The organism is Acinetobacter sp. 3657 (assembly GCF_031456775.1).
GTDB lineage: Bacteria > Pseudomonadota > Gammaproteobacteria > Pseudomonadales > Moraxellaceae > Acinetobacter.
The window spans coordinates 115,344-230,686 of record NZ_JAVDVH010000004.1; the positions used below are offsets into that span (position 1 = coordinate 115,344).

At 39.5% G+C, this 115,343-nt stretch carries 108 protein-coding genes, 1 other RNA gene and 2 pseudogenes (2 of these 111 cut by a window edge); 58 read left to right on the forward strand and 53 right to left on the reverse strand.

Features of this window, described 5'->3' with window-relative positions; genetic code table 11:
• The 3 genes from J2Y37_RS06395 to J2Y37_RS06405 all read right to left on the reverse strand — a co-directional run.
• Positions 1–2,346, reverse strand: partial view of a M66 family metalloprotease gene (locus tag J2Y37_RS06395; RefSeq protein WP_349032269.1) — the 5' portion only. Its footprint begins 339 nt before the window's first position; only the first 2,346 of its 2,685 coding nucleotides appear in the window; it begins with the start codon at positions 2,344–2,346; its stop codon lies beyond the left edge, outside the window.
• Between the two features lie 183 nt (positions 2,347–2,529).
• Positions 2,530–3,261 (reverse strand): phosphoglycerate mutase family protein, encoded by a 732-nt coding sequence (locus J2Y37_RS06400; protein ID WP_034595050.1) that lies wholly within the window; start codon positions 3,259–3,261, stop codon positions 2,530–2,532.
• Positions 3,262–3,314: 53 nt separating this feature from the next.
• The gene (locus tag J2Y37_RS06405; RefSeq protein ID WP_349032270.1) at positions 3,315–4,172 is read right to left on the reverse strand and encodes a 3'(2'),5'-bisphosphate nucleotidase CysQ; all 858 of its coding nucleotides are present in this window, start codon (positions 4,170–4,172) and stop codon (positions 3,315–3,317) included.
• 11 nt (positions 4,173–4,183) lie between these two features.
• Between J2Y37_RS06405 and J2Y37_RS06410 the strand changes: the two genes are divergently transcribed.
• The 4 genes from J2Y37_RS06410 to J2Y37_RS06425 all read left to right on the forward strand — a co-directional run bounded on the left by J2Y37_RS06410 (position 4,184) and on the right by J2Y37_RS06425 (position 7,023).
• Positions 4,184–4,882: an HAD-IA family hydrolase gene (locus J2Y37_RS06410; RefSeq protein WP_349032271.1), complete on the forward strand. Its 699-nt coding sequence runs from the start codon at positions 4,184–4,186 to the stop codon at positions 4,880–4,882.
• The gene (locus J2Y37_RS06415) at positions 4,866–5,294 is read left to right on the forward strand and encodes a S4 domain-containing protein (RefSeq protein ID WP_004671577.1); all 429 of its coding nucleotides are present in this window, start codon (positions 4,866–4,868) and stop codon (positions 5,292–5,294) included. The genes J2Y37_RS06410 and J2Y37_RS06415 overlap by 17 nt, the downstream gene beginning before the upstream one ends.
• Positions 5,295–5,454: 160 nt before the next feature.
• On the forward strand, positions 5,455–6,498 hold the full coding sequence (gene recA, locus J2Y37_RS06420; RefSeq protein ID WP_005197335.1) for a recombinase RecA: 1,044 nt from the start codon (positions 5,455–5,457) through the stop codon (positions 6,496–6,498).
• Between the two features lie 42 nt (positions 6,499–6,540).
• Positions 6,541–7,023 carry a regulatory protein RecX gene (locus J2Y37_RS06425; RefSeq protein ID WP_349032272.1) on the forward strand — a complete coding sequence of 161 codons (483 nt, stop codon included), beginning with the start codon at positions 6,541–6,543 and terminating at the stop codon, positions 7,021–7,023.
• A gap of 24 nt (positions 7,024–7,047) precedes the next feature.
• On the opposite strand, the gene ffs is transcribed toward J2Y37_RS06425, so the two are convergent.
• An RNA gene (gene ffs / locus J2Y37_RS06430) (signal recognition particle sRNA small type) lies at positions 7,048–7,144 on the reverse strand.
• Positions 7,145–7,467: 323 nt separating this feature from the next.
• On the opposite strand from ffs, the gene J2Y37_RS06435 reads away from it, so the two are divergent.
• Positions 7,468–8,274, forward strand: a complete 807-nt coding sequence (locus J2Y37_RS06435; protein WP_004671582.1) for a YbgF trimerization domain-containing protein — start codon at positions 7,468–7,470, stop codon at positions 8,272–8,274.
• Positions 8,275–8,336: 62 nt separating this feature from the next.
• On the opposite strand, the gene J2Y37_RS06440 is transcribed toward J2Y37_RS06435, so the two are convergent.
• From J2Y37_RS06440 to J2Y37_RS06450, 3 genes are all read right to left on the reverse strand, one after another.
• Complete coding sequence (locus tag J2Y37_RS06440) at positions 8,337–10,208, reverse strand: SurA N-terminal domain-containing protein (RefSeq protein WP_349032273.1); 1,872 nt, start codon at positions 10,206–10,208, stop codon at positions 8,337–8,339.
• A 139-nt stretch (positions 10,209–10,347) separates the two neighbouring features.
• Positions 10,348–10,620: an HU family DNA-binding protein gene (locus J2Y37_RS06445; RefSeq protein ID WP_004639426.1), complete on the reverse strand. Its 273-nt coding sequence runs from the start codon at positions 10,618–10,620 to the stop codon at positions 10,348–10,350.
• A gap of 168 nt (positions 10,621–10,788) precedes the next feature.
• A complete protein-coding gene (locus J2Y37_RS06450; RefSeq protein ID WP_004671587.1) occupies positions 10,789–11,244 on the reverse strand; it encodes a phasin family protein in 456 nt (151 codons plus the stop codon).
• A gap of 206 nt (positions 11,245–11,450) precedes the next feature.
• Here J2Y37_RS06450 and J2Y37_RS06455 point away from each other — a divergent pair, with 206 nt between their 5' ends.
• From J2Y37_RS06455 to fdx, 8 genes are all read left to right on the forward strand, one after another.
• A complete protein-coding gene (locus tag J2Y37_RS06455) occupies positions 11,451–12,098 on the forward strand; it encodes a hypothetical protein (RefSeq protein WP_004671588.1) in 648 nt (215 codons plus the stop codon).
• 108 nt (positions 12,099–12,206) lie between these two features.
• Positions 12,207–12,680 (forward strand): Rrf2 family transcriptional regulator, encoded by a 474-nt coding sequence (locus J2Y37_RS06460; protein ID WP_004671589.1) that lies wholly within the window; start codon positions 12,207–12,209, stop codon positions 12,678–12,680.
• A 1-nt stretch (position 12,681) separates the two neighbouring features.
• The gene (locus tag J2Y37_RS06465) at positions 12,682–13,899 is read left to right on the forward strand and encodes an IscS subfamily cysteine desulfurase (protein WP_004671590.1); all 1,218 of its coding nucleotides are present in this window, start codon (positions 12,682–12,684) and stop codon (positions 13,897–13,899) included.
• 79 nt (positions 13,900–13,978) lie between these two features.
• A complete protein-coding gene (gene iscU, locus J2Y37_RS06470; RefSeq protein ID WP_004671591.1) occupies positions 13,979–14,365 on the forward strand; it encodes a Fe-S cluster assembly scaffold IscU in 387 nt (128 codons plus the stop codon).
• 29 nt (positions 14,366–14,394) lie between these two features.
• The gene (gene iscA / locus J2Y37_RS06475; RefSeq protein WP_004671592.1) at positions 14,395–14,715 is read left to right on the forward strand and encodes an iron-sulfur cluster assembly protein IscA; all 321 of its coding nucleotides are present in this window, start codon (positions 14,395–14,397) and stop codon (positions 14,713–14,715) included.
• 84 nt (positions 14,716–14,799) lie between these two features.
• Positions 14,800–15,318: a Fe-S protein assembly co-chaperone HscB gene (hscB, locus tag J2Y37_RS06480; RefSeq protein ID WP_004671593.1), complete on the forward strand. Its 519-nt coding sequence runs from the start codon at positions 14,800–14,802 to the stop codon at positions 15,316–15,318.
• A gap of 38 nt (positions 15,319–15,356) precedes the next feature.
• Positions 15,357–17,216 (forward strand): Fe-S protein assembly chaperone HscA, encoded by a 1,860-nt coding sequence (gene hscA, locus J2Y37_RS06485; RefSeq protein WP_349032274.1) that lies wholly within the window; start codon positions 15,357–15,359, stop codon positions 17,214–17,216.
• A 17-nt stretch (positions 17,217–17,233) separates the two neighbouring features.
• Positions 17,234–17,572, forward strand: coding sequence for an ISC system 2Fe-2S type ferredoxin (gene fdx / locus J2Y37_RS06490; RefSeq protein WP_005197350.1), 339 nt, complete (start codon positions 17,234–17,236; stop codon positions 17,570–17,572).
• Between the two features lie 97 nt (positions 17,573–17,669).
• Here the strand turns inward: fdx and J2Y37_RS06495 are convergent, their stop codons facing one another.
• The 6 genes from J2Y37_RS06495 to aceI form a co-directional block, all read right to left on the reverse strand.
• Positions 17,670–19,109 (reverse strand): adenylate/guanylate cyclase domain-containing protein, encoded by a 1,440-nt coding sequence (locus tag J2Y37_RS06495; RefSeq protein WP_005197351.1) that lies wholly within the window; start codon positions 19,107–19,109, stop codon positions 17,670–17,672.
• 50 nt (positions 19,110–19,159) lie between these two features.
• Positions 19,160–19,594 carry an HIT domain-containing protein gene (locus J2Y37_RS06500; RefSeq protein WP_004671603.1) on the reverse strand — a complete coding sequence of 145 codons (435 nt, stop codon included), beginning with the start codon at positions 19,592–19,594 and terminating at the stop codon, positions 19,160–19,162.
• Positions 19,595–19,788: 194 nt separating this feature from the next.
• Positions 19,789–23,250: a transcription-repair coupling factor gene (gene mfd, locus J2Y37_RS06505; protein ID WP_349032275.1), complete on the reverse strand. Its 3,462-nt coding sequence runs from the start codon at positions 23,248–23,250 to the stop codon at positions 19,789–19,791.
• Between the two features lie 137 nt (positions 23,251–23,387).
• A complete protein-coding gene (locus tag J2Y37_RS06510; protein WP_241322644.1) occupies positions 23,388–23,888 on the reverse strand; it encodes a hypothetical protein in 501 nt (166 codons plus the stop codon).
• A 50-nt stretch (positions 23,889–23,938) separates the two neighbouring features.
• Entirely contained in the window at positions 23,939–24,334 is a 396-nt protein-coding gene (locus J2Y37_RS06515; protein ID WP_241322643.1) for a tautomerase family protein, read from the reverse strand.
• Positions 24,335–24,526: 192 nt separating this feature from the next.
• The gene (gene aceI / locus J2Y37_RS06520; protein WP_005196664.1) at positions 24,527–24,958 is read right to left on the reverse strand and encodes a chlorhexidine efflux PACE transporter AceI; all 432 of its coding nucleotides are present in this window, start codon (positions 24,956–24,958) and stop codon (positions 24,527–24,529) included.
• A gap of 105 nt (positions 24,959–25,063) precedes the next feature.
• Here aceI and J2Y37_RS06525 point away from each other — a divergent pair, with 105 nt between their 5' ends.
• The 4 genes from J2Y37_RS06525 (at position 25,064) to J2Y37_RS06540 (ending at position 29,115) form a co-directional block, all read left to right on the forward strand.
• Positions 25,064–25,954 (forward strand): LysR family transcriptional regulator, encoded by an 891-nt coding sequence (locus tag J2Y37_RS06525; RefSeq protein WP_349032276.1) that lies wholly within the window; start codon positions 25,064–25,066, stop codon positions 25,952–25,954.
• A 111-nt stretch (positions 25,955–26,065) separates the two neighbouring features.
• Complete coding sequence (gene tal, locus J2Y37_RS06530; protein WP_349032277.1) at positions 26,066–27,055, forward strand: transaldolase; 990 nt, start codon at positions 26,066–26,068, stop codon at positions 27,053–27,055.
• Between the two features lie 73 nt (positions 27,056–27,128).
• A complete protein-coding gene (gene leuE, locus J2Y37_RS06535; RefSeq protein WP_349032278.1) occupies positions 27,129–27,779 on the forward strand; it encodes a leucine efflux protein LeuE in 651 nt (216 codons plus the stop codon).
• Positions 27,780–27,942: 163 nt separating this feature from the next.
• Positions 27,943–29,115, forward strand: coding sequence for a benzoate/H(+) symporter BenE family transporter (locus J2Y37_RS06540; protein ID WP_349032279.1), 1,173 nt, complete (start codon positions 27,943–27,945; stop codon positions 29,113–29,115).
• A gap of 43 nt (positions 29,116–29,158) precedes the next feature.
• Here J2Y37_RS06540 and J2Y37_RS06545 read toward each other — a convergent pair whose 3' ends face one another.
• The 7 genes from J2Y37_RS06545 to pepN form a co-directional block, all read right to left on the reverse strand.
• On the reverse strand, positions 29,159–30,991 hold the full coding sequence (locus tag J2Y37_RS06545; protein ID WP_004671618.1) for a monovalent cation:proton antiporter-2 (CPA2) family protein: 1,833 nt from the start codon (positions 30,989–30,991) through the stop codon (positions 29,159–29,161).
• A gap of 113 nt (positions 30,992–31,104) precedes the next feature.
• Entirely contained in the window at positions 31,105–31,824 is a 720-nt protein-coding gene (locus J2Y37_RS06550; RefSeq protein WP_241322639.1) for an MgtC/SapB family protein, read from the reverse strand.
• 132 nt (positions 31,825–31,956) lie between these two features.
• Complete coding sequence (locus J2Y37_RS06555; RefSeq protein WP_349032280.1) at positions 31,957–32,664, reverse strand: hypothetical protein; 708 nt, start codon at positions 32,662–32,664, stop codon at positions 31,957–31,959.
• Positions 32,665–32,990: 326 nt separating this feature from the next.
• Positions 32,991–33,428 carry an RDD family protein gene (locus J2Y37_RS06560; protein WP_349032281.1) on the reverse strand — a complete coding sequence of 146 codons (438 nt, stop codon included), beginning with the start codon at positions 33,426–33,428 and terminating at the stop codon, positions 32,991–32,993.
• Between the two features lie 75 nt (positions 33,429–33,503).
• A complete protein-coding gene (locus J2Y37_RS06565) occupies positions 33,504–34,193 on the reverse strand; it encodes a dienelactone hydrolase family protein (RefSeq protein ID WP_349032282.1) in 690 nt (229 codons plus the stop codon).
• A 137-nt stretch (positions 34,194–34,330) separates the two neighbouring features.
• The gene (locus tag J2Y37_RS06570) at positions 34,331–35,710 is read right to left on the reverse strand and encodes an L-serine ammonia-lyase (RefSeq protein WP_004671627.1); all 1,380 of its coding nucleotides are present in this window, start codon (positions 35,708–35,710) and stop codon (positions 34,331–34,333) included.
• Positions 35,711–35,841: 131 nt separating this feature from the next.
• Entirely contained in the window at positions 35,842–38,448 is a 2,607-nt protein-coding gene (pepN, locus tag J2Y37_RS06575) for an aminopeptidase N (RefSeq protein WP_349032283.1), read from the reverse strand.
• A gap of 429 nt (positions 38,449–38,877) precedes the next feature.
• Here pepN and J2Y37_RS06580 point away from each other — a divergent pair, with 429 nt between their 5' ends.
• Complete coding sequence (locus J2Y37_RS06580) at positions 38,878–39,135, forward strand: hypothetical protein (RefSeq protein ID WP_004671629.1); 258 nt, start codon at positions 38,878–38,880, stop codon at positions 39,133–39,135.
• Positions 39,136–39,204: 69 nt separating this feature from the next.
• Here J2Y37_RS06580 and J2Y37_RS06585 read toward each other — a convergent pair whose 3' ends face one another.
• Positions 39,205–39,666 carry a DUF2147 domain-containing protein gene (locus tag J2Y37_RS06585; protein ID WP_004671630.1) on the reverse strand — a complete coding sequence of 154 codons (462 nt, stop codon included), beginning with the start codon at positions 39,664–39,666 and terminating at the stop codon, positions 39,205–39,207.
• 154 nt (positions 39,667–39,820) lie between these two features.
• The gene (locus tag J2Y37_RS06590) at positions 39,821–40,297 is read right to left on the reverse strand and encodes a DUF2147 domain-containing protein (RefSeq protein WP_005196643.1); all 477 of its coding nucleotides are present in this window, start codon (positions 40,295–40,297) and stop codon (positions 39,821–39,823) included.
• 273 nt (positions 40,298–40,570) lie between these two features.
• Between J2Y37_RS06590 and J2Y37_RS06595 the strand changes: the two genes are divergently transcribed.
• From J2Y37_RS06595 to J2Y37_RS06605, 3 genes are all read left to right on the forward strand, one after another.
• On the forward strand, positions 40,571–41,731 hold the full coding sequence (locus J2Y37_RS06595) for a hypothetical protein (RefSeq protein WP_349032284.1): 1,161 nt from the start codon (positions 40,571–40,573) through the stop codon (positions 41,729–41,731).
• Between the two features lie 16 nt (positions 41,732–41,747).
• On the forward strand, positions 41,748–42,572 hold the full coding sequence (gene thiM / locus J2Y37_RS06600; protein WP_005196639.1) for a hydroxyethylthiazole kinase: 825 nt from the start codon (positions 41,748–41,750) through the stop codon (positions 42,570–42,572).
• A gap of 93 nt (positions 42,573–42,665) precedes the next feature.
• On the forward strand, positions 42,666–43,388 hold the full coding sequence (locus tag J2Y37_RS06605; protein ID WP_349032285.1) for an AAA family ATPase: 723 nt from the start codon (positions 42,666–42,668) through the stop codon (positions 43,386–43,388).
• 93 nt (positions 43,389–43,481) lie between these two features.
• Here the strand turns inward: J2Y37_RS06605 and J2Y37_RS06610 are convergent, their stop codons facing one another.
• Positions 43,482–43,844, reverse strand: coding sequence for a 5-carboxymethyl-2-hydroxymuconate Delta-isomerase (locus J2Y37_RS06610; RefSeq protein WP_349032286.1), 363 nt, complete (start codon positions 43,842–43,844; stop codon positions 43,482–43,484).
• A 9-nt stretch (positions 43,845–43,853) separates the two neighbouring features.
• Positions 43,854–45,566: an AAA family ATPase gene (locus tag J2Y37_RS06615; RefSeq protein WP_349032287.1), complete on the reverse strand. Its 1,713-nt coding sequence runs from the start codon at positions 45,564–45,566 to the stop codon at positions 43,854–43,856.
• A 227-nt stretch (positions 45,567–45,793) separates the two neighbouring features.
• On the opposite strand from J2Y37_RS06615, the gene J2Y37_RS06620 reads away from it, so the two are divergent.
• Positions 45,794–46,966: an iron-containing alcohol dehydrogenase gene (locus tag J2Y37_RS06620; RefSeq protein WP_349032288.1), complete on the forward strand. Its 1,173-nt coding sequence runs from the start codon at positions 45,794–45,796 to the stop codon at positions 46,964–46,966.
• A 198-nt stretch (positions 46,967–47,164) separates the two neighbouring features.
• On the forward strand, positions 47,165–48,136 hold the full coding sequence (locus tag J2Y37_RS06625) for an alpha/beta hydrolase (protein ID WP_349032289.1): 972 nt from the start codon (positions 47,165–47,167) through the stop codon (positions 48,134–48,136).
• On the opposite strand, the gene J2Y37_RS06630 is transcribed toward J2Y37_RS06625, so the two are convergent.
• A complete protein-coding gene (locus J2Y37_RS06630) occupies positions 48,133–49,323 on the reverse strand; it encodes a hypothetical protein (RefSeq protein ID WP_349032290.1) in 1,191 nt (396 codons plus the stop codon). The genes J2Y37_RS06625 and J2Y37_RS06630 overlap by 4 nt on opposite strands.
• Positions 49,324–49,465: 142 nt before the next feature.
• Here J2Y37_RS06630 and J2Y37_RS06635 point away from each other — a divergent pair, with 142 nt between their 5' ends.
• The 5 genes from J2Y37_RS06635 (at position 49,466) to J2Y37_RS06655 (ending at position 55,719) form a co-directional block, all read left to right on the forward strand.
• A complete protein-coding gene (locus J2Y37_RS06635) occupies positions 49,466–50,977 on the forward strand; it encodes an aldehyde dehydrogenase family protein (protein ID WP_349032291.1) in 1,512 nt (503 codons plus the stop codon).
• Between the two features lie 241 nt (positions 50,978–51,218).
• Positions 51,219–52,658 carry an ethanolamine permease gene (gene eat / locus J2Y37_RS06640; RefSeq protein WP_349032292.1) on the forward strand — a complete coding sequence of 480 codons (1,440 nt, stop codon included), beginning with the start codon at positions 51,219–51,221 and terminating at the stop codon, positions 52,656–52,658.
• Positions 52,659–52,668: 10 nt separating this feature from the next.
• Complete coding sequence (locus tag J2Y37_RS06645; protein WP_349032293.1) at positions 52,669–54,057, forward strand: ethanolamine ammonia-lyase subunit EutB; 1,389 nt, start codon at positions 52,669–52,671, stop codon at positions 54,055–54,057.
• 9 nt (positions 54,058–54,066) lie between these two features.
• Complete coding sequence (gene eutC / locus J2Y37_RS06650; protein WP_349032294.1) at positions 54,067–54,894, forward strand: ethanolamine ammonia-lyase subunit EutC; 828 nt, start codon at positions 54,067–54,069, stop codon at positions 54,892–54,894.
• A 111-nt stretch (positions 54,895–55,005) separates the two neighbouring features.
• Positions 55,006–55,719: a glutamine amidotransferase gene (locus J2Y37_RS06655; RefSeq protein ID WP_349032295.1), complete on the forward strand. Its 714-nt coding sequence runs from the start codon at positions 55,006–55,008 to the stop codon at positions 55,717–55,719.
• Positions 55,720–56,189: 470 nt separating this feature from the next.
• Here J2Y37_RS06655 and J2Y37_RS06660 read toward each other — a convergent pair whose 3' ends face one another.
• Entirely contained in the window at positions 56,190–57,917 is a 1,728-nt protein-coding gene (locus tag J2Y37_RS06660) for a glutamine--tRNA ligase/YqeY domain fusion protein (protein ID WP_349032296.1), read from the reverse strand.
• 168 nt (positions 57,918–58,085) lie between these two features.
• On the opposite strand from J2Y37_RS06660, the gene J2Y37_RS06665 reads away from it, so the two are divergent.
• From J2Y37_RS06665 to nfsB, 3 genes are all read left to right on the forward strand, one after another.
• Positions 58,086–58,595 carry a peptidylprolyl isomerase gene (locus J2Y37_RS06665; protein ID WP_349032297.1) on the forward strand — a complete coding sequence of 170 codons (510 nt, stop codon included), beginning with the start codon at positions 58,086–58,088 and terminating at the stop codon, positions 58,593–58,595.
• A gap of 99 nt (positions 58,596–58,694) precedes the next feature.
• Positions 58,695–59,411 (forward strand): UDP-2,3-diacylglucosamine diphosphatase, encoded by a 717-nt coding sequence (locus J2Y37_RS06670; protein ID WP_349032298.1) that lies wholly within the window; start codon positions 58,695–58,697, stop codon positions 59,409–59,411.
• Between the two features lie 180 nt (positions 59,412–59,591).
• Positions 59,592–60,245 carry an oxygen-insensitive NAD(P)H nitroreductase gene (gene nfsB, locus J2Y37_RS06675; RefSeq protein WP_349032299.1) on the forward strand — a complete coding sequence of 218 codons (654 nt, stop codon included), beginning with the start codon at positions 59,592–59,594 and terminating at the stop codon, positions 60,243–60,245.
• A 410-nt stretch (positions 60,246–60,655) separates the two neighbouring features.
• Here the strand turns inward: nfsB and J2Y37_RS06680 are convergent, their stop codons facing one another.
• The 7 genes and pseudogenes from J2Y37_RS06680 to tsaE all read right to left on the reverse strand — a co-directional run bounded on the left by J2Y37_RS06680 (position 60,656) and on the right by tsaE (position 67,345).
• Positions 60,656–61,255 (reverse strand): NAD(P)H-dependent oxidoreductase, encoded by a 600-nt coding sequence (locus tag J2Y37_RS06680; protein ID WP_349032300.1) that lies wholly within the window; start codon positions 61,253–61,255, stop codon positions 60,656–60,658.
• Between the two features lie 68 nt (positions 61,256–61,323).
• Positions 61,324–61,920, reverse strand: a complete 597-nt coding sequence (locus J2Y37_RS06685) for a TetR/AcrR family transcriptional regulator (protein ID WP_349032301.1) — start codon at positions 61,918–61,920, stop codon at positions 61,324–61,326.
• A 245-nt stretch (positions 61,921–62,165) separates the two neighbouring features.
• Positions 62,166–63,059: an EamA family transporter gene (locus J2Y37_RS06690; protein WP_349032302.1), complete on the reverse strand. Its 894-nt coding sequence runs from the start codon at positions 63,057–63,059 to the stop codon at positions 62,166–62,168.
• A gap of 640 nt (positions 63,060–63,699) precedes the next feature.
• A pseudogene (gene hfq, locus J2Y37_RS06695) lies at positions 63,700–63,897 on the reverse strand (RNA chaperone Hfq); the annotation flags it as partial.
• Positions 63,898–63,987: 90 nt separating this feature from the next.
• Positions 63,988–64,932: a tRNA (adenosine(37)-N6)-dimethylallyltransferase MiaA gene (gene miaA, locus J2Y37_RS06700; protein ID WP_349032303.1), complete on the reverse strand. Its 945-nt coding sequence runs from the start codon at positions 64,930–64,932 to the stop codon at positions 63,988–63,990.
• A gap of 6 nt (positions 64,933–64,938) precedes the next feature.
• Positions 64,939–66,891 (reverse strand): DNA mismatch repair endonuclease MutL, encoded by a 1,953-nt coding sequence (mutL, locus tag J2Y37_RS06705; RefSeq protein ID WP_349032304.1) that lies wholly within the window; start codon positions 66,889–66,891, stop codon positions 64,939–64,941.
• Entirely contained in the window at positions 66,881–67,345 is a 465-nt protein-coding gene (gene tsaE, locus J2Y37_RS06710; protein WP_349032305.1) for a tRNA (adenosine(37)-N6)-threonylcarbamoyltransferase complex ATPase subunit type 1 TsaE, read from the reverse strand. Before tsaE ends, mutL begins: the two co-directional genes overlap by 11 nt.
• Before the next feature lie 129 nt (positions 67,346–67,474).
• Here tsaE and J2Y37_RS06715 point away from each other — a divergent pair, with 129 nt between their 5' ends.
• From J2Y37_RS06715 to J2Y37_RS06725, 3 genes are all read left to right on the forward strand, one after another.
• Positions 67,475–68,383: a pseudouridine synthase gene (locus J2Y37_RS06715; protein WP_005197501.1), complete on the forward strand. Its 909-nt coding sequence runs from the start codon at positions 67,475–67,477 to the stop codon at positions 68,381–68,383.
• 109 nt (positions 68,384–68,492) lie between these two features.
• Positions 68,493–68,801, forward strand: a complete 309-nt coding sequence (locus J2Y37_RS06720) for a type II toxin-antitoxin system RelB/DinJ family antitoxin (RefSeq protein ID WP_349032306.1) — start codon at positions 68,493–68,495, stop codon at positions 68,799–68,801.
• 99 nt (positions 68,802–68,900) lie between these two features.
• A complete protein-coding gene (locus J2Y37_RS06725) occupies positions 68,901–69,344 on the forward strand; it encodes a GNAT family N-acetyltransferase (RefSeq protein WP_004670644.1) in 444 nt (147 codons plus the stop codon).
• Here J2Y37_RS06725 and J2Y37_RS06730 read toward each other — a convergent pair whose 3' ends face one another.
• Entirely contained in the window at positions 69,345–70,058 is a 714-nt protein-coding gene (locus J2Y37_RS06730; RefSeq protein WP_349032307.1) for a pseudouridine synthase, read from the reverse strand.
• A gap of 250 nt (positions 70,059–70,308) precedes the next feature.
• On the opposite strand from J2Y37_RS06730, the gene J2Y37_RS06735 reads away from it, so the two are divergent.
• Positions 70,309–70,812: a glycine zipper 2TM domain-containing protein gene (locus J2Y37_RS06735; protein ID WP_349032308.1), complete on the forward strand. Its 504-nt coding sequence runs from the start codon at positions 70,309–70,311 to the stop codon at positions 70,810–70,812.
• Positions 70,813–70,952: 140 nt separating this feature from the next.
• Entirely contained in the window at positions 70,953–71,954 is a 1,002-nt protein-coding gene (locus J2Y37_RS06740) for an LLM class flavin-dependent oxidoreductase (RefSeq protein ID WP_349032357.1), read from the forward strand.
• Positions 71,955–72,018: 64 nt separating this feature from the next.
• Here the strand turns inward: J2Y37_RS06740 and J2Y37_RS06745 are convergent, their stop codons facing one another.
• Together J2Y37_RS06745 and J2Y37_RS06750 are read right to left on the reverse strand one after the other, a co-directional pair.
• On the reverse strand, positions 72,019–74,070 hold the full coding sequence (locus J2Y37_RS06745) for an EAL domain-containing protein (RefSeq protein WP_349032309.1): 2,052 nt from the start codon (positions 74,068–74,070) through the stop codon (positions 72,019–72,021).
• A 337-nt stretch (positions 74,071–74,407) separates the two neighbouring features.
• Positions 74,408–75,244 (reverse strand): pyruvate, water dikinase regulatory protein, encoded by an 837-nt coding sequence (locus J2Y37_RS06750; protein WP_004670639.1) that lies wholly within the window; start codon positions 75,242–75,244, stop codon positions 74,408–74,410.
• Between the two features lie 158 nt (positions 75,245–75,402).
• Here J2Y37_RS06750 and ppsA point away from each other — a divergent pair, with 158 nt between their 5' ends.
• The 10 genes from ppsA to rplI all read left to right on the forward strand — a co-directional run bounded on the left by ppsA (position 75,403) and on the right by rplI (position 85,081).
• Entirely contained in the window at positions 75,403–77,781 is a 2,379-nt protein-coding gene (gene ppsA / locus J2Y37_RS06755; RefSeq protein WP_004670638.1) for a phosphoenolpyruvate synthase, read from the forward strand.
• A gap of 66 nt (positions 77,782–77,847) precedes the next feature.
• A complete protein-coding gene (locus J2Y37_RS06760) occupies positions 77,848–78,624 on the forward strand; it encodes an RDD family protein (RefSeq protein ID WP_349032310.1) in 777 nt (258 codons plus the stop codon).
• A 299-nt stretch (positions 78,625–78,923) separates the two neighbouring features.
• Positions 78,924–79,967: a ubiquinol oxidase subunit II gene (gene cyoA / locus J2Y37_RS06765; RefSeq protein ID WP_005197514.1), complete on the forward strand. Its 1,044-nt coding sequence runs from the start codon at positions 78,924–78,926 to the stop codon at positions 79,965–79,967.
• Positions 79,968–79,970: 3 nt separating this feature from the next.
• On the forward strand, positions 79,971–81,953 hold the full coding sequence (gene cyoB, locus J2Y37_RS06770; protein ID WP_349032311.1) for a cytochrome o ubiquinol oxidase subunit I: 1,983 nt from the start codon (positions 79,971–79,973) through the stop codon (positions 81,951–81,953).
• Positions 81,954–81,957: 4 nt separating this feature from the next.
• Positions 81,958–82,578 (forward strand): cytochrome o ubiquinol oxidase subunit III, encoded by a 621-nt coding sequence (cyoC, locus tag J2Y37_RS06775; protein WP_004670634.1) that lies wholly within the window; start codon positions 81,958–81,960, stop codon positions 82,576–82,578.
• Entirely contained in the window at positions 82,578–82,907 is a 330-nt protein-coding gene (locus tag J2Y37_RS06780; protein WP_004670633.1) for a cytochrome o ubiquinol oxidase subunit IV, read from the forward strand. Before cyoC ends, J2Y37_RS06780 begins: the two co-directional genes overlap by 1 nt.
• 10 nt (positions 82,908–82,917) lie before the next feature.
• Positions 82,918–83,796 carry a heme o synthase gene (gene cyoE, locus J2Y37_RS06785; RefSeq protein WP_349032312.1) on the forward strand — a complete coding sequence of 293 codons (879 nt, stop codon included), beginning with the start codon at positions 82,918–82,920 and terminating at the stop codon, positions 83,794–83,796.
• Positions 83,797–83,999: 203 nt separating this feature from the next.
• The gene (gene rpsF, locus J2Y37_RS06790) at positions 84,000–84,383 is read left to right on the forward strand and encodes a 30S ribosomal protein S6 (RefSeq protein ID WP_004670631.1); all 384 of its coding nucleotides are present in this window, start codon (positions 84,000–84,002) and stop codon (positions 84,381–84,383) included.
• An 11-nt stretch (positions 84,384–84,394) separates the two neighbouring features.
• Positions 84,395–84,622, forward strand: a complete 228-nt coding sequence (gene rpsR / locus J2Y37_RS06795) for a 30S ribosomal protein S18 (RefSeq protein ID WP_004648825.1) — start codon at positions 84,395–84,397, stop codon at positions 84,620–84,622.
• 12 nt (positions 84,623–84,634) lie between these two features.
• Positions 84,635–85,081 (forward strand): 50S ribosomal protein L9, encoded by a 447-nt coding sequence (rplI, locus tag J2Y37_RS06800; RefSeq protein ID WP_004670630.1) that lies wholly within the window; start codon positions 84,635–84,637, stop codon positions 85,079–85,081.
• An 87-nt stretch (positions 85,082–85,168) separates the two neighbouring features.
• Here rplI and J2Y37_RS06805 read toward each other — a convergent pair whose 3' ends face one another.
• Entirely contained in the window at positions 85,169–85,723 is a 555-nt protein-coding gene (locus tag J2Y37_RS06805; RefSeq protein ID WP_349032313.1) for an NAD(P)H-dependent oxidoreductase, read from the reverse strand.
• A gap of 132 nt (positions 85,724–85,855) precedes the next feature.
• On the opposite strand from J2Y37_RS06805, the gene J2Y37_RS06810 reads away from it, so the two are divergent.
• The 4 genes from J2Y37_RS06810 to J2Y37_RS06825 all read left to right on the forward strand — a co-directional run bounded on the left by J2Y37_RS06810 (position 85,856) and on the right by J2Y37_RS06825 (position 89,424).
• Positions 85,856–86,191 carry a helix-turn-helix domain-containing protein gene (locus J2Y37_RS06810; RefSeq protein ID WP_241323159.1) on the forward strand — a complete coding sequence of 112 codons (336 nt, stop codon included), beginning with the start codon at positions 85,856–85,858 and terminating at the stop codon, positions 86,189–86,191.
• 119 nt (positions 86,192–86,310) lie between these two features.
• The gene (gene dnaB, locus J2Y37_RS06815) at positions 86,311–87,756 is read left to right on the forward strand and encodes a replicative DNA helicase (protein ID WP_004670628.1); all 1,446 of its coding nucleotides are present in this window, start codon (positions 86,311–86,313) and stop codon (positions 87,754–87,756) included.
• A 57-nt stretch (positions 87,757–87,813) separates the two neighbouring features.
• Positions 87,814–88,887, forward strand: coding sequence for an alanine racemase (alr, locus tag J2Y37_RS06820; protein ID WP_349032314.1), 1,074 nt, complete (start codon positions 87,814–87,816; stop codon positions 88,885–88,887).
• Positions 88,888–88,956: 69 nt separating this feature from the next.
• Positions 88,957–89,424 carry a DoxX family protein gene (locus tag J2Y37_RS06825; RefSeq protein WP_349032315.1) on the forward strand — a complete coding sequence of 156 codons (468 nt, stop codon included), beginning with the start codon at positions 88,957–88,959 and terminating at the stop codon, positions 89,422–89,424.
• Between the two features lie 57 nt (positions 89,425–89,481).
• On the opposite strand, the gene J2Y37_RS06830 is transcribed toward J2Y37_RS06825, so the two are convergent.
• The 4 genes from J2Y37_RS06830 to J2Y37_RS06845 all read right to left on the reverse strand — a co-directional run bounded on the left by J2Y37_RS06830 (position 89,482) and on the right by J2Y37_RS06845 (position 93,256).
• On the reverse strand, positions 89,482–90,216 hold the full coding sequence (locus J2Y37_RS06830) for a proteasome-type protease (RefSeq protein ID WP_004670625.1): 735 nt from the start codon (positions 90,214–90,216) through the stop codon (positions 89,482–89,484).
• Positions 90,217–90,232: 16 nt separating this feature from the next.
• Positions 90,233–91,012, reverse strand: a complete 780-nt coding sequence (locus J2Y37_RS06835; protein ID WP_349032316.1) for a transglutaminase family protein — start codon at positions 91,010–91,012, stop codon at positions 90,233–90,235.
• Positions 91,009–91,611, reverse strand: a complete 603-nt coding sequence (locus tag J2Y37_RS06840) for an alpha-E domain-containing protein (protein ID WP_004670623.1) — start codon at positions 91,609–91,611, stop codon at positions 91,009–91,011. The genes J2Y37_RS06835 and J2Y37_RS06840 overlap by 4 nt, the downstream gene beginning before the upstream one ends.
• Before the next feature lie 94 nt (positions 91,612–91,705).
• A complete protein-coding gene (locus J2Y37_RS06845) occupies positions 91,706–93,256 on the reverse strand; it encodes a circularly permuted type 2 ATP-grasp protein (RefSeq protein WP_349032317.1) in 1,551 nt (516 codons plus the stop codon).
• A gap of 216 nt (positions 93,257–93,472) precedes the next feature.
• Between J2Y37_RS06845 and J2Y37_RS06850 the strand changes: the two genes are divergently transcribed.
• Both J2Y37_RS06850 and J2Y37_RS06855 read left to right on the forward strand, forming a co-directional pair.
• Positions 93,473–94,477 carry a WYL domain-containing protein gene (locus J2Y37_RS06850; protein WP_349032318.1) on the forward strand — a complete coding sequence of 335 codons (1,005 nt, stop codon included), beginning with the start codon at positions 93,473–93,475 and terminating at the stop codon, positions 94,475–94,477.
• 107 nt (positions 94,478–94,584) lie between these two features.
• Positions 94,585–95,538, forward strand: coding sequence for a hypothetical protein (locus tag J2Y37_RS06855; protein WP_349032319.1), 954 nt, complete (start codon positions 94,585–94,587; stop codon positions 95,536–95,538).
• 422 nt (positions 95,539–95,960) lie between these two features.
• On the opposite strand, the gene J2Y37_RS06860 is transcribed toward J2Y37_RS06855, so the two are convergent.
• From J2Y37_RS06860 to J2Y37_RS06885, 6 genes are all read right to left on the reverse strand, one after another.
• Positions 95,961–96,266 carry a putative quinol monooxygenase gene (locus J2Y37_RS06860; protein WP_349032320.1) on the reverse strand — a complete coding sequence of 102 codons (306 nt, stop codon included), beginning with the start codon at positions 96,264–96,266 and terminating at the stop codon, positions 95,961–95,963.
• Between the two features lie 81 nt (positions 96,267–96,347).
• Entirely contained in the window at positions 96,348–97,667 is a 1,320-nt protein-coding gene (locus J2Y37_RS06865; protein WP_241323166.1) for an adenylosuccinate synthase, read from the reverse strand.
• Positions 97,668–97,723: 56 nt separating this feature from the next.
• Complete coding sequence (locus tag J2Y37_RS06870) at positions 97,724–98,890, reverse strand: ATP phosphoribosyltransferase regulatory subunit (protein ID WP_349032321.1); 1,167 nt, start codon at positions 98,888–98,890, stop codon at positions 97,724–97,726.
• Positions 98,891–99,093: 203 nt separating this feature from the next.
• Entirely contained in the window at positions 99,094–99,345 is a 252-nt protein-coding gene (locus J2Y37_RS06875; protein WP_349032322.1) for a hypothetical protein, read from the reverse strand.
• Between the two features lie 105 nt (positions 99,346–99,450).
• Positions 99,451–99,747 carry a hypothetical protein gene (locus J2Y37_RS06880; RefSeq protein WP_349032323.1) on the reverse strand — a complete coding sequence of 99 codons (297 nt, stop codon included), beginning with the start codon at positions 99,745–99,747 and terminating at the stop codon, positions 99,451–99,453.
• Positions 99,748–99,803: 56 nt separating this feature from the next.
• A complete protein-coding gene (locus J2Y37_RS06885; protein ID WP_004670611.1) occupies positions 99,804–100,826 on the reverse strand; it encodes a type I glyceraldehyde-3-phosphate dehydrogenase in 1,023 nt (340 codons plus the stop codon).
• Positions 100,827–101,064: 238 nt separating this feature from the next.
• Here J2Y37_RS06885 and alaS point away from each other — a divergent pair, with 238 nt between their 5' ends.
• From alaS to csrA, 3 genes and pseudogenes are all read left to right on the forward strand, one after another.
• Positions 101,065–103,737 carry an alanine--tRNA ligase gene (gene alaS / locus J2Y37_RS06890; RefSeq protein WP_349032358.1) on the forward strand — a complete coding sequence of 891 codons (2,673 nt, stop codon included), beginning with the start codon at positions 101,065–101,067 and terminating at the stop codon, positions 103,735–103,737.
• 63 nt (positions 103,738–103,800) lie between these two features.
• Complete coding sequence (locus tag J2Y37_RS06895) at positions 103,801–105,081, forward strand: aspartate kinase (RefSeq protein WP_004670609.1); 1,281 nt, start codon at positions 103,801–103,803, stop codon at positions 105,079–105,081.
• Positions 105,082–105,317: 236 nt separating this feature from the next.
• Positions 105,318–105,482: pseudogene (csrA, locus tag J2Y37_RS06900) on the forward strand (carbon storage regulator CsrA); the annotation flags it as partial.
• 181 nt (positions 105,483–105,663) lie between these two features.
• On the opposite strand, the gene rnhB reads toward csrA, so the two are convergent.
• Both rnhB and J2Y37_RS06910 read right to left on the reverse strand, forming a co-directional pair.
• Positions 105,664–106,233, reverse strand: coding sequence for a ribonuclease HII (gene rnhB, locus J2Y37_RS06905; RefSeq protein WP_005197556.1), 570 nt, complete (start codon positions 106,231–106,233; stop codon positions 105,664–105,666).
• Positions 106,234–106,273: 40 nt separating this feature from the next.
• Positions 106,274–106,654 (reverse strand): hypothetical protein, encoded by a 381-nt coding sequence (locus J2Y37_RS06910; RefSeq protein WP_349032324.1) that lies wholly within the window; start codon positions 106,652–106,654, stop codon positions 106,274–106,276.
• A gap of 220 nt (positions 106,655–106,874) precedes the next feature.
• On the opposite strand from J2Y37_RS06910, the gene J2Y37_RS06915 reads away from it, so the two are divergent.
• A complete protein-coding gene (locus tag J2Y37_RS06915) occupies positions 106,875–107,429 on the forward strand; it encodes a cytochrome b (RefSeq protein WP_349032325.1) in 555 nt (184 codons plus the stop codon).
• A gap of 41 nt (positions 107,430–107,470) precedes the next feature.
• Here the strand turns inward: J2Y37_RS06915 and J2Y37_RS06920 are convergent, their stop codons facing one another.
• From J2Y37_RS06920 to J2Y37_RS06935, 4 genes are all read right to left on the reverse strand, one after another.
• Complete coding sequence (locus J2Y37_RS06920; RefSeq protein ID WP_349032326.1) at positions 107,471–108,469, reverse strand: adenosine deaminase; 999 nt, start codon at positions 108,467–108,469, stop codon at positions 107,471–107,473.
• Between the two features lie 125 nt (positions 108,470–108,594).
• The gene (locus tag J2Y37_RS06925; protein WP_004670603.1) at positions 108,595–109,914 is read right to left on the reverse strand and encodes an NCS2 family permease; all 1,320 of its coding nucleotides are present in this window, start codon (positions 109,912–109,914) and stop codon (positions 108,595–108,597) included.
• 325 nt (positions 109,915–110,239) lie between these two features.
• On the reverse strand, positions 110,240–110,533 hold the full coding sequence (locus J2Y37_RS06930) for a hypothetical protein (RefSeq protein WP_349032327.1): 294 nt from the start codon (positions 110,531–110,533) through the stop codon (positions 110,240–110,242).
• A gap of 219 nt (positions 110,534–110,752) precedes the next feature.
• Positions 110,753–112,951 (reverse strand): TonB-dependent siderophore receptor, encoded by a 2,199-nt coding sequence (locus J2Y37_RS06935; RefSeq protein WP_349032328.1) that lies wholly within the window; start codon positions 112,949–112,951, stop codon positions 110,753–110,755.
• Between the two features lie 319 nt (positions 112,952–113,270).
• Here J2Y37_RS06935 and J2Y37_RS06940 point away from each other — a divergent pair, with 319 nt between their 5' ends.
• The gene (locus J2Y37_RS06940; protein ID WP_349032329.1) at positions 113,271–113,540 is read left to right on the forward strand and encodes a hypothetical protein; all 270 of its coding nucleotides are present in this window, start codon (positions 113,271–113,273) and stop codon (positions 113,538–113,540) included.
• 179 nt (positions 113,541–113,719) lie between these two features.
• Positions 113,720–115,343, forward strand: partial view of a TonB-dependent receptor gene (locus J2Y37_RS06945; protein ID WP_349032330.1) — the 5' portion only. Its footprint extends 437 nt past the window's final position; the window shows 1,624 of its 2,061 coding nt (coding positions 1–1,624); its start codon is at positions 113,720–113,722; the stop codon falls past the right edge of the window.

The window sequence follows — 115,343 nt, forward strand, 5'->3', positions numbered from 1 at the left end:
CCACTGTTCAGCATCATCCCCAATACAGCCGCTTGCAGCAGTGATAAATGCATTTAACTTGCCATTTTCTAATTGTTCCGCTTTTAGACAATGCGTTCGGTTCATCAAAGTCACAGCCGAATTCAGATTAAAGTCACTTTTTAATCCAAGCTTTTCAACAAATAAATTAAAGGCACTCACTGCGTCAGCATCGAGATTGCTTAGTTCTTCGTGATAAAGACTCATCCAGCGATTTAACCGATTCAAAGTTGTCTGTTGTTGAATATATCGAGACATTTCATTTTGAGCAGCAACTGAAAGTTGATCTTTAAACGAGCGATATGAATCAAAAAGTAACTTTGACTCTGGAGATAAGCTCACCACAGCGTTCCCTTTATTTTCGAGTAGCGCCTGCTCAAATTGTGGCAATTCAATTGCTCTTAAAGCGGAATAGCCCACTGCTTTGCCTATTTCAACATAAGGCGCTACAGTCGTTATATCGTTCATCGGCACAATCATTGTTGACAGCAAAGTGGCTGCCTGATTGTCTTTTTTACAATATAAATTTACTTTCTGTGGAGCATCACTTTGTGCAAGGTTGATATGGAATTTATTTGCATGACTATTTGCATTTACCCGTTGCGGCGCTAGAGCAATATTTTGACTGCCTTTTGCGAACTGAACATTGAGCCAACAATTCGCTGACACATTACTTGGATCAACCTGTGGCAAATCAAATACATTGCCCCAGTTGCCTTTTGCCGCAGGATAAATCAATCCAATCTGATTATCTGGATCATACCCGCCCAAAATCGTATAAACAGGTACCCCAAATAATCGTGGTTTTAAATAGTTCCCATCAGCACTGTTGTACCAAACATTTGATGAACGTGGCGTTTTAGGTTGGCTAACCGCCATGATTCGAGTGGTTGAATTCCATTTTTTATAACCCGTTGGAGAGTTCACATCCCAAACATAACGATCAAGTGCAGGTTGAATTTTTGAATAAGTGCTATAACCAGTGTAATGAGTATATTTAGAAATACTACTGGTCGTTGCGCCCCCAGACATAGCATCCCAGCCATAAGCATATTTATTCAAAAAATTGGGTACACCATTATTACCATCGCCAAGATTTGTCGTGGTCCAATTTAAATTACTACGCATCTTATTTCTAAAGGCAATATACCCCCAACCACTATCGGCATGATGGGCTGCCCAAAACATATTCTCACCAACCGAACCTGGATAATGCCCTAATCCAAAATGATGACCAATTTCATGGCTAAACTCATTGCCCACAGAATCAATTAGCGTCAGCATGCCATTACCACCACTTAAACCATGTGTAACATCGCCATTGCTATATTTTCCGCGCGCATAATGCGCGATCACGCTTTGAGTGAGCTGTGGTTGTTCTTGACTTGCCATCGATGCACTGGTCACTCCCCAGTTCGCTAAGTTAATACCGACACCGAAGGTTGATTTAGCTGTGTTCTCACGCATATCACCACTATAGACATCACCCTTAGTAGCACTGGCAGTATCGTAAATAACACCACTTGCAACCATGACTTTATCAAGTTTAAGGTCATCGTACTTCGTTACAATCATGCGAGCAGCTGGAATGGTTTGGAAATAGTCCGTTCCAGCTTTCTCAGGTGCTAACAACATATAATGACCATTTGATTTCGGCGGATCAGTTAACAAACCCAAACGAATATTTTGTACAACCAGCTCAGCAGGCGCTGCAAAGTCAATATCTTCTGCACGTAAATCACCATTTCGCTGATTGAATGGATCAATGACTTTGATACTTAAACCTGCCCGAATCTCATCCCACTTTAAAGCAGCAGTCCATGCACGTTTTGAATAACTCACAGGTGGACGTCCATCAGAATTGGATTGATCCGATGCAGCAATTTGCGAAGGTTCGGTTAAACGAATCGTTCTTAAAAGTTTATTTTCATAATAAATTTCAGCGTCTAAAGCCTGAATTTCTCCCATTTCTACTAATGGAGATACCAGCAACAAAGCCTCCTTTTCACTGGTCAGCCGTGGCATATAGTCTTTTTCATTGTTATTTGGATTGACTACATGGTTTTGTGCAAACTGAACCATCGCTGCGAAACTGCCATTTAGATCGTTTCGTAAAGTTCGAGTTTGACCTAATTTGTCATAATCATAAAAACCCAAAGTGGACTCATCAATCATATCCCGATTCGATTCTGGATATTTATCTAATACAGAAGGAATCGTACTTTTATCATCCCCAACTGCACTTTTTGTTTCCCCACTTCCGCCACCACAAGCCAGCAACATAACTGGAAGTAAACAAGCTGTTAAATACTTAAGTCGCAATTGCATCACATTCCCCAAATTAAAATACAATGAATTATCGTTAGTGATAAATTTTGTGAAATAGTTAATTCAATAAAATCATATATTTATTTATAATATCAGCTTAATTTTATCGCTGTTAATTAATTTTTAAATTTAAAAGAGATAAAAACTTCTATACGAATGATGCCTTATCAACCAATATAGATTTTATTTATTTTGAAAATGCTCAATGATCAACTCTTGTTGCTTACCTCGCCAAATCCATTTCAATTTGCTGCTCGCAAAGTCCTCACCCTCAAACCACACAAATAAGCCCTCCATCATCTCAGGCCAGTCGGTTTGTTCAATTTGATTATTACCTGAAATGACAGCAATGATAGCCGCAAGGATGGTGTCATGGCTGACTGCCAAGCTTAAACCGTTATGATGGGTTGGATGTGTGTGATATAGCAGCTCCAGTACATCAAACACGCCCGTTATTGGATGTTTCATTCCGGGCAAAGCATTATTGACAAAACTATTAATAAAGCCCAATGCGCCTTGTTTACGAAAATATGGCGCGGCTTGTTGGATATCCAAAACAAAACTTCCGGGTTCTACCAACAAACGTTGTTCTACGATTTCAATGGTATGGGTATTTATTGCTTTATGTACCCCATCGGCACCTTCAATCATTAAAGCGGCTGTATCAACACAACGTTGAATCGGACTAGAAATACAATGTTGGATGGCGCGATCTGTATTTTGAATTAAATACTCTCCCCACGCATAAGCCAAATCACGTCCAGATTCAGTCAACTGCAGATCATATCCTGCCAAACCTTGTCCACTCAGCAATTCACGCAAAGAATGGCGAGTAAACAAAGTCACAGGTGTTGAAGCATTGGGGAGTAGATCAATTGCTTCAAACATACTTTTCGGCAATAAATGCAGGGCCATATTTAACATCAAAAAGTGAAATCAATTCCACTATAGCATGAGCTAAATAACTCTCAATCTAAAATGCCCGAATGACTCAAAGCATCATAAGCAATCATTTTACAATCCTGATCCCTAAATGCGATAAAACCGCCATTCAATACCGTTTCACGCTGATTATATAAAAATGGCTTTCCAGCCAAGGTCATTAAACCACCACCAATACTTTCTAAGAAGGCTTGCCCCGAACTGGTGTCCCATTCAGAAGTTGGATGAAAGCGCGGATAAATATCAATTTCACCCTCTAGCATCATACAAAACTTATATGCACTCCCCGCTTCACGACGAATCACTTCATGCTGCTGCAAAATCGGTTCAATAAAATTTTTATATTTGGGGTTTTTACTATTGTGGCTCAGCCCTACCTGAATCGGTGCTGTATTATCATGTTCTTCAATTTGATATTGAAACCATTCTTGGCGGCTAAAACTGTATTTATATGGAAGTTGTGAATGATAACCAATGTACATCACTTGCTCACATGGCACTGCGATGATCGCAAATGTGGTCTGATGATTTTCAATCAAACTGAGATTGATGGTAAATTCATCACGTTCATGAATAAACTCTTTGGTACCATCTAATGGGTCAAGCATCCAACAACGCGGCCATGCTTGTCGGGCTGAATAATCACTCTCTTCTGATAAAACAGGCAAATCAGGTGTAATTTCAGCTAAACGCTTCAATATAAAGTGATTTACTTTCAAATCTGCCTGTGTCACTGGAGAATCGTCACTTTTTTCCTGAATATTAAACTCACCACCCGCACAATAATTTTGATATTCTTCCAGTAATATTTGACTGGCCTGCGCCATAATTGGAACAAGTTGCAAGATGATGTGATCTTGTGGGGCAAGCGTTTTAATAAACATAGATCAACCTTATGTCATATTCAGATTTACAGCAGCCAACGATCATGTTTGATATGGATGGCACATTACTTGATTTAGCTTTTGATGATTTTATTTGGAATCATTGTTTGCCTGAGCGTCATGCACAAGTCCATCAATGCAGTCTTGAGCAAAGCCAACAGACACTATTTCAATTCTACCACCAACATAAGCATACACTATCTTGGTATTCTTCGGCGTATTGGACGGCTAAAGTCGGTGTTGATGTATTGCAACTACAATATGAGCATCGAGATAAAATCCAAGCGCGTATTGGTTGCCATCAACTTCTCGAAAAGCTGACTGCGCAAGGTTATCGTTGCTGGTTATTGACCAATGCTGATCGGGCTGGATTACAGCTTAAACTTGAAAATGTTGAACTTAGCCCTTACTTTGAACTAATGATCAGTAGCGAGGAGTTAGGCTACGCCAAAGAAGATGTAGAATTTTGGCAGAAGCTTCAACAACTTCACCCTTTTGATCCTGCTCGTGCGGTATTTATAGATGATACCGTTGCAGTGCTTAAAGGCGCAGAAAATTTTGGTATCAACCAGTTATTTAGTATCTTACAACCCTCTAGCAGTAAAGCTGCAAGAGTCGCAACTGAGCTACCATATCCTGCCCTTGACCATTTAACTGAACTCTTTGATTATCTTGAAAACACACAGGTAATAGATGCCAAAACAGCATGAACCAACAAGCATGGATGCCATGCGGATTGATAAATGGCTTTGGGCTGCACGTTTCTTTAAAACTCGCTCAATCGCTAAAGCTGCCATAGAAGGCGGAAAAGTACATCACAACAATGAGCGCGTCAAAGTATCAAGAGATGTGCGTGTTGGGATGCAACTCACCATTCAACAAGGTTTTGAGAAAAAAACGGTACTGGTAAAAGCCCTTTCAGCTGTACGCGGTGGCGCGCCAATGGCACAGCAACTTTATGAAGAAACCACTGAAAGTATCGAAAAACGAGAGTTGCAAGCCTCACAGCGAAAATTGCATAATCTAGCCCGACCAGATCATCGACCGAGTAAAAAAGATCGTCGAGATATCAATCGTTTTAAACAGGAAAATACGCAATCATGGACATTCCCTGACGAGTAAAATTTCCGAATTATAGGTGCGTCATCTCGTGTCGCATAGACACAGATACGATGTAGAATAAACCACTAGAATCTGCCACTATACTCAAGTCCCAACAAGTTGAGATTCAATACATCCACTTGGGTTAGTCGTTAAGAAGATAAAGTTTTGAGGTTTTGAGATGGATGATAATAAAAGCAAAGCGCTACAAGCTGCATTGAGCCAAATTGAGAAACAGTTTGGCAAAAATACAGTCATGCGCTTAGGCGATAATACGGTACTAGCAGTTGAAGCTGTTTCTACAGGTTCTCTAACGCTAGATATCGCATTAGGGATTGGCGGATTACCTAAAGGTCGTATCATCGAAATTTACGGCCCAGAATCATCTGGTAAAACCACCATGACATTGCAAGCCATTGCACAATGTCAAAAAACTGGCGGTACCTGTGCATTTATCGATGCTGAGCATGCTCTAGATCCTGAATATGCACGTAAACTCGGTGTAGATATTGATAACCTACTGGTTTCTCAACCAGACAATGGCGAACAAGCCTTAGAAATCGCAGACATGCTCGTTCGCTCGGGTGCGATTGATATGATCGTTGTCGACTCAGTAGCAGCCCTCACCCCGAAAGCCGAAATTGAAGGTGAAATGGGCGACTCCCACATGGGCTTACAAGCGCGTCTGATGAGTCAGGCTTTGCGTAAAATCACAGGTAATGCAAAACGCTCGAACTGCATGGTGATCTTCATTAACCAAATTCGTATGAAGATCGGTGTAATGTTTGGTAGCCCCGAAACCACAACAGGTGGTAATGCACTTAAATTCTATGCGTCTATTCGCCTAGACATTCGTCGTATTGGTGCAGTCAAAGAAGGCGATGAAATTACAGGTAATGAAACGAGAGTCAAAGTTGTTAAAAACAAAATGGCGCCACCTTTTAGAGAAGCTGTTTTCCAAATCATGTATGGTAAAGGTACCAACCAATTGGGTGAACTCGTTGATCTAGCTGTTCAACAAGAAATTGTCCAAAAAGCTGGTGCATGGTATTCATACAAGGGCAACAAGATCGGCCAAGGTAAAAACAACGTGATTCGTCATTTTGAAGAGAATCCGCTTATCGCTCAAGAGATCGAGAAGCTTATTCGTGAACTGCTTTTAACCAAAAATAAAGAAACAGTGCAAACTGAAGATGAAAAAGAACCAGACTTGTTGGAAAGCTAAGCCAAAACGCCCTTCGGGGCGTTTTTATTTCAGAGGGAAAGAATGTTTAATACCCATAAGTCAGAGAAGCCTAAAACACTCACAGGACAAAGACTCCGCTCCTATGCTTTCGCTCTATTGACTCGCCGTGATTATTCACAAGCTGAGCTGATTGAGCGACTTAACCGATATGCAGCCAACCCAGAAGAAGTGAATGATTTAGTTGCAGAATTAGCGCAACAAAACTATCAGAGTGATCAACGTGTAGCCGAACTCACACTTGCAAGCCAAATTCGAAAAGGAAAAGGTTTACAGCGCATTAAACAGGCGCTAAAAAGCAAACAACTCGATGCTGAACTGATTACAGATGAATTAAATGAAGTTAACTGGCTTGAGCAAGCGTATCAACTAAAGATCAAAAAATTTGGACAAGAAATCACCAAGGATCCAAAAATCAAGGCAAAGCAGATTCGTTTTTTACAGTATCGAGGTTTTGATATGGATGTGATTCTAAAAGCGATTGCTCGAACGAGCGATGAAGAATAAGTAGAAATAAAAAAATGGTGGCAACCCTACCAGCATGACTTCGGCACATCATAATTCTACTACCGTTGCTACCTTCCGGTCCTGGCGGGGTTCGTAGAGTACAATTGCGAAGCTACCAGCAGGGCTACCATTGCAAGACAAAGTATAGAGATTTTTATTTGAGTTGCAAGACTTGTCTCTGTTTTTCAGTGAGTTTTTAGTTCAACCGTCTAATTCCTCATCAATTACCATCGTGTTAATCATCCATTTTCAAAAGATGTATAAACATTGAACAACAATAAGCCGATTCCCAGCAAAAGTGCTTGAAGATTGTAAATGCTTATTGCATTTAAACGAGTTGCTGTTTTAATGACTTAATCAGAACCTATATTCGCTGTGTTACATGTAAAGAATGAAGACTTGTTCGCTCACAGCTTTATTTTTCAACTTAATGGATAAATTTTCATGCTAAAGAAGCATTCTGTACTTTTTGTTGCCTTACTCAGCAGTGCACATTTATATGCCAATGTCCCAATTGAATCTCGAGCATTAAGCCAACAGTCTGCCAATACTGGCAATACCGCAAACGTAGGTTCAAACTTAAACTGGGATCTCATCCAGAAGAATCAAAGACTCGAAGAAGAAGTTCGTAAGTTACGCGGTCAACTCGAAGAGCATGACAATGCCATTGAGCAACTCAAAAAAGAACTCACAAATCGCTATACTGATTTAGATCAACGTTTAGAATTACTATCTCAGAAGATTGATCCTCCTGAGGAACATGCAGACGAACCGATTGATGCTTCGCAACCCGTTTCAAATACTGTTACTGCAAGCACACCTGTTGAAGCGCAGCCTCAACCCAGTACGGCAGCAGCCAATATCAATGCGAACAATCAACTAGAGTTAGAAAAAGCCGCGTATACGGTGGCACTAGATGCATACAAACAAGGTGGCGCGAAACAAGCCATTCAGCCGATGCAAAATTTCATTAAAAACCATCCTAACGGAATTTATATTGGGAATGCATATTTTTGGCTGGCAGAGTTTTATCTCGCGATTACTCCAGCCAACTATACTGCTGCCAAACAAAACTATAATACCGTCGTAGATAAATATCCAAATTCTGCAAGAGCCTCACGTGCCCTATATCAACTGTATAGCATCGCAACTGAAGTAGATAAAAATACAGCGCAAGCAAATCAATATAAAACCAAATTGTTGGCTCAATACCCGCAATCAGAAGAAGCTAAATTTATCCAAAAGAAATAATTTTCAACTCTGCATAAAAAAAGCCAGTTTTCTTTAAACTGGCTTTTTTACTTCAATCAAACTTATTTGATTTCCGCTTGCGATTTTAAATATTCAGTATAGTCATCCAAAATTTGTTGCCCGCGGAACTGCTGATAAAGCTTTCTCAACTCTTTCAACTCTTCTGCTGGCAAACCACTTGCTATACTGCTATCAACTTTTGAAACCGCAACAATCACTAGCTCGTTTGGTAGCTTCGTCGCTGTTGCAGACCACATTCCGTCTTTGCTTGGTGCTGCAAGACTAAATGCAGCTCGCTCAATCGCACGTTTCAGGCCTTGAGAGCGCGCAAATGTACCTGCATTTTCAAAAGTCACTTGTGATTTTGCAATCACGTTGGCAGCTGGTTGAGTCTTGAAGTCAGCCAAGGTTGTCGCAACTTTTGCTTGGGCTGCTTTATAAGCCTTCTCTTCAATCACTTTCGCCTTCACCTCTGCCGTGACTTGTGTCAAAGGTTTCGTACCTGCTGGATGATAATCACGAACTTTAATCCAAATGGTATCTCCATTCGCCAATTGGATACTAGATGATGCATTTCGATCACCATTTTTCACATCATCACTAAACAGTTTTGCTTTAACACTTAAATCACTTAACACTGGATCTTGTGTTGCTAAAGTCACTGTTTTAGCAGATTGAATACGCGCACCTTTAACCTCTTGCGCAACCACATCTAAAGAGTCACCACCTACAACCATTTCATTTAAGTTATTGACTGTGTCACTAAACAAATTAGCGACCTTAGTTTTTTCAACTTCTGCGGTTAAACGTGCTTTTTCAGATTCAAACGATGGAATATTTGCTTCTGGTGCATTTGTCTCAATAATATGGTAACCATACTGCGTTTTTACAGGTTTAGAAATTTGTCCATTTTTCAAACCATTTACAGCACTGTCAAAATCAGCTGAGAAAGCACCAGGTGCATAAGCCTCAACCAAACCACCTTGCCCTTTTGAGCTAGGGTCATCAGAGAATTGTGCCGCTGCTTGCGCAAATGTCATCCCTGCTTGGATTTTGGCATAAACATCATTCGCAAGCTTTTGAGCAGCAGCATCACCGCGCTCATCAGCAGTAATCAAGATATGTTTAACTTCACGCTTTACATCTTTTTGTTGTTTTTCCACAAATGCTGCATAAGCTTGTTTTAAATCCGCCTCTGTTACTGCTAGATTTGCTTGAGGAAGCAACGCTGGACTTAGAACCACATAATCCACATCAACACTTGCAACTTGCTTAAATTCATTTTTATGCTTGTTGTAGTAATCAGTGATTTCTTGGTTTGTCGCTGTTACCCCTTTCTTGTAGTCATCTAATTTGATACTTGCTAAATGCAATGTGCGCTGTTCTGTTTGCAGATTTGCTAATTGCTGCAAATCAGACTGACTGACCAATGCATACTCCATCAGCGTTGATGAAACCATCTTCAAAGCATGATCTTGGCGGAGACTCGCGATCAAGCCCTGATTGGTCATGCCAGCAGAGCGTAAATAGTTTTCGTATAATTGTTGAGAAAATTTTCCATTTTCCTGAAAACCAGGCTGTTGAGCCAACATTTGCTCAAGCTGCACATCACTTAAAGAGATACCTAATTTATCTGCTTGTTGCGACAACAAACTACGTGCAACAAGTGCATCTAATGCTTTTTCCTGAATAACAGGAAGATTTAACAGTGACTCATCGCCCTGAACCAAAGATAAATATTGATCTTTATAATTTTTGATCGCACTTTCTAATTCTTTCTTAGAAATATCCTGACCATTTACCGATTTGGCAACATCTACTCTATTGCCGCCACTAAAATATCCTTCAATACCTACAAGTGCTAAAGGGGTCAAAAACAAAACTAATAGGACTTTGCCAAGCCAACCCTTAATGACTGTACGAAATGATTCCATAAGTATTCCAATATTTTATTTCGGGGCAATTTTAACTGAAAAACCAAAGTGAATGAATGCCGAATGAGGATCAAATTAATTTTTTCATTCGATAAATAAAAAACGCACCCAAAATGGTGCGTTTATTGATTTAGAAAGATTACGCAACCGAATCTTTTAAACCCTTACCAGCTTTGAAGCTAGGTACTTTGCTTGCTTTGATTTGAAGCTCTTCACCAGTTTTAGGATTACGACCAGTACGTGCAGCTCGTTCTTTTACGCTAAAAGTACCGAAACCAACTAAAGTAACCGTATCACCTTTTTTAAGTGCTTCAGTGATTGATGCGATTGTCGCGTCAAGTGCCTTACCAGCATCCGACTTAGACACTCCCCCTTTTTCAGCGATCGCATCAATTAATTCTGATTTATTCATGATAAAAAATATCCTCTTAATATCGTTTGTTAAGATCCAAGGCTATAGTTTAAAAGGCCATGCAGCCTTTATAGCAATGCTTTAGGGGAGAACGCAATACTAGAAAGACCTTTTAATTAAAATAAATACCGAAATACGACATAAACGGACGAGTTGCTCGCAATTTTTTTACTTTTTATTCAATTTAGCCTTAAGTTGATCATTTTCTTCGATTAAAGCATCGACTTTAATATGTAGTTGCACCAATAACTGTTCGATATGCTGAAGATCCTTCGGCGTCACCAATCCAATTCGATTTAAAGAGTGATTCACTCCACTATCTAAAATCTTTTCAACCTTATCCTTGGTATCCGTGACAGACTCTTTTGCTTTTTCTGTAACCTTACCTACAGTATTGTCAGCAAAATCTACTGTCTTTGACTCCAACTCTTCGCCAACTTTAACCAATGAGTCGAATAATTTATTTCCTTCTTCCTCAGCGCGAGAAAAAGCCCCTAAACCTGCTAGCCAAATTTGTTGTGTGTATTTTTTAAAATCGAGTGCCGATTTCTTGGAACTCTTTGATTTTAGCTTAGTTCCTGCCTCTGTTTCTTCACTCACATTTTCTCTACTTGCCTTATCCATGAACCATTACTCCTAAGCACTTTACAAACAACATGTCGTATTTAACCATAAAAATGTTTTTATAATATCAAAATTAGGACTTGATCGTTTTAAAAAACTGTTCTACAAAGCAATATAGTCGTGTAAATTGTTTTTAACAGTTGAGTAAGGATACTCAAGTTTACAGGCTTTGTTTTTTGGACTAACTGGTAAGGAAAAAGAGACTCATGCGTGATACGCAACAAAGACATAAACACCCACATTTGTTGCTAAACATTGTCATCATTGTTTTAGAAACTTTTTTCTCTTTCATCCTCACACATGATGCTGCACTACGCTTGCAAGCAAAAAAGTTAATTGATCAAAAAATTACGATTCGTATTAACAGCTACATTCCTTTCTTTGACTTTTATATTCAATTCACAGAAAAAGGCCTGTTGTTTGATATGAAAGCACTCGATCGAAAAGTAGATTTAGAAATTAATAGCACACTTATTGATCTGATTAAGATCTTCGTGTTTAACAATCAACGTAGTATTAACAATATGCGTATTTTAGGCGATGCAACGCTCGCTGAACAATTTACCGATTTAGTTCCTCATTTCACTTTATCGAGCATATTGGTTAACTGGAAACAATGGTTGAACAGCTTTGGTGATGATGCAGATACAATTGCGTCACAGCATCGTATTGCCCCATTACTCGACAAAATTGATCAACAACGTTCCGAAATCAACACATTACTTGTAGAGGTAAAGCAACATCAAAATCGTATTCTCCGTCTACAAAAACGGCAGCGTTTGATCAATATCGGCTTCGCTGTATTGAGCTTTATTTTTATTGCTTTTTTTGTTTATAATGCGTGGATACAATAAATCCAAGTTAATTTACTTTTCACCTGCACAATGGCAATTAAAAAACTTGACTATTTTAGTCGGAATTCATAAAATTTAGACATCTAGTCTAACCATGTGTATCGAATCATGCGCCTTACTACTCGCGGTCGTTACGCAGTGACTGCTCTACTTGATTTAGCTTTGCAGCCAACTGAACAAACGATCACGCTTGCTGAAATAGCAAATCGTCAATCCATCTCAGTCGCTTATCTAGAACAGTTATTCGCAAAACTCAAACGACACGGCTTAGTTTCAAGCGTTCGTGGTGCAAATGGTGGATATCACCTTGCCCGAAAAGCAAGTGAAATCACAGTACTAGCAATTATTGAAGCTGTAAATGAAACTGTCGATGCGACACGTTGCGACCATAAAGGTAACTGCCAAAATGGTGCAATGTGTTTAACGCATGACTTATGGCAAGAACTCTCCCACCATATTGCCGATTATCTTGCAAAAATCACTCTTGCCGATCTAATCGCTCGTGACAACGTGCAAACCGTTGCAGTCCGCCAAAATTCAGTAAGTTTAGATTCAGCCCTTCTATCGGTTACAGGTATTTGACATGAAACGTCCAATTTATCTTGATTACGCAGCAACCACTCCCGTACTTCCTGAAGTTGCGGAACGTATGATGGAATGCTTAACCTTCGAAGGGTCTTTCGGTAACCCTGCTTCACGTTCGCATGCCTATGGTTGGCAAGCTGAAGAAAAAGCTGAATATGCACGTGAGCAAGTTGCGAATCTAATCAAAGCAGATCCACGCGAAATCGTTTGGACTTCAGGTGCAACCGAGTCAGACAACTTGGCCCTAAAAGGGATTGCTCAATTTTACGGCTCAAGAGGCAAACACATCATCACAAGTAAAATCGAACACAAAGCAGTGTTAGATCCTTGTCGTGAACTTGAAGAGCAAGGTTTTGAAATCACCTATTTAGAACCAGAACCACGCACGGGTTTAATTACCCCTGAAATGGTTCAAGCTGCATTGCGCCCAGATACGATTCTTGTTTCATTAATGATGGTCAATAACGAAATTGGTACAGTAACGGACGTTGCTGCGATCGGTGAATTGACACGTGCCAACAAAACCTTTTTCCATGTTGATGCCGCTCAAGCAGCAGGTAAAGTTGAAATTGATCTTTCAACCATGAAAATCGATTTGATGAGTTTCTCAGCACACAAAATTTATGGTCCTAAAGGTATTGGCGCACTTTTCGTTCGCCGTAGTCCACGTGTTCGCCTTAAAGCACAAGTGCACGGTGGCGGTCATGAGCGTGGTATGCGTTCGGGCACTCTAGCGACACATCAAATCGTGGGTATGGGTGAAGCTTTTGAAATTGCAGGCAAAAACCTGCAAGCAGAACAAACGCGTATTCGTCAGCTACGTGACAAGTTATGGAATGGCTTACAAGACCTTGAACAAGTGTTTTTAAATGGCCACCAGACTCAAAGCGTTGCAAATTATTTAAATGTCAGCTTCAACTTTGTTGAAGGTGAATCCCTAATGATGGCACTAAAAGATGCAGCAGTTTCAAGTGGTTCTGCTTGTACCTCTGCAACACTAGAACCATCATACGTTTTACGTGCTTTAGGTTTATCTGATGAGTTAGCACACAGTTCTATCCGTTTTAGTTTTGGTAAGTACACAACTGAAGCAGATATCGACCACGTGTTAACAATTACCAAAGCTGCTGTTGAGAAATTGCGTGAACTTTCTCCGCTTTGGGATATGTATAAAGAAGGTATTGATCTTTCAACAGTTGAGTGGGCTGAACACTAATTCATTGAACTCTTCATTGAAAATAGCGTTTTAACCCTCATATTAATATTAGGCTGACCCCGAGGTTTGGAGAAGCGACATGGCTTATAGTGAAAAGGTAATTGATCATTACGAAAATCCTCGTAATGTTGGTGTTTTAGATAAAAATGCTGAAAATGTAGGTACAGGTATGGTTGGCGCACCAGCGTGCGGCGATGTCATGCGTCTACAAATTCAAGTCGATGACAATGGTGTTATTGAAGAAGCACGCTTTAAGACTTATGGCTGTGGTTCTGCAATTGCATCAAGCTCCCTTGTAACCGAATGGTTAAAAGGCAAGACGCTAGATCAAGCTCAAGCAATCAAAAATATTGATATTGCTACTGAGTTAGCACTTCCACCAGTAAAAGTACACTGTTCTGTATTGGCTGAAGATGCGATTAAAGCTGCGATTGAAGATTATCGCGGCAAAAAAGTTAAAGCTTAATTGATGACCGATCAAACATTGGAGTTTTCATGATCCATTTAACTGAAAATGCTGCAGCTCATATCAGCAATTACCTTCAAAATCGAGGTAAAGGTGAAGGCATTCGTGTTGGTGTGAAAACTTCAGGTTGTTCTGGCTTGGCTTATGTGCTCGAATTTGTTGATGACATAGACACACATGATCAAATTTTCGAACAATCTGGTGTTAAAGTTTTTGTCGACCCTAAAAGCTTAGTTTATCTCGATGGTCTAGAAATGGACTATGTGAAAAACGGCTTAAATGAAGGCTTTGAATTTAGCAACCCAAATCAAAAAGGTGAATGTGGCTGCGGTGAATCCTTTACTGTTTAATCCCACTCTCCTTTCTTTCTTCTCGTCAAAACAGTGTGTTCCGCACTGTTTTAACGTATTTAACAATAGCGGAATTCATCTCCCATGAATCATTTTGAGCTGTTCTTATTACCCGAAGCACTCGATATAGATTTAGCAGCTTTAAAAAAACAGTTTTTAAGTTTGCAACAGCAATATCATCCAGACAAGACCAGTGATAAAGATCAAGCTTTGATCAAGTCCAGTGACATCAATCAAGCGTATAAAGTGTTATCACATGTTGATAGCCGCGCTGCGTATTTGCTTGGCTTAAAAAAACAAGATCATCATCTTGATCAATCCATTAATGATTTTGAGTTCTTGCAATCTGCACTAGAAATGCGTGAGCAACTCGATGAAGCAACATCGACAGATCAACTCCACACCTTAAAAATAGATATTCAACAGTGGATTGATAGCTTAGTACGCGAGTTTAAAATCGATTACGCGGAAGAAGACTGGGCTGAGGCACGCGATACCGTACGTAAGCTACGTTTCTTCCAACGTGTTATGAATGATATTGATAAAGCTGAAGATCGCATGTTCGACGCAGAAGATAGCTTCGATTTAGACGATGATTTTTAGTCCGCTTTAACCGATTATTTTCAAGGGATAACTCACGCATGGCACTTTTGCAAATTGCTGAACCTGGTCAATCTACTGCCCCGCATCAACACCGTATTGCGATTGGCATTGACTTAGGGACAACCCACTCTTTAGTGGCGACAGTGCTATCGGGAAAACCGAAAGTTCTACAAGATGAAAAAAATAGAGTGTTATTACCCTCTATTGTTCATTATGCAAAGGATATAACAACGTTTGGTTATGAAGCCAAGCCATTTATGATGACCGATCCCAAAAACACTATCGTTTCAGTTAAACGATTTATGGGCCGTTCACAATCCGATATTAAATTCCAGCATCCCTACACACTTGTTGGTGCTGAAAATGAAATGCCAGCTTTTGAAACGCCGGCGGGTCGCAAAACTCCCGTTGAGATTTCTGCTGAGATTTTAAAAAATCTCAAAGAACGCGCAGAATCAAGCCTAAATAATCCAGTCAATGGTGCAGTCATTACTGTTCCTGCTTATTTCGATGAGGCACAACGTCAAGCAACACGTGATGCAGCTCAACTTGCTGGCTTAAATGTATTACGCTTGTTGAATGAGCCAACTGCTGCTGCGGTTGCTTACGGTCTTGACCAAGAAACCAATCTGAGTACAGATCGCAACTACGTCATTTATGATTTAGGCGGTGGTACATTTGACGTGTCTATTTTGCGTTTTTCGCAAGGCGTATTTGAAGTATTGGCAACTGGTGGACACACTGCACTTGGTGGTGATGATCTAGACCGTCTCATCGTGAAATGGGCCAAGAAACAGCTCAACATTGAGACGCTCAATGATGAAGAATATGCCGTTTTCATTGTTGCTGCTCGCCAAGCAAAAGAATATTTAACAGATCACGATTCTGCTGAATTAAAACTATTAGATGACCGCCTGACGCTAGACCGCACAACTTTTGAATCAATCATTCAAGTTGCACTCGATAAAACCATAAGCGTATGTAAGCGCGTTTTACGTGATGCAAAACTTAAATTAGACGATATTGAAAATGTAGTCTTAGTTGGTGGTTCAACACGCTCTTATGCTGTTAAAAAAGCAGTCGCTGAATTATTTGAACGTGAACCATTGTGTACGATAAATCCAGATGAAGTCGTTGCAATTGGTGCATCGATTACAGCCAACCAACTGATTGGAAATAGTCAGGACGGCTCGCTACTTCTCGATGTAACCCCACTTTCGCTGGGCTTAGAAACCATGGGTGGCTTAGTTGAACGCTTAATATCACGTAACACTGCGATTCCAGTGGCTCGCCGTCAAGAGTTCACGACCTATCAAGATGGTCAAACAGCAATGTTGATTCATGTGGTTCAAGGCGAGCGTGATTTGGTAGAACACTGTCGTTCATTAGGACGTTTTGTTTTACATGGCATTCCACCGATGACTGCTGGACAAGCTCGCATTGAGGTGACGTTCCAAGTCGATGCAGATGGACTTCTCACGGTATCCGCAAAAGAAACGACTTCTGGCGTTCAAGCTAAAATCGACATCAAACCATCTTATGGTTTGTCATCAACGGATACTGAACGCTTACTTATCGAAGGTTTCCAACATGCTGAGGAAGATAAACAACTTCGTCATTTGCAAGAAACCAAAGTTGAAGCACAGCGTGAGCTAGAAGCTTTAGAGCAGGCTTTAAAAGCAGATACGGATTTATTAACGCAGCAACAAGCGCGTGATCTAATCCTAGCAGCCGAAGCATTGAAAGTTCGCCTTGAAACCAATGAACTCGAAGCGATCGAAAATGCTGTTCAACAACTTAAAATTCATAGTGATGCATTCGCTGCACTTCGTATGAACCGACATATTGACCATGCCTTAAAGGGTACAAAACTTGAAGATTGGTCAAACTCAAACTAACGGTATAGGTGATCAATATGCCACGTATTAAAGTGCTCCCTCACGCTCAAATCTGCCCTGAAGGTGCTGAATTTGAAGTCGAACACAATGCCAATTTATGCAAGAGCTTACTCAAGCAAGGCATTAAAATTGAGCATGCTTGTGATATGTCAAGTGCTTGTACGACTTGCCACGTCGTTGTTCGTAAAGGTTTTGATAGCCTTGAAGAAATGGATGATGTAGAAGCCGATTTGCTCGATCGTGCATGGGGTCTTGAACCAGATTCACGTCTATCTTGCCAAGTAGTCATCGTTGATGAAGATTTAGAAATTGAGATTCCTAAATACACCATCAACCATGCTTCGGAAAATCATTAAGTTTATTGCTTAATGATTTAAAAAAATCCTCTTTTAATCAATTTAAAAGAGGATTTTTTTATTGTGTAATGAAAATTAAAATATGATCGTTCAGTGCTTATTGCTTAACTTCATCGTCTAGTGTGAGTTTCGGAACACCCTGCGCATTGGTAATTTTTTGATGCGTCTGAATGCGCTCAATCATGGTTTCTAAAATCTCAACCAACTCAGGATATTCATAGTTTTGGACTTCCTCTAGGTTCAAGACCAAATGGAAACCCTTATAATCATAATCAAACCATTTTTGTGTATCCGATTTTTTGCCTGTGAACTTTTCCATCACTTGCCAAGTTTTAACAGGTCCTTGAATCCCTTTTAAGTAGATCGGAACTTTAGGCACACACAGAAACTCACTTTTGATGAGTTGATGTGTGTCATCGGCAATGAGTATCTCGTCCACTTCTGCGGCAGATTGTAATCGTGATGCCAAATTCACATCGCGCCCGACGATGGTATACGCCATACGATGCGATGCACCATAATTACCTACGTGGCAATACCCTGTACTTATTCCCATACGGATATGCAGCGCTGGATAGCCCATTTTCTTCCACCGCTCACGCAACAGTTTCATTTGTTGACGCATCGCAATTGCCATTTCCACACAAGATTTTGCATCTTGTTCTGTACCTTGCGAGTTTGGATCACCAAAGAAAATGAGAATAGCATCTCCCATAAACTTATCGACAGTTGCTTCATATTGTTTTGCGATTTCAGTCATATGACTCAAATAGTCATTGAGTAAAAAAGCCAAATCATCTGGAATAAGCGTTTCTGATAGTTCGGTAAAACCTTGTATATCAGAGAAGAAAATGGTGAGTTTTTTACGCTTGTATTCAATTTTTGCTTCAGCTTCACCGCGCATAATCGACTGCCACAGTTGTAATGGCGCGTAGCGACTTAACTGATTTGCAAAAGCAATATAGCGCGTCATTTGATTATGATAATGCTGACGTTGCTGCCCTAAGACACTCAATCGACGATGCTGGTAATAATTTCCAATGACGATAAATACCATTAAACCCAGCAAACTCACCACGGTCAGTTCTGGATTGGTCGGCTCAAAATACTGTTCAGCACCAAATATAAAAAAGGTACTAAAATAAAATGTAATGACACCAATAAGCCCGATCAGACAAGCAATCGGTAAAGAAATTCTATTGTTCAATCCAACATATAATAAGGCAAAAATAATAACAAAGGTTGGAACTAAACTTAGATGAAGTGCAGCGAGAACGATGGAGACGATAATCGCCTCATTGGCGAAATACACATTTTTTTCAGTTTTTTTATCGTATTTATATTGCAGCCATTTTTCGAGTCGTGGACAAAATAAAAAATAAATCAATAATAAAGGGAGGATATAAAGTTGATAGTTAGCACTCGATGAGGTAAATGTATAAATTACCAAAATTAGTGACAGAATCGAATATCCCATCAAACGATGAAAGTAAGCGAACTGTCTAGGTTCTTTATCAATCAACCTGTCTAGCGACACTCTATCCTCCTTTCTTATTATAGAATACTATTTTTCTTCTATTTTTTAGATCAGTCCATGCGCCAATCGAATGGCATATCGCCTTGTCCACGTAGTGCAAGCATCAATGTTTGGCGCATATGCGCGAGCACATCATTGCTATAAGGGACTGCTGGATTTCCCCAAACTGGTTTAGGCCATGCAACATCGTTTTGATAACGTACAACATGATGAAAATGCAATTGAGGTACAACATTGCCTAACGCGGCAACATTCATTTTATCCGCACGGAATACACGCGAAAGTTGGCTAGATAACCAGCTTGATTCACGCAAAAACTGTTCCTGATCTGCTTGGCTGAGTTCATATAACTCTGTAATTCCTGGTACGCGTGGCACAAGAATTAACCAAGGAAATTGCATATCATTCATTAAACGACATGTTGAAAGCGGGAAATCGCCTACAAAAAATGTATCTTGAGCAAGTTGGGGATGCAAACTAAACATATCTTTATAAATGATGCAGAATAATGATGATCAATACTACCACATCAGTTCTGATGTGAATATTCTAAGTAGGCTATTTGATTACAAATAACAATGATTTTCCTCATTTATTGCATAAGGTTTTAATCCAAGAAATGTGCTTAGCCTACAAAAAAACAAACTTGATCAATTAACCAACAAATCATGATTTGATTCTAGCTATTCATTTCATTTAATAATTTATTCAATAAATCCATAATGAACTGAATACGCTTATCATATTCAGCAAGCTGCACCATAATTTTCAGTCGTTGACCACCTTCCATCCGATAATAAGTTGGATTTTTCTGCATTAGTTGAATAATGCTGACCGCTTGTACTGGGGTATCAGGTGAAAACTCAACATAGCCGCCATTGCTATTGATATCAACTTTAGTAATTCCAAGTTGTTCCGCGCTCAAACGGACTTGATGAACACTAAAGAGTTGTTTAACAGGTTGTGGTGGAATGCCAAAACGATCAATTAACTCCATGCGGATATTATCCAGCTTTTCCTGTGTATCCGTATTACTAATGCGTTTATAGAACAGTAAGCGTTGATGTACATCCCCTAAATAATCATCAGGAATCAGCGCTGGCATATGCAGATTAATCTCAGCCGTCAAGGACAACGGTGCATCAAAGTTTGGCGTTTTACCTTTCTGAATCGCTTTGGTCGCTTTTTCTAGCATTTCCATATACAAGCTATATCCAATGGCATGCATTGAACCGCTTTGCTGTTCACCGAGAAGTTCACCCGCGCCGCGGATTTCCAAATCCTCTGTCGCCAGCATAAAACCCGCACCCAAAGTTGAGGCGCGCTGAATCGCATCCAGACGTTTTTCTGCATCGCCTTTTAAGTGTTTCAACGAAGGCACAAGCAAATAAGCATATGCCTGATGATGCGAACGACCAACACGTCCTCTTAATTGGTGTAACTGCGCCAAACCTAACTTATCAGCACGCTCAATAATAATCGTATTGGCATTTGGAACATCGATCCCTGTTTCAATAATGGTCGAGCAAACCAGAACGTTATATTCTTTGTGATAAAACTGCTGCATCACTTGCTCAAGTTCACGCTCGCGCATCTGTCCATGTGCAACAGCGACTCGTGCTTCGGGTACTAAAGTACGTATGGTTTCTGCGGCTCGCTCAATACTTTCCACTTCATTGTGCAGAAGATAGACCTGACCACCACGTAACAACTCACGTAAAATTGCTTCTTTGATCGAGTCATCGGTATGTTCTTGTACAAAAGTTTTGACTGCTAGGCGACGTGCAGGAGGTGTGGCAATAATTGATAAATCACGCATACCAGAGAAAGCCATGTTGAGCGTACGTGGAATCGGCGTTGCCGTTAAGGTCAGCATATCAACATCGGCACGTAAAGCTTTGATTCGCTCTTTGTCTCGAACACCAAAACGGTGTTCTTCATCCACAATCATCAAACCTAGATTATTAAATTGGATATTTTCTTGTAGAATCTTATGTGTTCCCACCACGATATCGACTTTACCATCCGCCAAATCTTCGATGATTTTTAAGTGGGTTTTGTTACTGCCAAAACGAGATAAAACTTCAATTCTGACGGCGGTATCGGCAAAGCGATCCTTAAACGATTCAAAATGCTGTTGTGCCAATAAAGTCGTTGGTACAAGTACAGCAACTTGTTTGCCATTTTGAACAGCAACAAAGGCCGCTCGCATCGCGACTTCGGTTTTACCAAAACCAACATCACCACACACCAGCCGATCCATCGGTTTAGCCAGTTGCATATCATGCAATGTGGCATCAATGGCATTGGCTTGATCCAAGGTCTCTTCGTAGGCAAAACCACTGGAAAATTGCATATACGCCATTTGATCTAGCTCAAATGCAAAGCCCGGTTTAGCTTGACGACGAGCCTGAATATGTAACAACTCAGCAGCTACATCATGAATCTGCTCTAAAGCTTTGCGTTTTGCTTTGCTCCACGTATCTGTACCAATTTTATGTAAAGGTGCAAGATCTGGATCACCGCCGCTATAACGACTGATTAAATGTAAATTGGTGACGGGAACATAAATTTTTGCACTATCGGCATAATCAAGTTGTAAGAACTCATGATCCTGTCGATCAATTTCAAGTGTAATTAATCCTGCATAACGCCCCACACCATGATCAATATGTACAACAGGCGCGCCAATATTTAACTCAGTCAAACTACGAACTAAAAATTCTTCAGAAACTTCTTGTTGACGCTTACGGCGACGTTGTACGACACGGTGTTCGTATAACTGATTTTCTGAAATAACAGTAAGTTGATCCGTTAACAATAATCCACGATCCAAAGGTGCATTGGTAATCGCGACACGTAACTTTTCTTTTTGGAATTGAGCAAAACTGTCTACGGTCGTAATCTCACCCAAGGCAGAACGTAAGGCATCTTTTAAGGTTTCACGACGACCCGCACTTTCAGCCACCAATAAAATAGGATGATTACTTTGATCTACATAGCGTTTGACGGCTTCAAAGGGCTGCTCTTTTTTTGGTTCAACTGCAAGTTGAGTAGGTTGCTCAGCTGCTAAGTTGAGTACGCCAGCTTTGTTCTCAAAAGCAGCAGCAGACGCAATAATGCGTGGAAGTTGATTCAATGCCTGTAAAACATGGTTTGGCATCAAAAATAATTCTTCAGGTGGAAGAATCGGTTGATCAATATTGTGACGACGATCTTCGTAACGGCGTACGACTTCTTTCCAAAAGTTGATTAACTCATCTTTAATTTCATTATTTGTAATGACAATGCAATTCTTTGGTAAGTACGTCATTAACATACTTTGTGCTTCCATTGTCTTTTTATCAAAAAACAATGGCAGGTAGAACTCCAATCCTGGCGTTGCAATCCCCTCTAGTACATCTTGATAAATGGGATTTTTCTTCGGATTGGCCGTCGGAAAACTTTCCGCATAACGATCTCTAAAAGTAGAGCGCCCTTCTTTTAAAGGAAACTCTTTTGCAGGTAAAACTGTGAAGTTTTTTAAAGACTCTGTTGTTCTTTGGGTTTCAGGATCAAAGAATTTTAGGCTTTCAATTTCATCATCGAATAGATCTATTCGAATCGGTTGTTCTTGTCCAGACGCAAAAATATCAATGATGCTGCCTCGAACAGCAAACTCACCATGGTCATAGACAGTATCGACTAAACGATAACCCGCCTGTACCAGTTGCTTCTTTTGCACCTCTAAATCTAGTTTTTGTCCCACTTTTATATCAAAGTGTTCACCGACCACCCATGAATAAGGTGCGACACGTTGTGCTAAGGTACTGGCTGATACAAGTAAAATGCCTTTTTGTGGCATGTTGGATAAAATCGCCAATCGCTCTGAAACAATATCCTGATGCGGAGACAATCGGTCATAGGGTAAGATTTCCCAGTCTGGGAAAATGATTGGTTTTATGCCATAAAATTCGAGTTCACTTTCTAACTGTGCAAGATGCTGATTATTCCTCGTTACAATCACATATAGATTCGAACTTTGGATCGCGATTTCTTTAAATAATAGTGCTGCTGATGACCCAAGTAGTGAACCAATCCAGCGTTTTTCGCCAGCTTTGAGTTGTTGTAGATTTAATTGAGAAATTTCTTGCTGAAACATAGAGAAAATCGTGCAATTTATAATGACAAGTGGCTTATTTTAGCATGATGTTTTTTTAGCGTAAGTGAATTTTCGGACTTTCATTCACTAGATTTAAAATTACTTAGGCTATTTTAGATATAATATGCTTGAGTGCATTAAATAGTACGGGTGGACAACCAATCTTTAATGATATTAATTTGCTGGTCTACTGCCACTGAAAGATGAGGTGAATTATTAACATTCCAAGTTTCATCACACCAGTCACATGCATCATATAAACCACTTATCCATTCTGGGTAGTACACAACCCTTTCCTCAAGATTTCTTGAAGCACTCAAAAAACTTGTTTCTATCTTGCTAAAAATTTGACACAACCTAAGAGGCTGTATAAGACCAATTTTATAGTGATATAAAACATCTAAAAAATACCGAGCAGTCAAAATTTCGGCTTCAAATGAATTAACTGAAAAATTAGGATCACCCTTCTGTATCAATTGAAGCAATATAGCCTCATGATCAATTGCGCCATCAAGAAGTTCAAAAAAATCTACATCGAAAATTTCATTATTTTCTATATATTTATTAATTTTTTTTAAGTTCACTCCTTTAGAATATTCGTCGTAATAGATTTCAATAAAAAGCTCTTTCAATTTCATGGAACTGTCTCTTTATCAGATATTCTAATGAATGTTAAGCCATCTTAATTTTATACATCAACATTGAAACCTAGATCGACATCACAAGCAGCCTGACCGCCACGAATTCCAAAATTATCTGCTGGAATTTCTCGAAGTATTATCATGATATGATCTTTGGGCACACCAAATGGCTCTAGATTATTGACAATCGTTTTATAAAGTAAACGTTTGGTTTCTAGAGAACGACCTACAAAACAATCAATAGTAATAAGTGTGAAAAATTCTGGTTTTTCCCTTTCAGGCGGACACTGAAAACGATGTGCATCATGCACGACTAAACGTAAATTTCGATCATTTGGCATAATTTTAAATGCTTCTCTTAAAGCAGAATGTACTGCCTCCATGATCCCAAGCTCGACTTCTATGGAATATTTCTGTCTAACTTCAATCACCACACTTGGCATTTTTTATTCTCCTGAAGATCTTTCACTAATAAATAATTTATATTTCCACTGTACTGATAAAAAATTACTGAATTTGATTAACTATATAATTCCAAAGCTATCAAATTTTAATTGAATCACAACAATTTTTTTATTTTTTAACAATAAAAAAGCACGCTCTAAAATATCTAGAGAATGCTTTTTTATCAATCATTATTGCGCGGCTAACTTCGCATTTGGGAAGAAACGCCCCTCTACTGAGTCATAACACCACTGGAAGATAAAAGTATAAACCAAGATACACATGGTCAAACCAAAATCTAAGATTAATGCATCAATGAAGCTCATATGCATCATATAGGCAATAATTGGAATTGTTGCGAGCATCAAACCGCCCTCAAAGCCAATCGCATGTAAAATACGGACTGGAATCGTTCTTTCCCACTGATATTTATATTCAACCTTTTCAAAATAATGGTTAAAAACCATATTCCAAAATACGGAAATCACAGCCATGATCGTACCTAAAACACCCGTAACTTCTAACGGCATGCTAAAAATAAAACTTAACGCAATTGCGATGATGACCAATAAAATCACTTCATAGACAATCGCATGAATGAGTCTTCTTTTGGAAATCAACATTTTTAAAACACTCTATTGTTTGGATACGGCTCATTTTATTTTTATAATGTTGATCAATCCAATCAGATTCTTTCAGTTTTTTTGATAGATGAGTATCTTTGAGCAATGAATATAAATCAAGAACAACTCCTCATGTTTCAAACCGTCATGGAAACAGGTTCATTTTCCGCCGCTGCCCGTAAATTAGGTAAAGTACCTTCAGCAGTGAGTATGTCGATTGCAAATCTAGAGATAGATCTCAATCTTAATTTATTTGATCGTATTGGACGCGAGCCAATCCCAACAGCAGAAGCAATCGTCCTCTACGAAAAAACACAACAACTTTTGATTGAAATGAATCAATGGAAACAGCATGCCTATGCACTTAGTACAGGATTAGAATCGACTTTAAATATTGTCGTCGTGTCAGAGCTATTACATACTAATTGGACAGATTACATCACGCTACTTGAGCAACAGTTCCCTAGCCTTGCAATTAACATTGTTTCTGCTCCGCAAGAAGATGCACTGCAAATGTTGCTCGACCAATCGGCACAGTTAGCGCTAATGTTTGAACGAGAACATTTAGACAGTCGTGAACAGTTTGTTGAACTAAAACGAGAAGCTTTAGTTCCTGTAATTGCTGAAAATCATCCTTTTGCGCAACTTGAGCAAGTATCATTCGAACAAATGGTACAGACACGTCAAATCGTTGTCGCGAGTCGTGATAAAAACATCAAACCTGAACTTCTCTTTTCCAAAGACTATTGGCGTACTGACAACCATCATTCCGCTTGTATGATGATTGTCCGCAATTTAGGTTGGGGTGTTCTGCCTTTAGAAATGTTTAATGAAAATCCTGAATTAAAAAAGAAGCTAAAAATTTTGAAGCTATATGATTTTAGTCCAAAATTCGAATACTACGTTGATCTCGTTTGGAGTCGTGAAAGTGAGTTAGGCGCTGCCGCACGGTTTCTAATTGAGCATATCCGGAATCAACGTCAAAAAATGAAATAGCTCGGTCAACAGACCCTCAACATTTCTCTAAAATGCGGTGCTTTGCTTTCCTGTGGATTGTGTTATAAATGAAGTTACCCATAATATTGTTTAAGAAAGAACGTTATATCAATGACTCAAACCGCATTAGACCAATTAAAGAATTTAACGACTGTTGTCGCAGATAGTAGTGATCTAGAAGCAATTGAAAAATTTCGCCCACTAGACGCAACAACAAATCCATCACTGATTACCGCCGCGGCTGAACAGCCAGAAAGCAAAGAACTGATTGAAGATGCTTATGCACAAGCAAAACAAGAAGGTTATCAAAGTGATGCGTTAATTGAACGTACCATTGATATTTTAACAGTCAAATTTGGCGTTGAAATCTTAAAATTAATTGATGGTCGTGTTTCAACTGAGGTTGATGCCTTACTGTCTTATGATACAGAAGCAACGATTGCTAAAGCACGTGAACTTTCCAAACTCTATAAGGAATATGGAATTGAACAATCACGTATCCTCATTAAAATTGCTTCAACTTGGGAAGGCATTCAAGCCGCTAAGGTGCTTGAAGCCGAAGGAATTCCGTGTAACCTGACTTTATTGTTTGGCTTACATCAAGCACAAGCTTGTGCAGATGCAAAAGTGACTTTGATCTCACCATTCGTAGGTCGTATTTTAGATTGGTATAAAAAAGCCGAAGACGTGGATCAATATCCTATCGAAAAAGACCCTGGTGTCTTGTCTGTTAAGAAAATTTATAACTACTACAAACAACATGGCATCTCGACTCAAGTCATGGGAGCGAGTTTTCGTAGTACAGCCCAAGTGCTTGGCTTAGCAGGTTGTGATTTATTGACCATTGCTCCAAATCTATTAAATCAATTGGAACAAGATCAACATATTGTTGAAGCTCAACTCTCTACGACTTCAGCACAACAGGCTGAAAAAATCGAACGTACCGCTCAAACCAAAGAAAGTTTTAAAGCCGAACTCGAACATGATTTAATGGCATTTCAGCTCCTCCAAGGTGGCATTGATGGCTTTATTAAAGCGCGAAACCAATTGAGTTTGTTACTCCGTCAATCTTTTGGTATTGATGCTGAAATCACCCCATAATTAGCTGATTTTTCACCTATTAAAAACCGATTTTTGCTATATTAGTGAAAATCGGTTTTTTTAAGAGTTCAGTGTGTTCGGCATCACAGATTTAACCACATATATTATTGGTACAATCTTAATCATTTTATTACCCGGCCCGAACTCCGTCTATGTGATGTCTGTTGCCTCACGCTATGGAATACGTACAGGTTACGCTGCTGCTTGTGGCGTATTTACTGGCGATTTTATTTTAATTATTTGTACTGTTTTAGGTGCAGCATCTTTATTAAAAGCGTTCCCGATTCTGTTTGTTATTCTCAAAATAACAGGTGCTTGTTATCTCGCTTATTTGGGTTTCAAACTGCTACAAAGTGCTTATCAAACGTGGAAGAAACCGCAACAACACGCAGAAATGGCTGATTTACCTCAATTAGATAAAGTGCATCCCTATCGAACTGCGCTTAGCATTAGTTTATTGAACCCCAAAGCAATTCTATTTTTCCTATCGTTCTTTGTGCAATTCGTTGAGCCAAATTACCCCTATCCAATGTTGAGTTTCTTGGTACTGGCATTGATTTTACAAATCGTCAGCTTTAGTTATCTAACTGCACTTATTTTTTCAGGCATAAAATTAGCTGGTTTTTTCAAAAATAATTATAAACTCGCGGCAGGTGGTGTATTTTTGGTCGGGATTTTATTCTTCGGCTTTGGCTTAAGGCTCGCAACTTCAACCTTGTCCTGATCTAGATCAACATTAAATTCACGCCAAGGAAGGCAGTTCATGATGTTTGATCCCCATCTCTTTTAACCGAATCATCAATTTATTCAATCATCTTTGAACTACGATTTAAGCCATATTAACGATATACTTTTCAACAAATTTTAATCAAGTATAGATGCATATAATGCAACGCCTAATTCAAGATTTTTCGATCCCTGCGGTATTTGCTGGCTTTATCACCTTTTTGATTGGTATTAGTGTTTCAGCTGTTCTCGTCATTCAAGGTGCCCAATCTTTAGGTGCGAACACAGCACAAATCAGCTCATGGTTCTGGGCACTCGGTTTAGCGATTGGACTTTCAGGTTTAATCCTCTCTTGGAAATATAAATATCCTGTTGCTACTGCATGGTCGACCCCCGGTATCGCACTGATCATTGCCTCTACAGGACATTATGATCTTTATGAAGCCATCGGTGCGTTTGTCATCTGCGGGATTGCCATTGCAATTGTTGGATTTTCAGGTGTTTTTCAAAGGTTATTGGCACATATCCCAACCAGTCTAACCTGTGCCATGCTTGCAGGGATTCTATTAAAGTTTGGTATTCAAATCTTTAGTAGTCTAGAAAGCCATCTAGGTTTTATTCTCAGTATGTTGGCGATTTATCTTGTCTCTAAGCGCTTATTTCAACGCTATAGCATTGTATTGACTGTGCTTTTAGGTGCAGCGATTTGCCCCCTGTTTATTGATTTTCAACTGCAACCGATTACATGGTCTTTGACTCAACCTGTATGGATGCAACCCGCATTTTCATGGTCTGCCGTTCTTGGTTTAGCACTTCCGTTATTTGTGATCAATATGACTTCACAAAACTTACCCGGCATCGCGATGATTAAAAGCTATGGCTATCACCCTCACGTCAATCAACTCGTGGGCTGGACAGGTGTTGCTCATACCATTTTTGCACCTTTTGGCTGTTTTTCGGTAAATTTAGCCGCGATTAGTGCAGCAGTGAGTTTAGATGATCAAGTTCATCCCAATCCAAGCAAACGCTATATTGCGGGAATCAGTTGCGGTATATTTTATATTTTCATGGGGCTTTTTGCGGCGACTTTAGTCAGCCTACTCATGTCATTTCCACAAATCTTTATTGTGGCACTTGCTGGCATTGCATTATTTGCCACGATTAGCCATAACATTGCAGTTGCTTTTTCCAACGTAGAAGAGCGTGAAGCTGCGCTACTGACCTTTTTATGTAGCGCATCTGGTGTCCAGTTTTTGGGTATCGGTTCTGCATTTTGGGGACTTATTCTGGGCCTTTTTGTCTTAATATTATTTAGATTTAAAAATAAGCCTTAGTCAAAACTAAGGCTTATGCTGTCCAGAGGATAAATCTTTAAGGTTATTTATCTTCTAACTCTTTTTGGGTTTCTTCATCATTTAAAATTCGCCCAGCCTGCTTTGGTCGAAGCAGTGGTTCTGTAGGTCGTGGATGTGCATGGGTGTATTGTAAACCAGCCCCAGCATAAACATCATCTGCGGCTATTTCCGTTTCAAAACGCTCATCATCACGATCACGGATTTCATTGCTAATACGTTTCACTTCATCCTGATCAACACCTAACTCTTTTAAAATCACGCCACCAAACTTAATGGCTGATTCAAAGGTTTCACGGACCATATAATCGACTTTCTGTTTGACCAAATACAACGAATGTTCACGGTCATAAGATCTCACAAGTAGTTTTGCAAGTGGAAATTCATGCCCCACCAATTCGACGATTTTATTGGTTGTTGCCTTACTATCCACACACACCACAATGGCTTGTGCATTTTTAGCACCCGAGGCATGTAAAATATCTAAACGTGCACCATCGCCATAATAGATTTTAAAACCAAATTTCTCTGCGTTTTGAATCATATCAATATCGTTGTCAATAATAGTGACATCAACACCTCTGGCTAATAATAACTGGCTGGCAACCTGACCAAAACGACCAAATCCAATCATCAAGACGCTACCACTTAGACCTTCTGCTATATTGACGTTTTCCAGAGAAATCGTATCTTTTTTCTCTGTAAATCGTTTGAAAATAATACCAAAAATAGGCGTGAGTACCATTGAAAGTACCACAATTGCGGTAAGGTTTGACCTAATTGTATTATCAATGACTTGAGCACTGACGGCCGCAGCAAATAGTACAAACGCAAACTCACCACCTTGAGCCATGAGTAAAGCACGATCCAAAGCATCGATATGAGAACTTTTCGTGACACGCGCAACGATATAAATCATCAGTGCTTTTACAAACATCATGGCTAAAACGCCACTGATGATGAGCTGCCAATTCTGTGCGACGACAGATAAGTCCAGCGACATCCCTACACCGAGGAAAAAGAGCCCCAGTAACAACCCTCGGAACGGCTCAATATCTGCCTCAATTTGATGTCGAAAAGTTGATTCTGATAACAATACACCTGCAAGAAAAGCACCCATCGCCATAGATAAGCCACTCACTTGCATCAACAATGCCGCGCCCAATACCACCAAAAGCGCTGCGGCTGTCATCACTTCTCTTGCTTTTGCTGCCGCCAAGAGTCTAAATAACGGATTGAGTAACCAATAACCTGCTGCAATAAGACCAGCTATCGCAATCAAACCGATACCGATGGTTTCTAATCGTGCTGAAGTTGTTTCCACCACATGATTGGGTGCCATAAAAGCAATTATGGCCAATAATGGAACGATGAGCAGATCTTCAAATAATAATATGGAAACAACTTTTTGCCCCCGAGGTTGAGCAATATCTCCCCGATCACCCAGTAACTGCATCACTATAGCGGTTGAGGTCAGCACAAAACCTGCTGCTGCAATAAAAGCAATTTGCCATGTAAATCCAAATAAAATGCCCACACCAGTTAAAGCCAAGGCACTCACTATAATTTGCAAAGTACCTAAACCAAAGATTTCCCGCCTAAGACTCCATAAATGTGAGGGCTGCATTTCCAAACCAATCACGAATAAGTACATCACAATCCCCAACTCAGCGATATGCAAGATGGATGTTGATTCATGGAAAAATGCAAAACCAAATGGCCCTATAATCAAGCCAGCAATGAGATAACCTAATACCGAACCCAGTCCAATGCGTTTAAAAATGGGCACAGCAATCACTGCCGCAGCCAATAAAACGACGGGAGCAATTAAACTTATTGAATCAGCCTCTGAACTCATACTGTTCTCATTGTTATCAATTTGATTTCATTCTATTTGAAAGAATAAAAGACGGATAGCGCATTTATAGGATAATGCATCCTATTTGTTTGCATAGACACCCACCAACGTTCTTAGTCGGTTGCATTCTTATCCCAAAAAGCTTGGCGTATTTGTGGCATCGCATTCAAATGATTGATGATGTGTTGTGCCTCCTCTGCCTCGATTGAGGTAGCAATCAACGTCACTTCTATCTCCACTTCTTTTTCACCAAATGGCGTAACATCAATGTCTTTAGCCGGGTAATTATGATGTTTAAGCGTCGAATTTAGTTCATCCATCACCACTTTACTATGACTGCGGTCACAAACAATATAGATCACATGCAGCACTTCCGTTTCATCATCCAATGGGCGACGATCAATTGCATGCACGATGGGTCTCAACAACGTATTTGCTGCCAAGATAAATAATGTCGCCAAGATTGCTTCTATGATTAGGTCTGAACCCGCAGAAGCTCCCACTGCTGCCGAACACCATAAAGTTGCGGCTGTGTTTAATCCATGGATGTTTCCTTCTTGACGCATAATCACACCTGCGCCCAAAAAGCCGATACCTGATACCACGTAAGCAATCACTCGAACAGCCCCATCTGCGCCAGTTAAATTGATTGCAATATCGACAAAGATCGCAGCACCCACAGCAACCAGCACATTGGTTCTTAATCCTGCAGTCCGTTGGCGATATTGTCTTTCAAAACCAATGAGTGCGCCCAAAATAAAGGCAACGCTGAGACTAATTAGCGTATCAACGGTATTGATCAAATCAATATTTTGTAGAAATTTTAATTGCATTAGATGCCTCTAATCATTATTGCCAGCCATAACGGCGGGTATACATATTTTTTTGCCTATTGTGTTAGACACACATAGGCAATCCAAACAATGGGTAAATATAGAAAAATTAGATGATAAAGAAATGAATTGTTATGGTGATGCAGGGGTAAAACTTAGCCCGAATCCAAACCATCGCTGTCGAAAATCATGGACACGATCACCAAAAGAGGCTGCTAAAGTTAAGACATTGGGAATAAGACTGTAATGCACAGCCGTTTGAAAGAGTGGCGCTTGACGATCTTGATTATAGGTTTCAACACTTAAAGCTAGACGGTCCGTTAGGGCATAATTTGTGGCAATACTCCACCGCAATAACCGTGCATGATCTTGAGCATATTGATATCCCAAGTTACTATGCAGCGCTAAACGTTGATCTAGAAAATTAAAACTTACAGGTACATTTAAAAACCAATCCAAATCAGTACGCTGTTCAGCCTGATCGTCTCTAGACAGCGTCAAACTGGTTGCAATACCCCAATCATTTTCCATCGGTTTTACGACAGTTTTTACTTGTGCTGAAAAACCGCGTACCTGATCAAGCTCTTTAGTCGCATGATAGCCAATTGAAACTTCTAAATTCTGATTTAGATTACAGGCAGGTGTGACTTGATATGACCATGCACCGTCTTTTAAATATAAATAAGAGGTTTCTAATTGACAGCGATGAGCGTCTGTAATTGAAGCATCGTCGGTATTTAATAATGGATCTGCTTTGCTCTTTTGAGTAGGCAGCAATAATCCACACAGCGCCAATATACCCATAACACCGTAACACTGAATGGAAGCATGAAAAAACATAGGCTTCTCCCCATTTTAGGTGAGAAACTAAACAGGTCGTATTCAAATACAATAAATTTTTGCTGATAGGTAAAAATTTTATAGAGGGGTTAATACAATTTTCAATCAAAGCTATCTCATTGCAAGATAGCCGACCTAAAAGGCTATATTGCTCAGTATTCGCTTTGGTTTAATTGATAACTAAACCCGAACCTCGAACAACTTCCCATTTAGGATCTCCGTTGAATAAACTCATCGGCATTATAGGGCGTGTTAATGTATAAACAAGCCCTATCATGTGAATTTTTTATGAAAACGTAAAAAATTGAGTCTTAAAATGTTCTAAATTAAAGCTCTTTCACTACAACTGTTTTTGCCATTTTGTCATGCCAGCCTTGCTTTTTTGGGTCAAATGCCACCCAAATTAAACCAATAAACAAAACTAAAGTTGCTGGGAAATAACCGATATAACGAATGATACCTTGACCAACAGACACCTGTTCACCCGTTTTCTCATCCAGCACTTTTAAACGCAATAAACGTTTGCCTGGTGTTCCTGCGAATTTGACCCAGCAAAATATATAAAAAATGGCTGTTAGGATTTGCCAGATCCAATCCCATGTTGACATGAACTGAAATGAAGAAACCCCATCTGATGAGACCGTAGTATCACCACCACCAAAAAGCATGGTAAGTGGAATCAAAGCGACAATAATAATGATCGTATCTAGAATCGCTGCACCAAAGCGTATCCAAAAACCCGCATACTCATATTTATGAGACATTTTCCCCTCACTTTTTATTTCTATATTAAAATTAAAGACAAATACTGATAAATAATAAACTGTTGATGCAATAAATCATATTACCTTTTGTTTTAATTCACGGTCAAAAAACTCGACTGTACGCTGCCAAACCAATGCTGACTCAGGACTATCTCGACTAACTGTACGAAAACCATGTGGCATCTGATAAGTATAAGCTTCGACACGATCACCCAATTGCTCAATCAACTTATTACGCTTTTTAGCTGGGCAAAATGGATCAAATTGATCAGACCAATGACCTTGTAGTAAGCGAATTTCATCCAAAGACTCTGTTTTTGGTACACCTGCACCTTCTATCCCCAAAGAATGATGATAAACAACAGGTGCTAACATATCTTCACGCTTCGCCATTTGGATCACATATCCACCTGTTAAACACTGCCCTAACATACCTAAACGACCATTTGATCTTGGATCAACTTTTAACGCATCTAACAACACATGAATTTCTTTATTGACATCACTGTCTGCTGCATTGCTACGACCTGCTTTGGCCACCATTGCTCGAATGCAATATTTGACTGCGCCGCCACTATATAAGTTCGGCACATAAACCAAATAGCCTCGATTTGCTAAATCTTGCGCATCTTCACGATAAGCATCAATGACGCCATATAATTCATGCAGTAATAGAATTGCGGGGAATTTCTCAGTGGATTGAGTCGGTGTATACACCTCAACTTCGATTTGACGAGTGGGTAAAGTGATTGTTTTTATTTCCATTTTAGTGATCTTTGTTATATAAATTACATCCATACTATTTGTGACAATATTAATTGTCAAATAAAAAAGGATGTCTGACCACATCCTTTTTTACCGTCAAAGACTTTCTATCTCAATACAAAGTGCAATCAAAAGTTTTAACACTCAATCGAATTGACTGCCAATCCACCTTTTGAGGTTTCCTTATATTTATCAGACATATCCTTGCCTGTTTCCTTCATGGTTTGAATCACTTTATCCAGCGAAATATAATGCTCACCATCACCATGTAATGCCATCTGAGCAGCATTAATCGCTTTCACTGCTGCAATTGCATTTCGTTCAATACAAGGCACTTGTACCAAACCACCGACAGGGTCACAGGTCAGTCCTAAATTATGTTCCAGCCCAATTTCGGCAGCATGTTCAACCTGCTCAGGCGTACCAGCTAAAATTTCAGCCAATCCAGCCGATGCCATTGCGCAAGCTGAACCCACCTCACCTTGACAACCTACCTCAGCACCAGAAATTGAGGCATTCAATTTACATAAAATACCGACGGCTGCTGCACTCAAGAAAAATCGAACGATGGTATCTTCAGACTCATCTTTAGAAAAGTTGACATAATAAGACAACACTGCAGGAATAATGCCTGCCGCACCATTGGTCGGTGCGGTGACAACACGCCCACCCGCGGCATTTTCTTCATTGACTGCAAGTGCATATAGATTCACCCATTCCATCGCATTAAATGTGGTTGCAATCAAATTTTCATTTTCTTTTTTGAGTAAGCGTTGATGAATGTTTTTAGCTCGGCGTTTCACATTTAATCCACCAGCTAAAATCCCTTCATGCTGCAATCCATTTTGGATACAGACTTGCATGACGTGCCAAATCTGCATAATTTTGGCACGAATTTCAGCTTCACTGCGCCAACTCTTTTCATTTTCCAACATCAAATGACTGATACTACATTGATGAGTTTTGCACAACGCCAATAATTCTTTAGCACTCTGAAATGGATAAGGAACGACTGTATCATCCTCCATAAAACTCCCTTGGTGAATGTGGCTTTCATCTATGATGAATCCCCCACCTATGGAGTAATACGTGTTTGCATAAAGTGTATTTCCCTCAGCATCTTCGGTCTTTATCCTCATTGCATTTGGGTGATAAGGCAAAGCTTCATCAATAAAAATAATATCTTGGCGTGGATCAAAGTCGATCGTATGAATCGCATCTATTTTAAGCGTATTGGATTTAAACACCTGATCTAAAAGAACTTGGCTATGCGGAATATCAATAGTTTCAGGATCATTTCCCATCAAACCTAAAAGTGTGGCTTTGTCTGTACCATGTCCTATTCCTGTAGAAGACAATGAACCGTATAAAAAAATCTGAACTTTCGCAACCTTGCTTAAAATATTTTGGGCTTTTAAGCTTTGAGTAAAACGATATGCTGCTCGCATGGGTGCAACGGTATGTGAACTCGAAGGCCCAACACCGATTTTAAAAAGATCAAAGACGCTCAATGTCATATATTATTATCCTCCTATATCCAGTTTTTACTTTATTCTAAATCATGATCAACATGTGAAAAATATAATAAATTACGCATAAAAAAAACCACAACCGTCATCACGATTGTGGTTTTAAAACTTTCCAGTGCTTAAATGCTTAACAAGCTATTCAAAGTCTCTGAAACATTCTTCGATTTCACTTTCGGTTGCAGGGCTTTTAAAGCGTGTTGCACCTGACCTCGTTGCGGTTCAGCCAAGGTATACCAACGCGAAAGCACCTGTAATAAACGAGAACCCAAAATTGGATTTTTCTCATCTAAATATGCCGCGAGCTGAATAAAATGATCTACACCAAAACTCCACGTATTGACTGGGTTATTGGCCAAACCACCGCTGACTGAACGAATACGGTTTGGAGTGGTTAAATCATAATCTGCATGTTGAGTAAGATATTCAATCGTAGCTGCCGTGGCACAAGGATTGGATGCTTGAATCGTAAACCATTGATCTAAAGATAAAGCTTCATCTTTAAAGCGATTATAGAAATCGTCCAATGCGGTTTGTGCTTGTGGCGCATCATTCCATACCAGTACGCGTAATGCACCTAAACGTTCTGACATATTCCGCGTGTTTTTATATTGCGCATCCGCCAAATCAAATACCGAAGCATCCCCTTGACGTGCCAACATACTTAACATGATATTTTTCAATGCACGGACACCCATTGCCAAAGAAAATTCTTTTTGCATATCTGGGTCTAAAGATAAATAGGTATCTTTCCAGAAAGAACCCATTTCTCGTGCCAAACGATTCAATACCGCTTCACGTTTCTCACGGACGAGTTCAGGTTCGTAGTCTTGATCAATACGGCTACCTAAATAGTTTTCACTTGGCACATCAAACAAACGTGATGCGAGCAATGGATCTTTATTTACCAATTCAGGCAAGGTGTTTTTAATCGCCTGAATATAAGTATCCACCTGATGATCTTCTAACAAAATACGCTCTAATAAGGTTTGAGTCGCTTGCCATTGGTTAAAACCATTAGTTTCGTGTTGAATCAAAAATGCAAGATCATCATTTGAATAGTCAAATACCAAATTGACTGGCGCAGAGAAATTACGCAACAACGATGCAACAGGTTGTTCAGTCACCCCAGTAAATTCGATCGTTGCTTCATCTTGATCAAACAAATACACGCCATCTTTGACATCATTTACAAATAGATCAGCACTATGCAAAGTGTATTGTTCGCCTGTATGGGCATTGAACAAAGCCAAAGCCACAGGAATTGGCACTGCTTTTAAGTTCGGATATTTAGGATGCGCTTTAAGGCTTTGTTTTAAGCTCAAACGATAGGTCTGTGTCGCCGCATCATATTCACCTTTGGCATCCAACTTTGGTGTCCCCGGTTGATTATACCAAGTAAGGAAGTTAAATAAATCAACACCAGAACCCGCACTTAATGCAGCAACCCAATCTTCAACTGTCACAGCTTGACCATCATGACGGCGGAAGTATTCGTCTGTACCCTGACGGTATTTTTCTTTGCCTAATAAGGTCGCCATCATACGGTTAATTTCCGCACCTTTTTCATAGACCGTAGCGGTATAGAAATTATTAATTTCTACAAAATGATCTGGACGTGGCGGATGTGACAATGGTCCTGCATCTTCAGGGAATTGGTGAGATTTTAATACCGCTACATCATCAATCCGTTGTACCGCCGCTGACTGTAAATCCTCAGAGAAAGACTGATCACGGAAAACCGTTAAACCCTCTTTTAGACACAACTGGAACCAGTCACGACAGGTAATACGGTTGCCTGTCCAGTTATGGAAATATTCATGCGCAATCACAGATTGTACGCGCATGATCGCGGCATCTGTGGTGAACTCTTCATCAGCAAGTACACATGAAGTATTAAAGATATTTAATCCTTTGTTTTCCATGGCACCCATGTTGAACTGACTCACCGCCACAATCATATAATTGTCGAGATCATAAGGACGACCATAATGTTCTTCATCCCAACGCATCGAATGCTTTAATGCTTCCATCGCAATGTGACATTTTGGAATATCTTTTTCGATCGCGTAAATTTCCAAAGCGACATCACGACCTTCTGAGGTGGTGTAACGATCTTTTAAGACTGCTAAATCACCAATCACACATGCAAATAAGTAACTTGGCTTCTTGGTTGGATCTTGCCAAATCGCATAGTGGCGACCTTCACCCGCCTCACCTGTTTCAAGCAAGTTGCCGTTGGCAAGCAACACAGGATATTTCTTATCAGCTTCCACACGGGTGGTAAATTCAGCCAAAACGTCTGGACGATCTGGATAGAAGGTGATTTTACGGAATCCTTCAGGTTCATTCTGCGTAACGAATAAATCACCCGCTTTATACAGTCCCTCAAGCTGCGTATTCGACTCAGGATGAATGATCACTTGTGTTTGAAGAATGACCTCATCTGGTGCATCAGCGATCACTAATTGTTCTTCATCTAACTGATATTGATCAGCACTGAGTAATTGTCCATTCAGTTGAATCGACTTCAGCTCTAAATCTCGACCCAATAGCACCATTGCACCTGCTGCTTGCCGCTTCATCACAAGTGTTGAATCAACAATAGTCTGGTCGCTATAAACTTGAATATCTAAATGAATCGATTCAACCAAGAATGATGGCTTTTGATAGTCTTTTAAATAAATGGTTTGATCTGTTTGAACAGGAGGTTGAGCCGCGATATTCATCAGTATTCCTTATCTTTCATGATTTCATGTACATGGTCTTGTTGACAAGACTTCTTGAAGCGTCTTTTACTAGCATAAATTATGCCGTTTGGTCTAAAAATATCGCATTCAAAACAATTGTGGTTGCGATTATCTCAGATATCTGCACAAATCATACGCCAACAAATATAAGCTGTCTGTAAGACCTGTCATGCGTTTAAAATTTTTATTGGGTTGAGAACAAGTATTTTCAAATAGAACTTGAAGAATCAGTCTATCGTTTAGACAAAATTACAACATCGTTTTCTACTATTAAATAAAAATGACAAAATCCATGATATTTGCCTGCTCAACTTACATTCTTTGCTTAAGTTATACATTTTGTGCACGGTTATTGCTTATGTATTTATGCCAATCTAGGTGAATAAAATAAAAGCGAGGGCTATAACGATGGAATTAAAAGCACATTTGTATCGTCTAGAAAACATTAAAGCAATCCATGATCTTGCAACCGCAGGTGTTGATCATCATGTGATCTCTGTCTTTTTGTCCGCAGAAGGGATTGAACTTACCACCTTAGAAGTAACCAATATTGTAAATACCTATGACGCACTTGGGAAAGAAAAAGTGCCGAGTAAAAAAGTACAAGCACTCATCGCTGCCAAGAAAATCAGTCAGGAGGATGAAAACTTACCATGCCCTGTTTAACATTTCCGCTCTGACTCAATAAAAAAACCTCAAATCAACGTCTGATTTGAGGTTTTTTTCAAGAATAACTTATGGATTTGCACTGTTGGTCCGAATCCAAACCACAGTACGTCCTAAAGCGGACACGCCCATATAACCACGCATACGGAGACGCTTACCTTCACCAGAAACCACACCTTTGCCTTTGTATACACGTCCACTGGTTGCTTCCAATACAAGACCGTCAATATATGCATTTGGATCATTTGGATCTTGTCTAAATCCTGACAAAATTTCTAAACCAACAAGCGGCTTATTCGTGTGAGGCGCTGGACATTTGGTACAATTGCTCAACGAGATCCCATGCGCATTTGGATAACGATACACAATCTTGCCATTAAATCGCCCATTGTCACCTTTTCGAATTTCGATAATTGAAAGCTGCTGACCCGTTCTCTCTTCGATGCTTTTCCAATAACCCTCGATAGCGGCAGCGAAAGTCGTTGTACTTGCGAAAGCAATACAAAGCCCCATGAAGACATGCTTATACATATTAACCCCGTTAAAAAGTAACCTATTTATATTTATAGATTTAATGATTAAAAAAATAGCATATTTAAAGAGAGCTTACACTGTACGCCCCAGTACTTGACTATATAAATTTTCTAACAATCAAATACGTACAGTGTAATTTTAAAATTATAATTTAAGGGTTAGCACTATCTGTTCGAATCCAAACCTGAGTACGTCCAAGTGCTGAAATCCCCATATATCCACGCATACGCATACGCTTACCATCCACACTTAGCTGCGCTTTACCCTTATAAATATTGCCTGTTTTTGGTTCAAGTATTCGACCATCAATATATTGATGTGGATTTTGTGGGTCTTGTTTCAATCCCCAAGCGATTTGCAAACCCAATATGGGTTTATTTTTAAAAGGCTCAGGACATTTAACACAGTTCGTTAAAATGGTGCCACCACCAGGGACCGGATAGCGATAGGCAATTGTGCCCGTGTAAGTTCCATCCGTTTTCTTTTTGACTTCAATAATCGAAAGTAGCTCACCACTACGGTCATCAATACTTTTCCAGAAACCTTCTGGCGTTGCAGCATGACCTATTGCGGTAAATAACATCAAAGAGATCCCCATGATTCCATTCATGAGTAATTTTTTTTGCATACATTGCTCCATTATGCGGCACAGATCCATCTGTTCTATATTTTTATGCCAATGCTTAGATTCAGTCAACCAAATATAAAGATATTTAACGGCTTAAATCCAAGAGAAACAGTAATTAATTCACACATTTATAGACAAACAACCATAGGTTTACATTCTACTATTTAATGCAAACTGCAATGTGCCAACACTTATTTCGCAATATAATCTTTGCATCACTTCTGCTGTCAGCAATGTATAATCTTGTTTTTACAAATTGCAAGTTGAGTATCAATGGAGTTACAGATTCTACAAAAACAGTTAGATGAAAGTAGCCATTGCCCTTTATGTCAAGCATCTATGTTTTGGATAGAGGCAGAACAATACACCCAAGAATTCCAATTTCATGAGTGTAGTCATTGCCAACATCGGGTTTTTAGCAGCGATAGTAAATTAAATTGTCACTGTGCCCAGTGCACAGCTCAGCGTAAAAAACAAACGCAACAGACCCTGCTACAAGAAAAGCGTAAATACAAAATAAAAGATGACGTTATTTATGGCCTCAATCAGCTTAGTTTTTTACAAAAGTTGTTCTTGTTAAGCTTATTGGATAATTATGCCCGTGAAGATGTTCAGCATGATGAACTCATCTATTGGAAGAAGATTAAATATCAGCACTTTACGCCTAATTACTTATTTCAACATCAAATCGTTCAAGAGTTACTCAAACTCGGTGTTTTAAGACCCCAAGATTCAGATATAGAAACAGAACACTTTTACTTAAATCTTCGTTTAGATGGTTATTCAGACCCAAGCCTGTTTAGTGTGGCACAACAATTACGCTATTGGTTTTATGAAAATCTGAGCTCAGGCATCCCCTTTAAAAGCACGGATGAGGTGAAAGATGCACTCTATACGGTGCTATATCAGGAGATCATTCAGTTCATGCAGTTCTATTGCCGAACTTGGGGAATTCAGATCGCAGGCAATCGTCCTTTCCAAAGCTTCTGTTTTCGTTTGATGGAAGGACTCGCCGTGGGTCAGATTTATTATCTGATTCAAACTGCACTGGAATATCTTCATAAGCAAAAAGTGTTACAAGCTCGGAATGATAAATTTATTAACACCAATTTATTAAAAAAAACCTTAGAGCAGTATCGAGAACGTGCTTTAACCGAGCACTGGGAAACCTCAACCTTACCAAGACCACATAACATTCCATTGAGTAAAATGAGTGAAATTTTATTATTTAAATTCTTGGGTTATGATGAAAATGTCTTTTTTCAACCGGTTTGGAAGTCTTGGCGAAAAATAGAACCTCGTTTAAATTTCTATTCGGTAAAGCGTTGCATGTATTGTGGTTCAAATGATCTTATTGTGGATTACGATGCTGAAGAGTATGTATCTCTCATCTGTCGTCAGTGTAAACATCAAGATCATTATTTTACACGTTAAAAAATCAGGATTTACTATGTCACAAAAACAACAACTCATTGATCAAGTCATTCAAGCTTGGCACGCTTTACAGCAACAATCTCCATTGGTTCAATGTATTACCAATAGCGTAGCCAACAATTATGTGGCAAATGTGCTGTTGGCTGCGGGTGCATCACCAGCCATGATTGACAATCCTTTTGAGGCAGAAAGTTTTACCCAAATCAGTTCAGCGTTAAATATTAATGTCGGCACACCCACCACAGAACAAACCCAAGCAATGCTGATTTCAGCTAAAACTGCTCAGCAACACCAAGTCCCTTGGGTGCTTGATCCTGTCGGTTATGGCGAGATTTTAAAATGGCGCAGTGAAACGGTGGATCAACTTCTCCAGTTTCAACCGACTATTATTCGCGGTAATGCCTCAGAAATGAGTGCACTCGCAGGTAATTTAACCCAATCAAAAGGTGTAGACAGCACGCTCAATAGTCAAGATGTGTATGCTCAAGCACAAAGTTTACTCCAACATACTGAATGTATCGCGATCTCAGGTGAATCTGACTATATTATTTCTAAGGAACTCGACATGGTGATTCAGGTGAATGGTGGTTGCCATTTACAGCCGAAGATTACCGCAACTGGCTGTGCTTTAGGTGCATTAACGGCAGCTTACAGTGCTGTAAGTTCGCCAACTATTGCAGCACTTGCTTCACATATTCATTTCTCCATTGCTGGCAGGCTAGCCTATGATCAAGCCCAAAACGTAGGGAGTTTTAATGTGATGTTTTTGGATTATGTCCACATGTTAGATGAGAACTTAATACGCCAATACCATAGTATCCAATGTCTTGAATCCGTGTAATTCGCGTAGACATTTACAGATTGATATCACTTGAATAGAGAAATTTTATCTATGATGATTCATTTGATTATTCAACATTAATATTTTTGAATTATGAAACCATTTCTCACTCGAGTTGAACTTCTCAATACCATTCCAGATGACTTTCCGTTTTTACATCTTTATCCAATAGAATTTAAGAAAAATATCACGGTCATCACGGGTGAAAATGGAAGTGGAAAATCAACGATTTTGGAGGCGTTAGCGCTAAAATTTGGTTGTGCAGCAGAAGGTGGAAGTATCAATTTTAATTATAAAACTGAAGATACACATTTTGATTATAGCCCCCACCTGCGTATCCATAAATCTGCACGCAGGATCAAAGATATCTTTTTCTATCGATCGGAAACGTACTATAACTTTCTCACGGAAATGCGCCAACTCGATGCAGCAGCCAGTTTTAGCCCACCTATACGAAATGCTTATGGTGGTAAAGATTTACATATGATGTCCCATGGCGAAGCAATGAAAGCGCTGATTGATCATCGTTTTCGAGCAGAGGGTTTATATATCTTAGATGAACCCGAAGCCGCCCTTTCGATTAGTAATCAAATCAATTTTATTGAAAAAGTGATCCAACTGAGTCAAGCAGGTACGCAATTTATCATTGCAACGCATTCACCAATCATCATGCTAATGCCAAATATTCAACTGCTGCAACTCACTGAGAATAGCTTTAGAGAGGTCAATTTCAGTGATACGCATATTGCTTATATGTATAAAGAAATTCTGAACTCAAACGGCGAGTTTATTAAGCAGATCATTGATATTGATTAATTTTATATTTAAAAAATCATTCTTCAAGGCTTATTGCTACTACAAGTGGAAGCGATCATCGCTGTTGCATAATGAAGCCTAGAATCTTCAAAACTAAGCTGTTGACTTGAAATAATGTTCTCTTGGCATATCAATGACTTCAACGCAAAGCTGAATCGGATATCCAATCTCAGCTTTCATATAGCTTTTTTGTTCAAGAATCGCCAACAGCGTATCACCTAAAGTTTTCTTCTGTTGTTCAGTTCGACCACTTAACAAATAAAGCTTTAAATGGATGTAGGCTTCTTGAGTTTCACCCAAACCAATCAAGAAAACCTCGTCTTTGAAAATTCGAGACTTGATATCATTTGCACTAAATAATGCTGTCTCAGACAAAGCTGTATTGACTTGTTTAAGTAATTTTTGCTGATCTAAACTTGTTAAATTTGCTGAATAATTTGCAATGATATGTGGCATTCTTCGATCCTACTCTACAAACAACAACGCCAAACGTACTTGATCATACGCCATTCTAGGACTCGTTGCTTCCACAATTGGGCGTAGTTTGATAGAACCATCATCGGTAAAATGCTCTGGATTCTTTCTTTTATGCAAACGTTTATAAATCTTACGTACTTCTTCAATCACCTCTTCCCCTGGGCTCGCCACAGAAATATCTAAGCTCTGCTCTTTATGTAATCGCGCCAAATGATTGATAATCGTGGCAGGTGTTAAACCACGTTCATGTGCAATATCTTCAATCTCATAGCCTTCTTCAAATAAAGCACGTGTTTCATCTAAAGTGGCTGCGGCATAACTCTGTTTACTGCCTTTTGAAAGTTTCTTTTCATTGCGATTGATTTCGGTCGCGTTTAATGTACCGCCGCAATGCCGAATAAATGCACTGTGCTGAGTAGTCAGATCCTCATTTGCAAAGTTTGTTTCTGCTTCATCAGACAATTCCTGAAAACGGCGGTCTGCTTTGATTGCTAAGCTATCCAGTGCTAAAGCCTGCTCATTAAAACCCAGTAACCGAAGACCCGTGAGCGATTTTAGGCGAGATAATGCAACATAGCCCTGACCTTTTTCAAAGGTATTGGTGAGGTTAATTTCTGCCGCTTCTAGGGTCATCCCCTGACTTTTATGAATGGTAATCGCCCAAGCTAAACGCAAAGGGATTTGCTGAAAACTGGCAATGGCTTTACCCGCTTCATTTTCAATCGACCAAGTTTCAGGTTCAACCAACAAAGTCGTGCCATCGGTGAGTTTAACTTTAGGCAACAAGCCTTGTTTATCGTCATCTTCAAAACCAATCACCTCACCTAAACTGCCATTGATATATCCCATATCAAAGTTGTTTTTTACAAACATGACTTTGGCGTGTTTTTTCAAGGTGAGTTCTTCAGGCGCACGTATAGAAGATTTTAAGGTTTCAATCAGTTTTTCATTACCATCAATAACTGCATTGAATTGGTGACTTTCGTTCTCAATACCATTTAAATGTTGATAGTTGATATTATCGACATCCATATTGTGCGTATATAAACGAGTAAAGGTGTCACCAATATCCTGCTGGCGTGATTGTTGTAAAGCCGTAATATGATCTGGCTGAATATTTTGTGCGCGAATGGCATTCAAAATCTGATTCAGAATTTCATCGTCCTGACGATGTTGTTCGGTTAAATAGCATACTCGAAACTTTGCCTCTACCCACGCATCAGACATAAAGCAAAATTTATCTCGATTTGCTTCACCATTACGTCCGACAGGAGGCAACTGAAAGAAGTCACCCGCAACAATCACTTGTATGCCACCAAAGGCTTCATCACTTTCTTTAAAGTATTTTAGAACCTGATTGACTAAATTAAGTTGTTTGGCATGCAACATTGAAATTTCATCAATAATCAGCACTTGGGCATTTTCTAAATGTTCTTTTAGATATTTTCGTTCTTTCATTCGTTTGAGGTCATCATCACTCAAACGATCTTTAATACCAATTCCAGCCCAAGTATGAATGGTCATACCGTTCATATGTGTTGCAGCAATACCTGTTGAAGCAGTGATTGCAACAGGGACTTTACGTGCTTTCAAATAATGAATGTATTGATTCAATGTATAGGTTTTACCTGCACCCGCCGAACCAGTTAAAAATACATTTTCACCTGCTTTTAAAAGTTTCAGTGCAGTCTCTTGTTTCATAATTACCTACCTTCTCGCAGCCCATAGCTTAACGAGTTTCAATAAAAAGTGAAACGGCGAAGCCAAATTTTATAGAAAACATCACTCAATCCATGCAGATAAATCGGGAATATTACTTGGTAGGTCTTTGGTAGGTAGCAAAAATTTAATGCAATCACAATACTGGGTTCATGGTGCAACGCACCATCTATAACAAACAATGGACTTATGGAAGAAGGATTCACTCCATGGCTTTTAAAAATATTGCAGATCAAACAAACGGTTTTTATATTCCTTGCGTATCGCTCTTTGGACCAGGCTGCGCCAAAGAAATTGGAAGCAAAGCTCAAGACTTAGGTGCAAAAAAAGCGTTAATTGTGACCGATGAAGGTTTATTCAAATTTGGTGTCGCAGATACTATTGCACAGTATCTCACCGAGGCTGGTATAGAAAGCCACATTTTTGCTGGCGCAGAACCGAACCCAACGGACATCAATGTTCATAATGGCGTAGCAGCGTATGTAAACAATCAATGTGATTTCATTGTGTCATTGGGTGGTGGTTCATCGCATGACTGTGCAAAAGGGGTTGGTTTGGTCACCGCAGGTGGCGGACATATCCGCGACTACGAAGGTATCGACAAAAGCAAGGTGCCCATGACTCCTTTAATTGCAATCAATACAACTGCTGGAACAGCCTCAGAAATGACTCGGTTCTGCATCATCACCAACACAGACACCCATGTGAAGATGGCGATTGTCGACTGGCGTTGTACACCGCTGATTGCCATTGATGACCCTAAACTTATGGTGGCAAAACCTGCGGGTTTAACGGCAGCAACGGGAATGGATGCTTTGACCCATGCAATTGAAGCCTACGTATCCACAGCAGCCAATCCGATTACCGACGCCTGCGCTGAGAAAGCCATCAGTATGATTAGCCAATGGCTACAACCTGCCGTTGCAAACGGCGAAAATATTGAAGCGCGTGATGCAATGAGCTATGCCCAATATCTTGCAGGCATGGCATTCAACAACGCATCCTTAGGCTATGTACACGCTATGGCACACCAGTTAGGTGGTTTCTATAACCTACCGCATGGCGTCTGTAATGCAATTTTATTACCACATGTAAGCCAATTTAATCTGATTGCCTGCCAAGATCGTTATGCCAAGATTGCAGAATTAATGGGTGTTAATATTCAAGGTTTAACCGTTGCTGAAGCAGCATACGCCGCAATTGATGCCATTCAGGAGCTTTCAAGTTCTATTGGTATCCCCTCTGGTTTAACTGAACTTGGCGTTAAACCTGAAGATCTACCGATCATGGCTGAAAATGCCCAAAAAGATGCCTGCATGTTAACGAATCCGCGTAAAGCGACCCATACTCAAGTCGTGGAAATCTTTAAAGCAGCGCTATAACCCCAACCAAACTCGAGTCACAAAACCACGTTATGGTAAGTCAAACCTCTCCGACCATTGACTTACTTTTTGGGGGAATGTACTTCCTAGCATCCCCCTTTTTTTACACACTTAGCTTCAACAAAACAAAATCGATTGACAATTCGCCGATTTCATTAAAGGATACTCAGCATGTCTTAATATAAAGTCTCAATAAAAATGAACACAAACCAGCTTTCTTCAAACCCATATACTCCTGATCTTTTGGGAGATGACTATGAACAACAAGTCCTAAATTATCCTGATGATTATGAAGGCAAAGTCGTCGCCACACTGATCCGTAAAAAATCAAAACAACCAACCACCAAAGCAGTGCTCTACATTCACGGATTCTTAGATTATTTCTTTCAGACGGAAATGGCGGCACAGTTTAATGCACAGGGTTATGATTTTTATGCATTAGATTTAAGAAAATACGGGCGTTCTAAATTAGCGCATCAAATCTTTTATAATGTATTAGACCTACATGAATATGATGCTGAGATTAGCCAAGCCTTAGATATTATTTCCCAAGAAAAACATGACAAAGTTTTACTCGCTGGACATTCAACAGGTGGCTTAACCGCGACACTTTATGCTGCACACCACCCCAACCATCCTTTGATTAAAGGTCTATGGGCAAATAGCCCTTTTTATGATTTTAATTTAAGTCTGGTAGAAAGAAGATTTGGTATCCCGATGCTCAGTCGTATCGGAAAAAAACTACCCAAAGTAAAATTTCCAAGCCAACTCAATCGTTGGTATACCACAAGTTTACATAAAGATCTCAAAGGTGAATGGGATTTCAATTTAGACTGGAAACCGACCAGCGCACCAACAGTACAACTCAGTTTTGTACATGCAATTCATACGGCACAAAAAGAGATTCATCGTGGCGTAAAACTAAATATTCCAGCATTAATTATGCACTCGCATCAAACCAAGAACCCGAAAAAATGGGGCGTAGATGCAACTCAAAGTGATGTCATTTTAGATGTTAAACACATTAAAAAATACGCGAAGAAAATGAAAGGAGATATCTCTATTGTCTCAATTCACAATGGCTTACATGATTTAGTCCTTTCCGCTCTACCCGTGCGTAAACAAGTTTATCAAGAACTCTTTCAATGGCTAGAGCAGAAAATCAACTAACTTCTTTTTAGTTGTTCATCATATTTAGCAAGTAATTGGTGCGCTGGATGTTCAATGGGTAATAACTCCATTAAACGTTCTACCGCATCAATTGCTTCTGGGAAATGCGCCAAATGTTTAAGCAACAGATCTGTTTCTTGCGTCTTAAAAATCGCATCACTCAACCGAGATTCGAGACAATCTCGCCAAGCAGATAAAAATGGACTTTCTGTTTTCGCTAGAAACACCCCACTATACAATTGTAACGCTGAACTGAGATATCCAGCATCTAAGGCTTGTTCCACTTGCAAAAAGTCAGCCTCAATATGAACCAGCAAACGATATGGCCGTGAGCCTAACAAACCACCTAAAACATCTCTTAGTTGCGACATTTCTGCCTTCAACGTTCCCATACTCACCTTACGTTCGCCATAAAGCGCCTGATATAAATGTTCAAGCGTTAGCCCATGAGGACATAGGGCCAAAATCGCCAAGATTTCAATTTGGCGAGGCGTTAATAACAGACTTTTACCATTGAATTTGACTTGTGGTGTTGCAAATGCACGAATATATAAATGCTGGCGTTGTTGCTCAAGTAAAGCGGACTGGATAATGGATGCACAGCGTTCAGCCGCTAAAATCCCAAAAGTATTATGATTCTTCCATGTGGTAGATAAATCAACCACACCTAGTGTTTGTTTTGAATATGGGTCAATAATTGGTGCGGCATAACATACCCAATCATGCACCGATTCCATATAGTGCTCATTGGAAAAAACACAGCTCGATTGCTGTGTTTTGAGTGACAGTGCTAAAGCATTAGTGCCAACTAATTCTTCACGCCATTGTCCACCTTTCACAAAATGAACCTGTTCAGCAGCACTTTGCATTTGAGGGCTGGGTGCTGTCCAAATAATAGTACTACCGATATCTCCCACAGCGATCACCATAGAGGATTGTTCTGCAATATGACGCAAATCATCAGCACATCGTTTTAATGCTAAGTCTAAAGTATTCTGTGAAGTAGATTTTTTTTCGAGTAATGGTGCTGCCATACGTTCTTTAGGAATATCCGCCGATATAGAGCGTTCCCATGAACTGGCTATACTTTGACCGAGTTTGGCTGCGTTTTGAGGAGAGAGACTATTTTGCGCGCGCAGTTGATCAGTCAATGCCCTTTGCTGCACTAAATCCTTTTTTGTGAACATTTGTAAGTTCCTTATATATCCACATTGGTATTCCAACCTTTCTCCAACCTTCTTATTTATATACTAAATACACAGAGTACGAAAGTACCTACTGACAGGGTTCTTGTTAGTCTTTAGTCCTAAAATGCAAAGGAATACATATATGCGTTATATCGATCCGAACCAATCTGGTTCAAAAATTCAATTCAAATCTCAATATGAAAATTTTATTGGTGGTCAATGGATTGCGCCTGTAAAAGGTCAATATTTTGACAATATTTCTCCTGTTAATGGTCAAGCTTTTACCCGCATACCTCGCTCATCGGCAGAGGATATTGAATTGGCTTTAGATGCAGCTCATAAAGCCAAAGTAGAATGGAACAAATCATCTCCAACCACACGCTCTAACCTACTTCTTAAAATAGCAGATCGTTTAGAAGCTCACTTAGAAATGCTTGCTGTTGCAGAAACTTGGGACAATGGCAAACCTGTTCGCGAAACACTTGCTGCCGACATTCCATTAGCCATAGACCATTTCCGCTATTTCGCTGGCTGTATTCGTGCTCAAGAAGGCGGCATTTCGGAAATCGATGAAGATACTATTGCCTATCATTTCCATGAACCACTCGGTGTTGTTGGACAAATTATTCCTTGGAACTTCCCAATCTTAATGGCAGCTTGGAAACTTGCGCCTGCTTTAGCTGCAGGTAACTGCGTGGTGCTCAAGCCTGCTGAACAAACGCCAGTGGGTATTTTGTTGGTGGCTGAGCTTATTCAAGACATTTTACCTGCAGGTGTGCTCAATATCGTCAATGGTTATGGTGCTGAAGTTGGTCGTCCACTGGCAACCAGTCCTCGTATCGCTAAAATTGCATTTACAGGGTCGACCCAAGTCGGCCAATTGGTGATGCAATATGCAACTGAAAATATCATCCCAGTAACTTTAGAGCTTGGAGGTAAATCACCTAACCTATTCTTTGAAGACGTAATGGATAAAGACGATGACTTTTTAGAAAAAACATTAGAAGGCTTTGCTATGTTTGCCTTAAACCAAGGTGAAGTCTGTACATGTCCATCTCGTGCACTGGTACAAGAAAGTATCGCAGATCAGTTCCTCGAAAAAGCCATTGAGCGAGTCAAACGTATTAAAACAGGTCATCCGCTTGATACCGAAACCATGATTGGCGCTCAAGCCTCACAGGAACAGCAAGAAAAAATTCTTCGCTGTATCGATACTGGGCGACAAGAAGGTGCCGAGATTTTAGTGGGTGGCGGTGATCGGAAAGAAGTGGGCAACGGTTTTTATATTGAACCGACCATATTTAAAGGTCATAACAGTATGCAGATTTTCCAAGAAGAAATTTTTGGCCCTGTTCTCTCGGTTACCACCTTTAAAGATTTCGATGATGCAATCAAAATTGCGAATGACACCATGTATGGTTTAGGTGCTGGTGTATGGTCGCGCTCCGCACACACCTCTTATCGTGCTGGACGTGCGATAGAGTCAGGCCGTGTTTGGACCAATTGTTATCATATTTATCCTGCACATGCCGCTTTCGGTGGATATAAAAAGTCAGGTATAGGCCGAGAAAATCATCGCATGATGCTAGATCATTATCAACAAACCAAAAATCTATTGGTGAGTTATTCAACTAAGCCAATGGGCTTCTTCTAACATGTTGCACTTAAATGGAACATATCAGATTAGGATGATGATCCATTCTGATTTCTCTTAGACAAACAGCAAGCAGTGTAATCTGCTTGCTTTTCCATTTTTATGGCTATTTCATTTTTAAACCTGTAATACCTGAGTATTTTTACCATTTGGAATAAAAATAAGGCAGAAAATTAAAACCAAACACATTTCGGCATTGCTTTTGCATTGATTCATTCAAACCAACTCATTGGAGTTTTGCATGAGTCATTCAGAATCCACCGCTATCACGCCCCCATCCTCTGATGTTGCATCCACCGAATATTTTGCTCAAAGGCAACTCAAACAAGGTTCTGTTGGCTGGTTACTTTTGATCGGACTGGGCGTTGCGTATGTAATCTCAGGAGACTTCGCTGGCTGGAATTATGGAATTGCCCAAGGTGGATGGGGCGGTATGTTTGTCGCTACGATATTGGTCGCGATTATGTACCTCAGCTTATGTCTGTCTATGTCAGAAATGGCGACTATGCTTCCTACGGCAGGAGGCGGATATAGTTTTGCGCGTGTCGCTTTTGGTTCTTTGGGTGGTTATTTAACGGGCACGGCGATTCTAATCGAATACGCAATCGCACCAGCAGCCATTGCTGTTTTTATTGGTAGTTATTGTGAATCCTTATTTGGCATGAATGGATGGCAAGTTTATCTCGTCTGTTATTTGTTTTTTATGGCGATTCATTTAAAAGGTGCAGGTGAAGCACTCAAACTCATGTTTGCGATTACTCTGATTGCGGTCATGGCGCTATTGGTTTTTATCATTGCGATGCTGCCCCATTTTCAATTGCAAAATTTATTTGATATCGCAGCAGGTACTCAAACAGGTGCAAGCTTATTTCTTCCACAAGGTTATATGGGGATTTGGGCTGCCGTTCCTTTTGCGATTTGGTTTTTTCTCGCTGTTGAAGGTGTGCCACTTGCAGCAGAGGAAGCTAAAAATCCTGCAAAGTCACTACCTCGTGGCTTGATTGGGTCAATGTTGATTTTGACTTGTTTCGCATTGCTGGTACTTTTTTTAAGTGCGGGTGCCGTGGGTGCAAGCTCCATGCAAAATGCAGCGGCACCATTGGTAGAAGGTTTGGCAATTATCTATGGACAAAATAGCTGGATTACCAGTTTTGTCAATTTCGTCGGCTTGGCAGGTTTGATTGCCAGTTTCTTTTCAATTATCTATGCCTATTCACGTCAAATGTTTGCGCTGTCTCGTGCAGGCTATTTACCAAGGATCTTATCACTCACCAATACAAATAAAGCTCCATATTTGGCAATCATTGTGCCGGGCGTTATCGGTTTTCTACTCTCACTTAGCAAAGAGGGCGACATGTTGATTCTGATTGCTGTGTTTGGCGCAACCATTTCGTATGTATTGATGATGGCAGCACATATCAAATTGCGCCGAAGCAAAGCAAATTTGCAACGCCCGTATAAAACCCCCGGTGGTATTCTAACCTCAAGTATTGCATTGGTTTTTGCATTGCTTGCGGTACTGGCAGGCTTTTTAGTCAATCCTAAAGTTTGGCTGATTGCGGCTGCTATTTATGCCTTATTTATTGCATACTTCATGCTATATAGCCGACATCACTTGGTCTCAGGAACACCTGAAGAAGAGTTTGCCAAGGTGCAAAGCTCACAACAAGAATTAAAATAATTGGGGATATATGATGCGTTATAAAAATATCATCGCCAATCAACAATACGTTTTTGCAGATCTCAAAAATGTCATGGCCAAAGCGACACCATTGAGATCAGGTGATGAGCTTGCAGGTGTCGCTGCTCACGATGCCACTGAGCGTGTGGCTGCTCAAATGACTTTGGCAGACATTCCCCTCAAAAACTTTTTAAATGAAGTCTTGGTCGACTATGATCTAGATGAAATCACCCGACTAATCATTGATGAGCATGACAAAAATGCCTTTGCGCCTATTGCTCATTTTACCGTAGGTGATTTGCGTAACTGGTTATTGAGTGATGATGCCAACACGGAAAAACTACGTTTTGTCGCCAAAGGTCTAACCCCAGAAATGGTTGCCGCGGTGAGTAAAATTATGCGGAATCAAGATCTGATTTTAGTCGCTAGCAAATGTGAGGTGGTGACTCAGTTTCGCAATACCATTGGTTTGAAAGGACATCTCTCAACGCGCTTGCAACCCAATCATCCTACAGATGATATTTTAGGAATATCTGCCAGTATTTTAGATGGACTGATGTATGCAAATGGTGATGCCGTAATTGGGATTAACCCTGCAACCGACAATTTGCACAATTTGGCTGAGCTGTTAAAGCTGCTCGATCACGTCATTCAAGAATATCAAATTCCGACTCAGTCTTGCGTGCTTACGCATATCAGTTCTGCCATCCAACTCGCGGAACAGAATATTCCGATTGATCTCATGTTTCAATCGATTGCTGGAACACAAGCGGCAAATACAGGATTTGGTATTTCTTTGGCGCTGTTACAAGAAGGTTATGAGGCCACACTCGCCTTAAAGCGAGGCACAGTAGGTCAAAATGTTATGTATTTTGAAACTGGGCAAGGCAGTGCCTTATCCAGTAATGCTCATCATGGTGTTGACCAGCAAACACTTGAAACACGAGCTTATGCCGTTGCACGAAAATTTAACCCTTTACTGGTCAATACCGTGGTTGGTTTTATTGGACCTGAATATTTATACGATGGAAAACAAATCATTCGGGCAGGTTTAGAAGACCATTTTTGTGGCAAGTTGCTTGGCTTACCGATGGGATGCGATATTTGTTATACCAATCATGCTGATGCCGATCAAAATGATATGGATAATTTACTCACCCTATTTGGAACAGCCGGTATCAATTTTATTATGGGGATTCCAGGATCAGATGACATCATGCTGAATTATCAAACCACTTCTTTTCATGATGCTCTGTATTTAAGGCAACTGTTGGGTTTGAAACCTGCACCTGAGTTTTCTATCTGGCTAGAACAACAAGGCATTTTACGGCAACAACAGCATCACATTCAGTGGGCAGAACATATGCCTGAACAATTTGCCAAACTACTCATGCACTAGGAGCTTTGGATGAAACTGAACAAAGATCAAACTTTTCCAGCTCAACCCCATCTTGATATATGGCAAAAGCTCAAGCAATTTACTGATGCGAGAATCGCACTTGGGCGAACAGGTTGTAGCGTTCCAACCAAGGCACTGCTTGAATTTCAACTCTCTCATGCGCAAGCCAAAGATGCCGTTTATCAATCACTCAATATTGATCATATTTCAGATCAATTAAAACAGCTTGGTTTTGAAAGCACACATGTTGAAAGCTGTGCAAACAACAAAGAAATATTCCTTAAACGACCTGACTTAGGTCGTCAACTCAGTGAAACGTCTCGTCAGAAATTAAAAAACATTCAACTCAACTCAAGCTTTGATGTTTGTATCGTCATTGGTGATGGTTTGTCTGCACGTGCAATTGAAGAAAATGCCATTCCTTTTGTTCATCAATTACACACCTATATGAAACAAGCGAATTGGACACTTGCCCCCATTTCAATTGCAACAGGCAGTCGTGTTGCGCTAGGCGATGAAGTAGCACAAATTTTTAACGCATCGATGCTTATTATGCTGATTGGCGAGCGCCCTGGCCTAAGCTCCCCCGACAGCATGGGCATTTATTACACTTGGCAAGCCCATGTCGGCAGCATCGATTCGGAACGCAATTGTATTTCTAATGTGCGTACAGCAGGCTTAAGTATTGAGATCGCTGCACAACGCTTGTTCGCGCTGATGAAAATGTCAAAGCAGATACAACGCTCTGGTGTTACGTTAAAAGATGAACATCAAATTCCAGTTGTAGAACAGCATCAAAAAAAGCAACTCTTTTTCCGTGACTCAAGCAATGATTAGCGCAGCATCGATATTCAAAAATGCGATAGATACTTTATTTCTCACACACTTTTCTTTGAGTATAGAATGTTTATACTTGCATTGATGTTAATCATGACTAGATAAAATTCGATGATAAATACTGAATCCTTACCTAAAACTATTTATGCCATCCAACATCTTGCCTTTGAAGATTTAGGCTCATTGGAAGATACCTTTTACCAACTTGGTTTCCGAGTTCGCTATTTTGAGGCGGGTGTAGATGATCTTAGCCCCGCACTAAATTATGAAGGACTCACTATCGTTTTAGGTGGTCCTATTGGTGTGTACGAAACCGAAGACTATCCATTTCTAGTCGATGAAATTGCAGGACTTAAACAACGTTTGGCTGCAAATAAACCCACGATTGGTATTTGCCTTGGTGCTCAATTGATTGCTCATGCGCTAGGTGCCAAAGTTTATGCAGGGCATCAAAAAGAAATTGGTTGGGGTCTACTCGAAATAAAAGCTGCTGAGCCTAATATTTTATTGCCGTTGAAAGACACTCACGTCCTACATTGGCATGGTGATACTTTTGATTTGCCTGAGAACGCCATCTTACTCGCAAGTTCTGCAATTTATCCGAATCAGGCTTTTTCGATTGGGAATAATATCTTAGCCTTACAATTTCACTTAGAAATTGCAGAGCAGAGTTTTGAAAAATGGCTCATTGGTCATACCTGTGAAATACGTCACGCTGGCCTCTCCATTCCTCAACTCCGTCAAGATAACTTATGCTATGCAGCACAATCAGAACAACAATCTCATAAAATTATGCAAAATTTCATAGAGAATATTCGTCTTTAAAGATGCAATGTGATCAAAAAATCACAGGTTTAAGTCATGTAGGCTTAACCTGTGAATAATCAAACGATTAAGTGAGTAAGCAAAATTAGCCCCTTTGAGAAAAACCTGAAAAACATTAAATCTTCAATGTAGGCCTTACAAAAGGTAAACATTAAACTCATCAACAATTTACAAGATAATTTGCAAAAAGTCTCAAATAAACAATAGAATATAAATATTATATGTTTTTACATTTTGTTTTTTGAAGGTGGGTGCCGTTATGCTAAAGTTTATAAAGAGTTTCCATACGATTAATACGTACTTAATTTCTGCAACGTTTTTACTCGTATTTATTGTTATCTACTTCTATATCAATCCATGAAAAAGCACAGAAAAGATCCGTAAAAAGCCCAATCGTTTAATTGGGCTTTTTTATGAATGCTTAGTCAACAACTTGAGTATTAAAAAATAAAAGAAAACCCACTCGGCTTTTACTTTTTCTCAACTTTAAAGCTGTCTTTCAAGTCAAGAATACGGTTAAACACTGGTTTTTCGATATGATGATCATATTGATCAGCAACAAAATAACCCTCACGTTCAAATTGGAATCGTTCTTCAGATTTCGCATTTGCTAAAGCAGGTTCTACTACCGCTTGTACGATTTGCAGTGAGTTTGTATTAAGATTTGCCAAGAAATCATCGCCTGTTTCAGGATCCGATTCTGTGAATAAGCGATCATAAATACGCACTTCCGCTGGAACGCCTTTACTCGCTGATACCCAATGCACTACCCCTTTGACTTTGCGCCCTTCAGGATTTTTACCTAAGGTATTTGGATCAATTGAACATTTCAGTTCGATCACCTCACCATTAGCATCTTTAATCACTTCATCACATTTAATCACATAGGCATGACGTAAACGCACTTCACCTTCAGGAATTAAACGCTTGAAGCCTTTCGGCGGCACTTCTTCAAAATCTTTACGATCAATATAAATTTCACGTGTTAGAGGAATGATACGTTCACCCATATCGACATTTGGATGACGTGCATGGGTTAAGTCCAATTCTTCAGGCAAATTGGTCAATGTCACTTTTAATGGATTCAATACCGCCATACCGCGCGCAGCGGTATTTTCCAAAGATTGGCGAATACAGAATTCAAGCATTGCAACATCAACGATACCATCGGTTTTTGACACGCCTACTCGTTTACAGAAATCGCGTAAACCCTCAGCGGTAAAACCACGACGACGCATACCGACTACGGTTGGCATACGTGGATCATCCCAACCATTGACATGACCACCTTCAACGAGCTTACGCAGCTTACGTTTAGAGGTGATGGTGTAATCAATATTTAAACGTGATGATTCATACTGACGTGGTACGGCTTGAGAATGAACCTTTGCAACGATCCAATCATAAAATGGACGGTGATCTTGAAACTCTAATGTACAAAGTGAATGGGTAATGCCTTCAATCGCATCAGACAATGGATGCGCATAGTCATACATTGGATACATTTTCCATTTATCACCCGTTTGGTGATGCTCTGAATGCAACACACGATAAAGAATCGGATCACGCATGTGCACATTTGGGCTTGCCATATCAATTTTGGCGCGTAAAACCGCAGCACCCTCTTGAAGCTCACCATTACGCATTTGCTCAAACCGTGCTAAGTTTTCTGCAATACTGGCATCACGATACGGCGAGTTTTTCCCGGGCTCTACGAAGTTACCGCGATTTAACTTAATTTCTTCAGGTGTTTGCAAATCAACATACGCATCGCCCTGTTCAATCAATTGCACAGCCCATGCATAGAGCTGGTCAAAATAACTCGAAGCATAGCGTGGCTCGCCATTCCAGTTAAAGCCGAGCCATTTCACATCATTGGCAATACCATCTACATATTCTTGTTCTTCAGCATCTGGATTGGTATCGTCAAAACGCAAATTACATAAACCGTTAAACTCTTCGGCGATGCCAAAGTTTAAACAAATTGCTTTTACATGACCAATATGCAAATAACCATTTGGCTCAGGTGGAAAACGAGTAACAACTTTTTGGGTACGTCCATCGCTTAAATCATCAGTAATTACTTGGCGTACAAAATCTAAGCCGGCCTGTTGTTCTTGCTGCGCTGCATCGACAGAGGCATGAGTATTCGGTGTCGGGGTCTTTGGCAGTTCTGAAACAACATCATTTGGCTTCATAGTGTGTAAATCACTTCTTACAGTTAAAAAATAGGGAATAAAAACGCAATCTTTACTTTTTCTCAAAGATTTTAACGTTTTTTACTTGCCTTGTAGTTTACAGTTTGCTTATGCTTCTCTCAACCAAAAACCCATGGTCAATTTGCCCATGTTTAGGAGATTAATGTAATGAGTTTTCCTCAAGTCGAATTAAACACCAATAAAGGCCGTATTGTTCTTGAGCTTAATGCTGAAAAAGCACCAAAAACGGTTGCAAATTTCTTAGAATATGTACGTGACGGTTTCTATGATGGCGTAATTTTCCACCGTGTGATTGAAGGTTTTATGATCCAAGGCGGCGGCATGGACGAAAACTTTAAAGAAAAAGCAACACGTGATTCAATCGAAAACGAAGCTGACAACGGCTTAAGCAACGATGAAGGTACTGTTGCAATGGCACGTACTCAAGCACCTCACTCTGCTTCTGCTCAATTCTTCATTAACGTTAAAAATAACTCTTTCTTAAACCACACAGGCAAAACAGCTCAAGGTTGGGGTTATGCTGTATTTGGTAAAGTTGTTGAAGGTATGGAGGTTGTAGATGCAATTAAAGGCGTACGTACAGGCAACCGTGGTTATCATGCAGATGTTCCGTTAGAGAATGTTGTCATCGAATCTGCTAAAATTATCTCTGAATAATAATCCCTCCTGAGTAGCATTGCTACGCAAGTCCCTTTATAAAGGGAGGAAAGTCCCTCTTTTTAAAGAGGGACTTAGGGAGATTAAAAGGATAAAAGTGTGACTTACCTATTTATCTCAGATTTACATTTGTCACCTGATCACCCTCGACTCGTTCGAGGGTTTTTAGACTTACTCATTGAATATAAAAATAAAAATACCCAACTCTACATTTTAGGCGATTGGTTTAACGCATGGATCGGTGATGACTATACTGCACCGTGGTTAAATGAAATTATCAGCGCCTTGCAAACATTTACTTCTGCTGGCAATCAGGTTTACTTCCAAGTTGGTAATCGTGATTTCGCTTTAGGTCAAAAATTCTTAGATCAATTCGACGGAATTTTGTTACCTGATGTCTATAGCCTCGAAATCAACCACAAAAAAATTCGCCTCGAACATGGCGATGCGCTATGTACCGATGATGTTGCATACCAACGTTTCCGTAAAATAATTCGCAATCCTGTTTTACTCGGTTTTTTAAAGCGAACACCATTAAGTTTTAGACAAAAACTTGCCAATGGATTTCGTAAAAAAAGCAGTGAAACCAAGCAACTCAAAAGCTATGACATCATGGATGTAAATGCACAAGCTGTAGAAAATGTGATTAGCGAAGTCGATTTCTTAATTCATGGGCATACACACCGTCCAGAAATCCACCAACTAGGCAATAAACAACGTATCGTATTGGGTGACTGGCGCGCAAATTCGGCTTGGATTTTAGAAATCAACGAGCAAGAAAATGATCCATTGGATTTTAAACAGTGGTCATATTAAGATCAGTTAACATTTAAGTCATCAATCATTGTCCTTATTTATACTTACACCCATTACCTAAAAAATAACTGCTACGACGCACTCATATACGACTTAAATCTATATAGAAATCACATTTAGCTACTTTCAGTGAAATATATATCCAGTAGAATAAAGCGAGTTTTAATTGGATTCAAAAACATGGATACACTCCTTACTGCAAAAACACGTTATGCAACTAAAGCTTACGATGCAAATAAAAAAATCCCAAAGCAACAATTCGAAAAACTCTTAGAAGTTTTACGCTTTAGCCCGTCCTCTGTAAATATTCAACCTTGGCATTTCCTTGTCGCAGAGACAGACGAAGCCAAACAACGTATTGCCGCAGGTCTGACAGGCAATTACATTTATAATGCAGCTAAAGTATTAAACTCTTCACATACTTTGGTCTTTTGTACCCGTACCGACATCACACCTGAATACTTAGAACAACTACTTCAACAAGATGCCGCCAGTGGTCGCTTTAAAGATGAGGCAGCAAAACAAGGTCAACGAGATACACGTCAAGGTTATGTTGAGTTTTATCGCAATGAACTGAAAAATCTTTCCGCTTGGATGGAAAATCAAACTTACTTAGCACTAGGACAACTTCTTTTTGCTGCGGGGCTGGAAGGAATTGATGCAACCCCGATGGAAGGTTTTGATCGAAATATCATTGATCAAGAGTTCGGTTTAAGCGAAAAAGGTTTAAAAGCCTCTGTCATCGTCGCTTTAGGTTATCGTAGTGAACAAGATTTTAATGCAAATCTACCCAAATCACGACTTCCAGAAGATGTCATTTTTACTCGTTTATAACTTGTGAGTTCACAGCGGAAAACCGCACTCGTTTAATTCGGAACATTAGCGACAGATAGATCAAGTTAGCACTTGTTAAAGTGGCTTTTTACTTGATCTATCTAAAAGTATTTATCTAACAACTCGCACTTCGCTGATTTAGATCTAAAACATTAGGGTCTGTTGACATTTCAGCCATGCATTGCGTTATAGGCAAAAACGACACAAACAAGGCATGAAATGCAGGCAATGGCGATCCCCTTGTCAAGTTTCATAACGAAGTTTGGGGAAGTTTTAGCCATAACCCGATGGGACAGGGACATTTTTTGCTGTTACTACGTTATGTCTTTCTCATTTAGAATGACTAAATTTCGAAAAACATGCCTTGTACCATCTAAAAAATGTCCACTGTCGCAAGCATCTGTGAAATATCAACAGACCCTAGTATCAAGTTCTTTTAAAAATGTCTGTAGATCTTCAGCCTGAATAAAATCAGAATTATAGAGAATCGATGTTTGCACATCTTCTATTCCACAAAAACCAAAAATCCCCTCTACGACCTGTGTATGTATCGCTTTGGTATAACCATGCTTATCATATCCAGCTTGATCTCCTGTACCCGTTGCAATAAGTTTTATAGGTATTTTTTTAAGTTCTCCAGTTAACACACCCTGATCATCTACGTTAAAAGCCCAACCTTGGGTAAATACCCGTTCAAACCAACCTTTTAAAACAGCAGGAATAGACCACCAATAAATGGGGAAAACAAAATAAACGATATCAGCACGGTCAAAACGTGCTTGTTCTAACAAAATATCAGTACCCAGTGCTTGTTGACCACGATAGGCTTCAAGATCAGCAATGGTGATTGCTGGTTTAAAGTCCTCTTTATACAAGTCAGCAATTTCGACATTCATTCCCTGCTGAGTCAAATGCTTCACGATATGGTGTGAAATTTGATGTGATAAAGACTTTGAGTCTGGATGGGCGATGACAACCAATGCATTTTTGTTTTGTTCTAAAATCGACATAAATATTATTCCAGAGATGTTATAATACATAAGTTACCATTGGTAACTTATGTGATCAATAGTCTCTGTCAAACATTCGCTTTGTTTAAAAAATCATGGAGTATAAGAAGAATAGAATTTTCCATCACCTTTTGTGCAGCCGAAGCGTCGATTACATTATTACTTGCGGCCACACAAACTGCTTCCATCAGTCCTGTTATTGCGATAATGATTGCTTCACCCGCTTGAGCTTCGAGTCGAATAAAGGGATGAACACTCTCTTTAAAAATATCGATAAACTCTTGTTGGCATTGTTGTAAATAAGTTTGCAGAATATCAGTGCCAGAAAGTGCAGCAACAACCAAGCCCACCTCAGGACCCATTGCAATATGAAATTTCAAACACGCGCTACAAAAAATATGAATGGTTTGGTCTAAGCTATTTGCATGCTGTACTAATGCGCTGGATAAATCCTGTTTTTGTTTGTCACTAAATTCTTTATAAATGGCGATTAATAAACCTTCTTTATCTTTAAAATGCCGATACGCAATTGGTTTGCTAATCCCAGCCTGTTCCGCTAAGTAACCCAATGTTAGCGCTTCAACACCCTGTTCACGAATAATCGATCGAGCGACATGTAAAAGCTGCTGTCTACGGTCATCTTTGCTTAGTCTTTTACCAGTCATATATACGATCTCATCATCATTCGCATTGTATATTTTACTTAGAATACAACTTTAAACTCAGTTATCTTCAGTAATAATTACATGCATGCCTATGCATCATCCCCATAGACCGCTTTCGTCATTATGTACACCCACTTTGCATCTCTCATGGAAAGGAATACAAGTGGTTCAAGAAAGAAGTCTTATCTTTCATTAAAATTCTTTGAATCAAAATTTAAAAGACCTGCTTTTACAATATACAATTTCTACATCATAGCTTTGGCTAAACACAGTACCGCAACAATTCCACAGATCAGTCCCACCCAAGTATAGACTTTTAATCGTTCTTTAAATAAAACCACACCACTCAATACCCCGAGTACCACCACAAGAATATTCATCCCTGCAAATACTATGGCAGGTGTATCTTTAAAAATCATATGTGCTTTGACATATAAAGCAATATTGGCAAAATTCAGTCCACCTAAAATTAAACCCATGAAAATATTCTTTGGCTGCCAATGAGGCTGAGTCACTGCAAGATAAGCAATCGACAAAATAAATGCGCCGATAAAAGTTAAATTTAACGTGACAGCAAACTGTAAACCCAGACTGCTACTATATTTGAGCAATACATCAATCGCAGCGTAGCCCGCCCATACAAAAAATAAAAATAGTGCCGATTTTAGATTTAAACTTTTATTGGTGTTTTCAGTTGCTTGACCAAAAATAATCGCCAATATCGCAATCACACCTAAAACAACACCGATTAATTTTAATTGGCTAAACTGTTCCGCAAAAATAAAATAGGCAGCTAACAAAGAAAGTATCACAGCTAGCCGTTGAGCTATTTCTGTCTTTAAAATCCCAGCGTATTGTAATGACTTTGCTAAACACAAGAAAATACTAGGCAATAACACAGCGAGGATTAAAATCAACCACCAAGGTGTATGCGCCCATGAGATATGGGTAATATCGGTTTTAAACCAATAGAAACATAGAATGCTTGCACTGAAATAGTTCCATGCAATCATTTGTAAAACATCAAAACCTTTAGTTTTTAGAAATTTCAGCAAAATTGAAACGATAACGCTACAACATGCCGCAGCAAAAATGATTTCCATAGCAATTCTTGAACTTATATAAGGGGCTGTAGACATTTCACAGATGCTTGCGACAGTGGATATTTTTAGTCGATACAAGGCATGTTTTGCAAAATTTAGTCATTCTAAATGCGCAAGACATAACACAGTAGCGGCAAAAAATATCCCTGTCCCGAAGGGTTATGGCTAAAACTTCCTCAAACTCCGTTATGAAACTTGACAAGGGAGTAGCCATTGCCTACGTTTCATGCCTTGTTTGCGTTGTTTTAGCCTATAACGCAATGCATGGCTGAAATGTCAACAGACCCTTAAAGCACAAATAAAAATGCCAGTCTATTTTAAGACTGGCATTTTTTTAAAGATCATCCATCAATTAACGATTATTTTCGTCTTCTTGACCATCTTCAAATTTAGTTTCGCTGTCAAAACCACCTTGACCGCCGAAGCCACCTTGACCACCAAAGCCGCCGCCTTGACCGCCGAAGCCGCCTTGACTACCGAAGCCACCTTGACCACCGAAGCCGCCGCCTTGACCGCCGAAGCCACCTTGACCGCCGAAGCCACCTTGACCACCAAAGCCTCCGCCTTGACCGCCGAAGCCACCTGCAGCACCGCCTTGACCACCACCGAAACCGCCAGTAGTGCCAGCTTGTGCTGGGAAGCCACCAGTAGCTTGAGCACCAGCTGGACGTGGATTACGTGCAGGAACGACTGTAGAAATCGCGTGCTTATAAACCATTTGGCTTACAGTATTCTTTAATAAAACAACATATTGGTCAAAAGACTCAATATGACCCTGCAATTTAATACCGTTCACAAGGAAAATAGAAACTGGAATACGTTCTTTACGGAGAGAATTTAAGAACGGATCTTGTAAAGTTTGACCTTTAGACATTTTTAACTCCAAAAATTTTTAAATCAGCGCAAAAAAACTATCTTTATTTTTCAACTAAAAATTATAAAAAGACAGCCTGCGAATTTTGCTTTATCCCAAGAAGTTTCGCAAGTCTTCTTTCGCCTGCTTTATCGTCACGTAAGTTTTAAAATCGTGTATTTCTTGCAAAGAACGTAACCAAGTGTATTGACGTTTGGCGAGTTGCCGTGTCGCGAATAACGCTTTGTTCTCCATTTCTACTTTATTTTTGAGACTTAGGTCACTTTTTAATAAAAAATCTAAAGCTTGGCGATAACCCACAGACCGCATGGAGGGTAAATTATCATTTAAATCGTATTTTCTAATTAATTCCTCTACTTCATTTAAAAAACCAATGCCCCACATTTTGCTCAATCTTTGCTCAATGCGTTGATGTAATTCTAACCGATCAGGCATCAATGCGTAGTTATGAAATATGTAACGATAGGGTTGATTTTTAGGCTGCTCCGCTTGCAATTTTGTTATTGGCTCACCTGTAATCCGATAGACCTCTAATGCTCGAATAATTCTTTGTTTATCAGATACTTTAAATTTCTCACCTGCAACAGGATCAACTGCTACCAGCTCATCGTAAACTGCCTGCCAGCCATCCGCCTCGGCTTTTGCAACAATCGCATCACGTATTGCCTGATCTGCATTTGGCAGATTATCTGCAAGACCTTCAAGCAAAGCTTTGAAATACAGCATGGTTCCACCGACTAAAATCGGTGTTTTTCCGCGCGCATGCATATCATCAATTAAAGGACAAACATCTTCAACAAATTGAGCCGCAGAATACACCTCTAACGGTGTAATAATATCAATCAAATGATGTGGATATTGCGCTTGCTCTTCCTTGGTCGGTTTCGCAGTGCCAATATCCATATCTTTATACACCAAAGCGGAATCAACAGAAATTAACTCGAAATTACCACGCTCATATAGCTCACATGCCAATGCTGTTTTACCACTTGCGGTAGGCCCCATTAAATTAATCACGGGCAATTGATTTGACATGTAAAACTACTCTCCTCGAGCAAATAATTTATCTAATTGGTGCAATGGAAAAGCGCGCCAAGTTGGGCGTCCATGATTACATTGGCTGGCAAATTCAGTTTGTTCCATTTGGCGTAACAACGCATTCATCTCTGACAAACTCAGTTGCCGATGTGCTCGCACTGCCCCATGGCACGCCATTCCTGCCAATAGCTCATCACGCTTTTGCAGCAACCCTCTTGCCTCGTCATTTGGATCAAGATCATTGAGTAGTTCAGGAATAAGTTTTTCAAAATTTGCTTTGTGTAAAATCGCAGGTACGCCACGAACAATCACTTGTTCATCACCATACTGATCGACCTCCAAGCCCAAACGTTGCAATTGTGATTGCAACTCATCTACACGTGTTGCTTGCATTCGGGTAATTGAAACTATTTTTGGAATCAGTAATTGTTGTGATGTCCAAAATTCAGGTTTATCCCATGCGGCTTTCATTTGTTGCAGCAAAATTCGTTCATGGGCTGCATGCATATCAACAATGATTAAGCCTTCGGTATTTTGTGCCAAAACATAAATGCCGTGCAGTTGTGCAATCGCAATACCTAGTGGAAATTCATCTACTCTAGATGGTATTTGTTGTTCCGAATCCAGTTCAGCATCATCACGTAACGGCGATAAATAGCTCTTTAATGCATTATTCAGTTGCGTAGAGCCATTATATCTTGGTTGTTGCGATTGAGATGAATTGTATTGCACTGCCTGAGGTCGACTTTGATTAAACTCAGTAAGTAAATCTGTCGATATATCAGTTTGATTTTGATCATGCGACTGTGGCTCAATCGCATCATTTGCGCGATGCAAAGGAAACTGTTCTTGATACTTAGGCTGCGGCTGGTATTGGGCATTCTCAGTTACCAGTTCATCCACTTTCATCGCTTGTGCTAAATCTGCACTGGCGGTTTGAAACTGAGATAAAGTTGCTTTGGCATAGTGACGTACGAACTCATGTACTTCACGCTGATTCAAGAAACGGATTTCATGCTTAGTTGGATGGACATTGACATCAATATTTTCAGGATCTACTTCTAGAAACAACAAATAAGAAGAATGTTGATGCCCATGCAAAATTCCTTCATATGCCATACGCAACGCATGGGAAATGGTTTTGTCTTTAACAATACGACCATTCACATAGACATATTGCATATCGGCCTGCGCTCTGGCATCTGAAGGATGACCTAACCAACCCGACAATCGCATATTAATACTTTCGGCATCAATCCAATAGGCATTTTGAATAAATTGTTGACCGAGTAATTGTTGTACCCGTTGGTAACGCAGCTCGCCGCTATCCGCAATCGGTAAATTCAAGCGGATATGATCGTTATGTTCAAGTACAAAACGAATATCGAAATGGGTTAAAGCCAAACGGCGTACAATTTCTTCGATATGACCAAACTCTGTACTTGGTTTTTTCAAAAATTTACGGCGAGCAGGCACATTAAAAAATAAATCCTGCACGCGAATATGTGTGCCTTTTTGTGCTGCGACAGCTTGTACTTGTTGGTGATCAAAAGCCGTGCCATTGACTTCAACTTGATAACCAACCCCAGCTTCATCTTGACTACTGGTCAATGTCAACCGTGAAACCGCAGCAATAGAAGCTAATGCCTCACCCCGAAAACCTAAGCTCACAATGGCATGTAAATCTTCAGCTGTTTGAATTTTACTGGTGGCATGACGCATCACCGCCAATGGTAAATCTTCTGCGTGAATGCCGTTACCATTATCAATGATTTCGATCAGGGTCGAACCACCTTGAGCAATACGAATAATCAGCTCAGTTGAACCCGCATCAATCGAGTTTTCTAATAATTCTTTCACCACTGAGGATGGGCGTTCAATCACCTCACCAGCAGCAATCTGATTAGCTAAAGCGGCATTGAGTGTATGAATACGACGCGTTGAATCATGCACCATTCAATTGTTCCTGCAAGGTTTGAAATAACGATTCTGAGTTGACTGTTAAAGTTACAAATCGGGTTAATTCATCGTCCGATTTTTGGATATCAACAACAACATCCGCATTGGGAATTTCATCGCCACCTTTAGATGGCCACTCAAATAGAAATAACGCATCCTCTACTTCCAAATAATCACGGATTCCCATCAGCTCCAATTCATAAGGATCATCTAAGCGATATAGATCAAAATGGAAAATTTCTTTGCCCTGAATCGTATAGGGTTCTACCAACGTATACGTTGGACTTTTGACCGAACCCTGATGCCCTAAATGTTGTAGAAAATAGCGTGTGAATGTGGTTTTCCCTGCACCAAGATCCCCAATTAAATAAATAACGCCTGAATGCACATGTTGCGAAAGGACTTGTGCAAAATGTTGAGTGTCTTGTTCATGATTTAAGGTAAATTTCACTGAATATGACATGGCAAATAAAATAAAATTGGTATGGCGGCTATGATAACATTGCGCTGCTTTAAAGCCTAATAAACAGCTTTTAAACTGGCTTATTTTACAGCGTTCACTCTAGGTTAGTATTGTTGCATGAAACCCATCATTGAATTCACACCACCACTCATCAATGGCGTGAGTGCCAGTAAAGTTTTTTTACCCAATGATATTTCCACACCCACCATTTTTGAGTATTTGTGTCAGCATTTTCCACATATTCAAGCATCAGAATGGCAGCAACGATTTAAAGACGAACTCATCTATGCAGCCGATGGTTCTATTTTAAAAATAGACAGTTTGTATACACCTAACACTCACATTTTTTATTATCGTTTTTTGGCGTATGAAATCCACGTGCCCTTTCAACACGAAATTCTGTTTGAAAATGAAGACTTGCTCGTCGTCGACAAACCGCATTTTTTAACGATGAGCCCAACTGGTCAATATGTTCAAGAAACATTATTGGTTCGGTTAAAAAAACAGACTGGCTATTTCGATTTAACCCCAATTCATCGGCTTGACCGAGAAACAGCAGGTGTGGTTTTGTTCTGTAAACGAACAGAATCACGTGGTATTTATCAACAACTATTCGCTGAACGAAAGGTTCAAAAAACCTATCATGCCATCGCTGCTTATCGCCCAGAACTCAAGTTTCCACAGACCTTACAACTGCATTTAGAAAAAAGTGATCCTTTTTACACCATGCAAGTCAATGCGAATAAACCCAGTAACACTGAGACATGGATCGAATTGTTAGATCACGACCAAGCACACGCAAAGTATTTACTCAAACCCAAAACTGGTAAACAACATCAGTTGCGTGTACATCTCAATTATCTCGGTGTTCCAATCCTAAATGATTCATTTTATCCAGCCATTGTGCACAAAGCAGATGAAGACTTTAGTCATCCTTTACAATTACTTGCAAAAGCAATTCACTTCATAGATCCCATTTTAGATATGCAAATGAGCTTTAGTTCTAACTATGAACTAACACTGTAAACACAACGTAATGACAAAAATTCTATTTTTTCACTGCAAAAATATTGAAATTACATTGTGATCGTTTAAAATACATGACCATAACTAAAAATATTTGGTCTCATCCTTCATGCGAAAAACAGAAGTTTATCAGGTTCGACTTGATTCACAGGAAAAGAAACAAGCCTTTGCCGTTTTTAAACAGCTTGGTATCTCCCCTGCTCAAGCAGTCCGCCTTTTCTTTAAACAGGTGGTGCTTACCAAATCTATTCCCTTTGCAATTGAAAACCAAAATATCAATATGGAACAATTGCTCAAACTACGGAAATCAAAAGCGACAGCAACAATAGAGAATCCATCAGATGTGAATATTGAAGATGATCACGAGGATTTATTTGAAGAGCTGAATGCGCTTTTAGGTGAAAGTGACAAAACTTAACAATGTCGCATTTATACACAAGTTTTTAATTTTTAAGCTGAATTTTTTTCGCTATCCTGACAGTCCAAATAAAACGATAAGCTATAGGATGAATTAAGGATGATTGTAAAGCGAGCAACCAAAGAAGACCTGCATCAATTGGCAGTCTTATTTGATGAATATCGTCAGTTCTACGGTGCTTCATCCAATGTTGTGCAGTCTTTTCAATTTTTAAATCATCGATTTGACAACAAAGACAGTGTCATTTTTATTCATGTAAAAGATGAAATTTTTACAGGCTTTGTTTTACTTTATCTCGCCTTTTCATCCGTTGCTTGTGAAACCTACTATGTATTAGATGATGTCTACGTTACCCCGACTTATCGGAAACAAGGTTCTGCAAAACAATTGATCGATACCGCTATCCTGTTTGCTCGTCATGAAAATGCACAACGCATTAGCCTTGAAACGCAAAAGAATAATTACCAATCCCATCAGCTCTATGAAAAAATGGGATTTATTCATGATGATGAATTTAAAACCTTTCACTGCTTTTTAAAATAATTACAGATCCAATTGAATATTCTGACTCAACTGCTTTTGCGAAGGTGTTAAATAGAGATACTCGCCTTCGTCGAGCTGAGGAAGTTCGAGCAATCCGATTTGATGCCGATGTAAAGATTCAACCTTATTCCCTACGGCTGCCAACATGCGTTTAACTTGATGATAGACACCTTGATGAATGGTCATTGAAAGCTGATTTTCTGAGATTAACTGAACATCGGTTGCCGCATAAATACCTTTTTCATTACGTAGTTCCACGCCCAACTCTAATTGGTGTTTTTGTTCAGTTGTTACTGGATCTGCCGTAGTCACATGATAGACCTTAGGTACATGTTTACGCGGATGAGTAAGCGACTGTAAATACTGACCATCATCTGTCAACAATAAAAGCCCCGTTGTATCTTGATCTAAACGCCCTACACACTGAATACCGCGGTGGATAAGTATCTCAGGCAATAAACTAAATACACTTTTATGATGAGTTGCTTGATGTGAACACTCATAACCTTGCGGTTTGTTTAACGCAAGATAAACATGTTCTCGATATAAATAGTCTTCACCAAAAACCTGAAAATGCAGCTGGTCAAGATTAAAGTTCTGTTTTGGATTATCACATACTTGGTTTTCAATGCATACAGCACCATTTTTAATCAACTGTTGGCAATACTTACGTGAACCAAAACCTTGAGATTGCAATATTTTTTCCAACAGCATAACCAAACCCTAAATCAAAACTCAGCCTATTGTACTTGATTGTGTCTGCTGCTGTTGTTTGCTTTCTCATCATTCTTTATCTTTATATTTTATTCACAATTTCTTCATATGTAATACAACCCCTACAAAACCATCGTTAAACTCTATCAATCTAGAGGTTGCACTCCATATTTCTACTCGAAAGTCTTGTTACATTTGTCTCAAGTTATCAAGAATATTGTCCCACAAATAAAGGACAAGGAGTTTCACCATGAAATCGAATATTTGGTTATGTAGCATTCTATTAGCAAGCGCTTCAATGATGTCTGTTGCTCATGCAAATAATACAACACGTGTTGCTGCAACATCAGCTTTAGGCAGTGTGGTTGGTACAGCAGTGGGTAAAGAGCTTGGTGGGCATACAGGCGCAATGATTGGTTCTGCAATCGGTGGCGCTGGTGGAGCTGCAGCATCTAGCAATAAACGTAATCGTACTGAAGCTGCAATTGGTGGCGGTTTAGGTGGTGTCGGTGGCTATACTGTTGGTAACAACATGGGTGGCACCAATGGTGGATATATTGGCGCAGCAGTCGGTGCGGCTGGTGGTGCAGCCTTAGGCAATAAAGTCGGACAAGATCGTGATGCCGATAATCGTCGTTATGATAATCGTCGTGCTTATGACAACCGTCGTTATGATGATCGTCGTCATTATAATTCACGTAAAAACGCTCGTCACGACAATGGACTACATCGCGGTTGGTACAAAAACCGTTAATAAGAGCATATTCATTACCTCTTTAGCACCTTCGGGTGCTTTTTTTGTTGCATAGGTTCGAAACATTATATCGAATAAAATAGATATACAGACTCAAGTGTATATCGTATTATGTCGATATATAGTTATGAGAATCGATGATGAAATCATTGCAAGATATTAAGTTTTCTATTTTAGAGTTAGCGCCAGTTCGAGACGATCAAAGTATTGAGTTCTCACTGCGCCATGCGCTTGAACTCGCACAACATGTTGAAAAGCTAGGTTATGAACGATTTTGGTTAGCAGAACACCACAACATGGATGGTATCGCCAGTTCAGCAACGGCAGTGCTGTTGGGTTTCATCGCAGCGAATACTCAGCATATTCGATTAGGTTCAGGTGGCATCATGCTTCCCAATCATGCTCCATTAGTTGTGGCGGAACAGTTTGGGACATTAGCGACGCTTTATCCAAACCGTTTTGAACTTGGATTGGGACGTGCTCCCGGAACAGATCCGCTCACTATGCGTGCATTACGTCGTGGACGCCAAGAAACTGAGGATCAATTTCCTCAAGACGTAATGGAAATCTTACAATACTTCAAAGCACCACAAGCTAACCAAAGAATTATTGCCACACCTGGACAAAATACGCATGTACCAGTTTGGTTATTGGGTTCAAGTCTGTTTAGCGCACAGCTCGCTGCAAAGCTCGGACTTCCCTATTCATTTGCTTCGCACTTTGCACCAAGAATGTTAGGTCAAGCCATCGAGATCTATCGCGAGAATTTCCAAGCATCAGAATATTTGGAGAAACCATATATTTCAATGGGCGTTCCCACTGTCGTTGCGGCAACAGATGAAGACGCACAATATTTAGCAACCAGTTCATATCAGCGTATTTTAAATCTGATTCGTGGTCATAGCCTAAAACTTAAGCCACCGATTGAGTCCACACAAGGTCTTGCAACTGGTGCTGAGCAACTAGCGATTCAAAACTTTTATGCAATGGCTCAAATTGGTTCTCAAGATACCGTTAAAGCTGGCTTAAATAAAATCGCGGCTCAGTATGATGTAGATGAGTTTATTTTCACTTGTGATATTTATGACACACAAAAACGCTTAGACAATTTTAATCTATTGATTGATATTAAAAATAATTAATGTCTCGATTCCATCCACAAGGCTTATTCAATTTAAGCCTTGTTTTTTGCACTTATTGAGTCAATCAATAGAGGTGCATTTCACGTTTCAGCATGTGTGTCGCTTGTTGCACATTCACTGCCCGACTAAATAAATAACCTTGCCCGATCGAGCAGCCAAATTGTTTCAGCAATTCTAATTGCTCAGCATTTTCAATACCTTCAGCAACGATATCTAAAGATAACTTTGGCCCTAAAGCAATAATTGCTTGCACGATTGCTAAAATCGCCTCATCACTATTCATTTGACGAATAAAATCGCAATCAATTTTCAAACAATCTACAGGATAATCCCTTAATCTTGTAAGTGATGAATGCCCTGTTCCAAAGTCATCAAGTGCAATCTTAACGCCCTGCTGTTTGAGCAAATTCAATGCCCGAATCACATAGTCAGAACCACGATCATCCAAAATGTGCTCTGTGATTTCTATCTCGACCAAATGATGCGGAATTTTATACAGGTTCAAACGATACAATAAGCGCTCAGCATAATTATCTTTAAGAAATTCAACAGGCGCTACATTAATCGAGACAGGAACAACAGCCAACCCTTGCTCAATCCACATGGCAATATTGTTAAAAACTTTATTCTGTATCGCATCACTAATTCGTGTAGCTAACACATAATCCTGAAAAGCTTGTTCAATATTAATAGGTGAATGAATACGTTTATCGTCCGTTTGCCAACGTAACAATGCCTCAAATCCAACGACCTTGCCATCAGATAAACGTACCTTAGGTTGATAGAACGGAACCATAAGATCATCACGAATAATATGACGCGCTTCAGTTAATTGAATGGCGATATTTTGTGCGGCAATCTGCATCTGTTGATTAAACATACGGAAACCACCGCGCCCTGTGGCTTTTAAATCATTTAATGCAGTATCTGCACATTTCATTAAATTCAAGGAATCTTTGGCGTCGCGTGGGTAAATCGCACAGCCAATACTCATGCTACCATTAATTAAATTGCCCGCATAGGTGATTGGCGCATCTAACTGTCGACTAACTTCAATTGCAACTTTTTCAAGATCAAACTCAGCATTGATTCCATTGACTAAAATAGCAAACTCATCACCACCTAAACGCGCCACAAAAGTATTTTCGGGTAAATTGGTTTCTATTCGCTTCGATAAAACACGCAGTAAGTGATCTCCTGCGGCGTGCCCAAGCGTATCATTGACGTGTTTAAAATAATCTAAATCTAACAACATTAAACCAAGAAACTTTTCACTCTTTTTATGTCTTTGCAATGCGCGTTTAAGTTGTAGTTTAAAGAAACGACGATTGTACAATCCTGTCAATTCATCCAATTCACTCGAAATGCGCAGTTGAATTTCTGTTTGTCTTTGAGCAGTTACATCACGAGACAGACAAAGAATCTGCACAACTTGACCGTTATCATTTAATATCGGCGTGAGTAAATTGTCCCAATATTGCTTATCTTCTCCGTGACCACTCATGCCACGAAAACGAGCGGTTTTACCTTTAAGTGCCGTCTTTAATGCATAATTTGCCTTTGATCGTACTTCAGGCGCTAAAAGCTCTGTCCACTTCATCCCAAATCGATGATTGCTTTCGGGAATATTTAAGGCAATACATCCAGTTCTATTTACATGCAGTAAACAACCATCTACATCTAAGAGTTTGATGCAATCCACGCTATTATCAAGCATGTTGGTTTGCGCATTAATACATTGCACTAGATTTTGTTGATATTGTTTGGTTTCATGAATATCGACACTATTAATAAACCAATATGCATGATCACCAGAGTTTCCTACTACAAGTTTTGCAGACAATAAAAACCATCGATATGCACCTGATCGGTGTCTCAATCGGCACTCAACGTGAAAAGGAGTTTTATATGAGAATGCTTGTAGCCATTCACTTTGAAAAACCGAAATATCGTCTGAATGGATTAAATCCATCCAATTTTTTTTGAACTTCTCTAATTCATTTAAACCGATATATTCTTGGCTGACGCTATTAAAAAAATAAGCGTCACCCTGATCTGAAAGCAACCAGACTAGACTCGGTATACTATTGAAAACGTTTTGCTGGACTTCGTTCATTTGATGGTTTGATTGAAAAGTTAAAGCCAAGAATTCACATGCTTTTAAATAACTTTACTGGCTTTACGTTCAAACAGAATTCTTTATTTCAAGATGTTCAGTTGCAATAAAAACCACATACCATCAATTATAGCAAAAGTGAGATTTGTATCACAATATTTTAGCATAAACGTGTGGAATTTAACATCATAGCGGCATTTTTATTAATTACATTTTATCATTCAACATCAATTGTTTATTTTTAATGAAATATTTATTACAAACTTAGCATCATAATTTAGAAGAAAATTTCAATCAAAGGCCACCTATCCAACAGTGTTTAGGCAGCCCTATTTGATTAACCAATACGACGTTTTAAACCTGTCGACTGCAAAATACGCGTTGAGATTTCTTCAATCGACATTTCAGTGACATTTAAGTATTTAATCCCTTCTGAAATATAGATGCCTTCAATCGCACGCAATTCCATTTGACACTGACTAAAACTTGCATAACGACTATTCGCCTTACGTTCACTCCGAATCGCAACTAAACGCTCAGCATCAATCATTAAACCAAAGAGCTTATTTTTATGTGCTTTCAAGACCGTTGGTAGACGGTTATCGTCCAGATCTTCTTCAGTTAAAGGGTAGTTTGCAACACGAATCCCGAATTGTAGCGACAAATAAATCGACGTTGGGGTTTTGCCAGAGCGTGAAACACCCACTAAAATTAAATCAGCTTTATCATAATGACGTGTTCGCGCACCATCATCATTGTCCAGTGCAAAATGCACCGCATCAATACGCGCCTTATATGACTCTGAATCTGTTACTGCATGCGTTTGTCCAACCAATGTCGTTGGTGGAATACCTAGCTCTTGTTCAAGTTTACTAATTAAGCCTTCAAATACATCCAAATTTACGGCTTTAGCAGTATTGATAATTTCACGGGCATTTGGATCAACCAAAGTATCAAAAACCAACGGTAAAGAGCCATCACGTTTTTGACATGCATTGATTTCTACAACCACATTCATTGCCGCCTCTTCGGTGGTGATATAAGGCATAATATGAATGTCAAAATCTACGTTTGGAAATTGCGCAAGTAGTGAATGTCCAAGGGTTTCTGCGGTGATTGCTGTCCCATCTGAAATAAAAAATACGCTCCGTTTAATTTGTTTACTTTCGGGCATCAAAATTCTCCTTAAACATTTGTCTTAGTGCTCTATAATCTTTATAGTAAACTCATCTAACATGACTGTCGCTTAGTAAAATACTAATTCTAAGCACTTTCGTATAATTTCATACCAATGATGGTCATTCATCCTGCAAAAAAAGTGGAGTAAATACTTTGGAAGCGCGCGTAATCGGTCTGGAAAAACTAGGGAAACACGATGTAGAACTCGTAGGTGGGAAAAACTCATCTCTAGGTGAAATGATCAGCCATTTATCCAATGCTGGTGTATCGGTACCAGGGGGTTTTGCAACGACTGCTGCTGCCTATCGTGAGTTCTTAGATCAAAGCGGTTTAAACGCTCGAATTCAGGCTGAATTGGCTCAACTCAATGTTGATGATGTAAATGCACTTGTCGAAACTGGTGCAAAAATCCGTAAATGGATTGTTGATACTCCGCTCACTTCCGCACTAGAACAAGAAATTCGTGACGCTTTTGCTGCACTTTCAAACGGTAATCCAGACATCGCTGTTGCTGTACGTTCATCTGCTACTGCTGAAGATCTACCAGACGCTTCATTTGCAGGTCAACAAGAGACTTTCTTAAATATTCGCGGTATTGATAACGTTCTTATTGCGATTAAAGAAGTTTTTGCTTCCCTGTATAATGACCGCGCAATCGCTTATCGTGTACACCAAGGTTTTGAGCATAGTGTCGTTGCCCTTTCTGCTGGCGTACAACGTATGGTTCGCTCTGAAACTGGTGCTGCTGGTGTTATGTTTACCCTAGACACTGAATCAGGTTTCCGTGATGTTGTGTTTATTACCGCTTCATATGGTTTGGGTGAAATGGTCGTGCAAGGTGCAGTTAACCCTGACGAGTTCTATTTATCAAAACCGCTATTAAATAATGGCAAACACTCTGTTTTACGCCGCAACCTCGGTTCTAAACACCAAAAAATGATTTATGGTGAAGAAGGTTCTGCGGGTAAATCAGTTGTTGTTGTTGATGTCGAAAAACCAGAACGTCAACAATTTGCGTTAAATGATCATGAATTACATGAATTAGCCAAACAAGCGCTGATCATTGAAGAACATTATGGTTCGCCAATGGACATCGAATGGGCTAAAGACGGTGATGATGGTCAAATCTATATCGTTCAAGCACGTCCAGAAACAGTAAAAAGTCGTCAAAATGTCGGCACAATGGAACGTTATCTACTCAAACAACGCGGCACAGTGATTTGTGAAGGTCGTTCAATCGGTCAGCGTATTGGTTCTGGTAAAGTTCGTGTGGTTACATCGATTAAAGAAATGGACAAAGTTCAAGACGGTGATGTTCTTGTCTCTGATATGACCGATCCAGATTGGGAACCTGTCATGAAACGTGCTGCTGCGATTGTAACCAATCGTGGTGGCCGTACTTGTCACGCAGCAATTATTGCCCGTGAACTCGGTGTTCCTGCAATTGTAGGTTGTGGTAATGCAACAGAAGTTCTTACTGATGGTCAGGAAGTCACCGTTTCTTGTGCTGAAGGCGATACGGGCTTTATCTATGAAGGCGCATTAGACTTCGAAGTTCAACGCAACTCGATTCACTCAATGCCTCAACTTCCGTTCAAGATCATGATGAACGTCGGTAACCCTGACCGAGCGTTTGACTTTGCTCAAATTCCAAACGAAGGTATTGGTCTTGCTCGTCTTGAGTTCATCATCAACCGCATGATCGGTGTGCATCCAAAAGCATTACTCAACATTGAAAGCTTACCACGTGAAACACGTGCTGCTGTTCTAACACGTACTGCAGGTTACACCTCTCCTATCGAGTTTTATGTTGAGAAGTTAGTTGAAGGTATTTCGACGCTTGCTGCTGCGTTTGCAGGAAAGCCAGTCATCGTTCGTATGTCTGACTTCAAATCAAATGAATATGCAAACTTAATCGGTGGTAAGTTATACGAACCAGAAGAAGAAAACCCAATGTTGGGTTTCCGTGGTGCAAGTCGTTATGTTTCCGACAATTTCCGCGATTGTTTTGAGCTTGAATGCCGTGCCTTGAAAAAAGTACGTGATGAAATGGGCTTAACCAACGTTCAAATCATGATCCCATTCGTTCGTACTGTTTCTGAAGCAAAACGTGTCATCGAACTGCTTGCGCAAAATGGTTTGAAACGTGGTGAGAATGGCTTGAAAGTCATCATGATGTGTGAATTACCAACCAATGCTTTATTGGCTGAACAATTCCTTGAACACTTCGATGGTTTCTCAATCGGTTCAAACGACTTAACCCAATTAACATTAGGTCTAGACCGTGACTCTGGCATCGTGTCTCATTTATTTGATGAACGTGATCCAGCAGTGAAAGCCTTACTTTCTATGGCGATTCATGCTTGTCGTAAAGCAGGAAAATACGTGGGTATTTGTGGTCAAGGTCCTTCCGACCACCCTGATCTTGCAAAATGGCTCATGGAACAAGGCATTGAGTCTGTTTCACTTAACCCTGATTCAGTGCTTGATACTTGGTTCTTCTTAGCTGAAGAAAAAATTAAGCAAGCTTAACCACTATTGTAAAAGACCCCACTGGTGGGGTCTTTTTTCATCATTTGTGATAGAGATTTAGAATATATGCAAATTTACTTGGCTCGTAATAATCAGCAAGCTGGTCCCTATACCTTAGAACAAATCAACCAAATGCTTGCTAGTCAACAAGTTCTTCTTACTGATCTTGCATGGCATGAAGGGATGGCAGAATGGAAAACGCTTGGTGAATTAACCCAAGGAAAACTTGTGTATGAACCAATTGGTCATACATCGACTTCATTTCCATCGCCAATTCAAACTGAAACAGTATCTCCTACTCAACAGTATCAAGCTAAAGCATCTACGCAAGAAAGCAATGTCGAACTAGCATCTATTGGTTCTCGTGCATTAGCCAAAGCGGTTGATCTCATGTTGTGGCTACCAACCCTAGCTATTCCATCATTTTATTTCAACGATGAACAACTTCAGCAGCTTTCTGAACTGCAACAGCAAATGCAAGCAACTGAGTTTGCTTCATCGAAAGCCGCCGAACTGCAACAACAATTGTTTCAACTCATTCCCGTTGAAGCATGGCAGAGCATCATGATCTATATCTTGGTTATGCTCATGATTCAAGCTTATTTTATTGCCAAATCTGGTCAAAGTATCGGCAAAAAACTTGCTCGAATTAAAATTGTTGATGTCGAAAGCAACGATCAGGTGAGTTTAATCCGCTCGTTTTGGTTGCGTAGCGTTTTATTTATTATTTTAAACTTCCTGTTAGTCCCGATTATCACAATCATTGACTATGCATTTGCACTTGGCAAAAACCGCCAAACATTACACGATAAATTCGCAAAAACCAAAGTGATTAAGCAATAATTACAAATCAATAAAGAAAAGAGGACTAAATCCTCTTTTCTTTATATTAAGCTGATATTTATAGAAAAAGCATATCGCCAAATAACAATCCCTACAAAATAAATCGGGTTTTAAAACAAGCATTTCACACCACTTTATCAGTAGCTTAGTTTTTCAATATGAGGCATAATGCCCAACAACGTAGCGGTGTCGCATGTTTGTTAAGCATTTATTAAAAGAAATTCTTAGCAAACATGCGACACTTTATTCGCTATCCCATAATTTAATTAGGGAATGGGACTCTTCACCGAGGTTGTAAAATGAGACAAACGATTTTAGCTGTATTGTCTTTATCAACGCTTGCTGTGCTCTTAACTGGGTGCGGTGGTGATATGGTACTTCTAAACAGTAAAGGTCCAGTTGGTCAGGGTCAAGGTAGCCTGATGATGACTGCGATCTATCTAATGCTATTGGTGGTCATCCCATCAATCATTATGGCATTATGGTTTGGTTGGAAATATCGCGCGTCAAATAAAGATGCAGACTATAAACCTACTTGGGCACACTCTACGACAATTGAGATCGTTGTTTGGGGTGTTCCAGTCATTATTATTGGTATTTTAGCTTGGTTAACTTGGTGGGGTTCCCACAAGTATGACCCTTACCGTCCATTAGAATCAGATAAAGCACCATTAACGATTCAAGCAATTGCTGAACAGTTCAAATGGGTATTTATCTATCCTGAGCAAAATATTGGTACGGTAAATGAAATACGCTTCCCAGTAAAAACGCCACTCAGCTTTAAAATCACCTCTAACTTCACAATGAACTCATTCTTCATTCCACAGTTAGGCGGTCAAATTTATGCGATGGCAGGTATGCAAACTCATCTTCACTTATTGGCAGATGAGCCAGGTATCTTCCGTGGTATTTCTGCGAACTATTCTGGTTATGGCTTTTCACAAATGCGTTTCATGGCGCATGGTGTTAGTGACGCAGAATTTGCACAGTGGGTAGAAGCGGTAAAAGCGGGTAATGGTACAAGTATCAATGCTGAAGCAATTCAAAAAGGTACACTTGACCAAGCTGAATTAGCAACTTTACGTGATGGTAACCGTTCTAAACATCAGATCGAAGTTCTAATCGCCAAAGCAAAAACACCAGAAGAGAAACAAGCGGCTGAGGAAATGAAATCATATCCTACTGCCCCACATCCAGTGACTTATTACTCTTCGGTTGAGCCTAAATTGTTCGAATCTGTAATCAATCAATACATGAGCAACTATCATGGTGCAGATCACTCAGCATCTTCTGCTGACCACACCACTGATGTTGAACATGCGACAGCTTCTACAGAGGAATAAGACATGTTTGGAAAGTTAGGGTTGGATGCAATTCCACACGATCCAATCGTGTTGGTGACTATTGCATTAATGGTTTTAGGTGGTATCGCACTTCTTGCAGGTATTACTTATTTCAAAAAATGGGGCTACTTGTGGAACGAATGGTTCACCTCTGTAGACCATAAAAAAATTGGTATCATGTATATCCTCGTATCAGTGGTCATGCTTCTGCGTGGTTTTGCTGATGCAATCATGATGCGTTTACAGCTTTTCCTCGCTAAAGGTGGCGGTGAAGGTTATTTACACCCAGAACACTACGATCAGATTTTCACTGCGCATGGCGTAATCATGATCTTCTTCGTAGCAATGGGTCTTGTTGTAGGTATGATGAACATCGCCGTTCCACTGCAAATTGGTGCACGTGACGTGGCTTTCCCATTATTAAACTCTTTGAGCTTCTGGTTATTCGCCGGTGCTGCTGGTTTGATGATGGCATCTCTTGCGCTTGGTGAGTTCGCAGCAACAGGTTGGATGGCTTATCCTCCTCTATCAGGTATTGAGTATTCTCCTGGTGTTGGTGTTGATTATTATATTTGGGCACTTCAGGTTTCTGGTCTCGGTACGCTTTTAACAGGTGTTAACTTCTTTGTTACCATCATTAAAATGCGCGCGCCAGGCATGAAACTGATGGACATGCCGATCTTCACTTGGACTTCACTTTGTACGGCTGTATTGATCATTGCTTCGTTCCCTGTATTAACAGGTACACTTGCAATGCTTACACTTGACCGTTACTTCGGTTTCCACTTCTTCACAAATGAGCTTGGCGGTAGTCCAATGCTTTATGTGAACTTGATTTGGACATGGGGTCACCCTGAAGTATATATCTTAGTATTACCAGCCTTTGGTTTATACTCAGAAATCGTAGCAACCTTCTCTCGTAAAGCGTTGTTCGGTTATAAGTCTATGGTGTATGCAACCATCGCAATTACTGTACTTGCGTTTGTTGTATGGCTTCACCACTTCTTTACCATGGGTGCTGGTGCGAACGTCAATGCGTTCTTCGGTATCATGACCATGGTTATTGCGATTCCTACAGGTGTGAAGATCTTCTCTTGGTTATTCACCATGTATAAAGGTCGTATCACATTCACGACACCAATGTTATGGACGCTTGGCTTCCTTGTGACTTGTGGTATCGGTGGTTTGACTGGCGTACTTATGGCTGTTCCACCTGCGGACTTCCTTGTACATAACTCATTATTCTTGATCGCTCACTTCCATAACGTGATTATCGGTGGTGTGGTGTTTGGTATGTTTGCCGGCATCATCTTCTACTGGCCGAAAATGTTTGGTTGGAAGCTCAATGAAGCATGGGGTAAAGCCTCATTCTGGTTCTGGTTCATCGGTTTCTATTTTGCATTCATGCCACTTTATATCCTTGGTTTCATGGGTATGACACGTCGTTTGAATACATATGACAACCCTGAATGGGATCCATACTTAGCGATCGCATTGTTTGGTGCTGTTTTGATTGCAATCGGTATTGCATGTTTCTTAATGCAAATCATCGTTGGCTTCTTACAACGCAAAGACAATATGGACTACACTGGCGACCCATGGGATAGCCGTACGTTAGAATGGGCAACTTCGTCTCCAGCTCCATTTTATAACTTTGCGCATGTTCCTGCTGCCGATGGTATCGATCGCTTCTGGACAGACAAAGAAAATGGTGTAGCATACGCTCGCAATACCAAATATGAAGACATCCACATGCCGACAAATCGTGCTGCTGGTTTCGTCATTGCGATGTTCATTACCGTTCTTGGTTTTGCTCTCATCTGGCATATTTGGTGGCTTGCTGTCGTTTCATTCGTCGCTGCTATTATCAGCTTCATCGTAAGCTCATTCACAAAGAATGTGGATTACTATGTCCCTGCTGCTGAAGTCGAACGTATTGAGAATGAACGCTATGCGTTACTTGAAAAACACTTGAAGAAGGACTAAGGATATGGCTGAAGTACTTCATCACGATAACCACGGACACGACGGTCATCACGAACATGATGATACCGATATAACGGTCTTTGGTTTCTGGACATATTTGATGAGTGACTTGATCCTTTTCGGATCACTCTTCATCGCATTTGCTGTATTAAGCAGTCATATTCCACCTGGTACACCTAGTGCATACGACTTATTCCATGATTCTTTGGGATTCGTATTAGCTGAAACCTTTGCACTCCTTATTTCTTCTGTGACATTTGGTTTTGCAGTACTCGCATCTTATAAAAAGAATGTTAACCAAGTTCTTTTATGGTTAATCATTACTTTTATTTTTGGTGCAACGTTCATTGGGATGGAAATCTATGAATTCCATCACCTTGTTCATGAAGGTTATGGCCCAACTAAGAGTGCATTCTTATCAGCGTTCTTTACTTTAGTTGGTACACACGGTATCCACGTAACTTCTGGTTTAGTGTGGATGATCGTACTCATGTATCAAATCAAGAAGAACGGTTTGACACTACCGAATACACGTCGTCTTGCTTGCTTAAGCTTGTTCTGGCACTTCCTTGACATCGTTTGGATCTGTGTATTCAGCGTGGTTTACTTACTGGGAGTTCTCTAATGAGTAGTCATGATCATAATGCTGCTGGCGCATCACACGGTAATGTAAAACAATACACGGTTGGTTTTATCCTTTCTGTCCTGCTCACCATCATCCCTTTCGGGATGGTGATGGCTGGCGGTTTCAGTCGTGGCGTTTTAGTTACAGTAATTGCAATCACTGCCGTAGCTCAGGTACTTGTACAACTTGTGTACTTCTTACACATGAATACATCATCTGATCAACGCTGGAACCTTATTGCATTTATCTACACAATTTTATGTATCGCTGTACTTCTAGTCGGTTCTGTGTGGATTATGAATTATCTACATTACAACATGATGATCTAAACTGATTGACATGTTGAAAAAATACTTATTCCTGACTAAGCCAGGAATTCTCTTCGGTAATTTCATTACCACCTTGGGCGGCTTTTTTCTAGCCGCCCAAGGCTCTATAGACCTCTTCTTATTATTATTGACCTTAATCGGAACAACATTCGTGGTTGCTTCTGGTTGTGTTGTAAATAATGTAATTGATCAAGACATCGATCAAAAAATGCAACGCACCATGAACCGTGCACTTGTTAAAAAAACAATCTCCTCTCCGATTGCATTACTTTATGCATTGGTACTTGGTCTGATTGGCTTTAGCATTCTATGGTTTTATGTCAATGCTTATGCTTTTTTATTCGCAGTTATTGGTTTTGTGGTCTATGTCGGTTTTTATAGTTTGTGGACGAAACGTACCACAATCCATCAAACCGTGATTGGTAGTATTTCTGGGGCGAGTCCTCCTGTTATTGGTTATACGGCTGTTAGTCATCAATTCGATATGGCTGCCCTTTTGATTTTTGTTGCATATGCTTTATGGCAAATGCCACACTCATGGGCAATCGCAATCTATCGCTTTGACGATTACAAAAATGCAGGAATTCCTATTTTACCTGTAGCTCGTTCTATTCTTCGAACGAAAATAGAATCACTCATTTATGTGGTTTTATTTATGCTGGCGATGAATGCACTGTATGTCTATGGATACACCGATGTTATTTTTCTGGTGATCTGTAATGTACTTTGCGCGTACTGGCTCTACATTGGTATTTTAGGGTTTAAAGCTGAGAACGATCAGCTTTGGGCAAAACGCTTCTTCCTATTTTCAGTGATTTTAATCACTGTGATTAGTTTAAGTTTTAGTTTTACTTTCAATAGCCCTGCACCTTTCCTCCCAATTTTTTAAAAAGATAGAGATCAGCTCTATCTTTTTATTCGCATATCTAGGCTTTACTGGCTTACTTCACGCCAAACGACGAATATCGCTTGCGATTTCAACTAAACCTGTCTAAAATCGCAGCTTCGCAATTTGCGACTTAACTTTTTAAGTTATGACTCCTTGCTTCTAACATTGTTGTTAGGGGCTGTTTAAACCGTAAGGAGCTGACAATGCGTCATTACGAAATCGTACTTTTAGTACACCCAGATCAAAGCGATCAAGTTGTAGGTATGGTAGAACGCTATATCTCTCAGATCAAAGAAGCTGAAGGTCAAATTCACCGTTTAGAAGATTGGGGCCGCCGTCAATTGGCTTACCCGATTAACAAAATTCATAAAGCGCACTACATTCTTATGAATGTTGAATGTGGTCAAACGACTCTTGATGAATTAGAAGAATTGTTCCGTTATAACGATGCAATTATTCGTAACATCATTATTCGTCGTGAACACGCAATTACTGAAGAATCTTTACTTGCGAAAAGTGCTGAAGAAAAACGTGCGCGTAAAGCTCAACGTGAAGAAGCACAACACGTCACTCAAGAAGCTGAATAAGGAGAACCTCAATGGCACGTTTTTACCGTCGTCGCAAGTTCTGCCGCTTTACAGCTGAGAAAGTTGCGTACATCGACTATAAAGATATCGACACTTTAAAACAGTACATTACTGAAAACGGCAAGATTGTTCCTAGCCGTATTACAGGTACTAAAGCTCGTTATCAACGTCAATTAGCATTAGCTATTAAACAAGCTCGCTATTTGTCTTTGATTCCGTACACTGACAACCATAAGTAAGTGAGGTGAGCTGTGGACGTTATCTTATTACAACGCATTAAAAATCTTGGTAAATTAGGCGACAAAGTATCAGTGAAAGCTGGTTACGGTCGTAACTTCTTGATTCCTCAAGGTAAAGCAGTAGCTGCTACTGAAGCAAATACTTCTGCTTTTGAAGCACGTCGTGCTGAACTTGAGAAACAAGAAGCTGACATTTTAGCTTCTGCAAATGCACGTGCTGAACAATTGAACGAAGTTAATATCGTTATCACTGCTAAAGCTGGTGATGAAGGTAAACTTTTCGGTTCTATCGGTACTCGTGATATTGCTGATGCTTTAACGAATGCTGGTCTAGTTGTAGACCGTGCAGAAGTTCGTTTACCAAACGGTGCGCTTCGTCACACTGGTGAATTCAACGTCGCAATTCAATTGCATCATGATGTTGTTGCTGAAGTTCTCGTTACTATCGTATCTGAGTAATTTCTGCAAAAAAAAGAGCATGTTTTACATGCTCTTTTTTTATGCCTAATCATCATGTAATTACAAAGTTAATGATTAAAAATACAATTAGCGCATCTCCAATAAATATTTCACATAATTTACTGCACTTTGTTCAATATCATTTTGGGTAGGCTGAACCTCTCCTTCCTCTGGATTAGTGTCCATTCCATAAAACGCATACATAGCTTGATAGTCAGCCTTCACATAACGCGCTGTAAGCTCAAAAGGCGCACACAGTTCTTTGAGACTGAACTGGTATCGCCCATCTCCTGAATAGTCTTTCTCTTTAATACCTGCTGACACAGCGAGCGTTATTTTTTTATCTTTTAACTGATTACCTGTAGATCCATAAGCCCAGCCATAGGTGAGCACGTCATCCAACCATTGTTTTAATAATGGAGGGCAGTTAAACCAATATATCGGGAATTGGAAGACCAAATCTTGATGCGCTTCAACCAATGCCTGCTCTTTTATTACATCAATACGACCATCGGGGTAACTTTTATAAAGCTCATGTACAGTGAACTCATCTGGATATTGTTGTAACTCTTCAATCCAACGTTTATTAATGACGGAATTATCAATATCAGGGTGAGCAATAATCACTAGCGTTTTTTTCATTCTAACCGACTCCAAAATCATAAATATTTTCTTTAATAAGCGAGAAATATATTATAAGAATATGCTGAACATAATTGAAGTACGGTAATTATGGTTATATACTATACCAAAAGTTAGTGTCAGAAGAAAATTATGGAAATTTGCGCACCCCCACATATCGACTTAGAGCAAACTGATTTTGGATATACGCTTTCACTGATCAGTGGCAAATATAAAATGATTATTATGTATTGGCTTTATCAACATAAGTCCATCATGCGCTTTAATGAGTTAAAACGTTCGATTGGCAATATTTCATTCAAGACTTTAAGTCTTACCTTGAAAGAAATGGAAAGAGATCAGCTTATTATTCGTAATGAATATCCACAAATTCCACCTAAAGTTGAATATAGCCTGTCAGAGCGAGGACTTTCCTTGATTCCTCTGTTAGACATGATGTGTCAATGGGGAGCTTCCAATCGACTCTAGAATCTAAACTTCACTTTTTCATCAATTAAACAATTTTTCCAAATTAAGTTCCCTCGATGTGATTCATTTGGATTAAGATAGTCAGTTGTTACTGTTTCATCTTTTTATTAGGTCTTGTTATGTCACAGGCGAATGCCAATTTTACAAAAAATCCTCCAAAGACAGAGAGTAAAATGAGTGACTCAGGTCAACTAAAGGAATTCCGTACCCCTCCCCACAATCTTGCTATTGAGCAAGCGGTATTAGCCGCATTGATGACGGTTGCTGAATCATTCGAACAAGTCAGTGACTTACTCAAAGAAAATGATTTTTATGCAACACGCCATAAATACATCTATCGTGCGATTGAGAAACTGGCACAAGAAAACTCGCCTTATGATGCCGTTTTAGTCAATGATTGGTTGCTCAAACAAAATCTACTCGATGCAATTGGTGGTGAAGAATATTTAATGCAATTGATGGCAGACTCGCCTTCAAGTTTTTATAATCTTGAAACCTATGCCAGCAAGATCAAAGAGTTTTCGACTCTACGTACAATGATCAAAGTAAGCACAGATATTCTGCAAAATGCTTACGATACCAAAGGTCGTCCTGTCAGTGAAATCCTTGATCTTGCTGAAACTCAAATCTTTTCATTGGCAGAACAACATAACAATAATAAAAAAGATTCAGGTCCTAAATCGATTAGTTCAGTGACAGCCGATGTAATCATGAAACTCGATGAACTTTCTAAATTAGAAGGAAGTATCACAGGTTTAACTACAGGCTTCTTAGAACTGGATAATAAAACCTCAGGGATGCAAGCTGGAGATTTAATCATTGTTGCAGCGCGTCCATCTATGGGTAAAACCACATTTGCCATGAACTTGGTTGAAAGTGTTTTACAATATAATCGATTGCCTGCACTGGTTTTTTCTATGGAAATGCCAGCAGACTCGATCGCTATGCGTTTGATTTCCGCGATGGGGAAAGTCCATCAAGGACACTTGCGATCAGGTAATCTTGATGCAGATGAATGGACAAAAGTCACAGGTACAATTTTGCAGTTACAACAAATGCAATTGTATATTGATGACTCCTCTGCCTTGCCACCAACGGAACTAAGAGCACGTGCACGACGTATCGCTAAAATGCATGATGGCAAAATTGGCTGTATCATGGTCGACTATTTACAGTTGATGAAAGTCCCGGGCATGGGAGATAACCGTGTCGGCGAGATTTCTGAAATTTCTCGAAGCCTGAAAGCCTTGGCAAAAGAAATGCAATGTCCTGTGATCGCACTGTCTCAGCTTAACCGTAGTTTGGAGAACCGACCAAACAAACGCCCTGTTATGTCTGACTTGCGTGAATCTGGTGCCATCGAGCAGGATGCTGACTTAATCATGTTTATTTACCGTGATGAAGTCTATAACAAAGAATCTAAAGAGGCAGGTACTGCTGAGATTATTATCGGGAAACAGCGTAATGGCCCGATTGGTTCTGTCCGTTTAGCATTTGAGGGTCAATACACTCGATTTAGCAATCTATCACCTGAGTTCTATGCTCAATACGATAACGATGAATAATACTTAATTTAATACCTGCTTATATACTTTCCAAGTCGTCCCAAAGGAGAAATCAGGGTGCGCCAAGCAACAGTTTATATTGACAGTTCCTCACTGCAATATAATTTAAACCGTGTCAAACAACTTGCTCCACATTCAAAAATTGTAAGTATGGTTAAAGCCAATGCTTACGGACATGGAATCAAAGACTGCTTAGCCGCCTTAGATCGCACAGATGCTTTTGGTGTCGCCTGCTTGGAAGAAGCAATTGAAATCAGGCAACTTGGATACACTCAACCCATTACGTTAATTGAAGGCGTTTTTTCTGAAGATGAAATGACGCATGTGATTCAATATCAACTTGAATGTATGGTTCATCACGCTCAACAAGTTGAATGGTTGATAGCACATAAAAATGCGTATAACGCACTCGGCTTAAAAGTGTGGGTCAAATTAAATAGTGGTATGAACCGTTTAGGCTTCAAAATCACAGAAATCATTGCTGTCATTCAACGTTTAAAAGCTGAAGGCTTTAGCTGCGTTTTAGCTATGCATTTTGCAAATGCAGATGCAGACCATCCTTTAAACGAACAGCAAATAGATCAGTTTCTACAAGTAAAACAGGCTTGTGAACCGATCATGGCTTCTTGCTGTAATTCTGCGGCTATCTTTAAATATCCTGAATTACATTTCGATTTTGTCCGTCCGGGAATCATGCTTTATGGTGCTACCCCCTTTGCAGATCAAGATGTTCATAAACTTGATTTAAAACCTGTCATGACCTTTAGTGCGGAAATCATTGCATTAAATCATATTCAACAAGGTGAGCATGTCGGCTATGGCTCTAGTTTCACTGCGACAAAAAATATGAAAATTGCCATCGTTTCTGTTGGTTATGGCGATGGATATCCGCGTGCTTATCTAAAACCAAACTTCGTTGCGATTAATCAACAACTTGTTCCAGTTGTCGGGCGTGTCAGTATGGATATGCTCGCAATCGATGTAACTGACATTGAGGCAGAAATAGGCACCCGAGTTGAACTTTGGGGTAAGCATCGCTTAGTCGATGATGTTGCAGATGCCAATGGCACTATTGGATACGAACTACTGTGTCGTTTAACACAAAGACCATCTCGACGGAAAAACCCGTAACCAAATACGCCTTGTGCTCTTTTTTCGTTTTATCTTTAATACGATTTTGACGATTTAAACGAAAAAAGCATGTTGAAATTTATTTACGATAATCCACTCTATAAAATGCCGTTACAGCAATTTGTTCTCTTTCTAGCACGAATTTCACTCGGCATTTTCTTCTTCACAACGGGCTTCAATAAACTTTTCGTTGAGAAAAATAAATTAATTATGCTAGAAACCATTATTGATGCAGGCATTCCATTTCCTGAGATGATGAGCAGCTTTGTTTCAGCTACGGAAATGCTAGCAGGCTTCTTGCTAATTATTGGATTATTTACACAAATCGGCAGTATTTTATTATTTATGATCTGCTTAACAGCTTTATATACAGTTGGAATTCACACGATTCCGCCCAATCTAGATTCCATCAGCTGGCTCAGTTGGTTTTTTTATATTCACGATTTTCTATATATGCTGATCTTAGCGATCCTGATTACATCTAAATCTCAATTTATGTCCTTGGATCATATCCTAAACAAAAAATTTGCGTCTTAAGATAAAAATACCAGACAAAATAAATGTTTATTAAGGTGAACTGGTACTTTCGGATCTTTATAAACCATAATCATTTGTTGGTTCAGGTAACTCTTGCAAACCACGGCGCAAGGTTTCAGACCACTGTTTACTGATCTGGGTGAAATAAGGATCTTCTTCATTGATACGCTTGGCAGCAGGGCTTTTAAAACTATCCTTATGATAAACCAAAGCATCTAAAGGCAAACCAACAGAAACATTTGAACGTAAGGTTGAGTCAAAAGAAATTAATGAGCAGCGTAAACCTTCGCTTAAAGGCATCGTATAGTGTAATGCGCGATCTAAAATGGGTTTGCCATATTTGCTTTCACCAATTTGAAAATAGGGTGTATCTGTGGTTGCGCGAATAAAATTACCTTCAGGATAGACATTATAGAGCTGTATATCTTCACCCAAAATTTGACCACTCACCAAAATACTGCATGAATAATTCATTTGCTCATGTGTATTGCTCGTAATATCTTCTAAAACACGACGCAAGGTTTTACCAACCAGTTCAGCAACCTCAAACATGGTATTTACCGTATACAGGTTTGGCTCTTGGTTTAAAGTTAAAGTATTTTGCAAGTGCCCAACGACCGCTTGAGTGGTTGCCAAATTGCCTGCTGTTTGCAGTGCAATAAAACGCTCGCCCTCGACACCAAAGGTATGCAATTTACGAAATACAGAAATATGATCGACCCCTGCATTGGTTCGAGTATCGCTAATCAACACTAAACCTTGTTCTAATCTTAATGCACAACAATAGGTCATTTTTCTCTCTTTACATTCAACAAGCCAATACCTGAACAGTAGACATCATACTTTCAACGCCACCTTGTTCACGCACACCACGAATTGGTGCAACATCTAGATAATCACGTCCAACTGCAACGTAGATATGATTCTGAGGTGTAAATATTTGATTACTTACATCGAAACAATACCATTGATTATCTAAAAAAACCTCTGCCCATGCATGACTGGCAAGGTGTGGTTGATTTCGATCGTATAAATATCCCGAAACATACCGTGCAGGTAATTGTAGTACGCGACACATCGCAATCAATACATGTGCATGGTCTTGGCAGACACCTTGACCTGCATAAAATGCATCTATTGCAGAGGTTGTGACTGATGTACTTTGTGGTTGATAAGAAATTTGCTGTAAAATTTTCTCTGATAAAAGGATCACATGTTGACGATCTTTAACTTTAACCACTGAATGAGCAAAGTCCGACATGGCTAAATCACAACAAGTTATTGCGGTACGCTGCTGAAAAAGCATTGGGGAAATATCACTTTCAAAACAACCGAGTTCAGTATCCAATAAATCAACAATCCCCTGTGCCATAATTGTTAAATAACGATAATCATGACGTTGAGTCGCTGTAATCCATAAATTATTAAAAGCATCCCGCTTGCATGTGTATTGTCCTGGCACACTCACATGCCAAGTCTCAACAATTTGATGCTGAGAACTTTGGGGCATCATTTTTATAGACTGCACACTGTTTCGTGCAGTCTCGGTATAACGATAATGAGTTTGGTGATTCACCATTAGCTTCATGAGCTTACCTCAAATTGATTTTCCAGCGTATAAGTAAATGCATAAAACTGATTTAAATAAGGCTGATCTTTTAATATCTCCCAACTCGGCTTTAAATCGTCCCAACCTAAATGAAACAACCGTTCAATGATGGGTTCGACCGTATTAAGTACATGATTAATATTATGTTGAAAGCGGAAGTAGGTATCAATTCGTTCTACGTTCTGTCCAATATGTAGGAATAAGCAAATTTCCTCTTGCTCTGTTTCTAAAATTGCACAACATTGCTTCACTATATCACCAATTGCTAAAGCATCAGATGGTGCATTTTTAATGAGATGATTGAGTTCCGCATAAGCTTGAGCCGATAATAGCCCTCTTAACTCCTGAATATTATCACGCGCAATCTCAAGCTGACTCAACAATGAATAAGGCTGCTTTCGATCCAACATAAACTGATTTAAACTTTCAGCATCATCAATCTGCAAATAAAGCGCTTGAGCAAATGCCGCTGCTTGCTGATCATTAGCTAATGGCAACTGACGTACAACATGATCAATTCTAAATAAATAACGACCCAACCAGTAAATATGTTGGGCATTTGAGCGAAGTAAAACCATACATGTCCTCCCTTATATATTTTAAAATCAGCTAGAACACATCCCGATAAAATACAGTTCTGTGTTTTAGACTATAGCGCTGCTAGGAAGACCTTTAAGAAGGTAATGTTTCAACCACCCATGTATCTTTGATTCCTCCACCTTGAGAAGAATTAACAACCAACGAACCTGCTTGCATAGCGACACGGGTTAAACCACCAGGAACGATTTCAGTGCGATAAGGTGAGCTTAGTACAAAGGGACGTAAATCAATATGTCGTTCTGCCACACCATCAGATGTCAGTGTAGGTGCAACGGATAGTGCTAAAGTTGTTTGTGCAATATATAAATGCGGCGCTTCAATAATTTTTTCTCTGAATGCCTCAATTTGTTGTTCATTTGCCTGAGGACCAATTAACATGCCATAGCCGCCTGAACCTTGCGCCTCTTTTACCACCAATTTCTCTAGATTGCTTAACACATAATCAAGCTGCTCAGCATCACGGCATTGATAAGTCGGAACATTATTTAAAATTGGCGTTTCACCTAAATAGAATTGAATCATCTGATCCACATAAGGATAGATAGACTTGTCATCTGCCACACCTGTTCCCGGCGCATTGGCAATCACCACATTATGTTGTAAATATGCCGCCATAAGGCCAGCAACACCTAAACAACTATCGGGTCTAAAAACCAATGGATCTAAAAACTCATCATCCACCCGACGATAAATCACATCAACTTGTTGGCGGCCACGAATCGTTTTGACATAAACTTTATCATCCTCTACAAATAAATCTCGACTGGTCACCAAGGGAACATCCATTTCACGCGCTAAAAAAGCATGTTCATAATAGGCACAATTGAACCGACCCGGCGTTAAAACAACGATTAAGGGCTGATCAACATATGCATTTTCTTCTAAAATTTCTCGTAACACGCTTGGAAAGTGCTCGATCCCTTGTAAATTATTACTTAGGCACAAATCTGGCATCAACTTTTGACTGATTTTACGACTCTCGATCATATAAGACACACCAGAAGGTGTTCTTAAATTGTCCTCAAGAACAAAAAAATCGCCTCGACCATCTCGAACAATATCAATACCACTGATTTGTGAATAAACCTTACCTTTTAAAGCATGCTTTAACATATGCGGTTGGAAAGCCTCATGTGTCATCACTTGCTGTGCAGGGATCAAACCCTCTTTTAAAATATTTTGTCCGTGATAAATATCGTCTAGAAAGTAGTTCAACGCTTTGACTCGTTGCGTACATCCTGCTGCGATCTTTTCCCACTGTTTTTTTTCAATGACACGCGGGATCAAATCATAAGGAATGGTTCGCTCTACCCCTTCTTGATCGGCATAAACATTAAAGGTAATACCTTGATATAAAAAATGTTGTTTTGCCTCAGCACCGAGTGCTTTTAAGTCATCAAGACTATGCAGGCTCAACCATTGCTCAATTTTTCTTGATGCTTCACCATTAAAACTTTCATCGTCTAACATCTCATTAAAAAATTGTGACTTTAGTTGCTCAAATAGATTTTTTTTGACATTGAGCTGTTGAGTAAATGTAGATGAATGTACCGAGACTGTCGCTACTTGATCTGGAGCGTAATAGTCTGTGCTGATATCTAGGTTGTGTTCTTGTTCTGACATATAAACCTCGCTTCATCGTTTATTTATTCATAAATCAAATAAGCAATTTCAGTGCCATTCATATAAAAAGCTTCTTTTTTGATCAGATTTAAAATATTTAAACAAGTTTGGGTACATTTCAGTCGTAAATACGTAATCTAAATATGATGGGCTTGCTAAATAGATATAGTTTTTTTATTGTGTCTGCTTTAGACCATTAAATTACGTACCCAGCTTATGTCATCCATACAAGAAAAAGAAACCTCAAACAGCCTTTATCGCCAATGGCAAATTTTATCTCGTCTCTCCACAGGAAAATGGATGGGCACCCGTGAATTACAAGAAATCTTAGAGCGTGAAGGGATTGAAATCAGCCTTCGTACGATTCAACGCGATTTAAATCAAATCGCACAACGCTTCCCGATTGAAAGCAATAAAACCGTACCCCAAGGATGGCGCTGGCGTTCAGATGCCCCTATCCAAAGCTTGCCACATATGACCAGCTCACAAGCAGTGACTTTTATGATGGTAGAAGAGCATTTACGTCACTTGCTTCCACCAAGCTTACTTGAGGAGATGACACCTTGGTTTGATCTGGCAAAACGTAGTCTCTCCACTCAAAACAACGTTAGACAATGGATCAACCGCGTTCGTATTGTCCCTGCCAATCAACCATTAATTCCACCTATGGTGGATAAGCACGCGCAACAAGCAATTTACGAAGGGCTACTACAAGACAAGCAAATTGAGTGCATTTATCGAGCAAGAATCAATCAAGGTGAAGATAAGAGCTATATTCTTAATCCTTTAGCTTTGGTCCAAAAAGGTGCTGTGATTTATTTGATCTGTACACGGAATGACAAAACCGATGTACAAACTTTTGCTTTGCACCGTTTTAAAGCAGCTACAGTATTAGATAGCCGCGCACTACATCCTGTAAATTTCGATATTGATAGCTATATTGATTCTGGTGCGCTGGGTTTCCGGGTTGATTATAGTAAAGCAACTGAGCTCGTTGAACTGAAACTCACCATGACTGAAAGTACCGCTCAAAGTTTCTATGAGAGTCAGCTAAGCAAAGATCAGGTCATTCAGCCTCTAGAGGAAAATATCGTTGTGGTTTGTGCCACTGTCCCTTTTACCTCGCAACTGGTGTGGTGGTTAAGAAGTTTTGGTAAAAAGTTATTAAATATTGAACCAGCGGTTGTTTATAATGCGGTGAAGGAAATCAATGAAGATTAATAAATAAGTGGTCATATGCACATAACATTCTATATAATTGCATTGAAAAAATTATCATTAATCAAACACAGATAATTTATTAAAATATTTCTATTGGAAGAATTCAAATGCATAGCCCCGATAAATGTATAACTTTTCTTGGTCTCGTAACTATGATTTCATTTTTATCTGCCTGTGGTGGTAGCTCTACAAGTTCGGATAGTAGTTACACCTCTCCTAAAGTAATGAGTGAAGTTAAAACTGATTTAAAATTCTTAAATACATCTCTACCCTCTGCTCAATCGACAAATGTAGATACTCCTGTATATCGCTATACTCAAATTTTTAATAAAGAAAACGATCAATTCAAAACAAGCTATCGATTAGAGTTTGATTTTGACATGGATGCAAATACGCTTTATCGCTTAGAAGCGAATTATGATACATTAATTAATGCCACACCAAACTCAGTCAAATTAATGGAATTTGAAAAAAGTGGACAAAGCATAACTTTTAAAAAAGAATTTCAATGCTCACAAAATAACAATCCATGCGCTAACATTGTAAATTCAGTCAATATGAAAACGGGCCAAGCAAAGCTTGATTTTAACAATCTATTGTTAACTAAATCATCTTGGGCAGATGGCCAGATCAATACGATTACCCTTGCGGGCTCTGTTGAAGGGTTTCTTACTGAAGCACCTAGTACAGTTCAATTACCAGCGAGTCAAACTCACCAGTTCCAATGGTCAATTACTCCATCGGATCAAGATGGTTTAAACCTAATAAGTAACTACCACCAACTTGACTTCACAAACCATAATAAAGTCGAATTGTTTTTGGGAGATGGAACTACTATTGAAGACTCAGGAATTATTTCAATTCAAAATAATAAAGTTGAAAGTTTATATTATCAGCCTGCCTTATCTCCGAGTTTATTAGCAATCTATTGCAATCCAACAGATACTCCATGTCAAAACACATCCTACAACCCAAGCAATTATGAAGTTACTTTTAGCAATACTAAAGTCAATAGTGCTCTGGCAGGTATAGGGTATCTCAATGGCTCAACAGGATTATAAATAAAAAAGAGAACCACTTGGTTCTCTCAAACTTTTTAGAATTTTTTATTTAGAAATAAGCTGATTTTTGTTCTATTAAAATAATCAAACCAATTCTTTCCCCCCATGCGATCAGAATTGGTTTGTGCCATTTCATCACTAGAATATAATTCAGCATCGGCATGCTAATTCATATCCATTGTAGCGAATCGTTTTCATAGTCATTATTAAAACCCTCTTTGTTTTGAATGTAAAAATAATATAACGAGGATTTTTCTACTTGTGAAATAACAAAGATGGGATTCAAAAGCTGATTTTTTGCTATTAAACTTTTTACATACATCCCTTTTTTTCTCCCGTTGGGAGAAATACAAGGCGGCTAAACCATGATGAAAGATATCTATTGTCGCTGGTTTTAAAAATAGATGTTAAATACACAAAAACTATTCTTGCAATAATGTTTCAAAACCATGTAAATGCGTAAAACGTCCCACATGAACTTGATATTGATCTATCTTAGCTACAAGTCTTTGAAAATGCTCTGATTGAACATGCTGATCTAAAGCAGCTCGATCAACCCATTCTTCAATAAAAACGAAGTGCCCTTTCTGCTTTATATCATGATAAAGATCATAAGCTAAACACCCAGATTCAGCTTTTGTTTTCTCAACAAGCTCTTGATAAAGTGGTAAAACAATTTCAATTTTATCTGGCTGAATAAAATCTTCGGCAATTAATTTTAATGTCATACAACCTCCCCCTTATTCAAAAGTTTTCCATAAAAAAAGCTCTCAAAATAAATTTGAGAGCTTTTTTATCATCGACTCAGCTTATGCTGAAAATGGATGACGTAAAACGATTGTTTCTGCGCGGTCAGGGCCCGTTGAAACGATATCAATTGGGCAACCAATTAACGTTTCAATACGACGTACATAAGCCAATGCATTTGCAGGCAGTTGATCAATTTGAGTCAAGCCAACGGTAGACTCACTCCAACCTGGCATGGTTTCGTAGATTGGCTTTAGGCTTTCAAATGAAATCGCATCTGATGAACCCGCACAGCCAGAATCTACATCTTCATAACCCACGCAGATTTTGATTTCTTCTAAACCATCTAAAACATCTAACTTCGTTAAGCAGATACCAGATAAAGAGTTTACTTCAACTGAACGACGCAAGATCTCAGCATCAAACCAACCACAACGACGCTGACGACCAGTAGACGCGCCAAACTCGTGACCTACTGTTCCTAAATGACGGCCAATCGCATCACCTTGATCTGTCACTGCATCATAGTGCAACTCAGTTGGGAATGGACCAGCACCAACACGAGTTGTATAAGCTTTGGTAATACCTAATACATAATCTAAATGAAGTGGTCCCATACCTGAACCAGAGCTCACACCACCAGCAGTTGTATTTGAACTGGTTACATATGGATAAGTACCATGATCGATGTCAAGTAATGAACCTTGTGCACCCTCAAACATGATCGCCTTACCTTCTTTGCGGTAATCATGCAACACTTTAGTCACGTCGATGACCAATGGAGCTAGTACTTCACGCCATTCATTACAAAGAGCAAGTACATCTTCAAACTTCACTTCTTCAACGCCATAGAATTGAGAAAGTTGGAAGTTATGAAGTTCTAGCATTTCCTGAAGTTTTTCTTCAAGTAACGCACCACCACGAATCAAATCTGCTACACGCACAGCACGGCGAGCAACTTTATCTTCATAAGCTGGACCGATACCACGACCTGTTGTACCAATTTTGGCATTTCCACGCTTTTTCTCACGTGCTTGGTCAAGTGCAATGTGGTTTGGCAAAATTAATGGACAGTTTGGAGAAATACGGAGACGATCTTTAACAGGTACGCCTTCTGCTTCCAAAATTGCCATTTCTTTGATTAATGCTTCAGGAGATAGAACCACACCATTTCCAATTAAGCATAATACGTTTTCACGTAAGATACCTGATGGAATGAGGTGTAATACAGTCTTCTTACCACCGACCACAAGCGTATGACCCGCGTTGTGTCCACCTTGATAGCGTACGACCGCAGCCGCTTGATCTGTGAGCAGGTCGACGATTTTACCTTTGCCTTCGTCGCCCCATTGGGTACCAAGTACCACAACATTTTTGCCCATAATAGCCTCATTACATCATGCTGTTAAAATTGGAAACCAAGCTATGAGCTTAGCAATTAAATTTTTTCAATCACCCACTGCCCATTTTGAGACACCATCTGATGGGTCGCATAAGGCACCGAGCTTAAATCATCATTACCTAACAATTGCACCACACGTAGACCTTGGCTTCGGGCATCCGCAATTGCTTTTAATAAATCTTGGTCATAACCTTTAGGTGCGACTACAGTTTCTATTTCCACAAACTGGGTAGCGCCTAAAGCATATAGGTCACAACTAAATCCTGTTGCTGGACGTGCACGTCCAAAATGTTCACCGATGCCATCATAGCGTCCACCTTGTGCAAGTGGCGCAGCACGATTAGGTGCATAAATGGCATACATTAAACCTGTATGATAGTGATAACTACGCAACTCAATCACATCGATCCCAATATTTAGGTTAGACCACTGTGATTGAATTTGCGCAAATGTTGTTTTTAATGCATCAAATGCATTTCTAAAATCAACATCATTCAAAATATCTTGGCTTAAATGCGTTTGTAATGCATCAAGATCACTTGCATAACGACCTAATGCATAAAAATCAGCGCCCATTGCTAAGTCTTGGGTAAATTCCTCTAACTCAGGCAATGCTTTACGTTGATATAAATCTGACAGTTGGTTTTCGGTATTTTTATTTAATCCTGCTCGTTTGACCAAGCTGCGGAATAAACCAACATGCCCTAAATCTAAATGAACCCCTTCTAAGGTATGCGCATGTTCGATTAAACCTAACATCACATCAATCATTTCAACATCAGCTTCGATGCTGTCATGACCATACAACTCCGCACCTAACTGTAAAGGTGTGCGCGTTGCATTAAAGTTCTGTGCTTTTGTATGTAACACTGTGCCTGCATAGCAATAACGTGCAACACCTTCAACGGGAAGTACATGTGCATCAATACGCGCAACTTGCGGTGTCATATCCGCACGAATTCCAAGCAAACGACCAGAGAGTTGATCAATCACTTTGAAAGTAACTAAATCTAAATCTTGATTGGATTCGGAAAGTGAGGACAACGATTCGATGTGTTCAATAAATGGCGTATAGACCAATTGATAACCTCGAACTGCGAGGAAATCTAAAGCTTCTCGGCGCAAAGTTTCAACCACTTGCGCTTGTTCGGGTAATACATCTGCTACCCCGTCAGGGAGCAACCATGTCTCTGAAATGGTCATGTTCAAACCTAAAATCTGTTCACCGTGGAAGCATCCACACAAAAAGCAGCCACATAAAAAAATCGGGTGAATGCCCGATTCAGCGTAGTGTAGCATGAAGATTTATGCGATGCACCTGAGAATTTGAATAAAAACTGCTTATTCCACTCTCTAAAAAACAAACAGATTCTATATAATTAACCAATATTTTCAATAGATTATTGTTATTGATCTGGCTCAAAAATCCAAGTTCGCTGTCCAAAGAACTGTCCAATACCTGAACTATCACCTTGTTTCCAATTCACCTTATTTAATTTTTGAATCGCTTTAATCGCTTGTGTATTGAACGCAAAACAACCTTTTTCTAACATAGCTACGCGATGACTCTGACTCAATAAAAGTTCTTCACGAAACGCACTTTCGAAATCAAAATTAGAGTTTTTAAGTTCCTCTAACTGTTTACGCTCATAATCCAAACTAAGCTCAACGTCCCATAGCAATGGTGAAGCTAAGACTACATGGATTGTTTGATCATTGGTATTTCCGACAGCGCCGTAAATATAGCAAACAACAAAATTTCTTTATTTTTTATTTCCAGTTTTAATCATCATTTCCAAAACATTCACCAACTCAACATTTTGCTTTTCCAGTGCAGCAACATTGGCGATCATTTTATCGAGCACTTCTTGCTGAGTATGCATTTTTTTAGCTAAGTCCTGCATAATTTCTAAACTCTTTTTAAGATGTAGCTCTAAATGCAAAACCTTTTCTTCTACATGTAAAATTTGAGCATCACAATTTGGCTCTGGTTTATTTTTAAACTGAAACCAGAATAAAAATATAACCGCTAATAATAAAAGCGCAATAAATCCCCACATCAATATGAATGTCATTTAAATCCCCAAGTTAATTTATATAATTTAAACTAAATCATTCACACAAATGATTCACATAAATCAAGTAAACGATTTGCATAGCCCCATTCATTATCATACCACGCAAAAACTTTCGCTTGATGACCGACAACTATTGTCTGAGTCAAATCAACAATTAAGGAGTATGGTGAATGATTAAAGTCACTTGATACAAGGTCTTCATCCGTGACTTGCATAATCTGTGCATAATCAAATTGTGCTGCTTTTTTTAATACTTCATTGACTTTGTGCACAGTAATCGGCGCATGTGAAACAAAGGTTAAATCAATTGCTGCCACATTAATCGTCGGTACACGGATCGAATAGCCATCGATTCGATTTTCCATCTTTGGCATGACTCGTTTGAGCGCGCCCAATGCACTAGAAGTTGTTGGGATAATATTTTGTCCCGCTGCACGCGCACGGCGTAAATCCCGATGTGCATGATCAAGTACTGATTGATCTGCGGTCACAGCATGGATTTCAGTCATTAATGCCGTTTCAATACCAAATGCATCATCGATAATTTTGACCAATGGCACGAGCGCTTGAGTGGTACAAGACACACTGGAAATAATTTGGTCGGTGGCTTTAACTTCGGCATGATTGACGCCATAGACAATTGCAGCGTCCACAGAATCAAATGGAGCAGCCCCAATAATGACTCGTTTTGCCCCCGCCTCTATGTGACGCGTTGCATCCGCTCTGGAACGGAACAAACCCGTGCACTCAAGCACCACATCTATTTCTAGATTTGTCCACGGCAGCAATTCTGGCTGTGCCTGTTTAAAGACTTGTAATTTTAGCTGACGTTGGTTGGATTGAATATTTAGAAAAATCTGTTCATTTTCAATCTGAATTTCGACCTGACCCGCAAATCGTCCATGTGTGGTGTCATATTTAAATAAATGAACTAAGGTTTGTACATCTGCAATATCATTAATTGCAACGATTTCAAATTGAAATTGTTTAGGGTTTTCAAACCATGCACGTAATACATTCCGACCAATTCTGCCAAATCCATTAATCGCGATACGTTGCATGTAGAACCCTTATTCATAAAAACATCATCTTTGTGTATCAATATCTGTGAATACTTTATGTATAAAGTGTCATCAGACTTGTCTATGGTAAAACATGAACAGCGTTGTTGAATATAGATTTTTAGCTTAATCACAGTTTTATATGATATTGCTTGTAAAATCGTTGGTTGCACAGGTAATTTCCGTTATAATTTAGCACTTTCAAAATTATGGACGCTTGGTTGTGAGTACTCGTTTTATGACATCCGCTGAAATCCGTGAAGCATTTTTGCGTTACTTTGAATCGCAAGGGCATACACGTGTCGCTTCGAGTTCACTTGTTCCCGCCAACGACCCAACTTTGCTATTTACCAATGCTGGGATGAATCAGTTTAAAGACTGTTTCCTCGGTTTAGAAAAACGTAGCTATACGCGTGCGGCGTCTTCACAAAAAGTTGTGCGCGCAGGCGGTAAGCATAACGACCTTGATAATGTCGGTTATACAGCACGTCACCATACTTTCTTTGAAATGTTAGGTAACTTCTCTTTTGGTGATTACTTCAAACGTGATGCACTGAGATTTGCTTGGGAGTTTTTAACCAGTGAACAATGGTTAGGACTATCTAAAGATCGTTTATATGTCACGGTTTATCATACCGATGATGAAGCTTTTGATATCTGGAATAAAGACATCGGTCTAGACGCTGAACGTATTATCCGTATCGGCGATAAAGGTGCAAAATATTCTTCTGACAATTTCTGGACAATGGGTGATACCGGTCCTTGCGGTCCTTGCTCAGAAATTTTCTATGATCACGGCGATCATATCTGGGGTGGTTTACCAGGTTCACCTGAAGAAGACGGCGACCGCTTTATTGAAATCTGGAACAACGTTTTCATGCAGTTTAACCGTACTGCGGATGGCGTATTACACCCTCTTCCGGCACCTTCTGTCGATACAGGTATGGGCTTGGAGCGTATTTCGGCTGTACTACAACACGTCAACTCAAACTATGAAATTGACCTGTTCCAACACTTATTAAAAGCTGCTGCAGATATTATTGGTTTCGATACCTCGACCATCGAAGCTGAAGCAAATGAGAAAGGGACAAAAGTTGAATACCCTGCTTCACTGAAAGTCGTAGCTGATCATGCTCGTTCTTGCTGCTTCTTGATTGCTGATGGTGTAAATCCTTCAAACGAAGGTCGTGGTTATGTACTCCGTCGTATTATTCGTCGTGCAGTCCGCCACGGCAACAAATTAGGCGCAACGGGTACATTCTTCTACAAAATGTTGCAACCGCTCATTGAAACCATGGGCGAAGCTTATCCTGAACTTGCTGCTCGTAAAGACGCGATCGAAGCGACATTGATCCGTGAAGAAGAACAATTTGCGAAAACACTTGAGCAAGGTTTGAAGTTATTAGAAGCTGAACTTGTTCAACTTAAAGGTAATGTGATTGCGGGTGAAACTGTATTTAAACTTTATGATACCTATGGTTTCCCGACTGACTTGACTGCGGATATTGCGCGTGAACGTGACCTGACGATTGATGAAGCAGGTTTTGAAGTAGAGATGGCAGCACAACGCCAACGTGCGCGTGATGCTGGCAAATTCGCAGTTGACTATAACAGCATTGTTAAAGTTGAAGGTGAAACACAATTTGATGGCTATGATGCAACTCAGGGTCAAGGTCAAATTGTGGCAATCTACAAAGATGGCGTTCAAGTTGATGAAATCAATGAAGGCGATGAAGCACTGATCGTTTTAAACCAAACCCCTTTCTATGCGGAAAGCGGCGGTCAAATCGGTGACACGGGTATTTTCAGAAATGATACGGGCATCTTCGAAGTTCAAGATACCAAGAAATCTGGTGGTGCATTTGTACATCAAGGTATCGTGACTGTGGGTAGCCTCAAAGCAACGCAGAATGTTGAAGCAACAGTTAAAGCAGATATTCGTGATGCGACTGCGCGTAACCACTCTGCAACGCACTTGTTACATGCTGCTTTACGTCAGATATTAGGTTCACACGTACAGCAAAAAGGTTCTCTGGTTGCCAGCGACATTTTACGTTTTGACTTTGCCAATGATCAGCCTGTTTCATTTGAACAATTGCAACAGATTGAGCGTTTGGTCAATGCTGAGGTGATTGCCAACACACCAGTAAGCACTGAACTTCTGGATATTGAATCTGCCAAATCAAAAGGCGCAATGATGCTTTTTGGTGAAAAGTATGGTGACGAAGTTCGTGTGCTTTCAATGGGTTCTGTGATTGATGAAAAGAATTTCTCAATCGAACTTTGTGGTGGTATCCACGTGAAGCGCACAGGTGATATTGGTTTATTCAAAATCACATCTGAAGGCGGTGTTGCAGCAGGTATTCGTCGTATTGAAGCTGTGACTGGTACTCAAGCACTTGACGTTATTCAGAAAGCAGATGCTGATATTCAAACGATCAATAGCTTGTTAAAAGCACAAAAAGATCAAACTGTAGAAAAAGTTGAAGCAATTGCTGAAACTGCTTCAGCTTTGCAAAAGCAAATCGAGCAATTAAATCAAAAATTAGCAAGCTTCCAAGCCGCTGATTTGCTTGATCAAGTGAAAGAAATTGCAGGTCGTCAAACACTGATTACCACGGTAAAAGGCTTGGATGCAAAATCATTACGCAATTTGCATGACAGCGTAAAATCAAAATTGGAAGATGCAGTCATTATTTTAGCTGGCGTTGATGGTGATAAAGTGAGTTTAATCGCCTCTGTCGCTAAACAACATGCTGCACATCTAAAAGCAGGTGACATCATCAAACACTTAGCTCAAGAGCTGGGTGGTAAAGGTGGTGGTAAACCTGACTTAGCACAAGGTGGCGCGCCACTAAACGAGAAGTTTGATCAAGTGATTGCAGCACTGCCTGCTTGGCTTGAGCAATAAGAACTTCACTTTTGTGTAACTGACCCTGATGCCATTCAGGGTCATGGCTTATATGGAATAACTATGGCTTTAATCGTTCAAAAATATGGCGGTACTTCGATGGGTACTCCTGAGCGCATTTTAAATGTTGCTCGTCGTGTCAAGCGTTGGCATGATCACGGTCACAAAGTGGTTGTGGTTGTGTCTGCAATGAGTGGTGAAACTAACCGCTTACTTGCGCTTGCAAAGGCCATTACCAGCACCCCTGACCCACGTGAACTAGATCAAATGGTGTCAACGGGTGAACAAGTAACGATTTCCATGTTAGCTATGGCACTAAATTCAATTGGTGTAGATGCTAAATCATATACTGGTCGTCAAGTTGGTATTAAAACTGACAGCGCATTTACTAAAGCACGTATCGAATCAATTGACACAGATATCATGACCGAAGATTTAGACGCTGGTCGTGTATTGGTTGTTGCGGGCTTTCAAGGCTTCGATGCCAAAGGCAATACCACAACCTTAGGTCGCGGTGGTTCAGATACTTCTGGTGTCGCGCTTGCTGCTGCATTAAAAGCAGATGAATGTCAGATTTACACGGATGTCGATGGTGTTTATACCACTGACCCGCGTGTTGCACCTAAAGCAAAGAAAATTGATCGTATTTCTTTTGAAGAAATGCTGGAAATGGCATCTTTAGGCTCAAAAGTTTTACAAATTCGCTCTGTTGAATTCGCAGGTAAATATCAAGTTCCATTGCGTGTATTATCGAGTTTTGACAATGATGATGATGGTATTTTTGATGAAGAATTCAAACAAAATGTAGGCACACTAATTACCACTGAGGCAGAAGACGATATGGAACAACCAATCATCGCAGGTATTGCATTTAACCGTGACGAAGCAAAATTAACGATTTTGGGTGTTCCTGACGAACCAGGTATTGCGTCTAAAATCTTGTCGCCGATCAGTAATGCCAATATCGAAGTGGATATGATTATCCAAAATGTAGAAGAAGATGGAACAACTGATTTTACGTTTACCGTGAACCGTAATGATCTAGCGAAAGCAAAAGCGATTTTAGATCAAACAGCAAGTAGCATTGAAGGATGTGAAGTTGTCACACGTGATGATATTGTTAAAGTATCTATCGTTGGTGTCGGTATGCGCTCTCACGCTGGCGTTGCGAGCAAAATGTTCACAGCATTGGCTGAAGAAAGCATTAATATTCTCATGATTTCTACATCAGAAATAAAAGTTTCTGTCATCATCGAAGAAAACTACCTTGAGTTAGCAGTTCGTTGTTTACATACAGCTTTTGGTTTAGACCGCGAACACGGCGAAAGCAGTGTACGTGCTTAATTATTAGCTAGTTAAACATATTTACTTTCATGTAAATAGTAAAAAAAACAGAGCCACTATAGTTTTTTTTATAGTGGCTCTGTTATATTAGCCTTGAGGTTTTTAAGAAAGTTCTCACAAAACTTACGAAATAAATTTTTTTACATATTTTTGTTAGAATTTTCTGTATATTAGGCTGTGCTTTCAAATAATGAATTCCCTGTCGCAAGTTTTAAGCGTTTAGCAAGGAGATAAACATGCTGATTCTGACCCGTCGTGTCGGAGAAACATTAATGATTGGGGATCAAGTCAGTGTTACTGTGCTTGGCGTAAAAGGCAATCAGGTGCGTATTGGTGTAAATGCTCCAAAAGAAGTTTCTGTGCATCGTGAGGAAATTTACCAACGTATCCAACATGAACGTGCCATGCATGAGCATTTACAACATCTTGATCAAGACTATCAACATCCTTCTTATGAAGAAGAAAATGCTACTGATTTCACTCAACATAATAATTTTAATCGTTGATATGAAAAAATCTTCTCATAAAATTAAAGCGACTCATCTGAGTCGCTTTAATTTTTTTAAACGCAATGTTTTTAATTCATGCTAGACCTAAGGCTTTTTTCACAGGTCCATAACTACGGCGATGTTGCTCAATAACACCATGTGCAGCAATTGCTTCAAAATGCGCTTTGGTTGGATAGCCTTTATGCTTGGCAAAACCATAATCAGGATATTGCTGATCTAAGAGATGCATTTGCCGATCACGGGTGACTTTCGCTAAAATACTTGCGGCGCTGATTTCAGCATGACTGGCATCTCCACCCACGATGGCTTCACATGGAATTGTGATTCCTTTCGGAATTTGATTGCCATCCACAATAACTTTTATAGGTTGCGTCTCTAATGTTTCAACTGCTCGACGCATCGCCAAAAAAGTGGCTTGTAAAATATTAAACTCATCAATTTCAAGATGGTTTGCTTCAGCGATCGACCATGCAATCGCCTTTTCCTGAATCTCTAAAAAAAGCTTTTCACGCTTTTTTTCAGTCAACTTTTTAGAGTCATTTAAACCCTCAATCGGGTTATTCGGATCTAAAATCACAGCAGCAGCAACGACAGAACCTACCAAAGGTCCGCGCCCTGCTTCATCGACACCAGCAACAAACATATTTAAACTCTCAAAAAGGCTGATGACTCAGCCTGATCTATTATTTAGCTTGCTTCAAAGCTTCATTCACACATGCGTTCACAGTTTCAGAAACGACTTTATTTACAATCGTTGCTCGTGCTGATGGATCAATTGCAGCCGTTGCCAACTCAAAAGTAGTAACACTCTCTGGCGCTTTATCACTGACACAGCCACAAACATTGGTTTGAATGTCATTACGCTGTTCTGTGGTCATAAAACGTGTTGCTGTCTTCCATGCTGCAACATTATTGATTTCATTTAAACATTTTGCATTTACTGCAACTTTGAGTGCTACCACACCAAGCTGCTGCGAAGTCGTCGCTGTATTATTTGTATCTGTCGCAGCACATCCTGCAAATGCTAAAACAACGGGAGCAATAACCAATACCAACTTTTTCATATTTTAACCTGTATCTAAATTTTTGGCAGGCGTATTGTGCCTAAATGCCAAACTTTATGATATGACTCAAAGTTATCTTTACATAATATAACAGTTATACTTTATCCATTTTAGCTTGACCGTTCCAAGCATAATACGCTCTGTTACAGATACACTGTATGCGGAATAAATAGCGATATTTAAAATCAAATCACTCATATATCACAGCTAGGATGTTGCGATGTCAACCTCAGCACAATACTACACACGCACAGCACAAGTTTTGCATTGGCTCATGGCTACTATTTTTATTATCGCTTGGCTTATCGGTTTTTATAGCGGTAATTTTCTCAGCTATGACGTTGATGGTAGTTTTAAAGGAAGCGTGATTACACTGCATAAGAATATTGCAACTACAATTATCTTCTTAGTTGTCATTCGTATTTTTTGGCGCTACACCCATCCCGTCCCACAATTACCAAACACCATGTCACCGACGATGAAAACGCTGGCACATGTTGGACATTTCTTACTTTACTTAATGCTTTTGGCTTTACCGATTACCGGTTGTTTGTTTAGTTGGAGCGCTGGACACCCAGCTCCAGTTTTATATTTATTTGAAATACCACGTTTAGTACAAGATAATCCAGATCTTCTGGCAATCGTTAAACCCTTACATATTTACATATCTTGGTTTGCGGGCTTACTGATTGTTGGGCATGCCTTAGCAGCGATTAAACATCATTTTATTGATAAAGATAATGTATTACTGAGTATGATACGTCGTCCGAAATAAATTTTGATCATAAAAAAACCGCTTTACGCGGTTTTTTTAACTTAGATTTTCTTTACTTCACTGATCCACTTTTGCTTATCTTCATCAGAAATAAATGAAGCCTCAAAAGAGTTGATGGCAAGTTGTTTTAATTCATCATGGCTTAAATCCAAAGCCTGTTGAATGGCAAAGAAATTGTCATTCATATAACCACCGAAATACGAAGGATCATCCGAGTTCACGGTCACATGTACGCCCTTTTGCAATAAACGGCGGATATTGTGTTCTTTCATATCATTGACCACACACAATTTTAAATTACTGAGTGGGCAAACCGTTAAAGGCATCTTCTCAGCAATTAAGCGTGCCATGAGTTGCTCGTCTTCTTCAGAGCGCACCCCATGATCAATACGGTTCACTTTGAGCAAGTCCAAAGCTTCCCAGATATATTCTGGCGGACCTTCCTCACCTGCATGTGCAACAATCAAGAAACCTGCTTCACGCGCTTTAGCGAATACACGCTCAAATTTTGCTGGCGGATGCCCGACTTCACTTGAATCTAGACCAATTGCGATAATGTCATCTTTGAAGGGCAATGCTTGCTCAAGTGTCTCAAAAGCTTTCTCTTCACTTAAATGACGCAAGAAACACATGATTAACTGTGAACTAATCCCTAACTTCGCTTTCGCATCAGTACAAGCACGCTTCAAACCTGCAATGACAGTCGCAAACTCTACACCACGCTCAGTATGTGTTTGAGGATCGAAGAACATTTCTGTATGCACGACTCGATCTTCAGCACATTTCTCAAAATATGCCCAAGCAAGATCATAAAAGTCTTGTTCATGCACAAGCACATTTGCGCCTGCATAATAAATATCTAGAAAAGATTGAAGATTATGGAAGTTATAAGCTTGCTTCACTTCTTCAACAGATTGGTAAGGAATCTGAATCTGATTACGCTGTGCAATTGCAAACATCAGTTCTGGTTCAAAAGTCCCTTCAATATGCACATGCAACTCGGCTTTGGGTAAAGCACGAATCAGCTCGACTTGATTCATATTAACTCCACGTCTAAAGAAAAAAGGGTGTGGCCAAAATGGGTACACCCCTTTTTTATGATTCTCTTTGAAGGATGAGCTGCAATGAAAACAGCTCAAAAAGAGAATGTAAAAAAATACTAAGCTTAACCGCCAAACACCGCAAACTTAAATACCCAAAGCGCAGCGATAATCCAAACCATATAAGGTACTGTTTTCGCCTTGCCCGTAAGTAGTTTCACCAACGCATAACTAATAAAGCCCATTGCAATCCCATCCGCGATTGAATAGGTAAATGGCATAAATACGATGGTTAAAAATGCTGGAACAGCCTCAGTAATATCATCCCAATCGATATGAGTAATACCCTGAATCATTAATACGCCAATAAATAACAATGCAGGTGCGGTCGCAAAACCTGGTACAGATTGCGCAAGCGGTGCTAGAAATAAACATCCAACAAATAATACCGCAACCACGACAGCCGTTAAACCTGTACGACCACCTGCAGCAACGCCAGAAGCAGATTCGATATAAGGGGTAGTTGAAGATGTCCCCAATGCAGCACCTGCAACAATCGCAGACGAATCAGCAAACAATGCCTTTTTCAGACGCGGTAACTTACCATCTTTCAATAAACCAGCGCGATGAGAAACCCCCACCAAAGTTCCCGTACTGTCAAATAGATCGACAATGAAAAATACGAAAATAACGCCGATCATGCTGGCAGTAAACAAGCCCTCAAAGTCCATTTGCATGAATGTCGGCGCTAGAGATGGAACTTGACCAACAACACCTTTAAATTCATTTAGGCCCAAAGCAGTGGCTATCGCAGTGATCACTAAAATACTGATAATGATCGCACCACGAATTTTGAACTGGTGTAATACCACAATCATTAAAAAGCCAAATAAAGCCAACAATACAGAGGGTTGTTTAATATCACCTAAAGCCACCAAAGTTGCTGGATTATCAACAATAATACCTGCATTTTTTAGCGCGATTAAGGCAAGGAATAAACCAATACCGCCACCAATCGCTAACTTGAGTGACATCGGGATCGCGTTCACAATCGCTTCCCGAATCTTCATAAAGCTAATTGCTAAGAATACGATCCCCGAAATAAACACCGCTGCTAAAGCAGTTTCCCAAGGAACGCCCATACCTAAACAAACAGAATAGGTAAAATAAGCATTCAACCCCATACCTGGTGCGAGCGCAATTGGATAGTTTGCAATCAACCCCATCACTAAACAGCCAATTGCAGCAGCCAAACAGGTAGCAACAAATACGGCACCATGATCCATTCCTGTTTCAGAAAGAATCATTGGATTTACAATAATGATGTAACACATGGTCAAAAATGTAGTTACACCTGCTAGAACTTCTGTTCTAAAGTTGGTTTTGTTTTCACTTAGTTTGAATAAGCGTTCTAACAAACCAGCCGAAGCATTAGGCATTGCCATAATAGCACCTGTTAAAATCTAGGATCGTAGGAGATGAAATCTATACCTTTGTGTTTCAAATATTTTTTGAATTTAAACCAAAAGGTATACAAAGCTAAAAGCAATCTATATGCCAGCTTGATACGTGTTACATCTAAAACTTGGATAAATCGAATTCCGCAATTAAAAATATAAAAAGCTGCATAACAAATATGCAGCTTTTTATTTAATGGTAAATATTTTAACAGATTCTATCGAAAACTTGCGAATCGAAAATTAAAAAAATATTTGATCACAAGCTAAAATGCATCAAATTGGACCGTCTAAGCATCATGATATTTAGACATCAATGACTCTGTTTCAGTGTGGGTAAATTTGTATGTGGGCTATGCTGAATTTCATTCAAACTATGCTCAGCATCATGAACAATTTTCATAAGCTCTTGGCGTTTTTTTGTTTGGGCATCTACATGTGTTGAATAGCCCAAGATACCGATAGAAAATATAAGTAATAGTATAAGTACGATCTTCATTATTATTATCTCTGCTTCACCGTTTTCTTTAACATTAGCAAAGAATGTGAAATATTCTACTTTTTTAAGGATAAATGGCGAAATAAACGTAATTACAATGTAATTCACCACATCGTGTTTTTAACTTTTAATTATGCTTTTAAAAATAAGAAACTTAATGTGTAATTTATATATTTAGTCTTTTCAACAACATATAGTGGAAATTCTTTAGCACCTCAATTTAAGTGAATAATACCCGATGTCTTCCCCTACTTATACGCTGTTACATATTAAAAAGAGCAGCTTTGCTTAAGCAAAACCGCTCTTTAATAGCATTAAATTAACTTATTAGAACTGGTAATTTAAACGCACCAAGAAGTTGCGAGGTGTTCCCGGCATTGTGTTCGATCTCCAATACACTTTATCTGTAAGATTACTCACAGCTAAAGTTGCACCCCAATGCTCACCTTTGTAACCAACCGCAGCATCTAAACGCATCCAACCATCAAGTTTTGTATCTGGGTTATTGGAAATATTGGTATAGAGAGAGCCATTATATGTCGTACCAACTTCAGTATAGATATTCTCTACAGGCAAATAGCGAATAAACAAATTACCTGTATTTTTCGCCACATTGGCTAGGTAATGACCAGTATTAGCAGATTTAGGATCCTTATCATCTTTTACTTTTGCATCTGTATATCCATAGCCACCGCGAATAAACACATTATCCAGTACACGACCAATAAAGCTAAACTCTGCACCCTTAGATTGATGCTCGCCGCCAACAGCATACACCGATGGATGCTTATCTGCATCAGGACGGTAACGAATGTTTTTCTTACGGATATCAAATACCGAGAATTGTGTGTTTAGACGGTTATTCAACCAATCACTTTTTACACCAATTTCATATTGCTCATTATATTGCGGTTCAGCATTGAATACTGTTAAGTCAACGCCCCCACTTGTAAATGGCGAAACTCCAACACTTCCCCCAAATGGGGCAAAACTCTTACTATAAGAAGTATAAAAACTTTGATTATCAACTGGCTGCCAAACAAAACCAACATTCGGACTAAATGTTTCAGCATTAATTTTTACAGAATCACCGTATGTTTCAGATCCTGTAAAAGTATCACGAGTTTTCACCTCATATTGGTCATATCGTGCCCCCAGCATCATCTTTAATGTCGGTGTTAACGAGATAAGATCCTGTACAAAAAATGCCAAACTATCATTATTTTGATGGGTATAAGATGTCTCTTGTGGTCGGCCTTTGCTACGATCAAATGAAGTTATATAATCTTTTGAGTTATAAGGATTAATTAATTGATAGTGCAATCCAGCTTTATCTTGACTTGAATAATTACCTAACTTCGGCTCACGATCTTCATGTGACCAATCAGCCCCCACCATTACCTGATGTTCTAATTTACCCGTATTAAACTTGCCCGTAATATCAAAGGTATTTGTCGTGGTCTTATTCATGGTTTCTTGCCAAGCATACGATTGCTTGATATAGCCAGGTTTACACCCTTTCGTATCATCAGTACAATAACTTCCGCCAAAGAAATTATCGAAATCTTGATTAGCTTGACGATAGCTCAATGCCCAATGAAATTTCCAATCTGGTGCAAATTCATATTTTAGATCGGTACGTACCGTTTGTAATTCATCAACGATAAAATCTGATGCTGTTGCAAAGCCTGTTTCTCTTAAAATATTTTCAGGGAAACGACTTAATACCGAAAATGATGGACCACGATCAGGAATACGATCTAATTTGTCATAGGTATACTCTGTAGTCCATAACAACTTCTCATCATCACTGCGATAAGTCACACTGGGTGAAAACATAGATTGTTTTGTGCCAATACCTGAACGGAAGCTATTGGTATCAGATTTTTCACCAACTAAACGCACCGCCCAATTATCATTCACCACTTGATTGATATCTAAGGTTCCCCCAATATTGTCATAAGAACCGCCAAAGATACCCACCGAACTTTTAGAGTCAAAATTGGCGAACTTAGTCACCATATTTACTACACCGCCACCTGCTCCACGCCCATACAACACAGAAGCTGGGCCTTTTAGAATCTCAATACGTTCTACATTGGCAGTACTACGACGAACTTGCCCCCCTTCGCGCACACCATTCCGGTAGATATCACTAGTATCAGCACTGAATCCACGAATCATAATACCGTCACCGCGAGTATCATATGTCGTTGATACACCTGGCGTACCTTGAAGCATCACGCTTAAATCATTTGCACCATAGATTTTATATTTTTGCACATCGATCGTATCAATGGTTTGAGGAATATCTTTCTTCTTTAACCCGTTACGTGTCACACTTGCCTGATCATAATCAATATAGCTTTTGATCGGATCTAGTTCGCTCATCGCCTCAATTTTAATGGTCGGCATCACCGCAGTTTGTTCATTTGCAATTGCATATTGCACTTGCAGCATCATCATACTGAGCAAAGTAAACTTAAAAATAGGCTTTTGATACAAGCCTAAATGTGAAGATTTCATAAAAATTCCAAAAAACAGTTCAGACGAAAAATTAAAAAAATAAAGATTAAAAAAACGATACAATTTTAATAAAAATAATTCTCATTTTCACCAACTTTCGTATTAATTTTCAATCTATGGGTTATTTTTCACCCATTAAAGATTAAAAATCCCATGAACACTAAAAGACTAGATTTGTATTTTTATGTTTATTGATGTTTTCTAGTTTAAAAAATTTGCTAAAGTGATTTGGTCTAGATCACTCCATTGCTTATTTCAATAAAAGACATGTGATAAGACATTGATAAAATAAAAATATCTATTATTAAGGAATTATAAAATGACCAATAATCAAAATGATCCATCTCAATCGAATGAAGATTTACAACCCACAGATCAGGCTGAAGCCTTTCAAGGCAATATCCATTTTGGTGGATGGGGAGAATTTAATCCTCCACCCAAAGTTAGTAAAGAAGAATTGGAATACATTAAAGAAAAGCATTTATTAGAAGAACACACGCGTACACCACCACCAACCCCACTCGAACAACTCAAACATTTAGGAAAAGAGGTTTTATCTGGCGGGCGTGATCTTACAGATGATGATTAAAACTTAACTATTTATTTCTAATTAATATTGGTTGGGGTGCATTTTATGTACTCCAACTTTTTTATGCCTGTAAAATTGAGAAATTCAAATGCTTATCCATCCAATATTCCATTTTTCTACACAATCTTACATTAAGCTACACAAATCAATTTGATCTGTTCTTCTTTGGGGTATTGGAAATGAAACATCCACGCGATTATGGAAAATTGAGTGTTCTCAGTTCTGCACTAATTGGTATGAGTTCCCCACTTTTTGCAAATGATGTTGATCCCTCTGCGACTCCCGTTGAAGCAGCAACTCACGTACTGCCAACCCTGCGCATCAACGCCACTGTAGATCCCCAAAAACAACAAGACGATGATATAAGTGCAGTTCCCAAAACCATTATCAGTCGTGAAGAAATGCTCCAATATGGCGATCAATCTGTGATAGATGCTTTACGTCGAGCAGCGGGCTTTCAACTCCCTACAGGACACGGTCCTCGCGGTGGCGGTGGTGCTTCTGGTATGCGTTTTCGTGGGGGTGGTGCGCCAACATTTTTGATTAATGGTGAACCTGTACAAGGCGGACCACGTGGTGGTATGTCAGTTATTGACACGATTACGCCTGAAATGATTGAGCGTATCGAGGTTATAAAGCAACCAAGTGTGGCTCAATCTTCAGTCGCCTCTTCAGCGGTCATTAATATTATTTTAAAAGAACCTCTGAATACGCGCTTAAATGGTACGGTCAAGCTAGGTTATGGTCTGCGCGACAGTGGTCAGCAACAATCTGAACGAAAGCAGATCAATATCCAAGCAGATGGTCGTGAAAACCAGTGGTCTTATAGTTTCTCTGCCAATCAAATGTGGATCGATAATACTTCAGTTTCAAAAATCGAATCTGAAACAGGAACTCGTGAAAACCTACGTACGATAAATCGCAGCATGCAAATGTTTTCGCCTCGTCTACAATATGATCTCGATGACCAACAAAAAATCATTGCCGAGTTATTTTATCGCAACATCAAAATGCAAGGATACTCAGCAAATCAAACCCAAGATGATAAAAATGACAGTATCCGCCTAAATACCCGCTATGAACGTAAAGATAAAGAGTTCAGTGATAAAATCCGCTTCTCAGTAGAACGCCAAACAGAAACTCAGCTAACTCGCTCCACTCAAAGCCGCATTTATACGGATGAAACCATACATGAATATGGTCTGGCTTATGATGGCTTAAGAAAACTGGATGCAAATCGTCAAATCAAATTTGGCTTGGATTCACGTTTTAATGAACTCGATAGCAATGTCAGCCCAAGCCTAGATGAACAACGTTATGCAGTTTATGGCGAAGGAAGCTGGCGGATGACTGATCGTCAAACGATTACCTTAGGCGCAAGGCAAGAATGGTTAAATCGTTCAGGTTTGGTTGATTATCAAGATCAACATTTAAGTCCTGTAATTGCTTATCGCTTGAGCCTCAATGATCAGTGGTCAATTCAAACCAATTTAAGTCAGGCTTTCCGTAGCCCCAAATCAGACCGTTTGATTCCTACCGTCACTGTTTCGACAGATAGTGATGCAGGCTCATTAAACAACCCTGATCGTGGTGGCAATCCAAATCTCAAAGCAGAAAAAGTACGCGCCGTTGAATCAACGCTTGCTTATGATTCTGCCAGTGGCGGTGTGAGCTTAACGGCGTACCATCGTCAAATTAAAGACTATATCGAAAAAGTCATTGCGCTGGAAAATACTCGCTATGTCGAGCGTCCACAAAACCAAGATGAGGTCACCACCTATGGTGCTGAGCTTTCTGCTCGTT

Excerpts from the sequence above, each read along its gene's own strand:
- J2Y37_RS06720 (WP_349032306.1), top strand. The coding sequence starts at position 68,493 with ATGCGAAAAACAGAAGTTTATCAGGTTCGACTTGATTCACAGGAAAAG.
- J2Y37_RS06465 (WP_004671590.1), top strand. The coding sequence starts at position 12,682 with ATGAAACGTCCAATTTATCTTGATTACGCAGCAACCACTCCCGTACTT.
- J2Y37_RS06410 (WP_349032271.1), top strand. The coding sequence starts at position 4,184 with ATGTCATATTCAGATTTACAGCAGCCAACGATCATGTTTGATATGGAT.
- J2Y37_RS06635 (WP_349032291.1), top strand. The coding sequence starts at position 49,466 with ATGCGTTATATCGATCCGAACCAATCTGGTTCAAAAATTCAATTCAAA.
- J2Y37_RS06625 (WP_349032289.1), top strand. The coding sequence starts at position 47,165 with ATGAACACAAACCAGCTTTCTTCAAACCCATATACTCCTGATCTTTTG.
- iscU (WP_004671591.1), top strand. The coding sequence starts at position 13,979 with ATGGCTTATAGTGAAAAGGTAATTGATCATTACGAAAATCCTCGTAAT.
- eat (WP_349032292.1), top strand. The coding sequence starts at position 51,219 with ATGAGTCATTCAGAATCCACCGCTATCACGCCCCCATCCTCTGATGTT.
- rnhB (WP_005197556.1), bottom strand. The coding sequence starts at position 106,233 with ATGTTTGTTGCTGGTGTCGATGAAGCAGGGCGCGGACCTTTGGTAGGT.
- J2Y37_RS06870 (WP_349032321.1), bottom strand. The coding sequence starts at position 98,890 with ATGACCATTTCAGAGACATGGTTGCTCCCTGACGGGGTAGCAGATGTA.
- iscA (WP_004671592.1), top strand. The coding sequence starts at position 14,395 with ATGATCCATTTAACTGAAAATGCTGCAGCTCATATCAGCAATTACCTT.
- J2Y37_RS06680 (WP_349032300.1), bottom strand. The coding sequence starts at position 61,255 with ATGTCGATTTTAGAACAAAACAAAAATGCATTGGTTGTCATCGCCCAT.
- aceI (WP_005196664.1), bottom strand. The coding sequence starts at position 24,958 with ATGTTGATTTCCAAAAGAAGACTCATTCATGCGATTGTCTATGAAGTG.
- J2Y37_RS06835 (WP_349032316.1), bottom strand. The coding sequence starts at position 91,012 with ATGAAGCTAATGGTGAATCACCAAACTCATTATCGTTATACCGAGACT.
- nfsB (WP_349032299.1), top strand. The coding sequence starts at position 59,592 with ATGGATACACTCCTTACTGCAAAAACACGTTATGCAACTAAAGCTTAC.
- J2Y37_RS06455 (WP_004671588.1), top strand. The coding sequence starts at position 11,451 with ATGCGTGATACGCAACAAAGACATAAACACCCACATTTGTTGCTAAAC.
- J2Y37_RS06440 (WP_349032273.1), bottom strand. The coding sequence starts at position 10,208 with ATGGAATCATTTCGTACAGTCATTAAGGGTTGGCTTGGCAAAGTCCTA.
- J2Y37_RS06425 (WP_349032272.1), top strand. The coding sequence starts at position 6,541 with ATGTTTAATACCCATAAGTCAGAGAAGCCTAAAACACTCACAGGACAA.
- J2Y37_RS06660 (WP_349032296.1), bottom strand. The coding sequence starts at position 57,917 with ATGAAGCCAAATGATGTTGTTTCAGAACTGCCAAAGACCCCGACACCG.
- J2Y37_RS06690 (WP_349032302.1), bottom strand. The coding sequence starts at position 63,059 with ATGTCTACAGCCCCTTATATAAGTTCAAGAATTGCTATGGAAATCATT.
- J2Y37_RS06865 (WP_241323166.1), bottom strand. The coding sequence starts at position 97,667 with ATGGGCAAAAATGTTGTGGTACTTGGTACCCAATGGGGCGACGAAGGC.
- J2Y37_RS06450 (WP_004671587.1), bottom strand. The coding sequence starts at position 11,244 with ATGGATAAGGCAAGTAGAGAAAATGTGAGTGAAGAAACAGAGGCAGGA.
- J2Y37_RS06925 (WP_004670603.1), bottom strand. The coding sequence starts at position 109,914 with ATGGCAATGCCTAATGCTTCGGCTGGTTTGTTAGAACGCTTATTCAAA.
- J2Y37_RS06645 (WP_349032293.1), top strand. The coding sequence starts at position 52,669 with ATGATGCGTTATAAAAATATCATCGCCAATCAACAATACGTTTTTGCA.
- J2Y37_RS06685 (WP_349032301.1), bottom strand. The coding sequence starts at position 61,920 with ATGACTGGTAAAAGACTAAGCAAAGATGACCGTAGACAGCAGCTTTTA.
- J2Y37_RS06585 (WP_004671630.1), bottom strand. The coding sequence starts at position 39,666 with ATGTATAAGCATGTCTTCATGGGGCTTTGTATTGCTTTCGCAAGTACA.
- J2Y37_RS06735 (WP_349032308.1), top strand. The coding sequence starts at position 70,309 with ATGAAATCGAATATTTGGTTATGTAGCATTCTATTAGCAAGCGCTTCA.
- J2Y37_RS06400 (WP_034595050.1), bottom strand. The coding sequence starts at position 3,261 with ATGGCCCTGCATTTATTGCCGAAAAGTATGTTTGAAGCAATTGATCTA.
- J2Y37_RS06910 (WP_349032324.1), bottom strand. The coding sequence starts at position 106,654 with ATGAAAAAGTTGGTATTGGTTATTGCTCCCGTTGTTTTAGCATTTGCA.
- J2Y37_RS06560 (WP_349032281.1), bottom strand. The coding sequence starts at position 33,428 with ATGTCTCATAAATATGAGTATGCGGGTTTTTGGATACGCTTTGGTGCA.
- J2Y37_RS06805 (WP_349032313.1), bottom strand. The coding sequence starts at position 85,723 with ATGAAAAAAACGCTAGTGATTATTGCTCACCCTGATATTGATAATTCC.
- J2Y37_RS06415 (WP_004671577.1), top strand. The coding sequence starts at position 4,866 with ATGCCAAAACAGCATGAACCAACAAGCATGGATGCCATGCGGATTGAT.
- J2Y37_RS06605 (WP_349032285.1), top strand. The coding sequence starts at position 42,666 with ATGAAACCATTTCTCACTCGAGTTGAACTTCTCAATACCATTCCAGAT.
- hscB (WP_004671593.1), top strand. The coding sequence starts at position 14,800 with ATGAATCATTTTGAGCTGTTCTTATTACCCGAAGCACTCGATATAGAT.
- rpsR (WP_004648825.1), top strand. The coding sequence starts at position 84,395 with ATGGCACGTTTTTACCGTCGTCGCAAGTTCTGCCGCTTTACAGCTGAG.
- J2Y37_RS06920 (WP_349032326.1), bottom strand. The coding sequence starts at position 108,469 with ATGAATCAAGTCGAGCTGATTCGTGCTTTACCCAAAGCCGAGTTGCAT.
- dnaB (WP_004670628.1), top strand. The coding sequence starts at position 86,311 with ATGTCACAGGCGAATGCCAATTTTACAAAAAATCCTCCAAAGACAGAG.
- J2Y37_RS06760 (WP_349032310.1), top strand. The coding sequence starts at position 77,848 with ATGCAAATTTACTTGGCTCGTAATAATCAGCAAGCTGGTCCCTATACC.
- J2Y37_RS06750 (WP_004670639.1), bottom strand. The coding sequence starts at position 75,244 with ATGCCCGAAAGTAAACAAATTAAACGGAGCGTATTTTTTATTTCAGAT.
- J2Y37_RS06780 (WP_004670633.1), top strand. The coding sequence starts at position 82,578 with ATGAGTAGTCATGATCATAATGCTGCTGGCGCATCACACGGTAATGTA.
- J2Y37_RS06510 (WP_241322644.1), bottom strand. The coding sequence starts at position 23,888 with ATGAAATTGAAAGAGCTTTTTATTGAAATCTATTACGACGAATATTCT.
- rpsF (WP_004670631.1), top strand. The coding sequence starts at position 84,000 with ATGCGTCATTACGAAATCGTACTTTTAGTACACCCAGATCAAAGCGAT.
- J2Y37_RS06435 (WP_004671582.1), top strand. The coding sequence starts at position 7,468 with ATGCTAAAGAAGCATTCTGTACTTTTTGTTGCCTTACTCAGCAGTGCA.
- J2Y37_RS06885 (WP_004670611.1), bottom strand. The coding sequence starts at position 100,826 with ATGCAACGTATCGCGATTAATGGATTTGGCAGAATTGGTCGGAATGTA.
- J2Y37_RS06620 (WP_349032288.1), top strand. The coding sequence starts at position 45,794 with ATGGCTTTTAAAAATATTGCAGATCAAACAAACGGTTTTTATATTCCT.
- hscA (WP_349032274.1), top strand. The coding sequence starts at position 15,357 with ATGGCACTTTTGCAAATTGCTGAACCTGGTCAATCTACTGCCCCGCAT.
- J2Y37_RS06610 (WP_349032286.1), bottom strand. The coding sequence starts at position 43,844 with ATGCCACATATCATTGCAAATTATTCAGCAAATTTAACAAGTTTAGAT.
- J2Y37_RS06855 (WP_349032319.1), top strand. The coding sequence starts at position 94,585 with ATGCATAGCCCCGATAAATGTATAACTTTTCTTGGTCTCGTAACTATG.
- J2Y37_RS06880 (WP_349032323.1), bottom strand. The coding sequence starts at position 99,747 with ATGTGGGGATTTATTGCGCTTTTATTATTAGCGGTTATATTTTTATTC.
- J2Y37_RS06655 (WP_349032295.1), top strand. The coding sequence starts at position 55,006 with ATGATAAATACTGAATCCTTACCTAAAACTATTTATGCCATCCAACAT.
- J2Y37_RS06745 (WP_349032309.1), bottom strand. The coding sequence starts at position 74,070 with ATGAACGAAGTCCAGCAAAACGTTTTCAATAGTATACCGAGTCTAGTC.
- J2Y37_RS06850 (WP_349032318.1), top strand. The coding sequence starts at position 93,473 with ATGTCATCCATACAAGAAAAAGAAACCTCAAACAGCCTTTATCGCCAA.
- J2Y37_RS06810 (WP_241323159.1), top strand. The coding sequence starts at position 85,856 with ATGGAAATTTGCGCACCCCCACATATCGACTTAGAGCAAACTGATTTT.
- mfd (WP_349032275.1), bottom strand. The coding sequence starts at position 23,250 with ATGTTTCAGCAAGAAATTTCTCAATTAAATCTACAACAACTCAAAGCT.
- J2Y37_RS06935 (WP_349032328.1), bottom strand. The coding sequence starts at position 112,951 with ATGAAATCTTCACATTTAGGCTTGTATCAAAAGCCTATTTTTAAGTTT.
- J2Y37_RS06830 (WP_004670625.1), bottom strand. The coding sequence starts at position 90,216 with ATGACCTATTGTTGTGCATTAAGATTAGAACAAGGTTTAGTGTTGATT.
- J2Y37_RS06545 (WP_004671618.1), bottom strand. The coding sequence starts at position 30,991 with ATGAGTTCAGAGGCTGATTCAATAAGTTTAATTGCTCCCGTCGTTTTA.
- mutL (WP_349032304.1), bottom strand. The coding sequence starts at position 66,891 with ATGGTGCATGATTCAACGCGTCGTATTCATACACTCAATGCCGCTTTA.
- pepN (WP_349032283.1), bottom strand. The coding sequence starts at position 38,448 with ATGAATATCGCGGCTCAACCTCCTGTTCAAACAGATCAAACCATTTAT.
- J2Y37_RS06860 (WP_349032320.1), bottom strand. The coding sequence starts at position 96,266 with ATGACATTAAAATTAATTGCCGAAGATTTTATTCAGCCAGATAAAATT.
- J2Y37_RS06500 (WP_004671603.1), bottom strand. The coding sequence starts at position 19,594 with ATGTTTAGTTTGCATCCCCAACTTGCTCAAGATACATTTTTTGTAGGC.
- alaS (WP_349032358.1), top strand. The coding sequence starts at position 101,065 with ATGACATCCGCTGAAATCCGTGAAGCATTTTTGCGTTACTTTGAATCG.
- J2Y37_RS06725 (WP_004670644.1), top strand. The coding sequence starts at position 68,901 with ATGATTGTAAAGCGAGCAACCAAAGAAGACCTGCATCAATTGGCAGTC.
- recA (WP_005197335.1), top strand. The coding sequence starts at position 5,455 with ATGGATGATAATAAAAGCAAAGCGCTACAAGCTGCATTGAGCCAAATT.
- J2Y37_RS06915 (WP_349032325.1), top strand. The coding sequence starts at position 106,875 with ATGTCAACCTCAGCACAATACTACACACGCACAGCACAAGTTTTGCAT.
- J2Y37_RS06630 (WP_349032290.1), bottom strand. The coding sequence starts at position 49,323 with ATGTTCACAAAAAAGGATTTAGTGCAGCAAAGGGCATTGACTGATCAA.
- J2Y37_RS06665 (WP_349032297.1), top strand. The coding sequence starts at position 58,086 with ATGAGTTTTCCTCAAGTCGAATTAAACACCAATAAAGGCCGTATTGTT.
- cyoA (WP_005197514.1), top strand. The coding sequence starts at position 78,924 with ATGAGACAAACGATTTTAGCTGTATTGTCTTTATCAACGCTTGCTGTG.
- J2Y37_RS06555 (WP_349032280.1), bottom strand. The coding sequence starts at position 32,664 with ATGTTTTTTCATGCTTCCATTCAGTGTTACGGTGTTATGGGTATATTG.
- J2Y37_RS06540 (WP_349032279.1), top strand. The coding sequence starts at position 27,943 with ATGCAACGCCTAATTCAAGATTTTTCGATCCCTGCGGTATTTGCTGGC.
- J2Y37_RS06460 (WP_004671589.1), top strand. The coding sequence starts at position 12,207 with ATGCGCCTTACTACTCGCGGTCGTTACGCAGTGACTGCTCTACTTGAT.
- thiM (WP_005196639.1), top strand. The coding sequence starts at position 41,748 with ATGTCACAAAAACAACAACTCATTGATCAAGTCATTCAAGCTTGGCAC.
- cyoE (WP_349032312.1), top strand. The coding sequence starts at position 82,918 with ATGTTGAAAAAATACTTATTCCTGACTAAGCCAGGAATTCTCTTCGGT.
- J2Y37_RS06445 (WP_004639426.1), bottom strand. The coding sequence starts at position 10,620 with ATGAATAAATCAGAATTAATTGATGCGATCGCTGAAAAAGGGGGAGTG.
- J2Y37_RS06580 (WP_004671629.1), top strand. The coding sequence starts at position 38,878 with ATGGAATTAAAAGCACATTTGTATCGTCTAGAAAACATTAAAGCAATC.
- miaA (WP_349032303.1), bottom strand. The coding sequence starts at position 64,932 with ATGTCAAATCAATTGCCCGTGATTAATTTAATGGGGCCTACCGCAAGT.
- J2Y37_RS06895 (WP_004670609.1), top strand. The coding sequence starts at position 103,801 with ATGGCTTTAATCGTTCAAAAATATGGCGGTACTTCGATGGGTACTCCT.
- tal (WP_349032277.1), top strand. The coding sequence starts at position 26,066 with ATGACTCAAACCGCATTAGACCAATTAAAGAATTTAACGACTGTTGTC.
- J2Y37_RS06740 (WP_349032357.1), top strand. The coding sequence starts at position 70,953 with ATGAAATCATTGCAAGATATTAAGTTTTCTATTTTAGAGTTAGCGCCA.
- J2Y37_RS06565 (WP_349032282.1), bottom strand. The coding sequence starts at position 34,193 with ATGGAAATAAAAACAATCACTTTACCCACTCGTCAAATCGAAGTTGAG.
- J2Y37_RS06615 (WP_349032287.1), bottom strand. The coding sequence starts at position 45,566 with ATGAAACAAGAGACTGCACTGAAACTTTTAAAAGCAGGTGAAAATGTA.
- J2Y37_RS06550 (WP_241322639.1), bottom strand. The coding sequence starts at position 31,824 with ATGCAATTAAAATTTCTACAAAATATTGATTTGATCAATACCGTTGAT.
- J2Y37_RS06715 (WP_005197501.1), top strand. The coding sequence starts at position 67,475 with ATGAAACCCATCATTGAATTCACACCACCACTCATCAATGGCGTGAGT.
- cyoC (WP_004670634.1), top strand. The coding sequence starts at position 81,958 with ATGGCTGAAGTACTTCATCACGATAACCACGGACACGACGGTCATCAC.
- eutC (WP_349032294.1), top strand. The coding sequence starts at position 54,067 with ATGAAACTGAACAAAGATCAAACTTTTCCAGCTCAACCCCATCTTGAT.
- J2Y37_RS06730 (WP_349032307.1), bottom strand. The coding sequence starts at position 70,058 with ATGCTGTTGGAAAAAATATTGCAATCTCAAGGTTTTGGTTCACGTAAG.
- cyoB (WP_349032311.1), top strand. The coding sequence starts at position 79,971 with ATGTTTGGAAAGTTAGGGTTGGATGCAATTCCACACGATCCAATCGTG.
- J2Y37_RS06940 (WP_349032329.1), top strand. The coding sequence starts at position 113,271 with ATGACCAATAATCAAAATGATCCATCTCAATCGAATGAAGATTTACAA.
- fdx (WP_005197350.1), top strand. The coding sequence starts at position 17,234 with ATGCCACGTATTAAAGTGCTCCCTCACGCTCAAATCTGCCCTGAAGGT.
- J2Y37_RS06590 (WP_005196643.1), bottom strand. The coding sequence starts at position 40,297 with ATGCAAAAAAAATTACTCATGAATGGAATCATGGGGATCTCTTTGATG.
- J2Y37_RS06525 (WP_349032276.1), top strand. The coding sequence starts at position 25,064 with ATGAATATAAATCAAGAACAACTCCTCATGTTTCAAACCGTCATGGAA.
- J2Y37_RS06840 (WP_004670623.1), bottom strand. The coding sequence starts at position 91,611 with ATGGTTTTACTTCGCTCAAATGCCCAACATATTTACTGGTTGGGTCGT.
- J2Y37_RS06570 (WP_004671627.1), bottom strand. The coding sequence starts at position 35,710 with ATGACATTGAGCGTCTTTGATCTTTTTAAAATCGGTGTTGGGCCTTCG.
- J2Y37_RS06405 (WP_349032270.1), bottom strand. The coding sequence starts at position 4,172 with ATGTTTATTAAAACGCTTGCCCCACAAGATCACATCATCTTGCAACTT.
- J2Y37_RS06825 (WP_349032315.1), top strand. The coding sequence starts at position 88,957 with ATGTTGAAATTTATTTACGATAATCCACTCTATAAAATGCCGTTACAG.
- J2Y37_RS06595 (WP_349032284.1), top strand. The coding sequence starts at position 40,571 with ATGGAGTTACAGATTCTACAAAAACAGTTAGATGAAAGTAGCCATTGC.
- J2Y37_RS06845 (WP_349032317.1), bottom strand. The coding sequence starts at position 93,256 with ATGTCAGAACAAGAACACAACCTAGATATCAGCACAGACTATTACGCT.
- J2Y37_RS06515 (WP_241322643.1), bottom strand. The coding sequence starts at position 24,334 with ATGCCAAGTGTGGTGATTGAAGTTAGACAGAAATATTCCATAGAAGTC.